Raw genomic sequence first — 115343 nt, 5'->3', positions numbered from 1 at the left:
CATGAGCTACGGCACAGGACCGTCATAAAGGAGAGCAACGATGTTTGTCATACGGGGAACACAAAAGCTGCTGAAGGAATGGGATATCGAACCACTACAAGTTGATATTTATCCGCCTTTGAATAGTTGGCATGCCAACTTGTTTTTGCTTAATCGGAGAAAAAATATTGTGTTTATGCATGATGCATCCCGCTTGAGTGTCACACTGTTCGGAATCAAAAAGGCGCAGTACAAAAATCTACCAACTCTTTTCGTCCAAGCCTTGAAGGAGCTCATGCTCAGTGAGGGTTTTGATGAACAAATTGTAGAGGCGTACACACAGGAAGGCAAGCAGATGCTGGCTACTACGACGAACAGCCATAGTGTGATGGGAACCTTGGATGAGATTATTTTTGTCATGAAGGAACTGGATATGGAGCATGGATGCGAGTTGGAAAAAAACCAGTGGAATAACCGGATTGTGTTAAAAACGGTTCAATACCAGTATCCGGTCGATGCTTTTAAAGAAGCTTTGGAAAAGCATTATAAACTAGAGAATGTTTAAGAGAATTCATTATTTTTTCTACAATAAGTTCCACTTATTCCCTCTATACTATATAATCTAATATAGTTCTAAAAGACTATATAGAGAGAGGTAAGGGGTAATATGAAGATTAAACTAAGAAATAAAAGCGGGATGATTAAGGAACGCAAAGTGGGTTTTTCTTGGACCACGCTGTTTTTTGGTTTTTTTCCTGCGTTGTTTAGAGGGGATTGGAAGTGGGCTATTATTATTTTTCTGGTATCTCTCCTTACGAGCGGGTTATCCAGCTTTGTATTTTGCTTCATTTATAATCGCTTACATATTAATGATCTGCTGTCCGAAGGCTATGGTCCTGCGACCAAGAAAGCCCAAGCTGTCCTGATTTCCAAAGGATTTCTTGCTGAAAATTATGCTGCTAACGCTGCAAGTTAATTGGAGAGCTGGTCGTTAAACAGAAGTGCCAAAAGAGTATCCACCAAAGTCCATCTGGGCGGGGGATGCTCTTTTTTTACAACTCACAGGAAAGCAAAGCTTGCGATGAAATGAATCATAGCGCAAAAAGCGGCACACTTTGGTAAAATAAAACGATACAGTGTTTGACACCATCGGTCAGACTTAAAAACAGGGGGTACATAACAAAGCATGAAACGGATTATTGAAGTAGCCAAAGAAGCAGGAATCGAAGAAGAGCATCTGGAGACGTATGGAAAATATAAGGCGAAGCTGAATCCGTCCCTGTGGGAGCAGGTGAAGGATCGTCCGAACGGAAAGCTGGTGCTGGTCACGGCAATGAATCCGACTCCGGCGGGAGAAGGAAAAACACTAACGACCATTGGGCTGTCGCAGTCGCTAAATGCGCTGGGGCACAAGACCATAGCTGCGCTGCGGGAACCGTCACTAGGCCCCTGCTTTGGCATGAAAGGGGGAGCAACCGGGGGAGGACAAGCCCAAATTGTTCCGGCCGAGGATATTAATTTGCATTTTACAGGCGATATTCACGCGATTTCGGCGTCGCATAATTTGCTGGCAGCGATGATCGATAATCATTTGTTTCATGGCAATGCTTTGCGCTTGAACCCGGAACGAATCATGTGGAAACGGGCTGTAGATATGAATGACCGGAGTTTGCGAAGCATCGTGACCGGATTGGGAACAGGGAATGGAGCGGTGAGAGAAAGCGGCTTTCTGATTACCTCGGCCTCGGAAGTGATGGCGGTATTGTGTCTGAGTGAAAATATCGACGACCTCAAAGTGCGCTTGGGTCGAATGGTCATCGGATATAACGAAGCGGGCGAAACGGTGACGGCCAAAGATTTGCAAGCCGTGGAAGGCATGGCTGTGCTGCTTCGGGATGCGTTAAAGCCGAATCTGGTGCAAACGCTGGAGGGAACACCCGTCATTGTGCATGGTGGTCCTTTTGCCAATATTGCACACGGATGCAGCAGTCTGATCGGTACGAAGCTGGCATTGAAGCTAGGGGAGGTTGTCGTGACGGAGGCCGGATTCGGGGCTGAGCTGGGGGCAGAAAAGTTTTTTGATATCAAATGCCGTCAGTCCGGTTTGCAGCCGGATGCGGCTGTGCTGGTCGTAACCGCCAAAGCGCTGAAATATAACGGTGGTGTAGCTAAAAATGAACTGGACGTGGAAAATCTGGAGCAATTACAGCTCGGATTAGCCAATATGAATCGGCATGTACGGAATTTGCAAAAATTCGGCGTGCCTGTACTGGTAGCGGTCAACCATTTTGTAACGGACAGCGAAGCCGAATTGGAACTGATTTTCGCGGAATGCCGCAAGCTGGGTGTACCCGCAGAGCTATCGCAGGTGTGGGCACAGGGAAGCCAAGGGGGAGAAAAGTTGGCTCAAAGCCTGCTAAATCTACTCAAAGAGGACAAAGCCCATTTTGCACCGCTGTACGATCATGCGCTTGATCTGCAAGCGAAAATTAGTGTCATTGCGAAGGAGCTTTACGGCGCGGCAGAGGTAGCATATACTCCTGCGGCTAAACGGGCGTTGTCCGGTATGGAGCAGCTTGGCTTTGGACAATTGCCTGTATGCATGGCCAAAACGCCGTATTCTTTTTCAGATCAGCCGTCTCTGCTAGGCGCACCGGAGGGCTTTACGATCCACGTGTCCAGAGTGTCATTGTCCGCTGGAGCAGGCTTCGTGGTCGTGGAAACGGGCAACACAATGACCATGCCCGGTCTACCCAAATCTCCGGCAGCCGAGCATATGTCGCTGGAGCCCGATGGGAGCATTCAGGGGTTGATGTAATATTATTGCGAAAAATGTTAGGCGTTTTACGAAGAAGCGCCGAGCAGCTTGGGCAGTGCGGTGAGCAGTTTTTGGCGGGTCATGGCATCGTTCCAGTTCCAGCGGTCAGCTTCTACGAAATACACCCGGCCTTGACGCACAGCGGGCAGGCTGCGCCAGAGAGCGCTGTTCAGCATGTGATCCAACGTACGTTTGGAGTCTGGAGCAGTGGGAATGAGCATAAAAATACGGTCCCCGGCGTAGTCGGGGAGCTGGTTGGGCTCAATTTCCGCGAAGCCATGTCTTTCGTCAAGAACCTTTTGGATCAGCTCAGCGGGCTGAAAGCCCTGCGGGTGGTAAAGAGCCGCCGCGAAGCCGGACATCCCCATCACAAATAGTCGATCACCATGATCGAAGATGAAGACGGAAGCCGTTTCTCCGACTGTAATTTCTGTGCCGAGTTGCTGCCACATGCTCAGATTACGGGCGGCGAAGGCAGACAGCCATTGTTCGGCTTCGCGTTCCTTGCCAAGCCATGATCCGAGCGTCCGCAGTCGTTCCTCCAGCGTGGCAAAGGAGTTGAAGGTGACGGTGGGCGCAATGCCGGCAATGCGCTCATATTCCTGTTCATCCGAATTGGCGATGATAATCAGATCGGGATCAAGCGCACAGGTCAAGCGGGTATCGAGTGGAAGACCAACATCAGCAATATTTTCCAGACGATGCTTATAGACGCTGTATTCACTGAATCGTAGACTTCCGCCGATGGCTCTGGCCCCTAGCGCGAACAGATCGCCCATCGTTTCTCCATGATAAATAATGCGGCTGGGGCGGCGTGGAATATGGATATGGTGGCCTGTCCAATCCTTGACGCGGACAGAACAGGGAATGTTAAGCGCGTATTGTCCGGGGGGAATCCCGGTCATTTGCCGAAAGCGGCGGTTAAAATAATATTCGTCAGAGAAACCAACTTGACGGGCAATTTCACGTAAAGGCCGTTTGCATTCCAGCAGCAGCCGCTTGGCATGATTCAAGCGCAGCTCAGTGAGGTAATGCAGCGGCTTTTTGCCTGTCCTTTTGCGAAACATTTGCGAGTATTGCCATATGGAAACGTTCGCCTGTTCGGCAAGCTGCTTGACGGAAATTGGTTTCTCATAGTGTTTCTCCATGTAGGTAATGGTGGCCTCAACTGATGCTGGTAATGCCGGACAAGAATTATCCTTATCCTCTACATAGGTTGGGGGTTCCTGCCACAATAGCAGTAACTCCTGCAACCTAATTTGCTGCCGCAACGCAGAAATGGGGTTATGCAGGTGTACCGGTTGATGGGCGCTATGGAATAGCTCTTCGGTCAACCGAATGGACTTGGAAGAAGAGGTAACGATATACTTACGTGACCCCGACAGGAGAGGGCCCTTATATATGGAAGGATTGCTAGTTATATTTTCAACCAGAGCTGTGTCTGATCCTGATTCCGATGGCATGGCGATGACCTCAAACATGAGCTTGTAGTATTCGGGTACAGTTCCATCCAGGGGAGCGATCCGATAGGATTCACCGGGAGTTAGCCAATACCCATGACCCGCATGGAATAGACACTGCTCCGGACCAATGTCCACCATACCTGTGCCACCAATAAACATAAGCAAGCAGTGATATGGAACCGGGTGTGAAGAAGATGCAAATGCAGATTCTGAAAGACCGGAAGATTGTACTTCGGCAGGCCTGCGAACCAACCCTATGTGCTTTTGTCTAATTTAGTTATTTAATAAAGAGGAAATATTGTTTTCGCAGAAGTACAATTTATAAACTAAGAAACAGGGAATGGCCTCCACCGGATGGAAGGGATTTGAAAATAATGAGTGAGAAGATAAGCAGGTACATTACTGTAGAACGAGCTATACAAATAGCTGAGGATTACAAGAAAAAGTATAATCTTTCTGGAACCATAGATATTACGAAGGAACGAACTGCAAAATTTTATTATCAATTTGATCGTTTCAATGCTCCTGTTTGGCTTGTATTAGTAAGTATCATACCAACTATATTTGAAGCAGACAATGAATATACTATTGTGATTTCAGATGCAGAAGCAAAGGTTAAATATCTTATTGATCCTAATATAAGCTTTATTCGAGAAATCCAGGGGTGGTGGTGATGGGAAGCACCATCCGACTGCGCAGTGGCTCCAAATGTAACTATTTACTTTCAGTGCAGCTTATATAAAGATTTTTTGGAATGCACTCAATTTAACTTTGTACAAAACACAAACACACGGATAAGCCAGCTGTCCCGGTTCTATCCGTGTGTTTTGTTCTGTCGCAACGTCCTGTCTGATCGCTCTACTTCTACTCCCGATCCGCAATAATTAACTGAATATCGTGCTCCCGCACATATTCCTGATACGTGTTATCCGGCATTGTGTCTGTGACGATATAATGAATCTGATCCAGACTGCAATAGGTCATGAGCGCGTATTTGTCGAACTTATAGTGGTCCACCAGCAAGAAAACCTCCGAGCTTTTTTCGACCACTACCTGCTTGATCTCGCTCTCCAGAGGAGAGGAATTGGTGACCCCATTGGCAATGGAAATGCCGGTAGAAGCCATGAACGCTTTGTTAATGTTATAGGATTTTAAGAGTTCAATATTTTTGAAACTGGCAAAAGATTTGGTTTTCCGCTCCAGCATACCGCCTGTCGAAATGACATTCAAACCCGGAAACGGGAAAGAGTCGATCATAAAATCAAAATTGTTAGTGATAATCGTCAGTTGCTTGTTTTTGAGAAATTCGATCATTTCCAGCGTCGTGGTTCCCGAATCTATGAAAATAATATCCCCGTCTTCCACATAGCTTGCCGCCGCTTTGGCGATGAGTGTCTTCTCCTGCTGGTGCCGTGTGATTCGGTCGTTAAAAGGCTCCAGTGTCGTATGATTAACCGCCACACCTCCATATACCTTTTTAAGCTCACCACGTTCCACGAGCTCCTGAACATCGCGACGAATCGTATTTTTGGAAACATCAAATACATTAACTAACTCATCTAATGAAACCGTCTGGTGCTCAAAAACATATTCCTGAATTTGTTTAATGCGTTTCGTCTTTAACATGTAAATCCACCTTTTAATTTGGTAAATGAGAGCGATTATTGCAATTGAACAGCGGTAAAAGGTTCTCTTACATTCATTATAACAACATTTAACCAAAACTTAATCATTTTTTTGTGTTTTATGTTTATTTCGATACATATCCGTAATTTGGATAGATAAATTTATAAAAAGTTCAAATTACATATTGACTGAAAGCGCTTCAAATATTATGATATTATCAGATTATGATCAAAACATAACAAAAAGATAACAACCAAACGATGAAAAGAGGGATGAACACCATGGTTTAGCACCCCTGTGAATGAATTTTGTCCCAATATAACCAAGAGATTACTTCAGCATCAACCAAATAGCGGCAGGGAGGAACAATGTATGTCTGAAGCACGGAAACTGAAAAACTACATTAACGGAGAATGGGTAGAGAGCAAAACAACACGTTATGAGGAAGTATACAATCCAGCTACGAAAGAGGTTGTAGCGCTGGTACCGATTTCGACGCAGGAGGATATAGATTACGCGGCTGAGGTTGCGGCCCGTACTTTTGAACAATGGAAGAAGGTTCCTGTCCCGCGCCGCGCCCGCATTTTGTTTAATTACCAACAGTTGCTCATACAGCACAAAGAAGAGCTGGCTCGCTTGATCACGATTGAGAACGGTAAAAATACATCGGAAGCACTGGGCGAAGTAGGGCGTGGGATCGAAAATGTAGAGTTTGCCGCTGGAGCGCCTACCTTGATGATGGGTGACTCGTTGGCGACAATTGCAACAGATGTGGAAGTAGCGAACTATCGATATCCGATAGGAGTGGTTGGCGGCATTGCCCCTTTTAACTTCCCGATGATGGTACCGTGCTGGATGTTCCCGATGGCGATTGCGCTGGGAAATACGTTTATTTTGAAGCCTTCCGAGAGAACGCCGCTGTTAACTGAAAAGCTGGTGGAGCTGTTTACGGAAGCCGGACTGCCAAAGGGTGTATTTAACGTGGTGTACGGCGCTCATGATGTGGTCAACGGCATTTTGGATCATCCGCAGATCAAGGCGATTTCCTTTGTCGGCTCCAAGCCGGTAGGGGAATATATCTACAAGCGTGGTAGTGAAAATCTCAAACGTGTTCAGGCTCTTACGGGAGCGAAAAACCATACCATTGTGCTGAATGATGCGGATCTGGACGATACGGTGACGAACATTATAGCTTCGGCTTTTGGTTCAGCAGGTGAGCGCTGTATGGCATGCGCCGTGGTTACTGTGGAGGAAGGAATTGCGGACGCACTTCTAGCCAAGCTGACAGAAAAAGCAGGCAGCCTGAAAATCGGCAACGGGCTGGATGATGGGGTGTTCCTCGGTCCGGTCATTCGGGAAGAAAATCAGCAACGAACCATTCGCTACATTGAAAAAGGCATTGAAGAAGGAGCCACTTTATTGTGTGATGGGCGTGAACGTGTGTCGGACGAGGGCTTTTTTATCGGACCAACGATTTTTGATGGCGTAACTACGGACATGACGATCTGGAAGGAAGAAATTTTTGCTCCTGTGCTGTCCATTATCCGTGTGAAGCATCTCCAGGAAGCGGTAGACATTGCCAACCAATCTGAATTTGCAAATGGAGCATGTATTTTCACTACGAATGCGTCAGCGATTCGTTATTTCCGTGAAAATATCGACGCAGGCATGCTGGGCGTAAATCTGGGTGTACCCGCACCGATGGCTTTCTTCCCTTTCTCGGGATGGAAATCCTCATTCTTCGGAACACTACCTGCCAATGGCAAGGATGGGGTAGAATTTTATACCCGCAAAAAGGTTGTGACAGCGCGGTATCCCAAGCCTGTTTTTGAGTGAGGGGGGAGTAGAGAGATGAGCAAATTGCTGCGAAAACCAGGCACGAATAACGAAGCTCCAACAACTACACCAACTACGAAAACGGGGACCCTCGTCCATGATGTAACAGCGAGTAATTCGCCATTATCCTATATCGGTTTTAAAATCGTGGATTTGGCTCCGGGTGAAGTGTACGCCGAGGAGCTGGGCAAAAACGAATGCTGCATTGTGGCGGTCACAGGCCGCATTCATGTTACCGCGCAGGGAGAAACTTATGAGAATATAGGCACGCGAACCAGTGTGTTTGAGAAAATACCGACCGATAGCGTGTATGTATCCAATGACCGTACTTTTCAGGTAGAGTCGGTCACGCCAGCCCGGATTGCATTATGCTACTCTCCTTCGACCAAGCAGCTACCAACCCGGCTCATTCAGGCTGCGGATAATCAGGTGGAGCATCGGGGGCAGTATCATAATCAACGCACGGTACACAACATTTTACCGGATTCTGATCCGGGCGCGAACAGTCTGTTAGTGGTTGAAGTATTCACGGATAGCGGGAACTGGTCCAGCTATCCTCCGCATAAGCATGACCGGGATCGTCTGCCAGATGAATCATTGCTGGAAGAAACCTATTATCATGAAATCAACCCGCCGCAGGGCTTTGTGTTTCAGCGTGTTTATACCGATGACCGTTCGCTGGATGAGACGATGACTGTGGAGAACGGCGATGTGGTCATTGTACCGAAGGGATATCATCCGGTAGGTGTACCGGACGGTTATACGTCCTATTATTTGAATGTCATGGCTGGACCGACGCGTATATGGAAGTTTCATAATGATCCTGCGCATGAGTGGATATTGAAGCGTTAACCGGAGAGGAGAGAAACGACCCGTGAAATATGAATTCAACAGCTCCACAGAGAGAGAATATGATCTGATTGCCATCGGTCGAGCTTGTATTGATCTGAACGCAACGGAATATAACCGCCCGATGGAAGAAACGATGACGTTTACCAAATATGTAGGGGGTTCCCCGGCGAATATCACGATTGGGGGTTCCAGGTTGGGCTTGAAGGCCGGATTTATTGGCAAAATTGCTGATGACCAGCATGGACGTTTTATTGAGAAATACATGCGCAACACAGGCATTGATACCTCCAATATCGTGGTAGATCAGGAAGGGCACAAGACCGGGCTGGCTTTTACCGAAATTAAAAGTCCGGATGAATGCAGTATACTGATGTACCGTCAGGATGTGGCGGATTTGTACCTGACCCCGTCCGAGGTGGATGAGGAATATATCCGCAAAGCCAAGCTGCTGCTCGTGTCGGGGACGGCATTGTCCAAAAGTCCCTCCCGCGAGGCGGTGCTAAAAGCGGTAAGTCTGGCACGGAAAAATGACGTTAAAGTGGTGTTTGAGCTGGATTACCGTCCGTATTCGTGGGCCACACCGGAGGAAACGGCAGTGTACTACGCACTGGTTGCCGAGCAGTCAGATGTAGTTATAGGCACTCGTGACGAATATGACGCTTTGGAAAATCGAGCGGTTGACGGTGATCAGCAGGAGCAGGGAGAGCAAGCCAATGAGCAGACGATTCGCTATCTGTTTCAGCATTCACCGGAGTTAATCGTGATCAAGCATGGGGTCAAAGGCTCCTACGCTTATACCAACACAGGAGAAACGTTCAGCGGCCGAGCCTATAAGACGAAGGTTTTAAAGACATTTGGTGCAGGCGATTCCTACGCCTCCGCGTTCCTGTATGCACTCTTGCGGGGCAAGGATATTGAAACGGCTCTTAAATTCGGCAGCGCCTCGGCTTCTATTGTGGTGAGCAAGCACAGTTCTTCCGATGCCATGCCGACAGCCACAGAGATCGAGCAACTGGTCGCGGAGAATGAAGCCAAACAGTACAGATAGGAGGAGAGCAGACGATGCGAACGATTCGTTTGACGACCGCACAAGCGTTAATACGCTTTTTGAATCAGCAATATGTGCATATCGATGGCCGAGAGTTTCCATTTGTAGAAGGTATATTTAACATTTTCGGACACGGAAACGTACTGGGCATCGGACAGGCGCTGGAGCAGGAATCAGGTCACTTGAAGATTATTCAGGGGAAAAATGAGCAGGGCATGGCCCACGCAGCTATTGCATACAGCAAACAGCTACTGCGGCAAAAAATATACGCAGTCACGACATCTGTCGGACCGGGCGCAGCTAATTTGGTGGCTGCCGCAGGTACAGCGCTGGCGAATAACATCCCTGTGCTGCTGCTGCCGGGGGACACCTTTGCTACCCGCCAGCCTGATCCGGTGTTACAGCAGGTAGAGCAGGAGCATAGCGCAGCCATCACGACCAATGACGCGCTGCGGCCCGTGTCCCGCTATTGGGATCGCATCACCCGCCCCGAGCAGCTTATGTCCAGCCTGATTCGGGCGTTCGAAACGATGACGAATCCGGCCACGGCAGGACCAGCGACGATCTGTATTTCTCAGGATGTGGAGGGCGAAGCGTTCGATTACGAAGAATCGTTTTTTAGTAAGCGCATTCATTATATCGACCGCAAGCTGCCGTCCGAACGGGAAATGCAGGGTGCGGCAGATATTTTAAAGGCGAGCCGCAAGCCCGTGATTCTGGTCGGCGGCGGTGCTAAATACTCTGAGGCACGCGAAGCTTTGATCGTGCTGTCCGAGCAATACCAGATTCCGCTGGTCGAAACACAGGCCGGGAAATCGACGGTGGAAAGCACGTTTGCAAACAACCTGGGCGGCGTGGGTATCACCGGAACGGCAGCAGCAAATGCGGCGGTGAGACAGGCGGATCTGATCATCGGGATTGGCACGAGATACACCGATTTTGCCACATCCTCGAAAACGGCTTTTGAGTGGGATACGACCCGGTTCCTGAATATCAATGTCAGTCGTATGCAAGCGTACAAACTGGATGCATTTCAGATTGTCGCAGATGCCAAAACAACGCTGGAACAGCTTGGCTCCCGGTTGGAAGGCTACACAAGCACGTGGGGAGACACCATTTCACAGTTGAAGAAGGATTGGTTAGCCGAACGTGACCGTCTAAGTCGAGTAACCTTTAGTCGAGAAGGCTTTACACCAGAGGTGAAAAACCAGTTTACACAGGAAGTGCTAAATGAATATGCGGACGCTCTCCAGACCGAATTGCCGCAAACGACGGCTTTGATCGCAGTCAACGATACGATTGCGCCAGACAGTATCATCATTAGCTCAGCCGGATCTTTGCCGGGGGATTTGCAGCGCGTATGGAATCCTGCCGTCCCGAACACCTATCATCTCGAATATGGTTACTCCTGCATGGGGTATGAGGTATCCGGCACGTTGGGACTGAAATTGGCGGAACCGGATAAGGAAGTATACTCCATTGTAGGTGATGGCAGCTTCCTGCTGCTGCATTCCGAACTGATTACTTCGATTCAATACAATCAGAAAATCAACATTGTGCTATTCGACAATTCGGGCTATGGCTGTATTAACAATTTGCAGATGGAGCATGGCAGCGGCAGCTACTATTGTGAATTCCGTACACATGACAATCAGATTCTCAATATAGATTATGCCAAAGTAGCCGAAGGCTATGGAGCGAAGACTTACCGTGCCAATACGGTAGAGGAATTAAAAGCAGCGCTCGAAGACGCGAAAACCCAGACGGTTTCCACACTCATTGAACTGAAGGTGCTACCGAAGACAATGACGGACGGCTATGATAGCTGGTGGCATGTCGGTGTAGCCGAGGTATCCGATTCAGACAGCGTTCAGCAGGCGTATGAGGCCAAAGAGAAAAAGCTGGAAAACGCCAAACAATACTAGGAAGGAAGGTCTGGCTCATGTCTATTTTGTGGGGGATTGCCCCGATTGGCTGGCGCAATGATGATATACCTGAAATCGGGGCAGACAACACGCTTCAGCATCTACTTAGTGACATTGTCGTTGCCGGATTTGACGGAACTGAGGTAGGCGGTTTTTTCCCTGAACCCCAAATTCTGAATAAAGAATTGCAGCTACGCAATCTGAAAATTGCCGGACAGTGGTTCAGCAGCTACATCATTCGTGACGGTATCGAGGAAGCAGCGGCGGCTTTCCACAAGCATTGTGCTTATTTGCAGCAGGTACATGCCAGTGTGGCAGTTGTTTCCGAGCAAACATACAGCATACAAGGCACAGGCCGATGTGTCTTTTCCGACAAACCTTATTTTACAGATGAAGAATGGAGCCAATTGTGCCAGGGACTGAATGAGCTGGGCAGGATTGCAGAGCAATATCAGTTAAAGCTGGTATTTCATCATCATATGGGAACGGGTGTGCAGACGCTGGAAGAAGTAGATCGTCTCATGGCAAATACCGACCCGAAGTATGTACATTTGCTCTATGATACAGGCCATATTTATGTGTCAGACGGAGACTACTTGACGCTGCTGCATCGGCATATGGATCGTATTCAGCATGTGCATTTCAAGGATGCACGCAAGAAAGTGCTGGATAGCTGTAAAAAAGAGAAAAAATCCTTCCGTGACTCCTTCCTGATGGGCATGTTTACGGTCCCTGGCGATGGATGCATTGATTTCAGCAAAGTGTACGAAGTGCTATTGAAGCATCAGTACAGCGGCTGGATTGTTGTCGAAGCGGAACAGGACCCGGCGATTGCGCATCCTCTGGAGTACGCGTTGATCGCCCGCAAATATATTAATGAAGCTTTGCTTGCTCATACTATAGGGATGACAGAGGAGAGGTGAACGAATTGAGTAACGGGGCAGTTCAAAATACATTTTTGCGCAAGATCGTCATCATTTCTACCTTGGGTGGCCTGCTGTTCGGATATGACACTGGAGTTATTAACGGTGCGCTTCCTTACATGTCAGCCAAAGATCAGCTTAATCTTACAGCGCTTACACAAGGTTTAGTTGCCAGTGCGCTGCTGTTCGGCGCTGCGTTCGGTGCAGTGTTCGGCGGCAGATTATCCGATTACAACGGTCGCAGAAAAAATATACTGTTCCTCGCTATCTTGTTCTTTATCTCCACGCTTGGCTGTACGCTCGCACCGAACATCACGGTGATGATTATATGCCGCTTTATGCTCGGGTTAGCTGTTGGTGGCGCATCCGTAACCGTGCCTTCATATCTGGCGGAAATGTCTCCCGCAGACAGGCGCGGCCGGATCGTCACCCAAAACGAATTAATGATCGTAAGTGGTCAGTTGCTTGCTTTTATTTTCAATGCTATTCTCGGTACAACGATGGGCGAGCATCCACATGTATGGCGTTATATGCTCATCATTGCAGCGCTACCCGCCTTATTCCTGTTCTTCGGTATGCTGCGTGTACCAGAAAGTCCACGCTGGCTTGTATCCAAGGCCAGAAATGATCAGGCTCTGGACGTATTGAAAACAATTCGTAATGAACAGCAGGCATCCAGCGAATTGCTAGAAATCAAAACCAATCTGGCAGAAGAGTCTGATATCCAAAAAGCAGGTTTTAAGGATTTGGCGGTTCCCTGGGTACGTCGTATTTTGCTTATCGGTATTGGTATCGCGGTGGTTCAGCAGATTACAGGCGTGAACTCCATCATGTATTACGGCACCGAAATATTAAAAAATGCGGGGTTTGCAACCCAGGCCGCTCTGATAGGCAACATTGCTAACGGTGCGATTTCCGTACTGGCGACCTTTGTAGGGATATGGCTACTCGGCAAAGTGGGCCGTCGTCCAATGCTCATGACGGGGCTGATCGGGACCACCTCGGCGCTGCTGCTCATTTCCATTTTCTCCAGCACGTTAGCAGGATCACCTGCTCTGCCTTATGTAGTATTGGCATTGACCGTCACGTTCCTTGCTTTCCAACAGGGAGCCATTTCTCCGGTCACCTGGCTGATGCTGTCGGAAATATTCCCGCTTCGTTTGCGTGGCTTTGGTATGGGACTAACCGTTTTCTTCCTTTGGATTGTGAACTTTATTATTGGCTTGTTGTTCCCGGTTTTGCTCGGGGGCTTGGGATTATCCACAACATTTTACATTTTCGTCGTACTTGGCATTCTCGCAATCCTGTTCGTTAAAAAATTCCTGCCAGAAACGAAAGGGCTTACATTGGAGCAAGTCGAGCATAATTTCCGTAATCACGGCAAGCAGCCCGTTGCTGGCAAGCATCTTGAAGAGATCGTGCAAATGAAATAATCGTACAGATGAATTAGAGGAGGAGCAACAACATGACATTAAATATTGGAGTTATTGGAACGGGAGCCATTGGACGCGAGCATATCAGACGAATTACCAACAACCTGTCCGGAGGTAAAATTGTAGCAGTCACAGACGTGAACCCGGAAGCTGCCAAAAGTGCGGTTGAGCAATTCAAGCTGGATGCCGTCGTGTACCCGGATGATAAATCACTGGTTGCTGCAACCGATGTAGACGCGATCATTATTACGAGCTGGGGACCTGCACATGAGGCGAGTGTGCTGGCGGGGATTGCGGCAGGAAAATACGTTTTTTGTGAAAAGCCCCTGGCTACGACAGCCGAAGGCTGCAAAAGCATCGTGGAAGCAGAGATCAAGCATGGCAAGCGACTGGTTCAAGTGGGTTTTATGCGCCGATATGACCGGGGCTACGAGCAATTGAAGCAAGCGATTGACAATCGTTTTATCGGAGAGCCGCTCATGATCCGCGCCGCACACCGGAATCCGGAAGTAGACGATAACTACACGACTGACATGGCGATTACCGATACGCTGATTCACGAAATAGATGTGCTGCACTGGCTTGTCGATGATGATTATACCTCCGTACAGGTCGTATATCCTAAGAAAACGCGCCATGCATCTAGCCATTTGAAGGACCCTCAAATTATTATGCTGGAAACCAAAGGCGGGATCGCTATTCAAGCCGAGGTGTTCGTGAATTGCAAATACGGATATGACATCCAATGTGAGATTATTGGTGAAGAGGGTGTAGCGAAGCTGCCAGAGGTGCCGGGTATTGTGTACCGCAAGGAAGCTCAACTGGGCGTGAATTTGCTGATGGATTGGAAGCAACGCTTTATAGATGCCTATGACCGGGAGTTGCAGGATTTCATTGATTCGATCAAGGCAACAGGCGAACCGAAAGGCCCAACCTCATGGGACGGCTACATTGCCGCAGTGACAGCCGATGCGTGTGTGAAGGCACAAGCAAGCGGAGTTAAGGAAGCGGTTACAATCGGAGATAAGCCAGCCTTCTACCAAAATGTCGTTCATCAATAATCACAACAAAAGACTTATAACAAAAATTTGTGAGGGACTTCAAGCGGCGACATAGCAAAGGGGGGCGCTTCATAGCTGTTCATTCGAAATCGGGATTTAACAGCGATTGGAAGAATCATCCGACCCCGTAGCGCCTTAGATGCTCATATGCTTGTCTGGTACAGCTTTTGATGTAAGGCTAAAAAATCATCACAAAAAATGGAGGAATGAAACATGAAATTAGCGTTGGACCCAACCCTGTACAAAAATATCCCGTTGAAAGAAATGGTAGATAAAACGGCGCAATTGGGCTATGACTACATTGAATTGTCACCTCGTGAGGACTTCTGTCCATTTTACAAATATCCCAAGGTCGATAAGGCTCAGATTAAAAATCTGAAAAAGTGGCTAAACGACGCAGGAGTGAAAATTTCATCGTTGCTACCGCTATATTATTGGGCCGGACCGGACGAAGATCGCCGCGAGGCCGCCGTGCGGAACTGGAAGCGTGCCATTGAAATCGCGGTGGAGCTGGATGTGGACCTGATGAACAGCGAATTTAACGGCTCCAAGTTTAACGCGGATATTTGCGAGGAAAAGTTTATCAAATCCATGGATGAGCTGCTTCCGGTTTTTGAGAGGGAAGGCGTGAAATTGAATCTGCAAGCACATCCGTATGATTTTATCGAAACCAATCAGGGTGCAGTGGATATGATTCGGGCGCTCGACAAACCTTGGATTAACCTGGTGTATTCAACGGCGCATACCTTTTTCTATGATGATGGGATTGGCGATATTGCGCCCATGTTCGACTATGCAGGCGACCGCCTGACGCATGTACTGTTTGCGGATACATTTAACCACAAAGCCGCTGACGGCCTGCGTTATATCGTCAACCCTCCCGGCGTCGAAGCGACGGTGCATCAGCATTTGAACATTGGCGAGGGAGAAGTGGATTTTGACACCATCTTCCGTAAGTTAAAAGAGATGAAATTCGACGGAATTGCCACCAACTCCGTATTTGCCTGGATGGAAAAGGCAGATGAATCCAGCACCTTTATGCTGAACAAAATCAAAGATGGTTTGGGACTTGCGTCACCGACGAAATGATCAAGGCAATAACCGAGACTTGAAGATATTTTACGAAACGCCGGGACTGACCCGTTCGAGCTGCGGCTGCGGCGTTTCCTCATAACAGGAGAGAGGTGCAGACGATGAAGCTATGTTTTAATCAGGCGACGACCCTGCGAAATTCCAATCTGGTGAAGGATTTGCAGCTTTGTGAGCAGCACGGCTACGACTACATTGAAATTCGCACGATGGATAAATTACCGGAATATTTGCAGGATCATACGATTGACGATTTGGTAGCGTATTTCAACACACATCATATTAAACCGTTGGCGTTCAATGCGTTAGTCTTTTTCAACAATCGTGACGAAGCCGGATATCAGGAAATCATTCGTGAATTTAAAGAAATGCTAGTTACAGGCCAAAAACTGGGGATTCAATACATCGTAGCCGTTCCGCTGGTGACAGAAGAAAAAATACGCAAAGAGGATATTCGTCAAAGCGCTGTGTCTGTTTTGAAAGAGCTGTCGGATTTAGCTGAGCCTTACGGCATCCGTATAGCGGTCGAGTTTGTGGGGCATCCGCAATGTACAGTCAATACATTTGGTCAGGCTTACGATATTGTCGAGGCGGTGGATCGGGCTAATGTCGGGCTAGTGCTGGATTGTTTCCATTTCCATGCGATGGGTTCACGTTTGGAGGATTTGCAAAAGGCGGACGGCTCGAAAATATTTATTTTACACATTGACGACACCGAGGATTTCCCAATTGGTTTTCTGACCGATGAGGACCGGGTATGGCCGGGACTTGGCGCCATTGATTTGGAAAGCATTTTGTCCACTTTAAAAGGAATTGGCTTCTCGGACGTTGTATCGGTGGAGCTATTCCGGCCTGAATATTATGAGCTGGATGCCGAGGAAGCCATCCGGACGGCCAAAGAGACAACCATTCAGGCGGTGTCCGGCGTTTATGAGATTCGGCAGGAAGTCAGATAATCGGTCAGATGATCTGGAAATAGAGATACCCGGAAAGGAGGGCCACTATGCCGTTGCCATTCGTGTCCATGAAAGAGATGCTGCTCCAAGCCAAAGACGAGAAATATGCGGTGGGACAGTACAATTTAAACGGTTTACAATGGGCTAAAGCGATTTTACAGGCAGCCGAGGAAGAGCATGCCCCCGTCATTGTGGCTGCTTCCGACAGGCTGGTAGAATATTTGGGAGGCTATCGGACGATTGCAGTGATGGTCAGCGCCTTAATGGAGGAAATGTCGATTACCGTTCCGGTGGCGCTTCATTTGGATCATGGCAGGACGGTAGAGAACTGCAAGCGGGCGATGGAGGCCGGGTTCAGCTCGGTGATGATTGACGGTTCTCATGATCCGATTGATGTCAATATAGCGATGACCCGGCAAGTCGTAGATTATGCGCGTTCCTATGGAGTCTCTGTGGAAGCAGAGGTCGGTACGGTCGGAGGCATGGAAGACGGGCTGGTAGGTGGAATCCGGTATGCGGATGCGCAGGAATGCTCACGTATGGTGCAGGAAACCGGAATCGACGCATTGGCGGCCGCCCTTGGCTCGGTTCACGGGCCGTATCAGGGAGAGCCCAAGCTGGGCTTTGCTGAAATGAAGCATATTTCGGAATTGACGGGCATCCCGCTTGTACTGCATGGCGGTTCCGGCATCCCTGAGCATCAGATTACCAAGGCGATTGGGCTGGGTCACGCTAAAATCAACGTCAATACCGAATGTATTCAGACTTGGGCTGAGGCTGTTCGTAACGTATTAACGAGTGATTCCCATGTCTATGATCCGAAGACTATTCTCACACCGGGTACGGCAGCGATTACTGCTGTGGTCAAAGGGAAGATGCAAGAGTTTGGCACGAGTCATAAGGCAGATGCGCGTTTTACCGTGTAATGCGATTAGAGAACACAGCCTTCAAAGTAATTTCAAAGCTGCTTCCTGTGCGGATTTTACCGTGTAGGGAACGGCTTTTTTTCGTGCGCAAAAAGTAGGCAAAATGTATCGATTTTTATGTTCCATAGTATACAATGTATTTTTATACATTATTAATGAAAAAGGTTTTGTAATGGGATTGCTTTTTACATATGTTTTACTGGGCTTTTCTATAGCACTGCCTGTGGGTACGATTACGGTTGAGATGACGAAACAAGGGCTAAAGAACGGGTTTATGCATGGATGGATTGTGGGCCTTGGAGGAATGACAGTTGATTTTATTACTAAACGTTATTCTCTTCATACAAAAATGGGTTGCTCGTAGCTATTTCATCTGGAAATCTGGTGTTCTGATTCATGATTTAGGATTAATGAGTATCGTAGCAACTACTCGAAAAGCGATGAATCGAATGGCAATTAAATGGGTCACGATCAGTGCCGTAGTTGTTTTAATCGGTTTTTATGTATTTTTGGTATGAATTTATCATTAGTGTTCAAAAGCTTTTGTAGCAATACAAATCGCCATCCAAGCTTTCAAGCTTGTCATGCCAGTCTGCATAAATCGAACAAGTCCTTCATAGACATGTACTAATTCATTTAAAACATGTGCTGAAGGGGTTGATGATATGCGCCGGATTTCATGGATGCTTGCCATGGTCATGTGTGTAACGCTGCTGCTGGCCGGGTGCGGCAAGAAGAGCGCGGATGATGTGGTTAAAGATTTGAGTGACGTGGTGAGCGACCTGAACAGCTACCACGGTACAGCTTTGATGACGCTGCATACCGGCGACACGCCACAGGAGTACAAGGTGGACATTTCCTACCGCAAGCCTTCCTATTACCGAATTGCCATGACGAACGAGAAAAAGGATGTTACTCAGATCGTGTTGCGAAATGATGAGGGTGTATTCGTATTGACGCCCAGTCTGAATAAGAGCTTCCGCTTTAAAAGCGATTGGCCGAACAACCAGGGCCAGGTATATTTGTATGAAACGCTGGTTCGCAGTATTATCGGCGATGCTTCACGTCAACTGGCTTCGGACGATAAATCCTATGTATTCGATGTAGCGGCAAACTACAACAGCCACGCGCTGGTAAGGCAAAAAATATGGCTGTCCAAAAATAACTATGCACCCACTCAGGTACAGGTATCTGATGCGAACGCCAAGGTAGTTGTGGATTTGAAATTCGATCAATTTGCGTTTGATACGAAGTTCGACAAGGACTCTTTTGATATGGAGCGCAATATGGCTTCTGGAAAAACAGGCAAGGGAAATGGAGGAACGCCTTCAGCCGGAGCAGTGGATTCCAGCGGTCAGTTTGATCCTTCCGGTACGATTGATGGTGTGACAGGTGTGACGTCCAGCGAACCCGGACAAGAGCAGGGAACAGCAGGAGAGAAGGCACAGCCGCCGTCAGGAGAAGCGTCGGTGGATGGATCTGCCACAGGCGATACGTCAAAACCGGGTAGCGCGGACACGACGGGCAGCACAGATACGGAGACGAAGCCGGGTACAACGGGCAACACAGAGGCGCAACAGCAAACTACGGGCGCATCTGATGCAGCAACAGGGACATCGGCAGGCACGGATGCTGCTGAAGCTGTGATGGGTGAGTTTGGCCTGATTGAACCGTCCTATACGCCGACCGGGGTACAGATCAAGGACACACCGGAGCTGGAGGACAATGGTACACATGCGGTGATGCTGCGGTATAGTGGAACGTATAACTATACAATTGTGGAGGCGCGTCCGAAAGATCGGGCCGTATCATTGGCCGCCGGTGAACTGGTCGATATTGGAGGAAGCTTTGCCGTTCTGACAGGTAGCGAGCAGCAGACGATGACCTGGATGAATGACGGCATAGAGTTCCGTATTACCAGTGCTGACCTGCCCGTGAGCGAAATGATACAAATTGCCGCTTCTATACAGGATCAATCGGGTAAATAAAACTTTATAGACGGATGCAGACGGTTTAGAGTGTATTTTACTCTGCTTCCGCCCGTATCCGTCTTTTGTTCATTCGAGGTCTGGAGGTGTGCACCGCTCGCTTGGGAGTCATGTTCTTTGTGGAGGATGCTGGCAAACGCCATCTGCCATTGACAGCCACGTTTCTGAACATTACCATTAACCTTTGGAAGTAAGGACTTTGCCACATTCCGAATGGTAAAAGGTATGTTACAGGCTAACAATTGAAGAAGGTGACTGGATTTTGCAAGCACAATACAGATCGACCCGGGCCGAAATCAACCTGGATCACCTTGGCGCCAACTATGAGGCTTTTCGCAGGGCATTGCCAGCGGATAAGCTGTTGCTGGCTTGTGTCAAGGCTAATGCCTATGGACACGGTGCCGTGGAAATATCAAAGGAATTGGAACGCCTTGGTGCGGATTACTTGAGCGTCGCTTTTCTGGACGAAGCGCTGGAGCTTCGGCAGGCGGGGATCAGACTGCCTATCCTTGTACTCGGTTATACTCTGCCCGAAGCTGTGCAGACGGCTTGGGAGCACGATATTACACTGACTGTGTTCAGTGAAGAAGTGCTGGAGAGTATTCGCAGACTGGACCGCAAAGGAAGCGAACGCAAGCTGAAGGTGCACATCAAAATAGACAGCGGCATGGGACGACTGGGCATGCTGCCTGGAGAAGAGGCAGTTGCATTTGTCCGGCAGACTCACCAGTTGGAGCAAGTGCTGCTGGAAGGCATGTACACCCATTTTGCCCGTGCGGATGAACAAGACAAAAGCTATACACTGCAACAGTATAATCGGTTTCAGGGCGTGGCGGAAGCGCTAAGGGAACAAGGCATCACCATTCCCATTATACATACGGGCAACAGCGCGGCCACCATTGATACCCCTGCGCTTTCCCCCAATATGGTGCGGATTGGCATCAGTATATACGGCCTGTATCCGTCCGATGAGGTTAACCGGCAAGCCATTGAGCTGCTGCCTGTATTGTCATTGAAGACGGCAGTGGTTTATACCAAGACGCTCCCTCCCGGCTGGGGGGTTAGCTATGGCACCCGGTACGTGACCTCCGACGAAGAGCGAATTGGCACACTGCCGATTGGCTACGCGGATGGATACTCCCGCATGCTGAGTGGGAACATCGAAGTGTTGATACGTGGCCGCCGCGTCCCGGTGCTCGGCACCATTTGCATGGACCAGTGTATGGTATCCTTACAATCTTTCGCAGAGGATGCGGAAGAAATTCAAATCGGCGAAGAGGTTGTTCTCATCGGCCAGCAGTCCGGCGAAACGATTGCGGCGGATGAGCTGGCATCCAAGCTGGGTACCATCCACTATGAGGTGATCTGCATGATCGCACACAGGGTGCCGCGTGTATATACACGGGGAGATATTCCTGTCGTTCGAGTGAATTCGCTTCTTCCAACCCGCTGGGATTAATTTCATGACGCAAATTACCGGATAAAAGCAGGAGTTTTCGCAGAACGTCCCGAAATATGTACAAAGGAAAGAAAAGAGCGCTGTAACTGTCAAAACGACGCATCAGGCTCCGCTGACACTTGTATTTCGGGGATCAAACGCCTGTACGAAAACGAACTGCGTAGTTTATAATGGAATGCAGCATAGATGATATACGAATATCATATACATTCTCTTGTATTCCGTTTGAATAAATTACCGGGAATAACGTTATAATGGTACAATGGCGACAAGGTTTTGGGGGTGGAAGAGAAGTTGGCCAATTTGCAGAACACCAAAAGAATAATGATCAGTTTGCCGGATCATCTCTTGCAGGAAGTGGACGGGATCGTAGCCATGGAAAATTCCAACCGTAGTGAATTTATCAGGCAGGCCATGAAGCTGTATGTGGGCGAACGTAAGAAGCGTTACATTCGTGAAGCCATGCAGCGCGGTTATATGGAGATGGCTAAAATTAACTTGACCATGGCCTCCGAAGCCTTTCATGCGGAGGAAGATGCAAACAGCACCTTGGGCCGTACAGTTAGCGGGGTGTAATCCATATTGATCGTAAAGCGCGGCGACGTTTTTTTTGCAGACCTTTCACCCGTAGTCGGTTCCGAGCAAGGTGGCGTCAGACCTGTGCTGATCATTCAAAATGATATCGGCAACCGGTTCAGTCCCACCGTGATCGTGGCAGCCATCACCGCCCAGATTCAGAAGGCGAAGCTGCCCACACACGTGGAAATCGACGCGGCGACGCATGGCTTTGATCGCGATTCTGTCGTTCTTCTGGAGCAAATTCGGACGATTGACAAGCAAAGGCTTACCGACAAAATCACCCATTTGGATGAAGAAACCATGCGCAAAGTGAGCGATTCGCTACAAATCAGTCTCGGTTTGATTGATTTTTAGCATTTTGGAACGACGAGTGAAACGGGAAAAGGGCAGCGCGTGGGCGCTGTCCTTTTGCGTGTCTGATGAAAAATGCAGGCTGGGCCTGGCTTCATCGTTACGTGCTGGCGCTTTGATTCTTTTTTTGTGATAATGAAAGACATGATGAAAGACAAGAGTTGTAAGGAAGAAGGGATAGCTTTGTCTAACGAGGAAACGAAAACGGAAATCCGGCAGGAGCCGAACGAAGCAGATCGCCAGGAGCGGATTGTCAAACAAGTGGCGAGAGAGCTGTCGCTGGCACTCAAGCAAATCCGGACGACGATCAGTTTGCTGGATGAAGGGAATACGATTCCTTTTATCGCGCGATACCGTAAGGAAATGACAGGGGAACTGGATGAAAATCAGCTGCGTGAAATTGAGGATCGTGTGCTGTATTTACGTAATTTGGAGGACCGTAAGGTAGAGGTCATTCGCATTATTGATGAGCAGGGCAAGCTGACAGAAGACCTTCAGGCTGCCATCACTTCTGCGGTTAAGCTTCAGGAAGTGGAGGATCTGTACCGTCCATATCGGCAAAAGCGCAAAACCCGCGCGAGTGTGGCGAAAGAACGGGGGCTGGAGCCGCTGTCCATCTGGATCTGGAGCCAGCCGAAGCAGGGCGATGCTCTGAAGGAAGCTGAGTCCTATGTGAATGCGGAATTGGGAGTGGACAGTGCCGAGGCGGCTATTCAAGGAGCTTTGGACATTTTAGCGGAAAATATAGCGGACGACGCGGGTATTCGCCAATGGGGGCGTCGATATACACTGGATCATGGCATGCTAACCTCCGAAGCGAAGGATGCAGAGCAAGAGTCTGTCTACGAGAACTACTACAGCTATCGTGAGCTGGCTAAGAAAATGCCGCCTCATCGTATTTTGGCGATTAATCGCGGAGAGCGTGAGGGCATTCTCAAGGTCGGACTGGAGGTAGCGCCCGATTCGATTCACAATTACGTCGCAGGTCAAGTGATTAAAGGCTCATCCGCCGTGGAAGAGCTGCTGCGCAACGTTATTGAGGATGCGTATAAAAGGCTCATCGCACCCTCTATTGAGCGTGAGGTGCGCGCTGAAATGACAGAGAAGGGCGAGCAGCAGGCCATTTCTATCTTTGCGGGCAATTTGCGGAGCCTGCTGTTACAGGCCCCGATCAAGGGCCGCCGTGTGCTTGGTGTCGATCCGGCGTTTCGGACAGGCTGCAAGCTGGCGGTTGTCGATGACACCGGCAAGCTGCTGGAAGTCGCTGTGACATATCCGACACCGCCGAACAACAAAAAGCATGAGGCTGCCGAGAAATTCAAGCAGCTCATTGCCCAATACAGCATTGAGCTGATCGTCATCGGTAACGGAACGGCTTCGCGTGAAACAGAGCAATTCGTGGCTGAAGTCATCGCAGATATTGGCGACAGCAGCTTGGCGTACCTGATCGTCAATGAGGCAGGCGCGAGCGTTTATTCCGCCTCCAAGCTGGCGCAGGAGGAGTTCCCGGATCTGGACGTGGCTGAGCGCAGCGCGGCATCCATTGCACGTCGTGTGCAGGACCCGCTGGCCGAGCTGGTCAAGATTGAGCCGAAGGCCATTGGTGTAGGCCAGTACCAGCATGATGTGTCACAGAAGCATCTGGATGAAAGCTTGAAGGATGTTGTAGAATCGGCAGTTAACCATGTCGGTGTGGATGTAAATACCGCTTCCTCGGCATTGCTGTCCTATGTAGCGGGCATTAACGCGACAATTGCCAAAAATATCGTGAAATACCGTGAGGAAAACGGCAAATTCAACAACCGCCGTCAGTTGCAGAAGGTGCCGCGTCTTGGTGCAAAAACCTACGAGCAATCTATTGGTTTTATCCGTATACCGGGTGGCGAAAATCCACTGGATCGCACGCCGATCCACCCTGAATCGTATGCTGTCGTAGACCGCCTGTTGGCTGAACTGGGCATCAGCGCCCACGATCTGGGCACCAAGGCTGCGACGGAAGCGCTGAACGTGTCCAACATTGACGAACTGGCCGCGAAGCTGGAAGTCGGTGTGCCGACATTGAAGGATATTCTGGACAGCCTCCAGCGTCCAGGCCGTGACCCGCGTGACGAGCTGCCGTTGCCTGTATTCCGCAAGGATGTGCTCAAGATTGAGGATCTGGCACCGGGCATGGAGCTTCAGGGAACCGTCCGCAATGTAATTGATTTCGGTGCGTTCGTCGATATCGGCATCAAGAGTGATGGATTGGTTCATATTTCGCAGCTGCGCAACGGCTTCGTCAAGCATCCGATGGATGTCGTATCCGTTGGTGATAACGTAACCGTGTGGGTGCTGAATGTAGACTTGAAAAAAGGCAGGGTCGGTCTGACGATGAAAGCTCCGGCAGAAGCGCAATCGCAGGCATAATACTCTACAAATCCGTATAACCGCCTTATTAGGGTATAACAAAAGCTGGAATCTCCGAACCACTTCGGAGACTCCGGCTTTCATTTTTTACTGCCCTGAACTTCTACCCATTGTTGGCATCAAACTCTACACCCGGTGCTTTATGATAAAAAAACCAACAGTCATTCAACAGTTTGATCTGGCGCCGGTCCTTTTTGTAAAAGGCCCGCATAAGCTGGTTGCTGAGCCATTGAGGCAAGCCAATCTCCTCCTCTGCGTTACTTCTGTATGTTTAGCATATGGGGTGGATACCTAAAGTGTGCTTATGAATCAGGGTTAGACTTCGGCCGTTATTTTATAATATGCTTGTCAGTATGAAGCAAAGGAGGTACCCCATAAGGATGGAGTCCAAGTCTCTGAGCAATTCAATGAATCCTTCTATGAGTAATGAAGAACTTCAAGAATGGGTAGAGCGCATCTCGCTGGAGAGCTTCGGCGTGCCGTTTCAACATCAAGCCACCTTTAACGCACGCTTGTCTTCCACAGGCGGTCGATATTTTATGAAAAGTCATCATATTGAAATTAATCCACATCAACTTGCAGCTTATGGACGTTCTGAAGTGGAAAAAATAATAAAGCATGAGCTGTGCCATTATCATCTGCATCTGCGCGGAATGGGTTATAAGCATCGCGATGCTGATTTCAAAGCATGGCTGGCCCGTGTAGGAGGGAGCAGGCATTGCCAAACTCTGCCGGGGAGAGCGGAACGAAAGCCGCAGCCCTATCGCTACAAGCTGGTGTGTGCCTCTTGTAGTCAGGAATACTTGCGGAAACGTAAAATGAACCCCCAACGTTACCGCTGCGGTAAATGCGGAGGCAAACTTCATCTGCTGGCACTTGACGGCGCCCCCTGAATCATGGTAAATTAAATATACTGTATGATAATTTACAGCAATGTTCCCTGATAGCTCAGTTGGTAGAGCACTCGACTGTTAATCGAGTTGTCACAGGTTCGAGTCCTGTTCGGGGAGCCATGGAGAGGTACCCAAGTGGCTATAAGGGGACCCTCTGCTAAGGGGTTAGACTGCGAAAGCGGTGCGAGGGTTCGAATCCCTCTCTCTCCGTTGGTGTTTTAAGTAGAATAAAGACGCTCGTATGCATGGTAATAATGCTCACGAGCGTCTTTTTCGTCTAGATCTGCTTTTTAAGAATTTGTTATATGTAAGACGGACGTGCTGCGTACAGCATGAAGCAGCGTTAGTCTGAGTTGTACGCAGTACGCAACTAATCCCTTCTATTTCACGGCGTCGGCCTCGATGGTTTTAAGTAGATTTAGCAGAGCATGGGCAACGCCATCTTCTACATTGGTCAGGGTAACTTCAGAGCAGACGGCCTTGATGTCGTCTTTTGCATTGCCCATAGCGATGCCTTTACCTGCCATCGTCAGCATCGAAATATCATTATAGCTGTCTCCTACCGCTGCGGCTTCCTCCATGGAAATACCCAGATGATCTGCAAGATAACGCAGTGCGTTTCCTTTGGAGGCATCCTTATGCTCCACTTCAAAGTTACGGTCCGAGGAAATGACCATGTTCAGGCCGGGGAATTCCCGATAACGCTCGCGCCCCCGGTTCAATTTGGCTTGATCAAAGGAGAAGCACAGCACGTTATAAATCTCTACATCCAGCGGAATGTCTTCATACGAGGGGATACGGGTATGCCCGGTCTGTTCATATTGTTTCTCGGCTGCATGTAACAAAGCATCCAGCGAAATATCCGGATTGGCGCTTAACAGGCGATCCATTTCAACAGCCAGTAGCTGGTGTCCGTTTTGTGGAGAATAAATAGCACGGTCTGTCATGACCTCATAATAAAAATCGTTTTCGCGTAACCAGCTCAGCACTTCAAACGTCTCACTCCGGTCCATCGGTGTAGAGGTTAGCTGGCGACGATGTGCATCGTGTACGGTCGCACCGTTTGCTCCGATGACGGGAGTCACGAGTTCTGCTTCCTCCAGCTTGATCCAGGCATCATAAGCGGCTCTGCCCGTGGCAATAGTCACCTGAACGCCTTGCTGCTGTGCCTTACGGATCGCGTCTGCGTTCACCTTGCTTATTTTTGCTTCCTCGTTTAGCAGCGTTCCATCCAAATCAATCGCAAACAGTTTCATTTCTCCATCTCCTGTCTTCTTCTATATGTCTCATACTTCTTCCACATTACGGAACAATAATTTCAACATCATGACGGCGAAAAACATCCAGCATGGCCGGGTCCGGCAAACAGTCGGTGATAACGATATCCACCTCGTATAAATCGGCAAAGCGGTAAGGAAGGTTTTTACCAAATTTGGAGTGATCCGCTAGAATGATCACCTGATCGGCCTGTTTCATCATTTGGTGCTTGAGCATACCGTCCTCTTCATGATTAATGCTCAGTCCATGGACAGAAATGCCCCCGATCCCAACAAAAGCTTTGTCTACAAAATAGCGGGACAGGGTAGCGATGGCGGAAGAACCGTAGACAAAACGGTGCTCCTTTTGCAAGCGTCCGCCGAGTAGATGAATCGAAACGCCGTCCTTTTCGGAAAGAACATCAGCCTGATTAATCGAATTGGTGATGACCGAGCATTCCTGTACATGGAGCCTTTCGGCACATGCCTGTACAGTGGTGGAGGAATCGAGAATGATGCGATCTCCGTCTCGAACCATACTGGCAGCTATTTGTCCAATGACTTGCTTTTCCTCGGATACAGTGAGTAGTCTCTCTTTATAGTTTCTGGTTAATTCGTGATCCAGTGTGGGTAGAAGGGCACCGCCACGGGTTCGAATAATTTTCTGGTGCTCCTCTAGCTTTACCAGATCCCTGCGGGCCGTATCTCGTGATACATTAAAAAATTCGCAAATATCATCCACCGAAATACGCTTGTGAAGCTGTAGATAATCAACAATTTTTAGCATCCGCTCTTCTTGATACATAAAAAGCTCCTCTGTTCAAAATGATTTCGGTATTCTGTAAGTGATTATAAGTAAAGTTAAGTTATTTTGCAATATAATCTCTTTTTATGCTTCTAAATAACGTGAATAAAGCAAATTTGCGTAAGTAAAAATGCGTTTTGATTCTCGGTAAACAACTTATTTTAAATTTTTTAAAATAAGTATTGTCATTCATTCTTCTATTTGATATACTCTTTCTTGTCGCCAAGTTGGTGTATAAAAATGCGGCCCGTTGGTCAAGCGGTTAAGACACCTCCCTTTCACGGAGGTAACAGGGGTTCGATTCCCCTACGGGTCATTGTTGTCTTTATGGACTACATGTTACATGCTTAAGGAAAATTCCTGAAGTCTGATGGCGGACATCTTGGATGAACAGCATGAGCCATTAGCTCAGTTGGTAGAGCACCTGACTTTTAATCAGGGTGTCGAAGGTTCGAGTCCTTCATGGCTCACCATTTATATTTTATTTTGCGGTCGTGGTGGAATGGCAGACACGCTATCTTGAGGGGGTAGTGAGCGTACGCTCGTGGAGGTTCGAGTCCTCTCGACCGCATCAATGGAATGAACGGAAAGGTCTCTCACGGTAGAGGCTTTTTTTGTTTGTGTAATGATACAATAAAGTAGTCATAATTATAAAATAATGATTCCATAGTATAATATAACGCCATAATGTTATAGAATGATAAGTATAAACTGATGAAGTGACGGTGAAAAATATGGACACTCAACTGTTGGGAGATATATCAGAAAATATTTTGGGTTTGTTTCCGATTGTGAAGAAGAAATTTTTTACCTTCGGCACGCTTGATATTCCTTTACATTTGTCGCCTAATAACTTTCAGGTATTAATGCTTCTGCGGGAGGTGCGCTTGTCTACGGTATCTGATCTATCCAAACAGCTTAATGTCTCGCGTCCGAACATGACCCCTCTTTTGGACAAGCTGGTAGAGCATGGGTTGGCCGATCGCCAGTCGTATGACTCGGACCGCAGAGTCGTGAATGTGGCGATTACACAAGAGGGCGATGCTTTTTGTGAGCAGGTATTCAATACCTTTTCCGGTAAAATTCAAGAAAGACTGGTGCTTCTGTCGGAAGAGGATTTATTGCACCTGAGCGAAACTTTGAACGAATTAAAGCAGATTTTTCTTAAAATCGACAACGTTGCTCCGTAATTGATGTAAGCGAACTGACGGAAGGCCGCCATTTTCTTCGGAAAACAGGCGGTTTTTGTTGCATATTGTGGTATAATGAAAACCAACATACATAATTCGGCAATTTTAACATACGTGATCTTTGAAATGAAAACAGGAAACATGATATCGTTATTTGAGAGCCTGCTAGGGAGGAAGGAACTTCTATGCAATCTATTTACCAACGAATTGAGGAGCTTATCAAGGAGCGGGGAATGACAAAAAAGGCATTCTGCGAGCAGTTGGGTATCAGTACAGGGAATTTTGGTGATTGGAAGAGAGGCAAGACGACACCGGGCACGAATAAGCTCATTGAAATCGCTTCGTTTTTTGATGCCAGTCTGGACTGGATCATGTTGGGCCGGGATGTACAGGGTGAGGTACTGAAGGAGTCGAAGGACCCTTATTTTTTTGATTCATATGGGCAACTGAATTACCAGGGGGAACAACTTAGTGAAACAGAAAAGGATTTTATAATTGAGTATATTGAATTTACTCGCTTCCGTAAAGAGAAAAAGCAGGAAGATTCAACGACAGAATAAACCGGTGCAGAATATTAAAGTGATGATTACCGAATAAGTATGGTTGCAATGAAGGTTGGAATTTTGGGAATAGTTCAAGAAAAGTTAGGGTGTCGGAGGGGATAATTTTGGGAGACCAAACGATTTATCAGCGGATTGAAGCCTTGATTAAGGATCGGGGAATGACGAAGAAGGCGTTTTGTGAAAAGCTCAAAATCAGCTCGGGGAATCTTGGAGACTGGAGAAGAGGCAAAACAACACCGGGAACGATGCATTTAATCCAGATTTCGGACTTTTTTAATGTGTCGCTGGATTGGTTAATGAAAGGCGTCAAGCCGGGTGAGGGCGTACTTCAGGAGCAGAAGGCTGCTTATTTTTTTGGAGTGATGGGGCCATTGAATTGCCAGGCAGAGGATCTGGATACAGAAGAACAGAATTTCATATTAGAATATGTGGAATTTGCGAAATATCGTAAGCAAAAAGGTGAGAATGACAAAACACAGCCTGAATGATCTTCTCGCTAAAGATCACTCAGGTTGAAAACCCGTAAAACGGACCGACGGGTTCGATTGACGAGTTTATTTGGGTTGCCGATGTTATAGCGTGCCGCATGCTTGGGGGACGCACACATCGTTGGTTTCAGAGTGGTGATGCCTCCTTATAATCGTTATCGTCGATGTTGAGGATTGCAGCAACTTGTTTTCTGTACCTTTGTGCTTTGCGGGTGCCGTGAATCAGATTGGACAAGCGTGAAGGCGGGATGCTATGCGTTTCACAAAATGTTTTCTGATCCAGCCGAAGTTCGACAAGCCTTTGTTTGATGGCCCACCCGAAGGAGGTGACAGGCATTTTGTTGTTCAAGTGAAATCGCCCCTTACGGATTCTTGCGGAATAATTGGTGTGTTATAATAATCATCAGTAAACATGTTAGAATTAACCATCTAAAACTATGATACACGTTTATACGTGTTTTTACAATCTAAAATACGTAATTGAGATAAATTTATTACTTATTTAAGTGATAAATGGTTTGAATAATCCATCCAGAGCCTGTAAATGTGAGAAATGTCAGTTGTAATCTGGATAAAAAAAGCACTCTGCCACTGAAAAAAAGTGGTGGAAGTGCTTTTGGCGTTGTGCTGGAAGGGGGAAAACAGGCATCAGGGGGATGCTTGAGGCGTATAATGGGGACAGACGAAGGAATTAGTCGAATCTTACCCGCGCTGGTGGTTGCTGCTCATATAGGGTGGCTGCGTAATGTAGGAGTTGGACCAGTGTCTTTGCAGAAGGCGACGCTGAAATGCGGTTGGCTCAGTCTCAGGGGTGTTGAATTGTTTCCATGCGTCTAGAAGCTCGTTGGTCATTCGTTGAATAACAGGATTTTTTTCCTCATAAGGAGGATGGAGTAGTTTGGAAGCATCTTCGACACAGAAGGACACTGCCGCGGCAAGGTAGCCGTGAATGGTTTGCTCTACATCATTTCCAAGAGAAACGTTAATCCAGGTATGAACGGTTGCGAGTGTGCCAATCGCATTGTATTGGATGAGTATAGCTTCGAGTTGGTCGAATTCAAGCCAAGGGTACAAAGCCTTAGCGAGCTTGAGGAGGCGTTGGCCGGATAGGCGTGACTCTTTCATCTGCTGTAGGGAAGAACGCTGGGCGTGCAGCATTTTATCAATAAGAGCGATACGCCAACCATCATTTTGCTGAACAGCGATATAAAGGCTTTTGATAGCCATGCCATCGAGGGATGTGAATTGAGGATGCAGATCGGTGCGTGCATAGTGTTCCAGGTCTTGCAGACAGGTTAAACGACCATTTCGAAACAGCTCCTTTAGCCCGTAGGAACGAGTGAAGCCACCGACAGGCAGGGAAGGGTCCAACAGCAATGCGTAGTTCAGCAAACGATTGCCTTTTTGCAAAGCGGTTCGCCTCCTTAGGGTATAGTTTTATGTTATATTAGGTGACTTTAAAAATCAGATTAAGAAAAATTTCAATGATATTATGTAATATATATTTACACTCAAGATGCTTGTATGTCAAATTAAATATTTTTATAGCATTTATATGTTAGGTTATATGACTTTTAAAACAATTATTGTATTTATGTTTACAAATAGAATACAAGGGAGTATAATAAATCTGTTGCCTCAAAACATTAGAATTTGCGGTCGTGGTGGAATGGCAGACACGCTATCTTGAGGGGGTAGTGGGCGTACGCCCGTGGAGGTTCGAGTCCTCTCGACCGCATTACATGCAAGACACAGTTAAAAAAGCATCCTGACACGTTTTTGACGTGAAGGGATGCTTTTTTGTTATATCCCTTTTTCCTAGCCACACAAGCAGCCGCCTGGTTCGGCTGCTTGTGAACAGTGATGAAGTGGCTTGTAAGCTTTGCTACAAGAGCTTCTCGATATCCCCCGCCAGTTTATCCGGAGTTGTCTGTGGGGCGTAGCGCTTAAATACGTTACCTTCGCGTGTAATTAAAAATTTAGTAAAATTCCATTTGATCGCTTTGAAGCCTAGTACGCCCGGAGCTGTCCGGGTGAGGTAGCGGAATAAAGGGTGTGCCTGATCGCCATTGACATCTGTTTTGGCAAACATCGGAAACGTAACTCCATAGTTAATCTGGCAAAACTCCGAAATGTCCTCGCTGGAGCCCGGCTCTTGCTTGGCAAACTGGTTGCTGGGAAACCCCAGGATTTCAAGACCCTGCTCATGGTATTGGTCATATAGCTCTTGTAGCGCCTTGTATTGAGGGGTTAGCCCGCATTTGCTGGCTGTATTCACGATAAGCAGAACTTTTCCTTCGTATGTGGACAACGGAATCTCTTTCCCTTGCAGGGTTTGTGCATCATATTCATAAACGGTCATGGTATCCCTCCTGATTTAATATTTTACAATTAAATTGTAAGCAATTTAATGAAGGGTTGCAAGTCTATAATAGATGTATTGCACTGTCTGAAACTGTAAAATTGTATTTTGTTCAAAACGGCAAATGGTACTGCAAATGGGGCGAATTGCGGTGCTTCTCATCGTAAAAACAGGCTCAATCGGCGTTTATCAGGTGCATACAGCAGTTTTTCTTTCTCTTTTACAAAAAAGGGACAAAAAATGCTCTCCATACGCCAATATTGACATGCCCGTCATTTTCAAAAAGGGATGAAAAACCGAGCTTGAAGGAGCTGGGAGAAGGATATTCAAATTGTAAGCGCTATTATTAATCTTCTTTGCTCCAAAGACCGATTTATAACCCTGCAGGTGAGCTTTACAGTGTTCCTTGCGCGGGTGTATGATTCAAGACGTAATTTCAAATTAAGTGAATGAAGCAGCAACGAATTGTCTATAGCGCTGAATTTTGCAGTTGCAAAAGCGGGGGAACCAAAGGAGATCTATTCGGCTTTTAAAGGGCCGTGTGTCTCATGGGGTGAATTTTCTGGCCAAGTGCCAGAAATAGGGCGACTCTCACGTCCGAATCCGACAGCTAACCTCGTAAGCGTACAGGGAGAGGCAACAAACCGCCGTGTGCAGCCATGGTTTATTTTATCATGGTTACGTAAGAAGCCGGAGGAAAGCCTTTTTCCTTTGGCTTCTTTTTGTTGTCTTTTTATACCGGGAGAGGAGCTACTGATGGAAGGTCGACTAATCATTGTCACTGCACCGAATGAATCGGGCAGAAATTTTGTGAAATTGCTTATGTACAAAAAACTGGCGTTTGCGGTTCTGACGAATAGCGCTCAGGAGGAACGACAGCTCAAAAAAATGGGTGTGGAGCATATTGTGCGCATCAATACGATGCAAGCGGGGAAATGGAATTTTCCCAAAAAAGAAATTGGCTGCGTGTATTTGTTTGAGAACAGCTTGAATCTGACGTGCCGTTTTCTGCAAATATGCCGGCCGCTGACATCAGATTCGGTCTATGTCATTACACAAGGCTGTAATCCTCAAGGGATTTATCGAGGTTTGGGAGCAGACCATGTGATCTACACTTTGAATGGAGAGGTGGGTTTCCTGCTGAACGGATAGTCGCTTACGGTATGGCTAATATAAATTAAAATTTTCGAATTCATTGTATGGTGATTTTACGAGGATGTAAGAATGACGATCTGAGGACCGATACGGGAGGGTATGAACATGATGGATATATACATGCTGCTCGTGATGGCTGTGAGTTACGGAGTGATACTGCTGTTTGTACGCTGGTGTGATGCGCAGACCTCCAAAGGAGGGCGAAAAGGATGATGGTTGTGCTTGCGCTTACTGCTATTGTATTTGTGTATTTAATCTACGCACTCCTGAATCCTGAAAAGTTCTAATCAGCTAAACAGGATCAAACGGGCGGGGGACAGCAGATCGTGGATGAGACACCAGAGGCAGCGGGTTTTCGCAAACGTGTGCACTCGCCTGGTGCTATGAACTCGTCTGTTGTTCCAAACGCAGGAGCATTTTGAAGGAGGGAATAGATGATGGAGCTGCTGCAAATTGGAATTGTGATTGTGATATTGCTGCTCTTGGTGAAACCAGTGGGCACCTATATATATCATGTATTCTCAAATGAACCGAATCGGACGGATCGGGTGTTTGACGGAACGGAGAAGCTGATTTATAAGGTTATAGGATTGAAAAAGCTGGAGAGCATGCGTTGGACCACGTACGTTATGAGCTTCATTGCTACGAATGTCGTGCTTGTGGCGATCAGCTATGTGCTGCTGCGCTTGCAGGGACTGCTTCCCGTTAATCCGTCTGGAAATGGCAATATGGAAGCGTCACTTGCTTTTAATACAGTGATCAGCTTTATGACTAATACAAATCTCCAGCATTATAGCGGAGAAAGCGGACTTACGTATTTGACGCAGATGGCGTTCGTTACAATGATGATGTTCACTTCGGCTGCTTCCGGTTTTTCGGTTGCTGCGGCTTTTATGAGAGGATTGACGCGGCGCGGTGAAGGGATGGGCAACTTTTTTCAGGATTTTATCAAAGCGATTATACGGATTTTTCTTCCGTTGGCCTTTGTACTTACACTGGTGCTGGTTGGACTGAAGGTACCGCAGACACTTCAGCCTGCGGCGGATATCACGACGCTAAGCGGAACACAGCAGCAGATTGCTTTGGGACCCGTTGCTTCGATGGAATCGATCAAGCATTTGGGTACGAACGGGGGCGGTTTCTATGGGGCCAACTCGGCGCATCCTTTTGAAAATCCAAATCCCTGGACGAATGTGCTGGAAATTTTGGCGATGTGGGTGATGCCGGCTTCGCTGCCGTATACCTTTGGACTGTTCGCCCGTAATCGCAAGCAGGGCTGGATTATTTTTAGCTCCATGATGGTATTGTTCCTCGTCTTCCTATCCATTACGTATGTGTCGGAGAAAACGGGCAATCCGTTGATTCATGCACTGGGTGTGGATGCTTCTCAGGGAAGCATGGAAGGGAAAGAGGTTCGCTTCGGCATTGGACAATCGGTGTTGTTCACGGCTGTAACGACGGCGGCAACCACAGGCTCGGTGAATAATATGCACGATACACTGACCCCGCTGGGCGGTATGGCTGCTTTGGGTGAAATGATGCTGAACGTCATTTTCGGCGGTAAGGGCGTCGGGCTGATGAATATGCTGATGTACGCGATTCTGGGTGTGTTTATATGTGGATTGATGGTCGGCAGGACCCCGGAATTTATGGGCAGGAAAATTGAAGGCAAGGAAATGAAGCTGATCGCGATTGCCATTTTGGTACATCCGTTTCTCATTCTGGTGCCGACAGCGCTCGCTTTTATGAGTCATTGGGGGTACGATGCGGTCACAAACCCCGGATATCATGGTTTGACTCAGGTGATATATGAATATGCGTCATCTGCGGCTAATAACGGCTCTGGATTTGAGGGTCTTGCGGATAACAACGTATTCTGGAACACGACAACAGGGATTGTTATGTTCTTCGGACGATATGTATCTATAGTTGCACTGTTAGCTGTAGCGGCTTCGTTGAATGCCAAAGCACCGACTCCCGTGACGACGGGCACACTTCGCACGGACAACAAGCTGTTTGGGGCGATTTTAATCGGGGTTGTGCTGTTGATCGGCGCGTTGACCTTTTTGCCCGTAATCGTATTGGGGCCTGTAGCTGAATTTCTGACCATGTGAAGAAGATGAACAGGAAGAAGAAAATGAGAATGGATGAACGGGGTGCTTGATCATGAAGGAACAACGCAAACGCATGCTGGACAAAAGCATCTTGAAGCATGCGATCAAGGATAGCTTTATGAAATTAAATCCGATGATCATGATGAAAAATCCTGTCATGTTTGTCGTGGAAATCGGCACATTGGTCGTGCTGCTCATGCTGCTGTTTCCCAGTTATTTTGGAACTGGCAACGAAATGGGCTTTAATCTGGCTGTTTTTATCATCCTGTTGTTCACGTTGCTTTTTGCTAACTTTGCCGAAGCACTCGCAGAGGGGCGGGGTAAGGCGCAGGCTGCTTCTTTGAAAAAATCCAAGCAGGACACACAAGCCAATAAGCTTGTCGGGGATGAGATTCAGGTGGTCAGCTCGACCGAGCTACGCAAAGGTGACATTGTGATGGTGTCCCAGGGCGAGATGATTCCGAGTGATGGTGAGGTGATTGAAGGTCTTGCTTCAGTGGATGAATCGGCGATTACGGGAGAATCGGCCCCAGTGATCAAGGAGTCGGGCGGTGATTTTTGCTCGGTAACCGGCGGGACGCGTGTGGTCAGTGACCGGATTAAGGTGCGGATTACGACAGAACCGGGCGAGACGTTCATTGATAAAATGATTTCGCTCGTGGAAGGCGCACAGCGCCAAAAGACGCCGAACGAAATTGCGCTGAATACCCTGCTGATCAGCTTGACGATTATTTTTCTGATCGTGGTGGTTACGCTGGCACCGATTGCCCGTCATTTTAACATTGACCTGCCTGTTCCCGTGCTGATCTCGTTGCTGGTCTGTCTGATTCCTACAACGATTGGAGGACTATTGTCAGCTATCGGGATTGCCGGTATGGACCGGGTCACCCAGTTTAACGTGCTGGCCATGTCAGGCAAGGCAGTAGAAGCATCCGGGGACATCAACACGATGATTTTGGACAAAACAGGGACAATCACCTTCGGTAACCGGATGGCGAGCCAATTCGTGCCTGTAGGCGGCGTAGAGGAGACAGAGTTAGTGAAGTGGGCTGCGATGAGTTCGATGAAGGATGAGACGCCTGAGGGGCGCTCAGTTCTGGAGTTGATGCGTAAGCAGGAGCACACGCTGGATGAATCCTTGGCAGCAGGCGGGACCTTTATCGAGTTCAAGGCGGAAACCCGGATGAGCGGTCTGGATCTGGCTGATGGACAAAAGGTACGTAAGGGCGCGGTGGACTCTGTCCGGCAGTGGGTACTATCGCAAAACGGCAGCGTTCCAGCCGATCTGGAGGAAAAAGCGAATCAGGTGGCCTCTGAAGGAGGTACGCCGCTGGCTGTCGCGCTGGACGATCGGATATATGGCATTATTTATTTGAAGGACACGGTGAAGCCGGGCATGAAGGAGCGGTTCGATCAGCTCCGGGAAATGGGCATCCGCACGATCATGTGTACCGGGGATAATCCGCTGACGGCTGCTACAATTGCACGGGAAGCGGGTGTGGATGATTTTGTGGCTGAAAGCAAGCCGGAGGATAAAATTGCAGTCATCCGCCGTGAGCAGGAGCTAGGCAAGCTGGTTGCCATGACCGGAGACGGTACGAATGATGCTCCTGCGCTGGCGCAGGCTGACGTCGGGCTTGCCATGAACAGCGGTACAGTTGCAGCCAAGGAAGCCGCCAATATGGTGGATCTGGATTCCGATCCGTCCAAAATTATTGAGGTGGTCGCTATCGGCAAGCAGTTGCTTATGACACGCGGTGCTTTGACAACGTTTAGCATCGCGAACGATGTTGCCAAATATTTTGCCATTATTCCGGCGATGTTCATGCTGGCGATTCCGCAAATGAGCGCATTAAACGTGATGGGGCTTGGCTCTCCGCTGTCTGCTATTTTGTCGGCGCTGATCTTCAATGCTGTTATTATTCCGCTTCTGATCCCGCTGGCCATGAAGGGCGTGAAGTATAAGCCCATGAGCTCGGATCGTCTGCTGGGACGGAATTTACTGATCTACGGTCTGGGCGGTATGGTGGTGCCTTTTGTCGGCATTAAGGCCATTGATTTGCTGGTGCATTTGTGGATTTAACGCAACCTGTGAAGGTGTGCATTTCGGATACTGAATGGAAGCAGAAAGGGTGAGCAACATGAGTGGCTTTTATCGGGTGATGTCCGGACGCAGATTTGCTGCACACGAAAAAGCCGGGTCTGTCGGGCAGGGGAATAACAAGCGTCCAGAGACGGATGCTGTGCCGAATGGACAGCCGGAGAGAGAAGAGATGCGGGGAGGCACCATTATAGGAGTGGCCTTGCGTACCTCGGTGCTGATGATCCTCCTGTGTGGCCTCGCTTACCCGCTGGTTAGCACGGGCGTGGCACAGGCATTATTTCCGCAGCAGGCGAATGGCAGTATGCTTCGTAATGCGGAGGGTCAGGTAGTCGGCTCCGAGCTGATCGGGCAGTCTTTTGCGAATCCGGCGTTTTTTCAGGGTCGGGTATCGAGCATTGATTATAATGGGGCTGGTTCAGGCTCCAGTAACTACGCACCGTCCAATCCGGCCTTAATGCAGAGGGTCAAGGATTCGATAGCGGATTGGCAGAAAAATAATCCGGATGTACCAATCAGTCAGGTTCCGGTGGACCTGATTACAAACTCCGGCTCCGGTCTGGACCCGCATATCTCGCCACAGGCGGCATTGGCTCAGATCCCGCGTATTAGTGGCTTGACGGGTATTACACAGGGTAAGTTGAAGGCAATGGTACAGGAGCAGACCGAAGGCCGCAGTGCCGGGGTGTTCGGTGAACCACGTGTGAACGTGCTCAAGCTGAACCTCACGCTTGAAGCGCAAGCGCAGGCACAGCCTGACAAGCGGTAAGTTGGACGATGGATTAGGGTAATTAAAAAAGGTATCCCGGGTTGCAATAAGCCAAGGGGATACCTTTTTCTTGATTTTAAAGTGTTGCTTGCCTCTCAATGACCTGAAATGGTTTGAATAATAAGCACTACATTCAAAACAATGATGATGGCGGTCACAATCCAGGTTAAGACTTTTTGCCATGTTTTGTTCGCAAACTCACCCATGCGCTTTTTATCGCTGGTGAAGATGAGGAGCGGGATGATGGCAAAGGGAAGCTGGATGGATAGAATAACCTGACTTAGCACCAGCAATTCTTCCGCACCTTTTTCACCCGCGATTGCTGTGACAATCACCGCTGGAATGATCGCGATGAGTCGGGTCACCAGACGGCGCAGCCAAGGCGCGAGACGGAGGCTGAGGAAGCCCTCCATGACGATTTGCCCGGCTAAGGTACCGGTTACGGTTGAATTCTGCCCGGAAGCGAGCAGCGCCACCCCGAACAGGATACTGGCGAGTGTGGTTCCAAGTAATGGCGACAGCAGATAGAAAGCATCACTGATTTCCGCCACATCCGTTTTTCCTGCTGTATGGAACACGGCTGCGGCGACGATCAGAATCGCGGCATTGATAAACAGGGCAAACATGAGCGCTATACTCGAATCCCATGTTGCGAATTTGATAGCCTCTCGTTTGCCTGCTGACGTCTGCTCGAATTTACGAGTTTGTACGATGGACGAATGCAGGTACAGGTTGTGAGGCATCACGGTAGCGCCCATAATACCGATGGCGATATACAACATGCTTGGGTTGGTCAAAATTTGTGAGTCCGGTACAAAGCCACCCATCACGCTGCCCCATTCCGGCTTAGCCAAAATGAGATTGATGCCAAAGCAGCCGGCAATCGTCACCATCAGTACAATGACCAGCGTTTCCAAAGCACGAAAACCTTTATTTTGCAGTAATAAAATAAGCATGACATCAAATGCGGTAATCAGGACACCGTACAATAGTGGTATACCGAACAGCAGCTTGAGTGCAATGGCTGAACCGATGACCTCGGCCAGATCCATGGCTGCAATGGCGATTTCGCATAAAAGCCACAAGCTGATCGCCACCGGGCGACTATAGGCTTCGCGGCACATCTGAGCCAGATCTTTGCCTGTGGCAATGCCGAGTTTGCCGGATAAGGCTTGTAGCAGGATGGCCATTAGATTGGAGATCAGAATGACACTGAGCAGTGTATAGCCAAATTGCGATCCGCCTGCAATGTCTGTAGCCCAGTTGCCGGGGTCCATATAGCCGACAGCGACCATATAGCCGGGTCCGGCAAAGGCGAGGAATTTTCGAAACCAGGTGCCGTCCTTCGGGATGTTCAAGGAACGATTCACTTCCGATAGTGAAGCGATTTCCGCCAGATTCCCTTTTGTATTACTCATACGCTTCACCTTCTTTATCCATGTTGGAATATATTATTAGTGACATAACTATTGCTTTATCCCTATTGTACACCCACAATAGTTTTTGTCTAGTGCAACTTTTATGTGGTCAAGCAAGTTAATCTTATTTTATAGATATAATGAAAAAACCAAGCTTTCTCTTCATCCATATTTCAAATGATTCATTTTGTGTGGTTTGTTTAAAATACATACGAGAAGGAAATCATCATTAACATGGTGATGATCCCAGCGAATGTAAACCATGTAAAGAAGGAGAGATGAAATCATGGAAGCATTATACACAGCCTCAGCAACGGTACATGGCGGAAGAGACGGTTCTGTCGCTTCATCGGACGGAGTTTTGAAGCATAAGCTCAGTACACCGAAGGAATTGGGTGGTGCAGGTGGAGAGGCCACGAATCCCGAGCAATTGTTTGCGGCAGGTTATGGCGCCTGTTATGAGAGTGCATTGGCTAATGTAGCCCGCAAAGCGAAGGTAAAAGTGGATAATGTTGAGGTCACCAGCCACGTGTCCATCGGTAAGGACCCGAGCGACGGCGGCTTCCAATTGGCGGTGCGTCTGGACGTGAAAATACCGGGGATTGAACGTTCACAGGCAGAAGATTTGGCGCGTCAAGCGCATGATTTTTGTCCGTATTCCAAAGCGACTCGCGGCAATATTGATGTTGAGCTGAATGTCCTTTGAGCGGGAAGCACATTATCTCTACGCTCCAGCCGCCGATTCATCGGCGGCTTTTGCATATAGACCTTGATTCGCCGAGATCCGCTCCCATTTGACATCATCGCCAAAATTCATTAAGATGGCTTAGGTGATTCTGGTCATCAGGTACGAAACAAATTTGAAAAATACGGGTGATATGATGTCTTACAGACCGAATATTGTTAATTTCACGCTGGCTGGCAGCAACGAAAAAGAAGGGCTTTATGAGTTTAAAATGAGTTTGGCCGATGGAACGGAGTGCCGCGTTTTTTCTCAACGTAATCCGGAGTGGACTTTGACGAATATCAGTCGATTGCTAACGACGCCTTGCCCGGTATGCCATAAGGATTTTATCTGCAAGTGTATGGATAAGTTCCATGATGAGTTTTTAGAGCAAATTAATTCGAAACAGCTGTTTGAGAAAGCATTGAGCTAGTTCTCAAAACAGGTAAAAGCCTATACATTGTTAAACAAGCGTCGGATGATTTCGGCGTTTTTTTGTTTATACTCATACTGCTGATTGTATTCTGTTGTTTATTTCCCGGAGGTGAAATACATTTATGAAGCAGTCTGATCATTCGATTGTGTTGGTGGATGGGGTATGCCATTTTTGTCAGGGAGCGGCCCGCTTCATTATTAAGCGTGACCCGAAGGGGACGTTTCATTTTGCTTCCCTGCAATCCGAGCAGGGACAGAAGCTTCTGCGTGCAGGAGGATTGTCAACGGATCAGTTGGATACATTCGTACTGATCGAAGACGGTATGTATTACACAAGGTCAACTGCGGCTTTGCGGATTGCCAGACATCTGCGTTTTCCATATCCGCTGGCCTATGTCTTCATCCTCGTTCCCCGCTTTATACGCAATGAAGTCTATAACTGGGTGGCACGTAACCGATACCGCTGGTTTGGCAAGGATGAAGAGGATCAATGTCAGATCCCCCCACCAGAAATTAGGCAACGATTTTTTTAACTGTTCAGGATTCAGGTTTCGGAGGAGCAACTTCCTTTTTAGAGTCCTTTTTGGAGCGATGACGACGAATCAGCCATATCACAACTGCCGCAATCAGGATCAGGCCCGCAACGGCTACATATATGATATGACGCAGATTGGGTACGTTGACGGATAACTTTAGCTCATTAGATTCTAATGGGGCAATATTCCAACGCAGCGTTTTTCCGTCTGCCGATACACTGTCGGCATTGCTGGCTGCGGGCTGGATCGGTAAGGATATGCTAAAATTCAGATCAAGCTGCCGCTCCACTATTTTGCGTGCGAACACATTCATTTGCTCTAATTTGTCACTGAGTCCCCGAGCTTCCTCAGGAAGCATCCGTGGGAGATCGAGCTTCATTGTAAGATCATAGTTAGTTGTGAAAAAATGTGGGGTCACAGCGCGTTTAAATTCTATTCCCTCAGGTAGATTTAGACCCTGATTGGGATTTTTTCCGCTTGCACTCCAATCTCCTTGATAGTGCCCCTTGATTTGATAACCCTTTCTTCCCTGCTCAGATAGTGGCTGAACATTTAGATTGTTGCTTTGAATCCGCTTGGCCAAGCGGTCCAGCATTCCTGGATTATCCAGCATCACTAGCGTCTGATTGTTTACACTGAACGAAGCATCCATATCCACACTTTGATCCAGATGAACATCTACATGGACGTCCCCCCGTGCACAGGAAGTGAGAGGGATCAGACAGCACAGCAGCACAAAAATGAGCAGCATTTTCCGTGTTCGATGTTGTTGATGCTTGTCCCGGTAAGGGCCGTATCCTGTTTGCTCCATGATCTTCCCCTTCTTTATATATGTTCTTTCGTTTAACGATTGGATATCTTCTATATATTACACATTCGGAAAGCTAAAATCGAACGGACTGACAGGATAAATAGATTTTTATATTTAAAATGTTTCCCTAGGGAAACATTTTAGTGTATACTCTAAAATATAGTATTAGGAAAAAATAATTGACATCATGAAATAGTTTGTCCCAAATACATATAAATAGAGGAGGATGTTGAAACATGAATAAACGGTTTAAGACGACTGTACCGCGATGGGCTTTGATGGCAGGAACATTGTTCCTGGTTTTAGTTGTAGCAAGTGCATGCACTAATAGTAAGAAGGTGGAGCAGGGAGCTACCGGAGACGCGGGGCAAAAAATAAAGGCCACAGCTACCATTGGCATGATTTCTGATATTGTCGGTAAGGTAGGCGGTAATCATGTGGAGGTTACAGGGATTATGAAGTCAGGCGTTGACCCACATTTGTACAAGGCTTCTCAGGGAGATATGCGCAAACTGGATCAGGCGGATATTATTTTTTATAACGGACTGCATCTGGAAGGAAAAATGCAGGATATCTTGGAGAAGATCGGAAAGCAAAAACCTGTCGTACCTGTGTCCAAAAATATTGCTCAGGATCAGTTGCGCTCAGGTAGCCCGGAAATGGGGTCGGAGCATGATCCGCATATCTGGTTTAACGTACAAAACTGGATGTCTGCGGTAGAAACCGTCAGAGATGAATTGTCGACGCTGGATGCTGCTCATGCGGAGGATTATAAGGCGAATGCAGAAGCTTATCTCGCTGAACTGCGGAAGCTGGATGATTACACGAGGGAGCAGATTGCCAGCATAACAGAAGCCCAGCGCGTGCTTGTCACGGCCCATGATGCTTTTGGCTATTTCGGAGATGCCTACGGCATTCAAGTGAGAGGCCTTCAAGGAATGAGCACAGAATCCGAAGCGGGCTCTCAGGATGTGACCAAGCTGCGTGATTATTTGGTTGAACATAAAATCAAGGCTATATTCGTAGAATCCAGCGTTCCGAGAAAGGCCATAGATGCGGTCATCCAGGGAGCAGCGCAGCAGGGCCATACAATCAAGGTTGGCGGCGAGCTGTATTCGGATGCGATGGGTGAGGAAGGCACGGAAGACGGTACGTATATTGGAATGGTCAAGCATAATGTTAATACGATTGTTAAAGCTCTTAAATAAAGGAGGAGGAAACACATGGAGCATTCACCACTTGTGGTTCGTGATTTATCTGTAGCTTATCAAAAAAAGCCCGTTCTGCTTGACGTTTCCTTCGAGGTGCCGGAAGGCAAGCTGATTGGTATTATCGGTCCGAACGGGGCTGGGAAGTCCACGCTGATCAAGGCTGCGCTTGGACTAATCCCGAAGCTCAGGGGCGAGGTGTTGGTTTACGGCAAGCCTTATAAACAGCAGTTGCTCAAGGTTGGTTATGTGCCGCAACGTGAGTCGGTAGATTGGGATTTTCCGACGAACGCACTGGATGTGGTCATGATGGGACGATACGGCAGACTCGGCTGGTTCAAGCGGCCGGGAGCCGCTGATCGTCAGGCTGCGTTGGAAAGTTTGGACAAGGTAGGCATGAGCGACTATGCGGACAGGCAGATCAGTCAGTTATCCGGCGGGCAGCAGCAGCGTGTTTTTCTAGCCAGGGCACTTGCGCAGGACGCTCAGCTTTATTTTATGGATGAACCGTTTGTAGGTGTGGACGCTGCAACAGAAAAAGCCATTATTTCATTGCTCACAGATTTGAAGCGGCAGGGGAAAACGGTACTTGTCGTTCATCATGATTTGTCTACGGTCACAGATTATTTTGATCGGGTCATGTTGCTGAATGGGCATTTGATGGCGTTTGGAGAGACGGCAGACATTTTCACCGAGGAAAATCTACAACGTACGTATGGCGGACGTCTGAGCATACTCAAAACAGGTCCGGATTCCGGCACGATACTCGGAGTGAGGTGAGCGGTATGGCAAGCTTGGCTACGCTTTTGGCCGATCCGAATATGCAGTGGATTTTACTGGGCTGCATCTTGCTCGGTTTAAGCAGCGGTGTGATTGGCAGCTTTATGTATTTGCGCAAGCAGTCGCTCATGGGGGATGCTTTGGCACATGCGGCTTTGCCGGGGGTATGTGTAGCATTTATGATTACGGGCACAAAATCCGTATTTGGATTTATGATCGGGGCCGCCATTGCAGGTATTGTTGCAACCTTTGCCATCAGTGCGCTGACCCGATACTCACGAATCAAAAGCGATTCGGCGATTGCGGCCGTGCTGTCTGTATTTTTCGGCTTTGGCATTATGCTCTTGACGGAAATTCAGCACAGCGGAGCGGGGAATCAGAGCGGGCTGGATAAATTTCTGTTTGGTCAGGCGGCAGCAATGGTATTGTCTGATGTCTACACGATGGCGGCTATTTCGGTGGTGCTAATCGGGATCTGTATATTGTTCTTCAAGGAATTTAAGCTGCTTAGCTTTGATCCCGGCTTTGCCCGTGGACTTGGTTTTCCGGCAGGCTTGCTGGATAAGCTGTTGATGCTGCTGATTGTTATTGCGGTGGTTGCCGGTATTCAAGCGGTGGGTGTCATTATGATGGCGGCCTTGTTGATTACACCTGCGGTATCGGCAAGATACTGGACCGAGAAGCTGGGGGTCATGGTGTGTCTATCGGGTTTGTTTGGTGCTATAGCAGGCTTCGGTGGAACGGTCATTAGTTCTTTGGGGCAAAATCTGCCCACAGGGCCGTTGTGTGTGCTGTGTGCGACTGCCGTGTTCGGTATGAGTCTGGTTTTTGCGCCGCAGCGCGGGTTAATTTCCAAGGCTATCGTTCGGTTGAACGCCAAAAAGAATCTGGAGCAGGCAGCCGCAACCCAGCCACGAAAGGAGCGTGCCCTGTGAGTACATTTTACGTGATCTTGACTGGAATGTTAGTGGCAGGGGGATGCAGTATTGTCGGCTGTTTTCTCGTGCTTCGGAAAATGGCCATGATCGGTGATGCCATCAGCCATGCCGTGTTGCCGGGGATTGTCATTGCTTTTTTGATCAGCGGTTCCAGAGATTCGGTGTGGATGATGTTCGGTGCGGCGGTGTTGGGACTCCTGACGGTGTATCTGATTCAGTTGTTCCAGCAAAGCGGTCTGCAAAGTGACGCCGCCATTGGTGTGGTGTTTACGACACTGTTTGCAGTAGGTGTTCTGCTGGTTAGCGTGTTTGCTTCCAATGTCCATCTGGATATGGATCACGTGCTATATGGTGAGATTGCATATGTGCCATGGAATACGCTGGAGATAGCCGGCGTAGATGTCGGTCCGAGAGCGGTATGGATTACGGGTGCGATGTTTTTAATTAATTTGCTCGTGGTAGGAGTGTTTTTCAAACAATTTAAAATCACTTCCTTCGATCCTGCGCTGGCGGCTTCGGTAGGTATTCCGGTTGTTTTTTTTCACTATCTGCTGATGAGTCTCGTCTCGCTTACGACGGTGGCATCGTTTGAGAGCGTGGGTGCGATTCTAGTGGTCGGAATGCTCGTGGTACCGCCTCTTACGGCTTATCTGCTGACGGAGAAGTTATCCCGTATGATTGTGTACAGCGTCGGGTTTGGGGCGATCAGTTCGGTAGCAGGCTTTTACACGGCAAGTGTACTGGATGCCTCTATTGCCGCATGTATGCTGTGTGTATCGGGTTTGCTGTTGCTGCTGGCCTTTCTCTTTTCCCCGTCCCATGGGGTGGTGTGGCAAAAGTTGTTCCAGCAACGAGGACTGATTCGTGAAGACAGCAAGTAATTCGCAGAAAGCAATCATCTATGAGTGCCTAAAATAGCGTGCAGACAGGTAGAAAATGCCTGAATGCGCGTTTTTTGCGCGTATGCTGCCCTGTGTGGCTTATTTGGCGCAAGCTGGAGCGGATCGTCTTGAATTGTTGGGGACACGGGAGTACATTCATTACAGCGATACAAGAACGGACGGAACGATCTGTCACGTTGCAGGGAGGCACGAAGATGGAGAGCTTTAAACGTAAATCACCAGAGGAAATATTGGATTCCATTAACAAACTGCATCGAGGCAGACTCAAAATATACATTGGAGCGGTCAGTGGATCGGGCAAAACGTATCATATGCTTCAGGAAGGACAATCGCTTCAGCATGAAGGTATCGACGTTGTGATTTGTGCAGTGTCGACCATGCAGCGGCGTGAGACGGTGGAGCAGGTGGGCACGCTGGAGCGGATACCCAGTATCCATTGGGTTCAGGATGGGGTAGAGCAGAAGGATTTAAATCTGAAAGCACTGGAGGAACGCAATCCCGAGGTGGTGCTGGTGGATCATTTGGCACATCGCAACCGGGAAGGCGCCCCATTTCCAACGCGGCTGGAGGATATTCAATATCTGCTGGAGCTGGGGATTAGTGTAATTACGACAGTCAATGTCTATGAGCTGGAAGGAATTACGGAGTGGGTTTATCAGCTAACAGGGATAGAAGCGGAATATACAGTTCCTGTCGATACGCTGGAGATGGCGGATGAAATTCGTCTGATTGATGTTACACCGGAAACGATTTTGGAGCGGCTGGCGAAAGGATACATGTATGCGCCCAATCCTGAGATGTTTCACCGGGGGAATTTGGGTAAGCTGCGTGAGCTGGCTCTGCGATTGGTGGCAGAGGATGTGAACGATTCACTGGAACGGCACCGAGAGGAATTGGGACTGCACGGGGCGTCAGGAGCCGCAGAGCGTATTTTGGTTCCTGTCCAGTATCACTGGAACGGGTCCATATATGTACGCAGGGGAGAGCAGGTCGCCAAGCGGCTGGGTGGAGATATGCTGGTGGCCTCCTTTGTCGATCCGAAGCGCAAGCTGTCCAAGGAATCGGCGGCCTTCAAGCGCTCGATTGAGCAACTGGTTGAAAAGGTAGGATCGGAATTTGAAGAAATCCCGCTCATTTCCCGCAGAAGATTGCCTCGGCAGCTTATCCATTATGCGGTGGCGCGTAATGTTACCCGGATCGTTATGGGACATTCCCGGCAGACCCGGTGGCAGGAACTGGTTAGAGGTTCGCTGGTGAACGGGATTTTTAAGCGGATGAAAAATATGGACCTGCTGCTTATTGCCGACCGCGCCGAGCAGGAGGGTGAACGTATTTTGCCGACGATGAGGCAGGAAGAAGACAATGATCCATACCATCGTCTGAGCTACGAGGAAGCGCAGGCTGAGGCTGCCAAAATCCGGCGTGGCAAGCTCAAGGTATATATTGGTGCTGCTCCCGGTGTCGGTAAGACGTACACGATGCTCAGAGAGGGAAATGATCTGCTGGCAAGCAGGATTGATGTTGTTATCGGGCTGCTGGAAACGCATGGAAGGGCGGAAACGCTGGCACAAGTAGGCTCGCTGGATACCGTTTCCCGTCAGATTATCGAGCGTCATGGCGTATATTTGGAGGAAATGGACACGGAGGCGATTCTCAGGCGTAATCCCGAGGTGGTCCTTATTGATGAACTGGCCCATACCAATGTTCCCGGCAGTTCGAGATCCAAGCGCTATGAGGATGTATTGACGATTTTGGATCAAGGGATTTCTGTCATTTCCACAATGAATGTACAGCACCTGGAAAGCCTGAATGATGCGGTCGAGCAGATTACCGGCATTCGGGTGAGGGAGACGGTTCCCGACCGTATGATGCGGCTGGCCGATGAGGTACAGCTCATTGATGTGGCTCCCAAATCGTTGCAGCAGCGTATGCGTGATGGCAAAATATACGATCCTGCCAAAGTGGAGCAGGCGCTTAGCCATTTTTTTAAATTAGGTAATCTGATTGCCCTGCGGGAGCTTGCTTTGCGGGAATTGGCAGATGATGTAGACGAAAGGCTGGAATCCTGGGATCGGCACGAATCGCTTAGAGGGCCGTGGCGTAGAGAGGAAGTAATCTTCGTAGGGGTTACGCTCAGTAATAATGCCGAAAGGCTGATTCGACGCGGCTTTCGTATTGCTTTTCGTCTGAAGGCGGTGTGGATCGTGACCTATGTTCATGTCGGTATAAGCATTCCGGAGAAGCTAAATTCCCGGGTGGAACAGTTAAAAATGCTAACCCACCGTCTGGGAGGAACCTTCGAAATCCGGCTTGTTTCCAGTCGGAGAGAGATTGCTGACATATTAATTACTCCGGTGGAAGGGTATACGGGTACGCAGTTAATTGTGGGGCAGTCCTCCAGAAGCAGCCGTTGGGGAAAGGATGCGGTCGTTCCGCAAATTCTCCGTCAAGCGCGTCATATGGACGTTCTGATCGTGGCGGACTATGACCCGGACATCAAGCTGGAGGAGGGGGATTGAATCGCCCAATCCTTTTATAAATAGTCAGATGCTGGTTTCCGGTTGTTCAGTGCTTCCATAGTATATTCTATCTCAAAGAATTGGAGGCGAATTCGAATATGTTTAAACATCGTCCACGTCATTGTCATTTTCCTAAGCCAAGAAAACGCATTACTAAGAAGATTATTAAGGTGACTGTCATTAAGTTTGAGCCTAAAGTTAAACGTCATCATTTTTTTCATGAAGACTTTGTGAAAAGATGTCATCATCATCGGAAACATCGTCATCATCGTCACCATGAATGTCATCGTCGTCACCACAAATTCTACTAAGATGAAGGTAGTGGGAGGTGGGAATTGTATTCCCGCCTTCTGCTCGTAAAAGGATTTCGAAAAAATACTTGCTCTAAAATAGGTGCTATGCTATTCTACCAATAAATAGATTGCACGTGACGGAAGCACCGTTCACCAACCGTATGTATTTACGGTTTGATGAACGGTGCTTTTTTGCGTTGTTGTGATGGGAAAGGGGATGAGCATCATGATTCCGGTAAAGGTGGTTCTGGCTGTAGAGAGCCGGGATTATATCGAGCCGCTGCTGAATTATGTGCACGGAAGCGAGTACGCCAGGAGGCTGAGGGTAACGGCATTTTCGCAGCCAGAGGCATTTCGCCAATACATGATGGAAACGGCTGGGATGAAAAAGCCGGATGTGGTGGTGGGTGAAGCGGCTTTTTTGAATCTCTGGACAGATCGGGAGGCTTCTGATATTCCTTGTCTGGTGCTGCATGAGGGAGAGCAGGTGAGAGAATACGGACAACCTTTATTAAAATACCAGCCCTTGTCTGAGCTGGTGGGTTTTATTTTGGAAACGGCGAGACAGCGAACAAGTGGGCAGCAGAGCGTGAACAGCCGGGAAAGCGGAATGATTATTGGCATGGTAGCGGCTTCCGGCGGTCTGGGCAAGACAACGGCCGCACTTAATATAGCCAAGCAACTGGGAAACGAGGGCTATTCGGTTTTTTATTTGAATTTGGAAACGATGGATTCAAGCTCGTTGTTCACAGGTTCCGGCAGTTCCAATGGAGCAGAAGGGGAAGGACTATCCAGACTGCTGTATGACCTCAAGGCGGGGCATGACGGAAATCCCTTTTCTATTGCTTCGTATTGTGTGCGCCGTTCTGAAATCCAGGCCGATACATTTCAGCCTGTCGATAATCGCAAGGAACTGATGGACATGACCTCTGATGAGGCGGTAGAGCTGATTCAGACGATTGCCGAAAGCGGACAGTATGATGCTGTAATCGTAGATGGCGAATCCGAAAATGGCGACCGGACTCAGGCTGTACTCGAAGCCAGCCATAAGCTGATCTGGCTGCTGGCGGACGATTTAATGAGCATGCACAAGTGCGGGCTATGGCTGGATGCTCTGGAAGCCACGCAGCCTGAAGGACTTGAAGCCATGCTGACCAAAACCCGTTTTGTGGTGAACCGTTATATGGGGACGATGGTTAACACATTGCCTCGGGATTTTATGGAGCTGAGCGGGGCGCTACCCTACATTCCTTCATGGAAGCAGATGCAGTATCGTGAGTTGCTGCTTAGTTCGCCGATTTATCAGCGGGAAATACGCCAACTGTGCCGCGAGCTGCTGAATGTGGAGACTGTCGCGCAGCCGCCCGCTGCTTGGTCTTAAAGGGGGGGCTGATGAACATGAATGAGGAACAGTTTCGGGCACTACGAGCGGATATTCGGGGAGGTCTGGATGTCACGTCTTCGGTAGGGGATGCGGAGTTGGTCCGCCATATTGAAAATCGAATTTTGCATGACACAGAGCTGGCAGGTTTGACCTCCAGAGAGAAGCACGCACTGGTCCGCAAAATTTTTAATTCCTTCCGTGGGCTGGATGTGCTCCAGCCGTTGATTGATGACCCCACGGTTACGGAAATTATGATTAATAGTCATCGGGAAATTTTTGTGGAGCGGGCGGGTGAGGTGATCCAGGCACCCGATCAATTTGAATCCCGTGAGCGACTGGAGGATTTGATCCAGACGATTGTAGCCGGAGTGAATCGGATTGTGAATGAGTCTTCACCGATTGTCGACGCCCGATTGAAGGACGGGTCACGTGTAAATATTGTGCTACCGCCAGTTGCTCTCAAGGGACCGACGATGACGATACGGAAGTTTCCCGAGCGTCCGATGACGATGGATGACTTGATACGAATGGATGCACTGGATACAGAAGCCGCCAATATGCTCAAGGATCTGGTACGCAGCAAGTACAATATTTTTATAAGCGGTGGTACGGGGTCTGGTAAAACGACCTTTCTGAATGCATTATCCCAATTTATCCCGCCATCGGAACGGATTATTACGATTGAGGACTCAGCAGAGCTGCAAATTGTAACTGTTCCTAATCTGGTTTCCATGGAAACACGGAATGCCAACACCGAGGGGAAGGGGGAAATCACGATTCGTGATCTGATTCGTTCCTCCCTGCGTATGCGTCCCAATCGCATTGTGGTGGGTGAGGTCAGGGGGAGTGAGGCGTTGGATATGCTGCAAGCAATGAATACAGGACATGATGGATCGCTATCGACGGGACACGCAAATAATATCCGTGATATGGTCAGTAGACTGGAGACGATGGTGCTGGGCGGGGCTGAGCTGCCACTAGGTGTGGTACGGCAGCAGATCAGCTCGGCTATTGATATATTCGTGCATTTGTCACGGTTGCGGGACAAATCCAGACGGGTGCTGGAAATTAGCGAAGTAACTGGCTTTGAAAATGGTGAAGTGGTGCTCAATCCGCTCTATCGTTTTCAGGAACGGGGCGAAAGTAAAGGACGCATCGTCGGAGGGCTGGAGCGTTGCGGTGAAGGTCTGCAACATACGCTGAAGCTGCAAATGGCCGGGATGAAGCCGGAAAGCTGGAGCAGGGGGGAAGCGTCGGTATGAAGCCAGGAAAAGCGGCTGTGAAGCCGGAGCAAGTATCCCGTCAGGCTACTTCCCTGCCGGACTATACGGTATATACATTGTCACCTGTGCAAAAAAGCCTGTGTATTCTCTTTAGTGGTGTGCTCTTCGCGATGATCGGCTATCTTTTTTATCATCAATGGATATTGTCGTTGCTGTGCGCTGCTGGAGCTTTGGTGACGCCTCGTTATTTTCGGCAGTTTTTGCTGCAACGGCGCAGGTCGGCTCTAGGCATCCAATTCAAGCAGGCTTTATATTCGCTCTCGTCTTCCCTTTCGGCGGGGAGGTCGGTGGAGAACGGTTTTCGTGAGGCTGTAGAGGATTTGAGGCTGCTTAGCCCGGATGGAGATCATGATCTGATTTTTGAATTTAACATTATTACAGCCTGTCTGGAAATTGGACAACCCGTGGAGACGGCTTTGCAGGATTTTGCTCGTCGGGCGCAGATGGAGGACATTACGAATTTTGCGGACGTGTTTGCAGCTTGCAAACGAACCGGGGGTGATCTGGTGGAGGTCGTGCGACGGGCTTCAAGTGTTATAGGGGAGAAGCTGGAAATTCAGCAAGAGATCGGTGTGATGATCGCGCAGAAACGTTTTGAATCGAGGGTTATGTTTGCGGCTCCTTTTTTGTTTGTACTGTTTATGACAATGACTGCGGGAGATTACATGATGCCGTTATACAGCGGGACAGGTATGATTTTGTCTACCTTTTGCCTATTGGTGCTTGGTGGCTGCCTCGTATGGATTAACCACATTATGAAAATTGAGGTGTAAGGAGAGATAGGCGTGGTGATGTTGGTTTGTCTGGTCATGCTGGTTCTGCAAGTGGGAGGTTGGGTGGTGCTGAACCGGATGTACGGTGCTAAGTATGCGAGCTTTCGCCATATGAAGCTGGAAGGACTGCGCCTGCAAAGGCTCTCGGTTCCTTTCGTACACATGATCCATGCTTCACGTGCCGCCCAAAGACTGCCTTTGCTGATGTTCAAGCTCCAGCGCTCGGTACAAAAGCTGTACGGTATGCGCAACAGTGGGGAAAAAACGATGCTTTTTCTGGCCGAAATGGTGGGTTACGGATACATGATGGCGGCTGGTGGAGCTTTAATATCGCTCATGATGGGCGGGGATACGACCGGGCTAGTGCTCGGATTGGGGCTGGGTATTCTGGTGCCCATCGCGCTGGTCAAGGATCTGCACGGAAAGGTACAGAAGCGGGATCAGCAAATTTTAATGGAATTGCCTGAATTACTGAGTAAAATCATGCTTTTGGTCGGCGCAGGCGAGACGGTACAGCGGGCATTGCTTCATTGCGTGGAGCGCAAAGGGACGGATACGGTACATCCGTTGTACCGGGAGCTGCGTCAGACGGTGGGGGAATGGGAAAGCGGCTATTCCTTTCAACAGGCATTTGAGCATTTGAGCAAGCGCTGCGGCATTCAGGAAATGACGGTGTTTACGACAACAGTGTTGCTGAATATGAGACGCGGCGGGAGCGATTTTGTGATGGCTTTACGTGAGTTGTCCCAGACGCTATGGAACAAGCGGACTTCGATTAGCCGCACAAGAGGGGAGCAGGCTTCGTCTAAGCTGGTATTTCCGATGGCGCTGATTTTGCTAACGGTTATTGTGCTGGTGGGTGCTCCCGCCTTAATGATGATGAATATGTAGGAGGAATACAATGATGATGACATTAGTAACAGGTAGTATTCGTAAATTGTACAAGGATGAGGACGGTTTGGGTACGTTAGAAATGATTCTGATTATCGCGATTCTGATTGCGGTGGCGATTATTTTCAAGGATCAGATCAAGAAGATTGTAGAAGGTCTGTTGAAAAAAGCGGATAAAAAGAGTAACGACTTCATGGATTCATAATGCTGCGCAATTTGGCACACAAAGAGGAAGGGAGCTTCTCATTGGAAGCTTCCCTCGTCTTTCCCATACTGTTGCTGGTCATTTTTGTGATGTTATTTTTTTGCCTGTACATATATCAAAAATCCATCTTGGTGCAGGTCGCTTCTACGGCTTCGGAACGAGCCGCTTATAGCTGGGATAACAGCTTCAAGGAACCGCGTACAGGCGCATTCACCCAAGGACAACGGGATTCGCTTTATTGGCGCTTGAAGGATGATGCCATGCTGGGTGCCTTGTTTGGCTGGGCTGGAGCCAATAATCAGGTAAGTGTGCAGGTGCCCGGTGGCGGTGGAGGAGGCGATTTGCCCGCCCAGAAGCTGTCCCACGCCGAGAGTGGCATGCCTGCCGGTATGCAGGGACAGATGACATATGAGAACAGCCTGATCAGCCGTAAGGTGACGACAGAGCTGAATAAAATAGTGAAAGTGCCTTTGCTGAATCAGTTTCTGGATCAGACTGATTTACAGGGAACAATGAGCTCGGGTGTGGTAGAGCCTGTGGAATGGATTCGTACGGTAGAGTTGGTTCGATATTACGGAGCAAAATTTATGGGCAGAGGCTCAGGTGAAAAGATAAATCCGGCAGTTGCAGGACAAGTATTAACGCAATATGGACAGAACGGTCCGTAAGAAGCGGAGAACACGAATGGACTGGAAGGGAGGAAGCGAGTGTTTGGAAAAGGACGTAATGCTAAGGATAGCGAGTTAGGAGCCGTCACGGTCTTTTTGATTCTGATTTTAGCGGTCATGTTTGGCTTTATTGCTATTTTTATTGATTATGCACGAATTGCTGCGCTACATGTGCAAACTGAACGGTTGACCCATGCGGCGGTTCGTTCAGTGATGTCTGCCTATGATCCGGCATTACAACAGGATTACGGTCTGTTTGCCTATGGTGAGAGCAGCGGAGAGCAAATTATGGTCAAAGTACTGAACGACAGCGCCAAGCGCACGCCGCGTGCAGACACACTGCCACTTATGAACACGAAGCTGGATTCAAGCTCTTTGCACATGGAAAGAGAGCTTGGTAAATATGCCATATTTAACGAGCAGATTCGTGAAGAAATGAAGTATAAAGCGCCTGTCGATTTTACAGTGGAAGTGCTCGAAAAGCTGAAGCCGCTCTCTCAGAATATGAAAGAGGCTTCGCACACGGTCGATTTGCTGAAACGGCTGCAAAAGCTGTATGACAAACGCGAGGCCAAGCTGGATGACATGCTGGAGAAGCAGCGTGAGGCAGGAGCTAATATGGAAGAGGTTCGCAAACGGATCATTAAACAGAGGGGTGCGTATATCCCCAATCAGTATATTTGGGATTCGCTTGAGGTTGTAGCCGATATTGCCGCCCAATATAAGCATTACGTGCATGTGTATGAGGATAATAAAAAGAGTGTAGACGACGTTAAAATCATGCAGATCGAGAAATATGCGAGAAGGGCGAGATTGGCACTTGATCGTCTGGGCCAAGCCATGACCAAGGTAGGAAAAGAGCATGATGAGCTGCTTGTAGAGGCTAAGGAGCCGCTGAATGAAGCTAGGCAAATTAACGAAGAGATGCGTCAAGTCATTGCTCAATATAAACAGAGAGCTGCCAATGCAGGGTATGATGAGGTTTCCGCAGCCCCTACTCCGAGTGGAGGGAGCTCCAGTGCTGATCCGTCTGTAGGAAGTGCAAGGCAAAAGGCTGACGATTTATTGATTCCAGATAAGGAATTTGATCAGATGGAAGCGACTATAGAAAAGCAACGAATAGCTATTCATACGGTTAACAACAGATTATCGAGTATGATCCGTACGCTATCCTTTTATACAGATCCGAATCTCAATACAGATATGTTCAGACAAGAAGTGATCTCAACGCTCAAGGAAATGGATCAATATTTGAATGCATATGCCTGGTCAGGACCTTCTAATGTACTCGATGGTGAAGCCAGAGCAATGGACTCGCGACGTGGACCTGATAAAGAACGCAAAAAAATGGAAAAAGAGGCGAAGAGCAAGCTCAAGCAAGCCTATCAGATCATTGAAATGCTTTCTAAAGGTACGCAAAGTGCCGGACCATTTCAAAAGCTAGAGCAGTATTACAATGAAAGTATCTCTTTTAACCAGTCTGCATCCAGCCCGTCTGTATCCGCTGATTTGTCCTATGATACCTATGATGCGGCAGGAGCTTCCATGGACAGTATGGATGGTCTATACGGGGCGGCATCCGGCTTGCTGACGCAACTTGGGGATGAATTTTTCCAGAATGAATATGCGCTTTCTTATTTTAATCACGTGGATTTTAGCCGATTTGGCAGTTTAGCCGGATCAGATGGAAGGGTTGGGAATACAGCGCAAATTTTGGGAGATCAACTGGAGTTGAATAATCAGGAGGTCGAGTACATTCTGTACGGTTTCCATAATCCGACCGGAAACCTAGCCTCCGCTTATGGCGAGATTTTTGCTATGAGGCTGGCCATTCGCACGATGGAGGGTTTGGTCAAAAATAGCTCCAAGGGCAATCCGTTGGTTGTTTTGGCGGCAGCTCTTTTATATGGGGTAGAGAAGGCGATTGAAGATATGATTATGCTGGCTCAGAAGGGGTATGTGCCTCTGTCTGATTTTCTGAAATTTCGAATGACGTACAAGGATCATTTGAGATTGTTCCTCATGCTCCATAGCAATAATGAACGGAAAATGTCCCGTATGCTGGCCTTGATCCGCCTGAATACAGATGTCAATCCTGCTGAACGGCAAACGTATGCAAGGGGCGAGGTTAAGAACGGGATGAGGCTATTGTTTTTACCTGGGGTGATGAAGATGCTGGGCCTGGCTTCAGAGGAAGGCGAAAGCATTAAGGGAAGTGTGTACTATGTTACGAAAACAGCGCATTTCTCTTATTAATCGGTATTTACAGCGAGTTGGTGGACGGAGTCGTCGTGAACAAGGAAGTATCGTTTTAGAAGCATCGCTGGTGTTGCCGTTGTTTTTGTTTTTTATTATTTTTCTGATTTATATGGTACAGATGACGCTGGTATCTACGGCCTTACAGACCACCGCTTCTGAAGCGGTCAAACAGGTTTCGGCTAAAATCTATCCGGTGTCTCTGGCGGTCGATAAGGCGTCTGCGAAAATAGATGCGGTCCGCCAGCCGCAGGATGAGCTGCCCAAGTTGTCTGTGAGTGAATATGCAAGCCAATTCGCTGCCCAACTGCCACCTCCCATCGGTGATTGGGTGGAAAGTGCTGTGCAGGGGGGAAAAAAGCCCATGGAGGAGCTACGTGGGCGCTTGACAGAAGCCGCGCTTGATCCTGTTCTAAAGCCGCTGTTAAAGCCTTTTATAGAGGAAAGCATTCTGGAGTATGACCGTATACATGTAACGAGCGTGCATGTGCCTTCTCTTACGGGAACTAAGGATCCTTATTTTAGGGTGGAGCTGTCTTATGAGCTGCCGATGAAGGTTCCTTTTCTGTATCGTAGTATTGTACTCCAGACAGCGGCAGAGGAACGTCTCTGGATCGGTGATACGGGAGAGGGAGCAGGTACAGGAGATGCTACAGCGGCTAACAATGCCCAGAGCTCCATACAGTTGCTTGCCAAGCCTGAGCCTGCCGTGAAGGGTGTATATAACTTGATCAAGGCCAAAGTGGAACCCGGAACGTCAGCTAATCTTTCTGTACTTTATAAGTCGGGCCAGAGCACGGCTCAACACTTGGGCTGGACCTCTGCCGATGCGGACGGGATTATTGAATGGAACTGGTTTGTAGGTACAAACACGACACCCGGTCAATGGAGCTTTGTGATCGAAACGGACGATGGACAACGTATAGAGGTTCCATTTTCGGTGGAGAAGACGGCGGACGGATAGAGGAACACGGATGGTTCGCCATAGCACTTTTATATGGGAACGATGCGAATAGATAGAGAAAATAACGATGGAAAAGGTTTGAAACGCTTCGTGCTTATCATTAAGGGGGAATTGCATTGACGTGGATGTATATCGTATGTGGTGTTTTGCTGGCGATTGCGCTGGTCACGGATTTACGTAGTATGAAAATTCCTAACAAGCTTACGCTGCCCGGCATGGCGATGGGCTTGCTGTTTAATACGATGTTTGGGGGATGGCATGGATTTTTATTTGCAGCGGCTGGATTGGGGACGGGATTCGGCTTCATGTTGATTCTGTACTGGATGGGAGCTGTAGGTGCTGGCGATGTGAAGCTGTTTGGCTTGATCGGAGCATGGACGGGGGCTGCTTTTGCATGGCAGTCGGCTCTCTATTCGATTTTTTTCGCGGGTATTATTGGTTTGGTGATCCTGCTGTGGAGACGGGAAACCATAATGAGATTGCGGCGTGTGGCTTTTAATCTGGGAGGATTCTTTCTGTTTCGCAGCGGCAAGGCGCTGACGAACGGGAGGGAGGCACACCTCAGGTTTCCTTTTATGACCGCCGTCATTCCGGGAGCGATCAGTGCTTATCTTTATTTTTTGCCATAGCTTACGCAGTTAGGTAAATATGATGGTACTCACGGGAATCGGGAAAATGCTAAGGAGGTCATGAATTGTTTGGTTTAAGCAGGGATTTTGCCCGCAACGGCGGGACATTTATGATTTTGAACAAGGAAGGCGGGCTTAAGACCGATGATTTAAATTCCGTGCAAACCGGAATGATGACTGGCAATCGGATTCCCGGTCTTCTGGAGCTGAGAATCAAGGACGTCGATTTTCAGGTGGAGCTGCACTACGATATTTCGGGTCAACGTATGCTGTCTCAGATATGGAAGGGAGGGGGAGTGTCGACTTCTGATTTCTACCGGATTCTTTTTGAAGTGGCGGATGCCCTCCATCGTAGTCCGCAGTATATGCTGGATATGCGCCAATTTATTTTGCATGAGGATTATATCTTTATGAGCAGTTCAGGCTCAAGGGAAAACGTCAGTTTAACCTATGTTCCTTTGCAGGGGGGACTGTATGAAGGACAGGCTGGGAGCCAATTTAAGCAATTGGTTATTCGCTTGATGACACGTGTGGTTCATTTTCAAAGGGACCATATGCAGTATATATTTGAATTATGTGATAGGGATGAATTTGATCCGAGAGCGTTGAAGGAGCTGCTGTTGCAAGGGATGGCGGTCGGCGCAGACAGCTTTAGCTCTCAAAGTGAAGATGGAGAAGGACGCAGCAGAGATACCCGTGTTCGAATGGGAGTTCAAGGAGCGCGCGACGGATTGCATTCAACAGATATATACGGAAAATCTTTTCCGTCAGCCGATCATTCAACGAGCCGAGCGGGATATGGGCAAGGAGAAGAATCTAAATTCTTCGCCTCAAGGAGCCAGAGATCTCAGAAAAAAATGCATGAGGATCAGGAGACGCTTCAGGAGATTCAGGAGCTTAAGCGGATCAATCGGCTCAAGCCGTCCGTTAGGCCCCAGGAGAATGATGAGGCAGATGTAGAAATTGAAGAAACGGAGCCTGCGTTGCAGAAGTATAAAACGTACATTGCTTTAGGCTGTCTTCTCGCTTCGGCTATCGTGTGGCGTTATATTTATTTGGACCATCCAGATACGGTGCCGCTGGTTATTTCCGTTGTGCTGACCTTGGTACTCGTAGCCGTTGCTTATATGAGCTGGACGGGAAAATGGGGGCGCAAGGGCGCTTCGTCGTATGCCTATGCCGATTCAGTTCCTGTGCTGGATTCAGAATGGCTTGGCGCAGCTTCTCCTGCACAGCGGAAAAATGACCGTTATCAGGTCGATAAGCTAACCGGATTCGTAACAGGGCGTCAGAATAAGGATAAGCACTCTTCCAATTCAGGTGATCAAGGACAGGAAAGCTGGCGCTGGTCTTTTCCTGACCCGGAATCTGAAAATATGGGTAGCCAGGCGGGAGAAAGAGGTAAAGCTTCTGCACATCGCGACTTGCATGAGCCGCAGGAGATAGGTGCGGATCGGAGGAATGATTTGGAAGCCAGTGATACCAGCGAGGCATATTATAAATCCTTGTCTGGTGTGACGGAGCTGCTAAATGCTACATCAAGGCAAGAAACGGTGCTGCTTCGTGCAGATCAAGGGGTACATATTCCATACGTTCAGCAATCACCGATTGCCTGTCTGGAACGTAAGCCACCGGGAAGTGGAGCGGCCGAACACATCCGATTGCAGTCGGACCAATTTGTTGCAGGCAGCTTCTTCATCGGAAGAGAGCCACAATTGGTACAGTTTGTGGAGCATACGGAGGGAGCGTCCCGTTCTCATATTGAGCTTTGTATTGATGCAGAAGGACAAGGTCACATCGTCAAGGATTTGTCCTCGACGAACGGAACCGTTCTGAACGGAGAGCCAATGGTGCCATACAAGGAGTATGTTATAAAGGACGGAGACACTTTTAAAATAGCCGGAGTATCCTATACTTATCGACTGAAATCTTTTAAATCTTCCTCCAACGCTTCTTGAGTGAAGGGTAGTTTGATATGTATAAAGAAGAAGCCCGATTAATGCTACGGGCTTCTTTTGTCTTTTAATAGAAAGGAGGATTATTCAGTTTCTTCCACTTGAACAACGTCAAATAATTCCCCTAAAGTAATTCCTAAATATCCACAAATATTGGCTAGCAATGAAGTTGAAAGGCGTGAATTATCCATTCCCTGATTATTCACTAATTTATAGATCGTTCCGATTCTCTCACCGGTATCTTTTGAGAGTTTATAAGGTGTAATATTCTGTTCTTTAAGTATTCTTTCTAAGTTACAGGTTAATAAGAATTTAATCTTCATGACAATTGATAGCCTCCAAGAATATTTTGAATTATTATTGATAACAGATGTATATAGTCTTATATTGTTTATATAATCAACAAATGTTCATGTTCGTTAAATGATCATATCATTTTAGTAAAGGGATGTACAACATACCCTTAGCTTTGCTATGGACATTTTACCAAAAAGTGGAGTTATTATAGGCAGAATCTTGAGGCTGTACGTGAATCTGATGTTTTGATTATCACGCATTCACGCTATAAAAAGTTGTGTGAAGACGATGAACTAAGGCGATGGTTCACAAAGGGTAGAATATTAAAATTTAATCCATTTATACCAAAAAAATCATTGGAAACAATTGACTTTTTCCAAGCGTATACCGATAATATTAATAAGGGGTTATTGCTGTTCTACTAGAAAACGTCATCCTTTTTGAAAATAGGTCTTTATGCTCGGATAGCAATTCATACCACCTTAATAATATTTTTTGGAGGTAAAAAAGTATGAGGATGAAAAAACGTTTAGGTGCAATGTTACTGGCGGTATCCATGAGTGCCGCAATGTCCGTGACTGCATTTGCAGCGGAACCGAATGTTAAGGTATCCACCAATGTGGCTGGTGAAACTGTCTATACACAGACAGTGGATGTACAGTTAAGTGCCGCTCCCAATGCTTCCAGCAGCAGTAAAACAGTGAGTGCAGGCAAAAGCCTAGGGTTGGCATTAGCCCCTGGCAAAAGCGGTTTTTCCGATCAGGTTAGCTTCCGGTTTACGTCATTGCCTCTTAATGCCAAGGTAAAGTCGATTGAGATTGACCCAGGAAGAGGAATTATCAACAACAACAATAGAAATTTGCTGGGGACGGTTGTTTTTTCTAATTTGAATGTATCCTCTCCTAGCGGCAAATCTGCTACTATCGCATGGAAGCCCAGTGGAATGACTGAGAGAGCAAGTTTTCTAGATCAGGAAGCACGTGGTACATGGACAGCACAGGTCTTTGGAACAAACATTGCAAGTTCTACCGGAGATAGATGGTTCGGCAGCCTTTCTTATAAATCTGTTGAAATGACTATTTCCTACGTTTTGGAATAATCCGTTAGGCTAGGGCGGGGTAATCTCTTTGGATTGCCCCGCTTCATTTTTTCTGTCATTCATCTTTACTTTTCCTAAAAAACTGACAATCAATTGTGGTGTACGAAAACATATATTTCCTCATTACAGAATTAGGAGGAAAGCAATGAACATTTCACGTATGCCGACATTTACAAGCAGTTACGGCCGGTTGCAAAACACTGATATGGGAAAAGACGAAATCAAAAAGACGGATAAAAGTTCCAACGCAGAGAGCAGCACGGCCACATCATCAAGGATTTGTCCTCGACGAACGGAACTGTTCTGAATGGAGAGGCGATGGTGCCATACAAGAAGTTCATCCCGAATGCTGGAGACACTTTTAAGATTGCCGGAGTGTCCTACGCTTATAGACTGGACTCTTTTAAATCTTCCGCCAACGCCTCTGAGTGAAATAGTTTGATATGTATAAAGAAGAAGCCTATTAATGTTATGGGCTTCTTTTTGACGTTTAATTTGGGGGTAGCTATTGAGTACTTTGATTCAATTTATCATCTGGAGTATGTTCAATGACATCTGTCAAATTACATTCTAGCTTGTTACATATATCGTCGATAATTTTCATAGCTATGTACTCGTTACGCCACATTTTAGCGGCAGTTGACGGGGAGATATTCATTAGTTTTATAAACTCCATTTTAGAGATTTTCTTTTTAATCAAAGTTATTTGTAATGGTTCAAAACTAATCATTTATCATTCTCCTTCTTTAATACCAGATGACATAGAAAATATGATTTAATTCCAATAAGTCGGAAATAATTACGTTAAAACAGTTGAATAATGAAAGGGTTGATGATATCGTTTGTAACAAGTCGTAAATATTTACGACAAAATGAAAAAAATCTAAAGAGGAACTGATGAAACAAAGCTAAGCTATATCATATCATCCTAAAAAAATGATGTACAACACCCTTAGCTTTGCTATGGACATTTTACCAAAATAGAACTGGAGGTGACACCTATGATTTTAAAAGAAAAGTTCAATAAACAAGATATTAAAAACATTGTTCGTATGAAAAAGGTCTGGGGACAGGAAGTAGGCAACGGAGAAACAGAGTTGTACTATTATCATATTATTGACGTGTTTAATCGAAAATGGCAAACGATTGGCTATAACGTTTCCGATGCTATTCGAGTATTTCAAAATGGAAGCGACGATAAATGGACGTATATTATAGAGCAAGCCCCATTTAATCCTGATCTCACTACTAATGATCTAATTAATATGCTTGGTATTACTTCTGATGCTTCGCGTACTCGAAATGCTATACAAATTATACTGAATACGGTTGAAAGACGAAATGCTTTTGTTAATCGAATTACTAATGTGAATGAGGAAAGCGTACTTTTTCTCCTAGAAGCGATGCAAGAGCAATATCTTACGTATAATCAACTTTTAGACGAAGAGTTTATGAAACTGCACACTGCAAATCCAGTGAATGCCTTAGCTTTATATTTTCTTGAACCCGTTGACATCATTGCGTTTTGGGAGTGGGAAGCTGCTGGTGGTACGTGTGAAAAAGCCATTCAATACAAACTTGAAAAACCTTTGATGACTTTGATTCAGGCGATAGAACGTGCTGAGGATGAAACAAGAGGTTTGGCATCTGGATATTAACCTCTCTATAACCTACATAAAGGGAAAATACATCCGACTACCCAAAATATAAATAGCTTTAAGCCTGTAATCAACAACCCCTCTATTCCGTAAAGGAGCTTATCTATGTACAAAACCGGAAAACTCATTGACGGTAAACTTTTTCTCAAGACTTGGGACGATAAATGGATTAGCCTTCGATTGCTCATTCTTCTTGTGAAAAGAACGTGTGAATGACTATTTGCGATACTCAGGGCTAAGTCTTTTGATACAGGTATAAAGAAACACTCTTTCTTATAACAATTTAGGAGATAAGGCTGTTTTCCATAAATTTGAATAATGCTATCATGTCATAATGAACTTGAACCGAGGTAAATTATGACAACCATTAAAGTGACTCCTGAACAACTTATAACCGTCTCCAAGCAATTTGACCTTGCACAGAAAACAGCGATTCAGATGAATAGTCAATTGATGCAGCGAATTTCTTTTATGCAGCAATCATGGGATGGTACAACTAAACAACAATTTTATAGTCAATTTCAAGTCTCTCAGAAGAATATGACTGACTTTGTTACCCTGACGGATTCTATTGCGAGGGAGCTACGTCACCATGCAGACAAATTCAGATTAGCTGATCTGATGAAAGCAGGTTACATTGACGCAAGTTGTTTACCACCTCCACCTAATGCATGTGCTGTTCCTGCTCCAGATACACGAAATGCGTTTCAGAAATCGGCAGATAGTTTATTGGAGCTTGGTCAAGATTTCAGCATCCAAGCAGTTTGATTCAGCAAATGATTTTTTTAACTTCTGGACTTTTGGTGTACATGGAACGATCAGAGAAGCTACAATGCCTACAAATGCCTGGTCAAAGGAACATTGGGCCAATATGATTAGTACAGCAGCAATATTTGGAGGAGTTAGCTCAGTAATTAAGCCTAAAGTTGGTTTGGGATCGTCAATAAAATATGAGGTGAAATCTGGGACTATTGTTGAAGCCGAAGGGACTTCAAAACGTTTATCTGATAATATGTTAGGTAAAAATGATGCTGACCCATTTAGGGATATTTATGGTCCGGGAAGACTTTCTCACCCAGAAGAGTGGAGTAACATTATTAAAAACACACAAGAAGCGGGCGTTGAAGTTAGGATTTTGGATAGAGATATTATGGCGTATGCTCCCAAAGGATCAGGGAAGCCTGGTCAGCTGAATATATATGAGGATGCTTCAATTAGTGCATTGCGACATGAGTATCAACATTTCCTTGATGATAAGGCTAAAGGATTTCCAAGTTTGGATGTAACATATGAATTCAAAAATAGAATTATCATGGAGCTTAGGGCTTATATGGTGGAAATAAAAGAAGCAGAGAGGATTGGAAATAAGGAGCTTGCAGAACATCTCTGGAGCAATTACAGGGATGAACGGCAGTATCTTTTGGAGAATTTTGGGCCAGTTAAACTAGATTGAATGGAGATTGTATAATGAATCTACTTACTTTATCAAAAGAAATACGAGAGGGAAAGATAAGTGACGATAAATTGGTGGAGTGTCTGGATATTCATCATAACCAGGTTATGATGAATGCTATGAGTCAGATAGCAAAAAAGAAGCTCTGCAACGAAAAAATTATCGAAAAATTGAAGCATATTAGCCAGTTCAGAGATCCTAAGGTAAATAAGCTATTTGGTATTGATACTCTTGGACACTACAGTATTGCTGTACTTCGAGTATTGAACACCTCTGAATCTATAAAACAATATGATCTTTTAATGGCTGAACTAGATGATTTTGATAAGGAAATAGTTGAGAGGATAGCTGAAGGGATAGGCTAAAATGAAAATAGATTATCTAAAAAAGGAACTCTGAGCTGGTGAGATGCCGCCACATAGAGTTCCTCTTTTCATTTTAGCGCTGCTTATGAGGAGAATGTAGTTCCTCCAGTGCTTCCTTCAGTGAAGGATAGTTAAACTGAAATCCATGCTCCAGCGCCTTGCGCGGGATTACTTTTTGACCGTCTAACACGAGGGTACTCATCTCACCGACTAGCTTTTGTACGAGAACGCCGGGAACGGGAAACCAGTGTGGACGGTGGTATACCTCAGCCACGGTTTTACCAAACTGGTCGTTCGTCAACGGGTGTGGTGATGATGCGTTCACAGCTCCGGTGATGTCTGGCGTATGGATGCAGTGGGTGATCAGGCGGACGATATCCTTAATATGAATCCAGCTCATCCATTGATGGCCGCTGCCTATTTTGCCGCCGAATCCGAAGCTGTAAGGCAGCTTCATCAGTGGAAATGCACCGCGTTTGCTGTCCAGTACGAGACTAATGCGCAGCTTGATTAACCGGGCATTGGAAGGGTAGGCGTTGGCGGCCTCCTCCCACTGCTCGACCACTTGAGACAGAAAGTCTTCCGAACGGCGCGGGCTGGTTTCATCGAACGTTTCAGTAAGAGATGTACCGTAGGCGGCGACAGCCGAAGCCTGAATGATAACTTCCGGCTTTTTTTGCAGAGCATTTAGTGCTTGGGCCAATTTGGCAACAGACAGCAGGCGTGATTGGAGGATTCTTTGCTTGGACTTGTCCGTCCAGCGCTGATTCAGCGTCTCTCCTGCCAAATTAATGGCCGCGTCTGTGCCCTCTAATGATTCAGGCTTTTGTTTCAGTTCGTTCCAGCTCATATATTGCAAGCGTGGGCTCGCTTCGTGACCTACCATGGGTTTACGGGTGATTACCTTTACCGTATGCCCGTCGTTGAGCAAGCTTTTGGTTAGCGCACACCCTACTAATCCAGTACCTCCGCATATGACGATGTTCATGGAGTTCGACTCTCCTTCCGATTCGCAAAAAATATGTATGTTATAGAATATAACCCTTTTCGAGAAAAAAACCTCATTCGAATGTACCTGTATACGCTAAAGGATGTCAATCCATGCTTTCATTTACCTCGTTTCCCTTACGTGTAATCCTGATTTGTGTGTGCACTACCATAAAAGCCATGTTGTTTGATTTCAATAATCACGTTAAAATGATTAAATCAAAATAAGACAAGCATAACAGAATAACAAGGATAAGGGGATGAAACCGAATCATGCTGAAAATTGGTTCTCATGTGTCCTTCTCGGACAAGGGTCTGCTCAGCGCTACAAAAGAAGCGTCTTCTTATGGGTCCAGCTCGTTCATGATATACACGGGGGCACCGCAAAACACGCGTCGTAAGCCGATGGAATCCATGTATCTGGAGGAAGGCAAGCAGTTGATGGCTGAAAAAGGGATGGAAGATATCGTGGTGCATGCCCCGTATATTATCAATCTCGGCTCTTACAAGGAAAATACCTATGAGCTCGCGGTCAGCTTTCTTCAGGAGGAAATTCGTCGCACCCACGCGATCGGCGTGAAAAACATCGTGCTTCATCCGGGTGCTTTTACCGATAAGGATGCTGAATATGGAATTGGGCGTATCGCCGACGGTTTGAATGAGGTACTGAACGGCGTGAAGGAGACGGATGTTAACATTGCGCTGGAAACGATGGCAGGCAAAGGTACCGAAATGGGCCGCAGCTTCGAGGAAATTGCCTCCATTATAGATAAAGTAGAGCACAACGAGCGTCTTACCGTTTGTATGGATACCTGTCACATTCACGATGCGGGCTATGACATTGTGAATGATCTGGACGGCGTGCTGGAGCAATTTGATCGTATTGTCGGGCTGGATCGTATCGCTGTGGTTCACGTTAATGACAGTAAAAATGCGGTTGGTGCTCATAAAGATCGTCATACTCCGATTGGATCGGGCTGGATCGGCTATCAGACCATTCATAACGTGGTGCATCACGAAGCGCTTCAAGGCCGCCCGTTTATTTTGGAAACGCCTTGGATTGGGAAGGAAGCGAAAACCCAGCGTCCAATGTATGAGGTTGAAATCGCTTTGCTTCGCGGGAATGTGAAGGAGCGTTTTGGCGATGAATTTTTGGGTCAGGTAGAGCAGTTGCATTCGTTTTTCAAAAAACAGGATGTGGACGTCCGTAACTTTGTGCTGGATACCTGGACGCTGCTGAAAAATGATGCCAAAGCGAAAAAGGCCGATCCGCGCGAGCCGCTGGAACGTCTGTATGACATGATAACGGAAGCAGCACTGTTTCCGGAGTTGAGCGAAGAACATATTAATCATCGTCTGATTGCCTGGTTTGCCGGCAGTCATTTGCCAGTGACGGTATAAGCCAAGGGGGATTTGTAGCCACATGGAACTTCACGTAAAACATCAGCCAAACAGTACTCAATCTGCGCATGAAAACCGTGCGCGTATGCTCGTATCCTGTCCTGATGGCCCGGGTATTGTAGCGGCCGTGTCTCGCTTTTTGTACGAGCATGGCGCCAATATTGTTCAATCTGATCAATACACGATGGACCCGTCCGGCGGTATGTTTTTTATGCGGGTTGAATTTGATCTGCCATACTTGAGTGAAACCCAGCCCCAACTGGAGCAGGATTTTGCCGCGGTTGCAGAACAATTCCGGATGGAGTGGACGATTTCAGCGGTCAGCCGCAAGAAAAAGCTCGCCATTTTCGTTTCCAAAGAAGATCATTGTCTGGTGGAGCTATTGTGGCAATGGCAGGCAGGGGATCTGGACGCGGATATTTCTCTGGTGGTCAGCAATCATCCAGATATGAAGGAGTATGTGGAATCGTTCGGCATTCCGTATCACCATATTCCGGTGACAGCCGATACCAAACCGGAGGCGGAACGCCGTCAACTAGAGGTCATTGGTGAAGATATCGACGTCATTATTTTGGCCCGGTACATGCAGATTATTTCACCCAAGTTTATTGAGCATTACCGTAACCGGATCATTAATATCCATCATTCGTTCCTGCCTGCATTCGTGGGTGGGAAGCCATATGCCCAAGCCTATAATCGCGGTGTGAAAATTATTGGCGCAACCGCGCATTATGTAACTGAGGAACTGGACGGTGGCCCGATCATCGAGCAGGACGTACAGCGGGTAAGCCACGGTGATGATGTCAATGAGTTAAAACGGATCGGTCGCACCATTGAGCGAGTCGTTTTGGCAAGAGCCGTGAAGTGGCATGCAGAGGACCGGATTTTGGTTCATGAAAATAAAACGGTCGTTTTTAACTGATTTTTATATTTTTTAAAATATAAGAGTTCATACTTCTTACAAACAAAGCCCGTCAAAATGACGGGTTTTTTGCTTTTTTCTACGAAATGCGGGTGTCAAAACCGGACAAAATGCATTATTTTTCGCGATTTTATGATTTTTTAAATGAGGTTAATACTTTGCGGGTATATTTATATGAGGACTCGGTACGACATTTCGACAACCATCTTTATAAACGATCTGGCAAACCTGCACGGCAAATGGTACAATATTTAAGGATGTATAAGTCATATTGAAACATTCAAGCAGATTCACTCACTTCAATGGGCGTCGTTACTATATCGGACGGCGGTATTGGAGAGCATGACCAAATGCAATTGGCATACTTTTTACAATATGAGGAGGCTAACCATGACTGACCAGAATCAAGCGATTCAAAAGGATGAAAACTCCACGATCGACAATTTGTCCATTACGACAATCCGTACGTTGGCAATCGATGCTATCGAGAAAGCAAACTCGGGACATCCCGGCATGCCGATGGGTTCCGCGCCGATGGGCTACCAACTTTTTGCTAAAACGATGAATCATAACCCGAATCACCCTACATGGATTAACCGTGACCGTTTTGTACTGTCCGCAGGACACGGCTCCATGCTGCTGTACAGCCTGCTTCACCTGAGCGGCTATGATCTGCCTATGGAAGAACTGAAACAATTCCGTCAATGGGGCAGTCTTACACCAGGTCATCCTGAGTTTGGACACACTGCTGGTGTAGACGCTACAACCGGACCTCTGGGACAAGGCGTAGCTATGGCCGTAGGTATGGCAATGGCTGAAGCTCAACTGGGCGCAACCTATAATAAAGATCAATTCAAAGTTGTGGATCACTTCACCTATGCAATCTGCGGCGACGGCGATCTGATGGAAGGCCTGTCTCACGAAGCGGCTTCGCTGGCTGGGCGTCTGCAATTGGGCAAGCTGATCGTATTGTTTGATTCCAACGATATTACACTGGATGGCAAGCTGAACCTGTCCTCTTCCGAAAGTGTTGCAAAACGCTTTGAAGCTTACAACTGGCAAGTACTGCGCGTAGAGGATGGTAACGATCTTCCAGCGATCCAAAAAGCGATTGAGGAAGCACAAGGGGACTCCACACGTCCTACGTTGATTGAAGTGAAAACAGTCATCGGCTACGGAAGCCCGAACAAACAAGGTAAAGGCGGACATGGCGGTACTCACGGTTCCCCACTGGGTGCAGAAGAAGCCAAGCTGACTAAAGAATTTTACAAATGGGTATATGAAGAGGACTTCCACGTACCGCAAGAAGTTCGCGAGCATTTTGCTAAAGTAAAAGAGCACGGCATCGCAGCGAACAAAGCATGGGATGAGCAGTTTGCGAAATACAAAGCGGCTCACCCTGACCTGGCAGCTCAGTTCGAAACAGCCGTAAACGGCGACCTTCCAGAAGGATGGGACCGTGACCTTCCGAAGTACACAACTGAAGACAAAGCAGTTTCGACTCGCGTGGCTTCTGGTAATGCACTGAACGGATTGGCTCCAAACGTACCGTTCCTGACTGGCGGATCTGCCGATCTGGAAAGCTCCACGATGACACACTTGAACAACCTGACGAACTTTACGCCAGAAGACTATGCCGGCCGTAACATCTATTTCGGTATCCGCGAGTTCGGTATGGCTGCTGCGATGAATGGTATGACATTGCACCAAGGGGTAAAAGTATTCGGCGGTACATTCTTCGTGTTTACGGATTACCTGCGTCCGGCCGTTCGTCTGGCAGCTCTGATGGGATTGCCTGTAACTTACGTTCTGACTCACGACAGTATTGCTGTTGGTGAAGATGGCCCGACTCATGAGCCGATCGAACAATTGGCTTCCCTGCGTATTATCCCGAACCTGACGGTTATTCGTCCGGCGGATGGTAATGAAACTTCCGCTGCTTGGGCTTACACGCTGGAAAACAAGAAAAACCCGGTTGCTCTGGTATTGACTCGCCAAAACCTGCCAATCCTGGCTGCTACTGCTGAACATGCACGCGAAGGTATCAAACGCGGTGCTTATGTCGTTGCAGATGCGACAGACGGCAAGCCGGTTGCTCAAATTCTGGCAACGGGTTCCGAAGTACAACTGGCTGTTAAAGCTCAGGAAGCACTTGCGGAACAAGGTATCCAAGTACGCGTTATCAGCTTCCCAAGCTGGGATCTCTTCGAAAAACAAGACAAAGCATACAAAGATTCCGTTCTGCTGCCTGAAGTAAAAGCTCGTTTGGCTGTAGAAATGGCTTATCCACTGGGCTGGGAAAAATATGTCGGCGACCAAGGCGACATTCTCGGTATCAGCACATTTGGCGCATCCGCACCTGGCGACCGCGTCATTAAGGAATATGGCTTTACGGTAGAGAACGTTGTTAATCGCGTAAAAGCTTTGTTGAAATAAAACAACCTATTAAACAGACAGTCGTAACCTGAGTAAGGCTTACGGCTGTTTGTTTCATACATTGAGGAATTTTGTAGCCTTGTGTATTTTTATACTGAGGCTTGGATTAAAACTATGTTATGATGATGCATAAATTTCATTCAACCATTGATGAGCAGATGAGGGGATAACGAATGACACAGTTTGATGGAGTCAGCGTAGTTAAAAAAGCAAATATATATTACGACGGTCAGGTTACAAGCCGTACGGTCATTTTGGGTGACGGCAGTAAGGTAACATTGGGAATTATGCTGCCGGGAACGTATGAATTCGGCACGGATTCCCGTGAGATCATGGAGATTTTGGCAGGGGATTTGAAAGTACTGCTTCCAGGTGCTGAGGAATGGCTGGAAATACAGGGAACGGCAACATTCCACGTGCCTGCACAGTCATCATTCAAGTTGGAAGTACGAAGCGTAACGGATTACTGCTGTTCTTACCCGGAATAAGTAGCGAAAAAAGGGCAAGCACCACTCGACTTCAAGTCAAGTGTGCTTACCCTATAGGCTATGCGATATGTACAAAAGCACAGCAACGTGGTTTAAAGAAGGATGCGGCCTATTCGAGTGGCTTGCCGCCAATAGTGCGGCCGATCCACGTTTCATAGGTCTTCACCACAGCGGACAAGTCCTCGTCGCCGTAGCCTTGCGTTTGCCCGGCTTGAAACAGGCTCTTGGCAATGGAGAGCATAGGCGTGGGAATGGACAGGCTATCCGTCAGCGAGGCAGCGAGCTTCAAGTCTTTGAGCATCAAGGCAAGTGAGAACTGGTTGCTGAAGTCATGCTCGATGATTTTGCGTCCTTTCAGGTCAGCAGCCTTGCTGCCTGCTGATCCGAGCTGTACCAGCTCCAGGAAGCTGTCCGCCGGAATGCCGGATTTGGCGGCGATGGCAAAGCCCTCAGCCAGAGCGAGGTTATTAATACCGACCATCGTGTTATGTGCGAGCTTGGCTACGGCCCCGCTGCCATTCGGTCCCATGTGGAGCACCTTTTTGCCCAGCGTATCAAAAACGTCCGACTGTGCGGCAATGGCCTCCGCGTCACCGCCAACCATGAACACAAGCGTGCCGTCTACAGCAGCAGGCTTACTGCCCGTTACTGGAGCATCAATGAAGGAACAGCCCAGCTTGTCCGCTTCGGCGGCCAGTTGTTTGACCAGCTCAGGTGAAATGGTGCTGTTGTCCATCACAGTTACACCAGACGTAAGACCGGCAAACACGCCGTCCTCGCCGTAGTAGATATCACGGATCGAGTGATCATCGCTGACCATGGTAATGACCAGCTGCTGACCTTCAGCCGCCTCACGAGGCGTTGAAGCCGTACGCGCGCCTTGCTCTACAAGTGGCTCACAGCGTGAGGCGGTGCGATTGTAGACCGTGACTCCATATCCCTGCTTCAACAGATTGGATGCCATCGGGGCGCCCATGGTGCCCAGTCCGATAAATCCGATGTTTTTCATAGCTAATCACCTTTCTTGTTGGAGGTTGCCGTCCGATGCAGATGCGAGTTCGGCTTGAATTGACTGCTTAAATATAGGTTGATCTCTATTTATTGTAGCATGGGTATCCCACCCTATCTACACTAGGGTCTGGCAAGGCACCGGACGCACAGGTAACGCAAGCTTGTCAGGCCCTGCAAATTAAAGTATCCTATTGCTAAGTCCTTATGTTGGTATTCATGGTCTTAGCAATACAAAACAGGAGGTTCCAAACATGTCTAAAAAAGTTATTTTCGATTACACCAAAGCGCTCTCCTTTATAGGGCAGCACGAAATTGATTATTTTGCAGAACCGATCAAGCTGGCTCATGAGCAGCTTCATAACCAAACCGGTGTAGGTTCCGATTTCCTAGGTTGGATTGACTTGCCTACCAATTATGATAAAGAAGAGTTTGCACGCATCCAAAAAGCTGCTGCAAAGATCCAAAGTGATTCCGAAGTGTTGATTGTCATCGGCATCGGCGGTTCTTACCTTGGTGCACGCGCTGCGATTGAAATGCTGTCGCATTCCTTCCATAATGCACTGCCTAAAGACAAGCGAAAAGGCCCGGCTGTTTATTTTGCAGGCAACAACATCAGCTCTACATATGTGAATCATCTGTTGGAACTGATTGAAGGAAAAGACTTCTCCGTGAATGTCATTTCCAAATCAGGTACAACAACAGAGCCAGCTATCGCTTTCCGCGTATTCCGTGCGGCTCTGGAGAAAAAATACGGTAAAGAAGAAGCGCGCAAACGCATTTATGCAACAACAGATAAAGAACGCGGCGCTCTGAAAAAACTGGCTAACGAGGAAGGCTACGAATCCTTCATTATTCCTGATGATGTAGGTGGCCGTTACTCCGTGCTGACAGCAGTAGGCTTGCTGCCGATTGCTACAGCTGGCATTAACATTGAGGAAATGCTCCAAGGGGCGGCAGACGCTTCCAAGGAATACAGCAATCCGAATGTAGCTGAGAACGAGGCTTACCAATATGCAGCCGTTCGTAACGCGTTGTACCGCAAAGGTAAAGCTATTGAAATTCTCGTGAACTATGAGCCTTCCCTGCATTTCGTTTCTGAGTGGTGGAAACAGCTGTACGGCGAAAGTGAAGGCAAGGATTACAAAGGTATCTACCCTGCTTCCGTTGACTTCTCGACAGACCTGCACTCCATGGGACAATTCATTCAGGAAGGTAGCCGTAACATTTTCGAAACGGTTATCCAAGTGGAAAATGTACCTAGCCATATCACCATCGAAGCAGATGAGGATGATCTGGATGGACTGAACTTCCTGGCAGGAAAAACGGTGGACTTTGTAAATAAAAAAGCATTCCAGGGTACATTGCTTGCTCACACAGACGGACAAGTACCGAATCTGATCGTGAACATTCCTGATTTAAGCCCTTACTCCTTCGGGTACCTGGCTTATTTCTTCGAAAAAGCTTGCGGCATCAGCGGCTACCTGTTGGGTGTGAATCCGTTCGATCAACCGGGCGTAGAAGCTTACAAGAAAAACATGTTTGCTCTGCTGGGTAAACCAGGCTTCGAAGAGCAAAAAGCGGAGCTTGAAGCGAGATTGTCCGAATAAGGAAGCTGTAAACTCCTGACTGAAACAGGATTTCAGATAGGAGCGTTATAGCGTATAGCACCAAATAAAGTACAGGAAAGCAGTTCACCGGCTGCCAGAAGCGGGGGACTGCTTTCTTGTAAAATGAAGTAAGGAAGGTTATTTGTGATATGTTGGAACAATACCGAACTGTACGCGGCTCCGGCAGCAAGGAAATTGTGATCCGGAAATCCCGTTTTATCGGTCACATCCAGCCTGTTCAGACCGAGGAAGAAGCGGCGGCTTTTATCGAGCGCATTAAAAAAGAGCATTGGAACGCAACCCATAATTGTTCTGCTTACATGATCGGGGAACGAGACGAAATCCAGAAGCAATCGGATGACGGAGAACCGAGCGGTACGGCGGGCAAGCCCATTTTGGAGGTTATTCGTAACCAGAAGCTGAAAAATGTGGCGATTGTTGTTACCCGTTACTTTGGGGGGATTTTGCTGGGAGCAGGCGGTCTGATTCGTGCATATTCAGATGGTGCTGTTGCAGCAATTGAGGCAGGGGATGCGATTACGCGTGTGCTGCATCGTGAAATTTTCGTGGAATTGGATTACACCTGGTTGGGCAAAGTGGAAAATGAATTGCGAAATCGCAGCATCCGTACTGGAGAAACCATGTTTACGGATAAAGTTACCTTAACCTGTCTGCCGCTGGCTGGTGATGCGGAATCCTTCAGCAACTGGATAACAGACTTGACACAGGGGCAATCGCTTGTGTCGGAGGGAGAGCAGCTTTACTTTATTGAAGGGGAATAAATAATATGGCTAGAAGAGCAGTAGAACAGGAGTTGTCAAGAGGGCGGATTCTGGAAGCGGCCAGGCACTTGTTTATTACCAAGGGCTACCGTGCTATTTCAATGCGCAGCATTGGCCAGCATCTGGGTTACAGTCATGGTTCGTTATACTATCATTTTAAAGAGAAGGCTGAACTGTTCTACGCCATTGTGATTGAGGATTTTAATACGTTACGCGGTATTCTACTGCAAGGAGCAACAGGTACGCCGGATGATGGTCTGAACAGACTGGAGCACTTGATGCTGGAGTTCATTCGTTTTGGCTTGGAAAATCCTTATCAGTACGAAATTATGTTCATGATGCACGATGAAGAACTGTTCGCTTACTGTCGCACGGAGCAAAACCGTTGTGTGGAATTATTCGCGTCCATGATCCGTCAGGAATTAAGTGGTCAGGGACATTCAGAGGAAGATTGCTCACGAGTACCTCAAAGTCTGTTTTTGTCTATGCACGGCTTTGTGTCCTTTTACATTCAGGATGGTTTGACATTTGAAGAGATCAGGCCCGCTGCTTTGGCACATGTAAAGCTGCTGTGCAGAAACCTATGAGCGTACCTGCAATCACATGCCTCGGCTATGAATCTGTAGGGCGCTTTTCTGGGTATATTCACTTCATGACGGTGCCTTATCATTACGGTACTTTACGAAAGCGACTAAGATTGTAACAGACGATGATGCATCCAGCAGGAGAACATCATGGTCTGTTTTTTTGCAAGATCAGCCTTTCATGATTTTTACATGATACTGGCGTCTGCGTGGTCCGTCGAATTCGCAAAAATAAATTCCCTGCCACCGCCCGAGCAACAATTTTCCATCATGAATAATGACAGTCTGAGAGGGGCCCGTGGTGATAGATTTAAGGTGGGATGCCGTATTTCCTTCCATATGGCGATATTGGGGATGCTCCCACGGATAAACCTCGTCCAACCTTAAAATCACATCATGTTTGACGTCCGGGTCGGCATTTTCATTAATGGCTATTCCGGCCGTTGTGTGTGGACAAAAGATCAGTGCGGTGCCTTCCTGAACTCCGCTTTGTTGTATTAATGAAGCGACCTCGCGTGTAATATCACGCATCTCATCTCGTCCGCTAGTGGATAATTCTAAAGTATGCAACATTATTACCCTCTCCCTTCTTCTTATTACTTTACCCATTTTACTTTACCCAATGAACACCTGACGTAATATATAGAGTTGACGACGAAAGCTTTCCTTTGATAAAGTATCACATAAGGAAAACATAGTATATACATTGGAATAATAAAATGATTTCAAATGAGGTACGCGCTTTGCGGTAAGCAAGGCTGCTGCTGTTCCTGCAAAGGTTCAGAAGCGGAAAGGAAGTGTACGGTTATGCATGTAGAAGTAAGGGGTCTAAACAAGCATTTCGGTAATTTTCATGCGGTAAAGGACGTATCCTTTGATATTCAAGCAGGTCATCTGATTGGTTTACTCGGTCCGAGCGGCGGCGGTAAAACGTCCATTCTTCGGATTTTGGCGGGTCTGGAGCAACCGGATGCGGGTGAAATTCATTTTCATGGGAAAAGGGTAAACGAGCTGGCCCCGCAGGAACGCGGAATCGGATTTGTATTTCAAAACTATGCTTTGTTCAAGCACATGAGCGTGTACGACAATATTGCCTTTGGTCTAAAAGTGAAAAAAAGCTCCAAAGCCCGCATCAAGGAACGCGTCACAGAGCTGGTCGAGCTGACAGGACTCAAAGGCTTCGAGCATCGTTATCCGCATCAGTTGTCTGGTGGACAGCGGCAGCGGGTTGCTTTTGCGCGTGCCTTGGCGCCGGAGCCTCAATTGCTGCTTCTGGATGAGCCTTTTGCAGCCATTGACGCCAAGATTCGTCAGGAGCTGCGTACCTGGCTACGGGAATTGATTGAGCGTGTGGGGATCACTTCAATTTTCGTCACCCATGATCAGGATGAGGCGATTGAAGTAGCTGATGAAATTATGGTGATTAATCAGGGACGGCTGGAGCAGAAGGGAACGCCTTGGGATATTTATAAAAAACCGGGGACCCCGTTCGTAGCTTCCTTTATTGGGGAATCCACGGTGATCGAACAGGCGGGCAGTCTCAAAGGTTTCGAGGAAGCTGCCGGAATGGGAGCACGTGCCTTGATCCGTCCGGAGTATATTGATGTCGGGCCAAGCGAGGAGTTTGCGCTTCTGTCGGCGACCGAGGAAGGCATTGTGAAGCATTTACATTTTCGTGGGAGTGAATGGATGGTTGAAGTACAGGTCGGGGATCATCGTCTCATGACATACCGTTCGCTGGAGAAGTCCACGCTGGAACCTGGTCAGCAGGTGCACGTGCTGGTACATCGGGCTTATCTGTATAACGATCAGTCCAGTTGGATGGTGGAAAACCGCCTCAAGAAAGATCCAATGCCTATTATGATTTAAAGTTATAACGCGATCATACTTAAGGGGATGTCCGGCCTGAGTTCAGGGGCTTGGGCATGCTCCTTTTGGCGTTGGGCGCTGGAAGGATTTACGCAGACTTGATGAGTTCGTTATAATAGTAGTAAAAACACCCAGATAGATAGGAGTTAAACCATGAATCGGCTTATTTTTCTTGGCACGGGGGATGCGATGGGCGTTCCGCGTGTATATTGTGATTGTCTCGTATGTACGGAGGCCCGCACGACAGGGGCAAATGTGAGGCTGAGGTCGTCTGTGCTGATCGAAAGCGAGACGGAGGACTTTATGATTGATTGCGGCCCGGACTGGCGCAAGCAGATGGAAATACGCGGGCTTCGCTTCATCCGTACCATCCTCGTGACGCACGCACATTTTGACCATATTGGAGGACTGCCGGAATGGGCGGATGCCTGTCGCTGGACCGGGAACAGAGGTCGTTTGTACGCTCCACAGGAGGTGATCGACACGATCCTGCGTCAATTTTCCTGGCTTCCGGGGCATATTGACCTTATCCCTGTCGATCAGGGGGCCTTGCTTGGAGGGTGGAATATCCGGGGATGGCGTGTGAATCACGGGAAGAATGGTTATGCTTACGCTTATCGACTGGAAAAAGACGGCTTCTCGTGGGCCTACTGCTCGGATTCGATTGGGCTAAATGATGCGGAAATCCTGCCCCTGCACAATCTGGATTTGCTCGTGCTGGGAACGAGCTTTTATCATGAGGAGGCCGAATATGCAACCCGCTCGGTATATGACATGCTGGAGGCTCAGGAGCTTATAGGGAGACTCCAACCCAACCGCACGGTATTTACACATATGTCCCATGATGTGGATGTCACACGCAACTACGGGCTTCTGGAAGAGATTCGCCTAGCACAGGCCGGCATGAGCCTGCCATTGGAATAATGCTGCCCCTTACATTGTCCGGCTGATACGGAGAAGGGTAGCTATACCTTCTTTGATTTGCAACTCGTTGGCATACGAATAGGACAATCTCACATGCGTTTTGCCTTCCTCGCCAATCGGATCGAATACATTACCGGGTACGAAGGTGACCGATTCCTGCACACATTTGGCGAGCAGTTCATTAGGTTTCAACGTAGAAGGCAACTGGAGCCACAGACTGAGGCCGCCTGCCGGGCTGGTCCAGGTCCAGCCGGAATCGCGGAGGCTGTCTTCCATCGTTTCCTTGCGAATCTGGAGGGCGATACATAGCTTTTTTATATGCTGCTGCATGCGTGGAGATTGAAAGTATTGCAGGAACAGCTTCTGATTCAGCAGTGGCGAGCCGTTATCTACCAGCGCTTTGACGTTCAGCAGACTGTTCATGAGCTGTGGTCGGCAGGTCACGGCTGCGATTCGCAGACCTGGCGCGACATATTTGCTATAGCTGCGAATGTAGACGACGCTTCCCGAAATATCATAGGCAAAAATAGGTGACGGCGGCTTTTGCCCAAAGCTGATGTCATAGGTACTGTCGTCCTCGACAATAAGGCAGCCGTAGCGCTCGGCCAGCTCGGGCAGACGTTTGCGCTGTTCATCGGGTACCGTGAAGCCAGTCGGATTATGAAACGTTGGATTGATATAGAACACACGTGGCTTTTCTGTCTTCATGCACCATTCAATTTGTTCCATATCATAGCCTTCCGGTCGGATATCGGTCATGGTCAGGCGCGCGCCTTGTCTGCGGAATATTTCCATAGCAGGGCCATAGGCGGGACGTTCGGTCAACACGCGGTCTCCTGTCCGGATCAGAGAACGGGAAATCAGGTCGATGGCCTGCTGTGCGCCGGAGGTAATCAGCACCTCGTCCGGTGACAATGCAAAATGCTTATCGACGCTAAAATGCTGCGCCATTGCATCCCGAAGCTCGGCATCGCCCTGTACAGAGGAATAGGTGGCCGCTACTTTCGGGTGCTTTTCAAATACCTGCATCATCAGCTCTCTCCAATATCGGTTGGGCAGGAGAGACGGGTCAATCAGCGCTTTGGAAAACTGGAAATTCGCATTCACTGATTGAACGCGGCTAAGTCCATCCATTCCCCTCCAGGCTGAAACAGACGGATCATCTGCCGCATGGGCGGATTCGGAGTGAAACGTAAGATCAATGGACGAATGCCCCGAGTAGCCAGCATATTTCGCATGCCGGGTTGCTTGGGAAGCAAGAACGTAATATCCTGATTTGTCCTTTACATAGACCATTCCCCGTTGCTTCAACTCCTGATAGGCCCGGAAAACGGTTAGCCGATGTACACCCAGCTCCTGAGCCAGGCTTCTTACGGACGGCAGCTTCGTGTCTGCTTGCCAATCCCTGCGATCAATCCGCACAGTCACATAATGGATGACCTGCTCATACAGCTTTAAGGCATGATCGGCTGGAAAGAGTAATTCGCTGTTGTTCTTGCCCACGCTGTCCACGCTCCTTTTGTGTGTATTTTACTATAAAACATTTCAAAACCGTATACAACTGTTCTGTGGTTACACATCTGTTCTGTCTATCTCCCTGTATGCTTGAAAGCAACTGAAGGGAGAGGGACGTATCATGATTGGTATCGCGTTTATGGTAATGTGTCTTATTTTTGGTACAACGTTTTTGGCTATAAAAGTGGGGGTAGAAGCGGGACTTCCGCCGTTTTTGTCGGCAGGCGCACGTTTTTTCGCGGCAGGGGCTATATTGTTTATCGCCATGAAGCTGATGGGAAAAGTTCGCTGGTCGTTATTATGGCGGAAGGAAATGGTATTCATTGGAGCTGGAACGACCTTCGGTACGTTTTCGGCCTTGTATTGGGCAGAGCAATATGTCAGTTCGGGCATCGGAGCCATTTTATCAGCCACGGGACCGATGATGATCGTTATTTTGCAATCATTGCTTCTAAGGCAAAAAACGTCGCGGATTACGGTTATTGGTTGCATGATCAGCTTTCTTGGCGTGGTGCTGGTGGTGCTTCCCGGATTGGCGGTTCAGATCAGCGGCCTGTGGCTGGCGGGATGTCTTGTCATTTTGCTGGGGGAGCTCTGTTATTCCGGGGGAGCTCTTTATTCCAAGCGGGTGATGGATGTATTTCGGGAAACGAACCCGATTGCCCTGAATGCGGCGCAAATGCTCCATGGGGGATGGATGCTGCTAGTACTGTCTGCAATTACGGAGCCGTGGAGTTCTGAGGGGTGGCAGTACCTTCCTGCCATGGGTTCTTTATTGTATCTGATTCTGTTTGGTTCGATGATTGCACATACACTGTTTTACTGGCTCATGGAGCGTACAAATCCTCTTTTCCCGACGACGTGGTTGTATATTTCACCGCCGATTGCGGTGGGATTGGGAGCCTTGGTGTACGGAGAGCATGTAAGTTGGTGGATGCTGGCAGGGGTGCTGCTCATTGTGACCGGATTAATGCTTATGAACAATGGAATTATCCGTCTGGTGAACAGGCGAAAGGTGCGTTCTGCTGCCTGATATTTTGAATTTGTTAGGCATCATATGATATGACAGAAAAAACCTCCAAGCTATCGCGTGTTACTGAACATGCGACGTTTGGAGGTTTTGTTGTTGTGTTATTTATCTCAATTTATTCAGCATTCAGCACGAATTTGTCGATGGCGTGCTTAACACCGTCTTCGTTATTGCTGCTAGTAATGTAATCAGCCAGCTTTTTCAAATCAGGAATGGCATTCTCCATCGCTATGCCGAGACCCGCGCATTCGAGCATTTCGTGATCGTTCCAGGAGTCGCCGATCGCAATCGTTTCGGACAGATCACAGCCGTAATGGTTAGCAAGGAACGTAAGAGCATGGCCCTTGGTGCCCTCATGATGCATAATTTCCAGAAAATGAGGCTTGGATTTGGTAATATGCACTTCACTGCCGAGCAGTTGGCGCAGTTCAGGGATCAGTTCGTCCAGCACTTCCGGCTCGTCAATAATCAGCATTTTAGGCGTAGGAAGTTCTACCAATTTGCTGAATACAGGCTCTACAAAATATTCCGTATTGTTTAGCGCGGTGTAATCTTTGATTTTCTGATTATCTTCACGTGTGTACAATTTGTCATCTATATACGTTTGCAGATGCAGATTGCGTTCCACGCAGAATTCATACAAGCGACGTGCGGCCACAAGTGGAACATAACGCTCATACAGCACGTTTTCGTCCAGCAGGTTTTTAATCAAGGCACCTTGGTACGTAATGATTGGAACGTTCAAGCCAGTTTGGCGGGCGAGTTGTTTGGCAGATGCATAAGCACGTCCAGTTGCAAGTGTAACCACGACACCTTTGGCTACAGCGGCTTCAAGCGCCAATTGCGTTGCAGGAGTAACTTCTTTTTGGTCGTTAATGAGTGTATCATCAATATCAATGGCAATTAATTTATACATATCGGTATTCTCTCCTTTATCTCTATCATGGGGCAATGTCCAAATTGTATCTTACAATATTCAAAATGACAATATCACAATGAAAAAGGGACGACTCCTTTAAGAGCCTGTCCCCTTATAACCACTGAAGAATTGGATTGAATCAATGGGAAAAAGTGGATGTTAGTCTTCCAAAAATACGAGTCCTACAAAATCGTCCAGCTCAATATTTCCGAAATAATGCTTCAAATCAAGAGAGGACAAGGCTTGACGAACCTCATTTTCATCGTAGCGTTTGCTGCGCAGAATATTTTCAATATCAGCGACGTCACCCACACCGAAGAAATCGCCGTAGATTTTAATATCACGGATGTGGCCTTCCTTGAGATCCATGCGGATATCAATAATGCCGACCGGAAATTTACGTGTGTGCTTGATATTGCTTTCAGGGGATTGACCGTAGTTCCAGTCCCACGATTGGTAGCGTTCAGCGGAAATTTCATGGATTTTGGCCCAGTCGGCATCGGTTAGCTTATATTGGGGTACCTGATCCAGCTCTGCATCGAATATGTAACGCAGCAGCTCCTCGCGGAATTGCTCAATGGTCATCTCACGGTCCATTAGCTCGCTGATGTTAGCGACGCGGCTACGGACAGATTTAGTACTTTTGGATTTAAACTTTTCGGGATTGGCATGCAGTGATGCGGCCACATTGTCCAGGTTCAGGTTAAACATCAATGTACCGTGGCTGAACATGCGTCCGCGCGTGGCAAATTGGGCGTTCCCTGAAATTTTGCGCTCACCGACCTGAAGATCGTTGCGTCCGGTCATTTCGGCTTCCACACCCATTTGGCGCAGGGCGTCAATGACAGGCTGTGTGAATTTGAGGAAATTATGAAAGGACTCCCCGTTATCCTTGGTAATGAAGCTGAAATTTAAATTACCGAGGTCATGATATACAGCCCCGCCACCGGACAGACGACGAACGACTTGAATGTTGTTATCTCTGACAAACTCGGCGTTGATTTCTTCAATGGTATTTTGATGCTTGCCTATAATAATAGAAGGCTGGTTAATGTAAAACAGCAGATAGCTGTCGTCCAGCGGAAGATGCTTGAGTGCGTACTCCTCAATGGCAAGATTAATGGCTGGATCGTGTATGCCCTGGTTGTCGATGAACAGCATGTCCATTCCTCCGTATATATAAACTGTGTAGTTTTATGTGTACCTCCTTCTATTGTAACCCAAGTGAGCGATGTACACAAAAGCTCATTTGCATTGACGCGACGCGAAAAGCAGCCCCATAATGGAGCTAATGATTCAGAACGGCCGGAAAGGATGATAGGCAATGATAGAGGTTTACGGTCACGGTGGGGACAGGGAGACGGCTGCGGCGACATTCGGCGGGGCGGTTGCGGATTTTGTGGATTTTAGCGCGAACATTAATCCGCTGGGTCCGCCACCGGAGGTGCTTGAGGTGCTGCAAAGCGCGTTGGACACTGTGGTTCGCTATCCAGACCCTGGACACCGGAATTTTAAAAATATGCTGGCGCGGCGACTTCATGTTCCACCAGAGTCGCTGAGTATCGGAAACGGTGCGGCTGAGAGCATGGCGTTGCTGTTACTGGGACTGGCTCCCAAGCGTGTGGGCACGGTGGAGCCGTGCTTTTCGGAATATGCCGAGCTGGCAGGCAAATTTGGAGCCGAGGTAAGGAGGGTGTACGGCAAGGCCTCGCTTCAATGGAAGGCGGATGTGGAGGACATACTCCAGCTCATGGAGCAGGTGGATGTTCTGTTTCTCGGTCAGCCGAATAATCCGAACGGTGTGCAATACGGCGATCAGGAGCTGCGCGAGCTGGCAGAGGCGGCGGGAAAAACGGACACCGTGCTGGTGGTGGATGAAGCGTTTATTGATTTTATCCCGCAGGAGCGGCAAATTTCACTATTGCCTGTGCTGGATCGGTATCCCCATGTGATTTTGATCCGGTCGATGACGAAATTTTATGCGATTCCGGGCTTGCGCTTGGGCTATGCGATTGCTCATCCGGACTACATCCGGCGAATGACCGCCAAGCAGGTGACCTGGAGCGTGAACGGAATGGCGTTGCTGGCCGGAGAGGCGTGTTTGCGGAGCGGTGAGGCGTACGAGCGCCGCACGCAGGAGCTGATTGCTACGGAGCGTAGCCGTCTGCTGACCGCTTTGGCGGAATGGGGTTGCGGTGTCATCCCCGGTGAAGCGAATTACGTGCTGGCACGGGCACCGGGGACGTGGAGCGCATCGGCCATTCAACAGGCGCTTGGACAGCGCGGGATTCTTATACGTAGCTGTGCCATGTACCCGGGGCTAACGGCGAGCCATTTTCGAATTGCAGTCAAGGACACGGAAGCCAACGGCATGCTATTGTCTGTATTGGGTGAAGTGCTGGAGGAGGAACGGCGGCGTGACAGTTAGCTTGATCATGATGGCTGCATATCTTCTGGACAGGCTGATCGGCGATCCGAGGTGGTTGCCACATCCGGTCATCGGCATGGGACATGCCATTTCTGCCTTGGAAAAGGCGATTCGCCACCGGGTTCACAGTGACCGTGGTTTGAAACGCGCTGGCTTGCTGCTGCCACTAATTGTGGTGGGCGGCTCCTTCGCGTTTGGCTGGACGTTACTGCGCTTGCTTGCCTGGATTCATCCGTGGCTGTCTGTCGGAGCGGAAATTGTGCTGATCGCAACCACAATTGCTTCCAAAGGACTAAAGGACGCCGGAATGGCAGTGTATCGCGAATTAAAGGCGGGTGATCTGCCTGCGGCACGCCGGGAACTGGGAATGATCGTCGGGCGGGATACGCAGCAGCTCGATGAGCCTGAGATTGCGCGCGGTACCGTCGAAACGGTGGCTGAAAACATCGTGGACGCGATTATTTCCCCGCTTTTTTATGCCCTGATCGGGGGAGCACCATTAGCGTTGGCTTATCGTGCCGTGAATACCCTCGATTCCATGGTTGGCTACAAAAATGAAAAGTATCTGCAATTGGGCTGGGCCTCGGCACGTCTGGATGATGTCGCTAATTTCATTCCGGCACGCCTGACAGCGGGGATGCTGGTAGTAGCGGCGTGGGTTTATCGGCATGATGCTGGACGTAGCTGGCGTACGGTAAGGCGAGATGCGCGGCTGCATCCCAGTCCAAACAGCGGCTTTCCGGAATCAGCAGTTGCAGGTGCACTGGGGATTCGCCTCGGAGGTTATAATGTATATCATGGCGTGCGCTCCTTTCGCGCATATATGGGAGAGCTGGTGCGACCGATGGAGCCGGATGATATCCGGCATACGATCCGGCTGATGTTTGCCGTGTCCAGCATGTTTGCGGGATTGTGTCTGTTCGTGTCCGCCGGATGCTATGCACTGGGGTGGATACAGTGAAGCGTGACACACCGAACGCTGCCAATAGAGCAGGAAGCGATATGACCTTGAAGCATTATTTTACAGAACATCAGCAGTGGGACTTGGAACTTGTGCTGGTGCGTCACGGCACTACCTTATGGAACAGGGAACGTCGATACCTGGGGCACTCCGATTTGGGATTGCTACCGGGAGCAGAGCAAGAATTAGAGCCTTTGCGGGAAAAATTACAGAGGCATTCCTTTGCCCGAATCTATTGCAGTGACTTGATACGTTGTCGTCAGACCTTGCAGATCATTTTGCCGGAATCGGAACTGGGACCAGAGCTTGGAGAGGGAGCCCACTTTGAATTGAAACCGGAATCACGGTTGGAACTGACATCCAAATGGGAGTCTGAACGTTTCCTTTCTAATAGTTCCGTTAGGTCTGCCATCATGGAACCACGTCTGAGAGAGCTTCATTTTGGGGAATGGGATGGAAAAACGTATGACATGCTCAAGGATGTGGCGTTGTATCGAGCGTGGATTGATGAGCCGCAGCGAATTACGCCGCCGGGGGGAGAGCCTTGGACAGACTTTGTGAACCGCCTCGATGAATTCCTAGACTCTTTGTATGAGTGGCGTAAAATGATGGATGTTCAGAAAACAGGCATGTCTGGTGTTCCACCTTCTGTTCTGGTCGTCACGCATGGTGGAGTGATTCGTCAGTTGGCTTGTATGCTGGTACCGGATCATGACTTTTGGAGTCTGAATCCGAAGCCGGGAGCGGCAATTACGATTCGGTTGAGGCTGGGAGAGCGACACCAGTGGATAGGAGAGGTGCTTTCTTTTTAGGTCAGATAGGGGCAGGTGAACAGGCAATTTGGGTTGTAAGCCAGTCTTTTTTAACCTATAATCATCAAGTAAAAGAACGGCTTGACCAACACTACATCAAATATCCAGCAGACGAGGTCGGCGCAGCGGGATGAAACCCTCGGGTTCTTTCCGGTGCGCTGTTAAAAGGGAAGCCGGTGTGAATCCGGCGCGGTCCCGCCACTGTAAATGGAAAAATGCCAGCCAGCCCAGCTATATGTGCCCAAAGCACATGAAGGAGCAACAGGCTGTCGCATGTTTCTGTAAGTCAGGATACCTGCCCGTCCGCCTGTCACCATAGTCCTTCGAGGAAAGGATGACGTGTTCGCAGTGACTGTCCATGCGGAAGAAACTGCCGCCTGCATATGAGCTGCGCTAACGTGACCCCTGTATCCTTATCTGAGGATGCAGGGGTTTTTTGAAAGGAAAAAAAGGCTGGATTTAGCAGATATCGGATGATGTTCAAGTGACGCTCTTAAAGAATTTATATGGAGGGGTGTAAATCATGGCAGGGAATAAAATAAAGGTCTGGACAACAGGCTTATTGACTCTGGTCTTGGCGGTTGTGCTGAGTGCATGTGGAGCTAACGGAAAGAACGCTGAAAATAAAGGGGATCTAGTCTCACAGCAACCGGGACAGACAGCAGCCGCCCAGGAGCCTCCGGGCAAAACGGTCTACCCGTTGACCATTAAGGATGCGACCGGGCAGGACTTTACGTTCAAAAAAGCGCCGGACAAAATCGTTTCCGTCTCCCCGGCTGAAACCGAGGCGCTGTTCGCCATTGGACTGGATAAGGAAATTGTCGGCGTATCCGACTATTCCGATTACCCGGAAGCGGCTACGAAGAAGCCCAAAGTGGGCGGTATTATGAAGCCGAATGAAGAGGCGATCATCGCCGCGAATCCCGAAGTCGTTTTTGCAGGAATATCGCTCAGTGAGCAGGCGACGACCAAGCTGCGTGACCTGGGAATCATGATTTTTAAAACCGAGCCGAAAACGCTTGAAGATGTCATGGCTAATATTGAACTATATGGGAAAATCACCGACCATCAGAAAGAAGCGAGAGCGGTAACCGACAAGATGAGAGCAGATGTAGCGGAAGTAAAAAACGGTGTTAAAAATATCGGTAAAGGGCAGAAGCTGAGAGTATACGTCGAATTTTCACCCGGTTGGACAGTCGGCAAGGGCGAGTTTATGGACGAGCTGATTTCTTTGGCGGGCGGGGAAAATGTCGCTGCAACCCAAAAGGGCTGGTACCAGATCAGTGAGGAAAATATTATTGCGGCCAATCCGGACGTCATTTTATACAGCAAAAATGTCAAGGACGACAAAACAGGCCAAACGCTCGGCGATATCATCAAAGCCCGCAGTGGATGGGATCAAATATCGGCTGTTCGTCTCAACCGGGTGTTTGCCGTGGATGATAATCTGATCAGTCGTCCGGGTCCGCGCGTAACGGAAGGTCTCAAGGAAGTGGCCAAGGGCGTGTATCCTGAAATTTTCAAATGAATCGTAGACTGATTGGCTTTGGAGGGGCAGGTCTTGCTTTATTGCTGCTGACGCTGCTGCTTTGTCTTGGCATCGGCTCGGCCAAGCTTCCCGTCAGCCAAATCGCGGGTATTCTGGTCAACCATCTGCCGTGGTTAGGTGAGACGATTACACCGGATTGGAATACATCCACAGAGCAGATTATTTTGAAGGTCAGACTGCCGCGTGTGTTACTGGGTATGCTGGTAGGCGCAGCGCTTGCGCTGGCGGGAGCCGGATTTCAGGGTGTGCTGCGCAATCCGCTGGCTGATCCTTACACGCTGGGGGTATCCTCGGGTGCTTCGGTAGGGGCAGCAGTGCTGATTTATTGGGGGCTTCAATTTTCGTTTGTAGGCGTATGGACACTGCCGCTGGTGGCGTTTACGACCGGAATGCTGACGTTGTGGATGGTGCTGACACTGGCGAGGGAAGGCGGCAAAATTCCGACGCAAAGCCTTATTTTATCGGGCGTGGTGATGCAATCTTTTTTGGGAGCCGTCGTTTCCTTTCTGACAGCCATGTCCAGGGAGACGGTCAATGAAATATTGTACTGGACAATGGGAAGCCTCAGTCTGCGCGGCTGGTCGTATACAGGCATCCTTTTGCCTTATGTGGTCATTGGGCTGGTGTTTCTGTGGAACCGGGCACGAGTGCTGAACATTCTGGCCTTGGGTGAACGTCAGGCGGCTCATATGGGGGTTAATGTAGATGCAACGAAGTTATCTGTTCTGATCATATCCACGCTGCTGACAGCCGCGGCTGTCTCGGTATGCGGAGTGATTGGCTTTGTGGGACTTGTTGTACCGCATATCATCCGTTTGGTGACGGGTCCCGACTATCGGATGATTGTTCCGTTATCCGCGCTGGGCGGGGCTATTTTTATGGCTTGGGCCGATACTGCGGCACGTACGCTACTGGCTCCGACCGAAATTCCACTTGGTGTTATGACCGCCTTTGTCGGTGCACCGTTCTTCGCATATCTCCTGTACCGGAACAAGAAGCTGCGCAGGGGGGGATTGCTGTGAAGGAAGCAAATGGACCACAGGCATCGCGAGTCCGGGCGTTGGAGATTGCCAGTCTGACTCGTGATTTTGGGGAATTCCATGCGTTAAAAAATATAAGCTGGAGCGTAGACGAAGGAGATTGGTGGGGCATTATCGGCCCGAACGGGAGTGGAAAGTCGACGTTGCTGCATCTGCTTTCCGGTGTGGATCACGCGACTTCGGGAAACGTTCTTGTATATGGTAAAAAGGTCAGTAGCTATGGCAGAAAAGAGCTTTCCCGTCTTGTAGCTGTGCTCCAGCAGGAGGGGCTCCCCCCGGTGGGTTACACGGTAAGGGAAGTTGTGGAAATGGGACGCTTTCCCCATCAGGACTGGTTTGGTAGAGAAAAGGTGGATAAGGAAAAAGGGATGGACCCGGGAATCATTACGGATCGTGTGCTGGAGAGGCTGGATCTTACCGACTTGGCGGACAGGTCGTTAGACCGTTTGAGCGGGGGACAGCGGCAGCGCGTGGCTTTGGCGAAGGTGATGGTGCAGGAGCCACAGATTTTGCTGCTGGATGAGCCTACAACCTATCTGGATCTGCGCTATCAGCTTGAATTTATGGAGCTGCTGGCGGAATGGCGGCGGGAAACGGGCGTGACGATTATCTCTGTCCTGCATGATCTCAATTTGACTGCCCAGTTTTGTGATGACTTGCTTGTGCTCAAGGACGGAATGGTTGAGGGGTTAGGAGCTTCATCAGAGCTGTTAACGGAGGAACGAATTCGCTTTGTGTATGGTGTTGAGCCTGTAATGTTACCTCATCCGGATAGTGGTGTGCCGCAGCTTTTACTGCGGAGAAGTGCACGGGATGCAACTGGTCGGGGCGAACGACTGGAGTAATTTGAGTAAAGTCATTGAAGAAACAGAATTTATGATGAGATCGCTAAACACATATAGGGAGCAGGGAGTGAAGGGCATGAACGAAAAATTACAGCAGTTGATCGCCAGCATTGCACAGCAGGACGGGGCGGCAGCCTTGGCGGCCTCGGAGCATTTGGACCAATTAACGAAGCCACCGGGGAGTCTTGGAAAGCTGGAAAGTCTGGCTATACAGTTGGCAGGCATTACGGGGGTGGACAAGCCTGAGTTTAACCGCAAAACGGTTATGGTCATGGCAGCGGATCATGGTGTGTGTGAAGAGGGGGTCAGCGCCTTCCCGGCTGAGGTTACACAGCAAATGCTGTATAACATGCTGTCCGGTGGCGCGGCAATTAACGTGCTGGCACGTCATGCAGGAGCAGATGTCAAAGTGGTAGACGTGGGTGTGAACGCAGATGTCGCTCATGCGGATCTGGTGAACCGTAAGGTGCGTATGGGTACCGCAAACATGGCGAAGGGGCCGGCGATGCTGCGTACGGAAGCCGAGCAAGCGATTTTGGCTGGAGCTGAAGCCGTGGCGGAAGCAGTCAAAGGCGGCACACGATTATTCGTAACCGGAGAGCTGGGCATTGGAAATACGACGGCCAGCGCTGCGGTCGTATGTGCTCTTACCGGGCTGGAGCCAGAAATAATCGTCGGTCGGGGCACAGGTGTGGATTCGGCTGGGCTGACCCGTAAAATAGCGGTCGTCTGCCGCGCATTGGACGTGAACCAGCCAGACGGGAACGACGCCCTTGACGTACTGACCAAGGTCGGCGGTTTGGAGATTGCCGCATTGGCAGGCGTCATCCTCGGCGCAGCCGCTCATCGCTGTCCGGTCGTGCTGGACGGCTTTATCTCCGGCGCAGCTGCGCTTGCTGCGCGTACACTTGCGCCTGCAAGCGCAGCGTACATGCTCGCTTCGCACGCCTCGGACGAGCGCGGGCATGCGGCGGTGCTTCGCGAGCTCAAGCTGGAGCCGATGCTTCATCTGGACATGCGGCTTGGAGAGGGCACAGGCGGTGCGCTTAGCCTGCACCTGATTGATGCGGCGTGCCGCATTATGCGCGAAATGGCGACCTTTGCCGATGCAGGCGTATCGGACGGTCAGGGAGCCGCGCAGCGATGAAGGCGCTCGTGACCGGCGGCGCACGCAGCGGTAAAAGCGGCTTTGCCGAGCGATTGTGCATGTCGCGCGCCCCGCGCGCCTGCTACATTGCAACGGCGCAAGCCTATGACGTAGAGATGAAGGACCGTATCGCCCTTCATCGGCTCCAGCGCGAGTCTGCCGGGTATGACTGGCAGACGCTGGAGGAAGAGCAGGCGCTACCGGAGCTGCTGTTACGTCTGGGCAGCGGCGTAGAGCCACGGCTGGCTGCGCAAGGCAGCAATCCTACCGACCTGCACGTCAGCCAGGCACCGCAGCCATCGCCTGCCCCCATGGTGCTGATCGATTGCCTGACCCTCTGGCTGTCGAACGTGCTGTTGGCCGCAGATGAGGACGGCGCAGCTGCGGCCCGTGCCGCCATGGATGATCTGGCGACAGCCGTGGAGCAGTATCCAGGGCTGCTCGTCATCGTGACCAATGAGGTCGGTGACGGCATTGTACCCGAGTATCCGCTTGGACGGCTGTATCGGGATTTAAGCGGGATGATGAATCAGCGGATCGCCCGCCTTTGTGATGAGGTATTTCTGGTGACGGCTGGCATTCCCGTAGAACTAAAACAGTTGGAATACAAGCTATGAGCGGCGAACGTCAGGCGATTGCGGCTGCTTTTCAATTTTTGTCCCGTCTTCCAGTTAAGGCAGAACTGGATTTTTCGCCAGAGCTGCTGAAACGTAGTGCAAGCTATTATCCGTTGGTAGGGATGGTCATCGGCCTCATCGTATGGTGCTTTGCAGTGCTTGCTTCTCTGGTATTGCCGCCGTTACCATGTGCAGTTCTTACCCTTGCCGTTTGGGTGTGGCTCACGGGCGGGCTGCATCTGGACGGCTGGATGGATGCCGCTGATGCTTTGTTCAGCTATCGTTCCCGTGAACGGATGCTGGAGATTATGAAGGATAGCCGTGTAGGGGCGATGGGCGTCATTGCTTGTGTGCTATTGCTTATGCTCAAGGCTTCTTTGCTGTATACGGTGCTTTCTGAACGGGATCTGTCCGGTTTATTGCTGCTTCCGATGGTTTGGAGCCGCTGGTTTATGGTAAGCGCGATGAAGCGCTGGCCGAAAGCTCGTAATGATGATGGACTGGCGGCGCGTTTTGCTGATATGAGTGGCAGACGTGCCGGATTGGCTGTGTTCTGGGCTGTAATCATCACGTTGGGTGCAGCAGCAGGGCAATTTATCATTGCCGGATGGTTCACAGGAACAGGCGGCATGGACATGGGCAATACATCTTTTACAGCATATGGGCAGTCAATCTTTTCCCATCCGGGCGAATTAGCCATTTGGACAGGCTTTTTGCTGCTGCCGCTGCTGGCTAATGGTGTTGGAAGCTTCACAGCAAGCCGTATTAACGGTCGTTTGGGTGGACTGACAGGGGATATTTACGGTGCCTTGAACGAATTGCTGGAGACCGTTTTATTGCTGTTTATTGTGATTTTGTACGGACTGTAAGCAGATTTTTAAATGAATTGGTAAAAGGGGAAGAGGCAATTGTCAAATTTCGAACCGTCCCGCACGAATCCCGCAGCAGTGCTTATGCTTCAGGGCACAGCATCGGATGTGGGCAAAAGCGTGGTGACCACTGCACTGTGCCGTATATTCACGCAGGATGGCTATCGTCCCGCACCGTTCAAGTCACAAAATATGGCGCTAAATTCTTATGTCACCGAGGACGGCAAAGAAATTGGACGTGCTCAGGGTGTGCAGGCAGAAGCCTGCGGTATTGAAGCAACGACCGACATGAACCCAATTTTGATCAAGCCGGTCAAGGATATGCATTCACAAATTGTTGTTCACGGTGTACCTTATGCATATATGAGTGCTTCCGATTACCGAAAGGAATTTTTGCCGCAAGCCAAGCAGACGGTCATGGATGCGCTGAATCGGCTGCGTGATACCTATGACATTGTGCTTATGGAAGGGGCAGGCAGTCCGGCAGAAATTAATTTAAAGGACCGCGATATTGTAAATATGAATCTTGCGGGCTGGGCGGACGCTCCAGTGCTGCTTATTTCGGATATCGACCGTGGCGGTGTTTTCGCTTCTCTGGTAGGAACGATTGAGCTGTTGGAGCCGCATGAGGTGCAGCGTATCCGTGGATTCGTCATTAACAAGTTCAGAGGGGATCTGTCCCTGCTTCAGCCGGGGCTGGACTGGCTGGAGGAACGAACCGGTATTCCTGTACTCGGCGTGCTGCCCTATCTACCGGATATCCGCATTGAGGCAGAAGATTCCGTGGTGCTGGACAAGAAGCCCAAGCTGTCTGCAAAGGATAAAGCGCTGGACATTGCGGTCATTCGTTATCCGCGTATTTCCAATTTTACAGACACCGATGCTTTGGCCGCAGAGCCGGATGTGAGTGTACGTTATGTCACGGAGGCCGGAGAACTGGGTGTACCTGACGCTATTATTTTACCGGGGACGAAGGACACGATTGGCGATCTGCTTGAATTGCGGACAAGAGGTCTGGAGCAGGACATTCGGGAGGCTATGAATGCGGGACGCACGCAGTTGGTTGGCATTTGCGGAGGCTATCAGATGCTAGGTACAGCCTTGTTTGATCCCGAAGCGGTCGAATCTGGGTTGCCGCAGCAGGCAGAAGGGTTAGGCTGGCTGGCTCTATCCACGACCTTTTTAAAGGAAAAGCAAACGGTACGCGTACAGGGAACCTTGTCTAATCACTGCCCATTGTTGCTAATTGCGCCCGATTCGGATTCTGCTCCCGCGCCGATGATTGAAGGCTATGAAATACATATGGGCGTTACGGAATGTGTTACGGAACCACACGCGCCTACAGATAGTGCCGGGGGAACGAACCAAATGCATACGTTATTCCATATCCGTCGCGGCGAGGGAACGGCCTTTGATGAAGGTTGGGGAACAGCTGATGGTAAAGTATGGGGTACCTATTTGCATGGTGTGTTTGATAATGATCGTTTTCGTCGTTCCTGGCTGGATGGATTGAGACAAGCCAAGGGTTTGGCAGTGCTGGACAGCACCTTTACCGTACGTGAAGCCAAGGAACGTGAGTTTGACCGTGTTGCAGAGGTGGTTCGGACCCATTTGGACATGGACCGAATCTACCGCATTATGGGGATGGACTCATAACCTTTATAGATGATCGTATAAAATACGCTTTTAAAAATAAAGAGGTACCTCCATAGCCGTGTTCGTGGCCGAGAGATACCTCTTTCCTTGTAGTTCAGCTTAGTTGATTTTGAATTTTTGTACGGCTTTTTGCAGTTCGGTCGCTTGCTTGCTTAATTGGCGTACGACCTCGCTGTGGCCTTCCATTTCATTCAGTTGCTCATCGGCATTAAAACCGATTTCCTGAATCATATGCTGGGCATTGGCAGCGATGAGAGCTGTCTCCTCCACGGATGCCGATACCTCCTCTGAGCTGGCGGATACCTGCTCTGTTGCTGCGGATACTGTCTGAATCGTTGCATTGATCGTTTGCATGAGCTGGCTTAGCTGATTAAAGGCTGTACTCGCTTGCTGCACCATTTCCGTTCCCGAATGAATTTCACGGCTGACCCGAGTCACAGAGTCAACGGACTGCTGCGATACTTCCTGAATGGTTACCAGGTAATCGGAAATTTGCTGTGTCGCTTCTTTTGACTGCTCGGCGAGCTTGCGAACCTCTCCGGCTACAACGGCGAAGCCGCGTCCATGTTCACCTGCACGTGCAGCCTCAATGGAGGCATTCAGGGACAACATTTGAATCTGTTTTGTAATGTCAAAAATAGCCGAAACGATGCTTCCGATGGCCTCGGAGCGCTCATTCATACTATGGATGTATCGAAGCGACTCATCGGCAGCCTGTCCTACCTGCGACATTTGGGCTACGGCATTTTGAGCGAGCGTATTACCATTCACTGTTTCTTCAGTTGCTTCACTGATCTGATCGGATACATCATTGGCAGAGGAGGCAATATGCTGAACGCCTTGTGCGATTTCCTCCATAGCCTGTGCATTTTCGGCAGCAGCAGAAGCTATGCTGGTACTGCCCTTTGCCACTTCCTCTGCGGCAACAGTAGAGTCCTGTACTTTTCCCCCCATCGCTTCAGTCCGGCGAAGCAGCTCGTCCGAGCCTTTTACAACTGCATCGGATGTGGAAAGCACATGGCCGATCATTTCTTTCAGATTATGGGACATGGATTGGAAGCTGCGGGCAAGTTGTGCAATTTCGTTGTTACCGATAACCTTCGGTTCTTGTGACAGGTCACCTTGAGCAATTTTTTCACTATGACGAACCAGTTCTGCAATGGGCTCTACAACCTTGCGCACGACAATGGTAGAAATAATTCCACCCAGCAGGAGCGTTGCAATTGTAATACCTATGCAAATCCATAAAATTTGTTGGGATTTGTCCTGCACAAAGCCAACGTCCTCGTTCACACCCAGGACCAGGTTACTGCCCGATATGGCAAAGAAGGCGGTTTTGTGTACTCCGTATGAATCGCTGTAAATATCGCTAACATTCATCTCGCCTTGTTTTGCTTTTTTGATATCCTCCACAGGAACCAGTGCATCCTTGACCTTATATAACGATTTTTCATTTCTTGCGATAACCTCGGCCTTACCATCTTTCACCACTGCGATATATGCCGATTCAAGCTTAAGAGTGTTAACCTTATCCTGAAGATAAGATTCCATCTGCATACCAGACCCGGAATCCGAACCATTTCCTTGCTGTGCCTGGACTGCCAAAGAAATATTAAGATCCTGATACACACTCTTGGCCCCAGTTTCCAGCATTTGATCCACCTGAGGAATGACACTGTTATTAATGATACTCATGGATACTGCATAAAAACTGACACTGAACAGAAGGGACGCAAAGAGTAGAATCAATAAAATCATAATCCGTAATCTTGCGCCAATGGAACGGTTAAAACGCTGCATGAAAAATCTCCTCCCACATGATGATGACAAGTTGGTATTAAAAAGAAAATATACAGATTTCCCTGCTTGAAGTAGGTCGCTTGTCCAATTTGATATTAGACAAGTCATGATCTACTTATTTTCCTTTTCTGCTTGAAGAAAAAACTGAAAATGTTCGGATTCTATGTATATTTCAGCTGTATTCAAGGGGCAAGAACAAGAAAGGGAAGTAATCCATGAGTTACTAAAAAGTAGGTTAGACCTATTTTACATAATTAACAGGCGGTTGAATAGTCATATTTGCCCAAAAACAAACAAAAAATATATATCTATGGTCATGGGTGTTTAGGTGGAGTGATTATATGGAGCACGAAAATAAATATCTCATCCCTTCTTTTAAAACTATTGTAAAAAAGAAGTAATGAAAGTAGTATAAGGAATGTCACCTTCCATGTACTTCCTGTAAGAGTTATATATAAGTACGAATGTGGCCTTCAATATACATAAAAAAGGGGAAAAGGCTTTTATGAATCAGGATTTACTTTCCAAAGAAATGAGTTCGCAGGCAGGAGGAGAAGACAAACAGGAGCCCACTTCCGGTAGCGATAAAACGGTCACAAAGGGAAATCCGATAAGTCGACTGTTTGATTTTATTTCGGGCGTATTTACTTCAATCCTGCCGGCACTGATCGGGGCGGGAATCATTCAGGTGGTAGCTTCTGTCTTGTTGTATCTGGATATTGATTCTAATTTTAAAATTTTTACAATTGTAATGTACGTAAGCGGAATAGTATTTTATCTTCTACCCTTTATGGTGGCAGTAAGCGCAGCCAAAAAGCTTGGCAGCAATATATTTATTGCAGCAGTCATCGGGGGATGCTCGTTTTTTCCCAGCCTTACGGAAGTGCTGAAGTCCGCTAAAGAGATTAGCTCGACCAGTTTACCAGTGGCGGAGCCCCAGTATATTTCTTCCTTTATACTGATCCTTATTGCCGTTTGGCTTGCAGCGAAGATTGAGCAAGGATTGGGCAAATTAAATCGCTATTCCATTAAGCTACTGGTTGCCCCAACGTGGACACTCATCATTATAGTGCCTTTATTGCTGTTTGTTTTCGGTCCGCTGTGGACTACCCTGGCTCATACATTGTCAGAAGAATTTTCTTCATTGTTCTTCTTCAATTCGGAAGTATTGGCGGGTCTGCTGTATGGAGGCACTATACCTTTGCTTCATTTTTCGGGCATGAAATATATGCTGGTGAACGATATGCTGGAATCCGTTGCTGCGACGGGCTATGATTATATTGCTCCTGTCATGGTGGCGGCGGTTATGGCTCAAGCGGGGGCGGCGTTCGGCGTATGTATTAAATCCAAAAATTCCAAAGTCAAGGCGCTGGCCGCAACCACAGGCTTGTTAGCCATGTTGGGAATCATTGAACCGGCCATGTATGGTGTTAATGTGCGTTTCAGAAAACCGTTTCTTGCCGCGCTGATCGGCGGGGCTATTGGTGGGGCGTTTATGTGTTTTTTTGAAACAGCGCTCACAGCCTTTTCAGGCTTATACGGACTAATGACTTTACCGTTGGTTACTGACTCCACGCTTGTGTATGCCGTTTTGGGTATGGTCATTTCGTTTGTTACGGCTGGTGTAATTACGTATTTCATGGGCTTTGCGGATGAACAAGAGGAACACTCCAAAGGAGCAACTGCATCTGGCCTCAGCACAGCTTCGGACTTGGTTGTGGAAAAGAGTGCAAACAGCTAGGTGACTTCGAATAAACCGTCGCAGGACGTGTCATTCCACACATTGGGCGAACATGTTTTCTAACTTCAAAATCGGACACCCGGCAGCACCATCATGCTGATTAACGTCAGTGATTTGGTGTTGCCGCTCGCCTAGGTACCTTATGAAAGTGTTTACAAAAAAATCTTGTCAGCTCAGTGCTAATATGATATTATGATGACAGTTATTCAAAACTGCACATTCGTGGATTGTTACTGATCATATCAGGCAAAACCATAAGCAGGCACTAAGTGTCAGTTTTGGTATTGCCTTTTTTTACTACTCCAAGCGGCCTAAGGTGATGGAATGAAGATAGCAAAGGTGCTGAATAATAATGTCGTAACGGTCATTGATGAGCAGCAGAAAGAATTAGTCATTATGGGAAGAGGCATTGCTTTTAAAAAAAGCACAGGCGATGAGATTGATGAAGGGCATATTGAGAAAATCTTTAAGCTTGAAAGCACCGAGGTTTCCCGCAAACTGATGACCCTGATGTCTGATATCCCTATTGAATATGTTGAAATTTCTGATGAGATCATTCAATATGCCAAAACGATACTCGGTGTGGAATTGCATGACAGCATCTACATTTCGCTAACGGATCATATCCATTTTGCCATAGAGCGTTATCGTTTGGGGATGGATATAAAAAACGCCCTTTTCTGGGAAATCAAACGAATGTACCGCAAGGAATTTTCGATTGGGACCAAAGCACTGCATATGATTCAGGACAAGCTGGGAGTTACGCTTCCGGATGATGAAGGAGCCTTCATCGCCCTGCATCTGGTGAATGCTCAGCTCAACAGCGAAATGCGCGAAACGATAACCCTGACTAACATCGTCAAGGATATCATGAACATTGTGAGTCGCTTTTTCGTAATGGAACTGGATGAAGAGTCGTTAAGCTACTACCGCTTTATTACACATCTCAAATTTTTTGCTCAACGGGTGATGAACGGAACTCCTGTACAAAGTACGGACAATTCCCTTCATGATATGGTCAAGGTGCAGTATAAGAATGCCTATGCCTGTGCGGAAAAAATAAGAGATTATACCACTAAAATCTATGGTCGGAGCTTGTCCCAGGATGAGATGTTGTACCTCACCATTCATATCGAACGTATCATTAAAAATCAATGATTTCATGTATGATCAGGGATTTAGGATTGCTACTTCTAAACCAGAAGGCAAAACCTGAATGCTGAAAGAAGATTGGCTTATACTAAAGCCTTCTGCTTTCTGTATTCAGGTTTTTTTTATTGCCAATTTGCGCATTTCATACCTTAAAAGAAAAGAGGAACACCTCATGGATCGAAATCAATTATCCAAAGAGATACTTACACTGGTTGGTGGTGAAGAAAACGTTGAACAAGTAGTTCACTGTATGACCCGTTTGCGCTTTAACCTTCATGACGACAAGAAGGCTCAAAAAGAACAACTGCAAAAAACAGAAGGCGTTATGGGGGTTATGGAAAGTGGCGGTCAGTTCCAGGTTATCATCGGCAATGATGTAGCTAATGTCTACAAATCATTGGTTAGTAACATGTCCAAGGCACCGCAGACTGAAACAGGTACAAGCACTGCATCCAAGAAAAAACAAAACCCGGTCAGCAAGCTGTTTGATTTTATCGCGGGTATGTTCACACCTATTTTGCCAGCGATTACTGGCGCAGGTATGATCAAAGGGATTATAGCCCTTTTAGTCGCAATGCACTGGATGTCCGATAAGAGCCAAACCTATACGATTTTAGCGGCAATTGGGGACGGTGCATTCTATTTCCTGCCGATTATTCTGGCTGTGAGTGCTGCTAGAAAACTTGGCAGCAATATGTTTATCGCGGCGGCGATAGGAGCTTCCATTTTACACCCGACGATTACAGCATTACTGGCATCCAATGTAAAAGTTAGCTTTATCGGTCTTCCGGTGACGGCGGCAACTTATGCTTCGACCGTTATTCCAATCGTTATTGCTATCTGGGTGGCGTCCTATGTTGAAAAATTCATTGATAAATATACGCATGCATCACTGAAGTTGCTTGTTGTTCCGACACTGACTCTGTTGATTATTGTACCTTTGACGTTGATTGCTGTAGGGCCGTTGGGCTCGATTATTGGTAATGGCTTGTCTGGCGGTATCTCTTGGTTGTTTGAAAATACAGGTGCCCTTGCAGGGTTGCTGCTTGGCGGTACTTTCTCCCTGATCATCATGACAGGTATGCACTACGCGTTGGTTCCGATCATGATCGGTTCTATTGCAACGTTGGGCTTTGACTATATGATTCCGATTATGGGAGCAGCCAACCTGGCTCAGGCTGGTGCTGCACTGGGTGTATTCTTAAAATCCAAAAATGACAAAGTCAAAACAGTGGCTTTCTCCACGAGTTTGACAGCTATTATGGGTGTAACCGAGCCTGCAATGTATGGTGTAAACATGCGGTTTAAAAAACCATTTACGGCAGCGCTGATCGGGGGAGCCATCGGCGGGGGCTTCATGAGCCTGTTTGGCACAAAAGCGTATGTCATGGGTGGATTGGTTGGTTTGCCTGGTCTGGCGATGTTTATTGGACCGACTTTCTTGTACGCAATCCTTGGTCTCGTGATTGCTTTTGTGGCTGCTACAGTGATTACCTATTTCCTGGGCTTTGAAGATGTGAAGGAAGAAGCTGGAACATCAACAGATGCAGGTACAGGAGCAAACGAAGCTTCCGAAGCTGTAGATAATGTGGTACCTACAGTTGTAAATTCGTTGCCAAAAGGATCTGAAATCCCTGTCTACAGCCCGATTATGGGCGAGGTTAAGCCGTTAAGTGAAGTAAATGACCCTGCATTTTCCCAAGAAATTATGGGTAGAGGGCTGGCTATTGAGCCTTCGGAAGGAAAGGTTGTTTCTCCGGTGGAAGGTACCGTATTCTCCATTTCAAAAAGCGGACATGCTGTAGGGCTGGTAAGTGATTCTGGACTTGAAATGCTCATACATGTCGGCATGGATACAGTTAAGCTGAAAGGTCTTCATTTTACACCTCATGTTAAATCAGGAGATCGTGTGCAAGTGGGTGACCTGATACTAGAGTTTGATCTGGAGGAAATTCGCAAAGCGGGTTACGAGACAATCACGCCCGTTATTGTTACCAATGTAGCTGAATATAGTGAATTGGATACAGCTGGACAACAGAACAAGGATATCAAGAAGCAGGAGCTTCTATATAAAGTGATTGTCTAAGGCAGGAACAAGTATTGAATAGCAGGCAGCAAGTCTTCGAAGTATGAAGGCTTGCTGTTTTTTTTGTTCAGTTGGATGAAGGGAAAAACTGCTTTAAATTATTTTATAAATACAAAACCTACAAAAATAGTTGGTATTGTGATATAGTAATCAACGGATTGAAGGGTCACTTTATAAAACATAACAAGTTTGGAGGAAATGATATATGGATACCTTCTTTATCATTTTGAACGTAGTAGTGCTGCTTTTGCTGCTCGGCGTGTTAGTCTGGATGCAGAAGAAGCATGTTTCTTTTACGAAAAGGGTGTTTGCCGGACTGGGCTTCGGTCTAATCTACGGGGCTATTCTCCAGTACGCCTATGGCTCGGGTTCGGAGGTCATTACGAAATCGGTTGATTGGTTCAACCTGGCAGGTAATGGTTATGTTCGTTTGCTGCAAATGGTAGTTATCCCGCTCATCATGGTGTCGATTATTTCAGCCATTATGAATTTGAAGGGACGACAGAATCTTGGCAAAATCAGCGTGTCCATCATTGCTGTACTGCTGATTACAACCGCTATTGCCGCTTCGGTTAGTATTATGACCAGCTTGTCGTTCGATCTTAAAGCGATTGAGATCCAAAGTGGGGAAAAGGAACAAGCACAGGGCTTGAAGATGGAGGAGCGTCTTGGAACAGTTCAGGATATGACGATTCCACAGCAGGTGCTGGAATTTATTCCATCCAATCCATTTGAGGATATGACGGGAGCTCGTCGTACTTCGACGCTGGCAGTAGTGATTTTCTCGGCTTTTATCGGGGTGGCCGTGCTTGGGCTGGATCGTAAAAAGCCAGAGCAGGCGCAAACCTTCCGTAAAGTAATCGATGCCGTGTACGCTGTAGTGATGCGGATTGTGACGCTGGTACTGAGGTTGACGCCTTACGGCATTTTGGCGCTGATTACTAAAGTTGTAGCCACGACGAATCCGGATGAAATCTTGAAGCTGATCAAGTTTGTGCTCGCTTCTTATGTGGCTTTGTTGGTCATGTTCATCATTCATCTTATTTTGCTGGCTCTGTTCGGCTATAACCCGGTAACGTATGTGAAAAAGGTATTGCCTACGCTGGTTTTTGCCTTTACATCCCGTTCCAGTGCCGCAACGATTCCGCTGAATGTTGAAACGCAAACGAAAAAGCTGGGTGTGTCGGACGGCATCGCGAATTTGTCTGCCACCCTGGGAGCGACCATTGGACAAAACGGCTGTGCAGGCATTTATCCGGCCATGCTGGCGGTCATGATTGCGCCAACCGTGGGTATAGATCCGACGAGCTGGGATTTTATCCTCACGCTCATTCTGGTGGTTACGGTCAGCTCCTTCGGCGTGGCGGGTGTAGGCGGTGGTGCTACCTTCGCTTCTCTGATCGTGCTGTCGACCATGAACTTGCCCGTAGCCTTGGCAGGCTTGCTTATTTCGGTTGAGCCACTGATTGATATGGGACGCACAGCGCTGAATGTCAATGATTCCATTACAGCAGGACTCATTTCAGGTAAGGTGCTCAAGGAGAATGATCAGGACGTGTTCAACGACCACGGCATGGATTTGGATGCGGCGGCACGCCCCTGATTGGGATAATAGAAACTCTCCACGTAGTCTAGGGGCAGGTTTTAGAGGGAGAAGTATCTGCGTGCATATTAATACTCAGAGCCGGCCATAAGGTCGGCTCTTTGTGTTGTTTTATTGATTTAAGTTATTACTGTTCACGAATCGTAATCTGTGATACATTAAAATAATGTTTTTCCAGCTTGCTTCGGAAGAACCGCGGTTCGCGACCATCCCGCGCTATCAAAACTAGGAGGCTTTCATGTTTAATTTGCTATGGGGGGCAACTTTTGTCCTCGTCAATTTTATGTTCTTTTTGTTATGTTATCGTTTATTCGGTAAAAAAGGGTTGTACGCCTGGATTGGTGTGGCTACTGTGCTTGCCAACATTCAGGTAACCAAAACCATCGATCTGCTCGGTATTACGACGACTTTGGGAAACACAATGTATGTCTCTATGTACATGGCCAGCGATTTACTAAATGAAAAATATGGACCCAAAGAGGCGCGTAAAGCGGTGTGGTTCGGATTTTTTACTTTGATTATGACGACGCTAACGATGCAGATGGCGCTGGTGTTTCAGCCTAATGCAACCGATTTTGCCCAGGCGCCGATGCAGCAATTATTCGGACTATTACCAAGACTTGCACTTGCCAGCCTGACGGCCTATGCGGTTAGCCAATTGCTGGACGTTCGTCTATACTCATGGATTCGCAAGTTTTTCCCGGAACGTCACCAGCTCTGGATTCGCGGCAATGGCAGCACGATGGTTAGCTCGTTTATTGATACGCTCATTTTTTGCAGCATCGCCTTTTACGGATACGAATGGGGAATATGGCTGGAGCTACTGTTCACCACCTATATCTTAAAATTTGTACTAACCGCGGCGGGTACACCGATATTGTACATCGCACGCAACTTCCGCTTTGCAGAAGAGGAGGGGCAGACGCTCAAGCCGTAATTTGGCTTGGGGTTGCTCCTCCTTTTTTTTGTATAACCAATGAAATCGTTCAATGAAGCTTACAGTTGCTTATATTGAAACATAGAGATCGTCAGATGAATTGTAAGATTGGAGACTATGTAAGGAAAAAAACAAACCTTGTACTATGAAGGAGGCTATGGAATGAAGCAGTTTACCCCATGTATCCGGTGTAAATTTCGCTATGTGACACAAAGGGCCAAAGAAAGTTTTACACAGGAGAAAATGGCAGGAGAAGCCATGCTAATGCCTGCATTGTATCGGCGAGCTTACAGGTAAAGTAATGGATCAGTTCGGTAAACTTGTTTATCCTCATGAAGTCGAACAGTCTAATCGGCAGCAGCATATTCCGAGGTCGTCTATTGAGGGGTGCAGACCCTGTATGAAGAAACAAGGACGATGAAGAGATCAAGTACGTCGCTACAGTTAAAACATCCAATACTTCACTTATATTGATATCGTCAGGAAGGTGGTTTGTTCAAAGGTCAAGTTGTCACGGGTTCAGATCATGACGCGGGCCTTGAGAACACATATAAATACTCCATTCCAATCGGGATATCATTAGAATGGAATAATAAACTGGAGGTTTTTGAAGATGAGAATGACGAAAAACAAAAAAATGTTGATTAAAGGTGCGGGCAAGTTTATGGCTAAAATTCCGAATAGTGATGAACTCATCACGATTGGAACACTGAACAACATGCTTTTGGACATCCAACTGGATATGCAGGATATCGAGGGTGGAGATTCCAGTGTGCCCTTGGATGCATTGCTTCGTAAAAAAACGATAGATATTACAGCTCAAGATGCCAAATTTGACTTAAATCTGGTCCGTCTCGTCCTCGGTTCCAAGCTTCGTGAAGGTGTTAGCGGAGCGTCATACCAACTGACAACGGAAACTGTGACGGTTCCAGGGGAATCCCCATACCAGGTGCTGCTCACAGAAGCCGCAGCGACAAGTCCTGCTATGAAGGCTTACGAGGATGTAATTACAGGCACAGATGTAACCACGGAAGTTACCGTCACAGGTAATAAGGCAGTGTTCGATGCAGCGTTGGCCGGGAAAAAAGTAGTGATTGTCTATCCTGTCGCATTGAGTGGAATTCAGCAGGATGATGATGGATTTGTGTGGGAGCTGGAAGAGAAGCACGTTATTCAGGAAGTAAACGGGAAGTGTGAGGCAGAGCTTGTCTTTGGTACCTCGCTGCATACCACGCCTGAAATTTCAGTGCGTACACTAAATGGAAACAAGCTTCTCAAACGTTCGCTCACCGGAACCCCTACCGAGGAGCAATACCTTGTTGAAGAGGGAAAGCTGATTTTCAATGCGGCGTTGAAGGATGTAGCTATTTATGTAAACTATAAGCGCAATGAAGTGGTGGATGTTCTGGATATTTCGAGCAGTGATTTACCGTTGACGGTTCACCTGGTTCATGATGGCCGTTTTGAGCAAAAGGACGGCTCTGTGCAAGGATACCAAACGGAATTGTATCAATGTCGTGTGAAATCCAATTTCACGATTGATGCTCAGCGCCAGCAGGCATCTACGCATAGTGTAACCTTAACGGTCATTGACCCGGAACGTTTTGATAACAAGCTCGGCACGATCAAGCGTTATGAGATTGCAGCAACATCTGCTAACAACTAATACGTAAGGATGTGTCTTCACAATGAATGAAAGAGAGCTCACTATTCCATCCAAGAATGAGCCTTCCAAGTCAGATGCGGTGGTAGAAAGTGCAAAGAAGGTTTTGACAGAAGAGGAAGCGCAGATCAAAGAAAAAGCATTCTTTGAAGAAGATGAAAAGGTACGTTTACGTGACGGTAAAACGTATTATTTGCCCCCGCTTGGGTTAAAGGATGCGCGTAAGCTGATTACAAGGCTGAATGCTATTGATTCCGGCATTATTATTGCAAATCTAATCCCAGATGATCCGGAAGGTGCGGATCGTTATCATGAGCTGATAGATGTGCTGATGATGGGCTTCAAGCCTTACTATAGCTGGATGACTCCTGAGTATCTGGAAGAGTATGTTGACCTTGAAACGGCCAAGCAAATTATTGATGCCATGATCGGTCTGAATGGAATAAAAAAGTCCATGTAGCCACTGAGGATGAGGAGCTGGAGTATGACCGGCAAGCTCCTATTGACTGGGCGAATCTCTTTTTTAAGCTGGCCCATTATTGTCACCTGGACAAGCATCAGGTTTGGGACCTTACGCTCCCTCAGTTGGGCTACTATCTGGAGCAGTGTCATGACCATATCGAATTTACCATTAAAGTTTCCTCTATGTCTGCCGGTGGATTATGGAGCGGGACTGGTGGAACGGATCGTCCGGATATCCGCCGTAAAGGCCGTAAACAAGTCAGGGAAGACGGCTCTTATATGGGCGACTATAAAATAGCGGACGAAGAAGATATGGCATTTCTGGCTAATATGCTTGGTTGAGAGACACTCCTGCTCTGCTCCGTATGGAGGAGCGGGAGTTTCATTTTATAAAAGGCGGTGAATGTATGGGCAATATAGAGACTGATGTGCTTGTGGAGCTACAGGCATTTATTCAGACACTAAGGCATTCTTCTAATAAAGAGAAGCAGGGGCTAGTTTTACGCTTCGGGCGTTTGGAGGAACACAAGCGCACGTTAAGTACCTTATTAGATTGTAGGACAAGGCCAGAAGTAAACCAGCAAAAACCAGATCAGCCACCCGCAGATCCGAGTCAGAGTATGCAAGATGATATGAATGGTAAAACGAAGCCGCTGACCTTCCCCATGAATGAATACATGAGCAAGGTGCAGAGGGATCAAAGCAGGAAGACGCTAAACGCTGAAATAGCAGATATACGAACAGGCTCTATGGAGTATATCCGTATGCGCAAGCACCAAGCTCGGGACTTGCAAAGTGTACTCCGTTTTAAACGTACATTTCATATGCCAGAAGGCGTAACGGAGCTGACCCAAAATGAATATCTGACACGTACAAACGTGCAGCCATCTTATACGATCAACTCCGGTGACGTCATCGTCCATATGACATTGCCTAATGTCACGAATGACGTAAGTCCGACCCAACTGGAAGCGATCGGTAACGGATTGGGAAGAGGTCTTAAAAACGGTAGAGCCGGAAGCTTACGGGATCAGCTTCTTATGAATCCGACCACTGCTTATCGTAGCAGTACGTTATATTAATCCTTACTCCGTCGCACCGGAGGAGCAAACATCATTTTTAATGACAGGAGGTATACATTTTGACTCAGCAAAGTTCCCATGAATCAGAAGATGTGATCTACAAAAAGCGACTATTTTACGATAACGGAATTCGTTTTGTCGAGGTTAAGGCCAAGCTAATCAGCGAATACAAGCCACCGGCTCCCCATCTGAAATCTCATGTTCATGAGACGTTTTCCTACTCAGCAGGCTTGATCAACCGTGGAACCTCACATTATACAGCTAGCCTAACGCTGCTATTCTACAGTAAAAAGGAATACGCGGACTGGCTGTCTTTTATAGGCTCAGAGCACAAATACTATGATGAAAAAGGCACGATTTATCTGGGGATTGTGACAGGTAAGCCAGATATTCAAACGGCGGAGATGGAGACTAAATATATCATCCAAGTCCAAATGTCACTTATTCGCAAGCAAAGCGATGATTCTCGCTGCAAAAGCCAATTCATGGACCTCAAAGACCATTGGGCATCCAGCTATATCGAGGAGATGGAGCAGCGTGGCATGGTTACCATCCCTGCGACTGAAGGGGAAGTCAGCCCTTACTTCAGACCGGACGAGAGCTGTACCCGGGCAGAGGGAATCACCTTTTTGATGAGGTCCTACAGGTATGTGGACCGGATTCTAAGGGGGTATTGAGATGAAACGCTGGATTGATGTAGATCCACTGGATTGGTTTTATAGAGATATGTTAGATATGGCACGTTTAGGTCTGGATGCCCGCAACGAGCACAGCTTTATCGAGGGGACATCCTACGACACTTTTGAACAAGGACATGAACGCATTGTCAAGCGCTTTGTAACGTTTGATGGTCAGCAGGAATTTTCCATTCCCGGCTATCAGGTGCATATTGAAAATCCAGTTTTTGTTTTCGTCACTGGAGTTCAGGTACAGCCTGAAAGAGTGGAAAACGAAAAAATAACGATGCCCCATCCTTTATCCGGCGGACTTGAGGTGGTATGCATCGCATATGGCAGACCCGCTTATCAGGAGGATGGCTGTGTTCAAGGGCCTTATGTTGAGACGGACGAAAGTCTGATTTCCCTGCCTTCTGCGACCTTGTCCATGGCGGCTGATTATCAGAGCCAAACGAAATATCAGCCGGAGACGGTCACGGTTCTGGGAACCAAGCTCAAGCGGTTGCCTGTGAAAATCCAACCGGAAGAAGATCCAAAGGAAACTATTAAGAAAGCATTCGGCTTCAGACAGGATGCATTTGTGATTCATCAAGGAATTGCGTATCTCCCCTTCAACTATAACGGATTTCCCGCGACTGTCGGATATAACTATCGTGAGGCCGGGAGTGTGCAATTCAAACAGGAGACAGTCGTTGTCAGCACTGCACACGCTCGTTATCATGACCGTTTCTTTCCGAATGTTCGTATGAAAAGAGCACAGTTTCTTGTTTTTCTTCAACAGATGCGGGTGGATATCTATAACAGATATACCGACCGTGGATTGGAGAGCAATACGTATCCGCTGAGAACCTTGCAGGACCGAAGCTCTTTCTCAGGCCAATGGTATGAGCAGGATGTTATGGAGTTGATAAGTGAGCAGTTTTTAGACGGAAGCTACGTATTTCCACTCTATGAAAACAATATGCTGGAGCCAGAAAAATGTATTACACGTGCGGAAGCTGTCGTATTTTTAAACCGATTCATAGAATGGGCCCTAGAAAAATTCAGATAGGTGATGAAAAATGACTTTTGAATCCATGAATAAGCACGGACAGGCTCTGGGTCATCAGCCACGCGTAATTGTAGAGCTGGACAAAATGTCCTATGTCCGCGGATCGCGGCCAAACCAAGACGTCGTTCAATATGTAAAAGATACGTCCGTTAAAGACTTTTTATCCATTGATGGCGTGACCCAACTAACAAGTGAAAAGGAAGCAATAAAGATTAGCGAGATAGCACGTCTCTCCAATTTGCCTATGTCCATGCCTATCCTTTCAAGTGCAAAAATGCGTGAACATGTTACCGATTCGAATCACATTCAGGGCATGCTGGTTACCAGCCGTCACCGTTCAGTGAACTCCAAGCGTCCTCATCACAAGGGAGTGGACCTGACTTGTGACAAGGAAGATATCATCCATGCCGTATGGGATGGGAGAATCACTGCGGCTGGTGCCGTAAAGGGCTACGGTCACGCTGTATATATTGATCACGGCAATGGCTGGACGACCCGTTATGCTCATTTGAAACCCAATGCCATGATGGTCAAGGTTGGAGATCATGTGAAGGCTGGAGACCCGATTGCTATAGGATGGAACTCGGGTCACAAGAATAGTAGTGAAGGCAGGGATGGAGCACATCTTCATTTTGAGGTTCGCAAGGATGGCAAGGATATGAACCCCGAAGCTTTCCTGCGTGGGGAAAAAGCCATACAATTACCCATTCGAACGCTGGATACGGCTGTTCAGAATAAAAGCGTGGCCGCTTCATCGTTGGAAGCTAGTGCTGTTGAATCCTATACGGAATATAGTATGGAAGCGTGGGCTTATTATGTAAATGCTGCAAACTCTGAAGGCATTACAAGAGGCGGAACAGATGTACGGCAGTGGAAGGATTACAAAATTATCGCTGTCGATCCCTCTGTCATTCCGTTGGGAAGTAAGGTTGAGCTATTGGTAGACGGGAACAATTGGGGCGAATATGTGGCTGATGATACGGCTGGCTCCACGAAGGGCAAACGTATTGAAATTTTAATGGAAAATGCGGAGAAATGCCTTCAATTTGGCCGAAAACCTGTCATTGTGAAAATCAAGCAGTGGGGGGACGGAAGAACTCGCAGCGCAAACTCAGAAGTAGATCAATCCATTGTATCCTACCAGATCAACCGTGCCACGGAGAAAGTATCGTATTTCAAGGATTTTACGGCTCAAAAAACGAGTCTGGACCCTTCGAAATTTGTGGATATCGCAGGTGCCACACAATTTTTCACGAATGAAACGCCTAATCAGGTCCGTAATGTTTTAGGTTTTGACCGAACAGAAGGGGCAGGAGAGGTGAAGAAATTCACGTTTGTTCATGACTGGTTTAAGGCAGGCTGTTTGAGCTGGGCCTATGTTTCGGATATGGATATCGAGGACAGAGTAGAGGTGAAGGTGGACGACCATGTAGTTGCGACCATTGAAGGGATAAATGCCAAAAATGGACTGGCTTATCCTCCCTCTATTCCAGTGACTGGTGGACACCACAAAATTGAATTTTCCATGTCGAATCCTTCCAAGGCGTCAAGGGGCAATTTCGGGATCACTTTGCTGAAAGCTAGAGAATTTGATGTGGAATCCATCTCGGCCAAAACCGTCTGGACGTTTGAAGACCCGATGTGCACAATAAATAATTGGACTCCCGATCAGCAGGTAGTGGTGACGGATCTGGGAAATCAGCAGAAAATATCCACCGCACGGGAAGAGGCTGGTATTGAACGGGCTGGGAAGATTAACAAATTTCCAATTACGATGCAGTTCCGAATCAAGGCCGATCAGGGAACACAAGGGAAAATCATGATGTCCAACGGCTCCAAAGCCTTTGTGGTCAAGGTTACAGATCAGGGGATTTTTACGAATGTCGGCTCCTATAGCCATAACCATTTGAGCGAGTACACCGATTATGTTGTAACCTGTCATAACGAAACGGATATGGATGTATATATAAAAAACATACTGCCAGGCGGTATCGAACAATGGGAAAATACCCGGGTACGCGGCGTATCCGAGGATGATACAACGAACAGACTGCGGTTTTCCGTATCCAGTGGTGGCCTATATATTGCAGAGGTTAAATATGCTTTTCATGATTACTCTATTGAGCAGTTTGCCACCCATATCGCAGATACGTATAAGGAGAAATGGTATGACGTTGGCGGGTTTCAGTATGAGGATACCGCTTCACTGGAACGGGATGTGATGAACTGGGAGGTTCATTCTCACATGGACATGTCTTCTACCTCAGCCACCGTAACTTTAAATAATGCCAAAGGGATTTACTCCCCATCCGTGGAAAGGTACCCTGCATGTCCGGATGGAAGGAAGCAGCAGCCTAACGAATTTACCTATTGGGAGGAGGGAGAGCGACGTCACCTGATTAGTGAAGGGACTCCCGTCCGTATTTATGCAGGTTATGGCGATGAATTGGTACGTGTATTTACAGGCATGATCAAGGGTGAAATTGAGGAGGATGCCAACAGAAGGACGCTTACGTTTCACTGTGTAGACCGTTATGATATGCTGGAGGAATTTATATTTTATAAGGATATGGTCTATCCTCCGGAGGAAGCGTATGCTGGGGACGGCGGCGCCTTTGCCTGGGTGAAATCCAGTATCGTAAAGGATATTGTGGTTGCAGCCGGTCTTGATTCATGGCGTGTGCACAGTGAAGATTGCCGATACCCTGGTCTGGATATAGACGAAACCGTGTATGGTGATGTAAAGAAGGGCAATCACTCCTACATGAGATTTGATCCCGAGACAGGAGAACTTCAGACAATTCCCAAGGATCAAGAATGTATGAAGACGACCGAAGGCTGGAAAACTCCTTTTGTAGCGACGGTATCGTTCAAGGCGGGAACAAGGGCAGCGGATGCTATTCAATTGCTCATACAGGATTTGCCCTATGATGTCAGATGCGATCGTTACGGAACGTTTACACTGAAACGAATGAATTTTCTGGATACTCCGGATTGGGATCAGGTAGCGCGTTCCAAGTGGGGATTTACAGATGATCATTTGCTTGAAATGACGTCTTCTACCGACTACTCGCGTGTTCGTAACCATCTGATGATTTCTGGTTCTGAGGGGTTAACGGAACATTTTCTGGATAAAAGCCTGATTGTCGCCACCAAAGGGAATATGAGAACCGCCGGATTACAGCTACCGTGGATTGAAGAGCAGGATGGTGCATCCATGCGTGATCTCAAGCAGCAGATAGCGAATAAAGTATTTTTTGATATGAAAAGACAAGCCCGTACCAAAAACATTGTTATTCGCGGTAACCCCCTCATAGAGCTTTTGGATGGGTGTTATGTGTATGACAACCATACCTGTAATGCAGGATATTATCTGATTAAGGGCAACAGGCTGGTTGGTAATGAATACGGCATGATTAACTATTTGGAGCTAACCTGGTCGGCTCTTCCTGCAACATCCTGATTTTGACCGTATGATTCATAACAAGTTAAAAGGAAATGGCATTACGCAGCCTGCGTTAATTGTCGTTTCCTTTTTCTTATATTGAAGGAGAAGGTGAGGTGTGAACTTTGGAGAACCAGAATTTTACGAACTCCAACGAGGTATTCCCGATTATTGATCTGATTCGACGTGAAGTTCGTAAGGAAAGAGTACATGCGGGTCAGACAGACGACTTGTTGGAAAAAAAGGCTCCGGAGGAGCCCAATGTCATGACCATCGACGTGGCGCGTGAAATGCCTCAATATCCTGCATTGGTAACGTCAGTGTTATACACCTATGATAACGGCTTGCTGGAACGACTAACGCTGTATCGGGACGATCTGTTGCAGGTGACCGGATTTTTCATTGAATTTGAAGCCTCCACAACCCTGAATGCAGAAATGGAAGAAGAGGCTGATATTCCATCGTTAAACGCTATACGTGGAAGCATTATTCGTGAAAATGGTTTGTTCAAAAATCTGACTCTTGATTATGTAAGGGCGGTGTAGTCGTTGTCCAGTGGTGCTAATTTTGCAAGCTATATGGTAGGAGGACGTTTGGACCCGCCTTTTATGCCAACGAAGACCCAACCGTACATTGTGGGCAATCGGATTGAATCCAGAGGAATTGGCAAGGTAGAAAGCACAATGCAAGTCAGCCATGATTGCGAGCTGCTTGCGGTAGCTGTGGGAGCATCTTTTTATGAGTCCAGCGATTATTGGAATCTGTATGTGGGGGATAAGCTGGTATGCCAACGTATCTTCACGAAGGATCTACCTGAGGGGATGTATTTTACAGCCGTTATTCCTTGTCCGACAGGGACGGAATTTCGTTTTGAGTTTTTTAATGAAGGCGGCAGGAACAAGGATATATGGGTGAACTATCAAATGCTCCAATAGAAAGGAGGTGAAACATCATGCCAGAGGATAGTCCTTGGCTGGAAATGCTCGTTAACGAAGATCAGCTATTGAGCCAAATCGTTACCCTTTGTTCTCAAAACGGATGGGATATTGTGGATGAATTTCATAAGGTCGTCTATTCGAGCCGACTGGTCAAACCCACGATTCAGCGATTCTCTCTTCCACTCGTCAACTCCTATGTAGATATTCCCAAGCTTGCGCATAAGGGTGACTACTTTGTGTATTTGGATCGCGAGCTTATGCCGTCTTCCTATTATTCAGCAGAAGAGAAAAAGGATGGCGGACAACGTATTACCTTTGCATCGGGGGTTTCAGGAGAGGCGGCTGTTTATTACAGCGATCTGAACGGCTCGGAGGAATTTGAATTTGTTGTGGCCAAGCACTACATTTTGCGAAATGTATCGGGGCATCTTTTTGGTATGGCCATGCTGGGTAGTGTGAAGGAAAAGCTGCACAATACAGGCTCAAAAATCCCGTTTGCTGTTCACAGAAACCATGCCGGTTGGGGAACGCAGCTGGAGCCGCAATCTGACGGGATATTCTCTTGGGCTGTTCAGAAGGTCGAACAGGATAACCTGTTTGAGCGTCATACGATCTATTTTTATCAATTGGAAAAGTTCGTGAATACGAGCAGAATGATTGTAAGCTGGGAACAACCTGCTGATTTTAAAAGACTCGCTTTGGACGTAGAGATTCAATCTTCGATGTGGGGGCTGCACGATGAGACCCAAGCGCTTCAATTTATGATTACGCATCAATTCCCTCAATTCTACCAATCTCCTTACGTTGCTTCGCGGACGCGGATTCCACAATTGGATCGCTATGAACAGGTAGCCACCATGAATGTGAAATTCACGAACTGGTGGCAGGACAGCAAGGTCCAGCTTAGAGGCTACGTGGATGGAAAGTCTGCCATGCTGGTTTTGCTGGGAGATACAGCACCTGCCTGGGAGCGTAATGCAGTACCTTCAATCCCGATCTATATGGGCGATTTTGATGTCCAGAGCAATGCAAATTCGATAATGCACGAGAGCTGCGTTTTTGAACTGAATGGCGGTGAGGAATCTCGCAAAGCAACCTTTTTCTCGGATAGTCCTATGGTTAATACCGGATCGACGATGAAAGTGTGGTTATCGGGAGATGTGGCTGCGGAATCAAACTATATTTCTCTACGTATTGCAGGTCAGGAGCTTGTAAAGCTACGAACCACGGAAGCCCACACCCCCGTCCATACCAGAGATCAGGCAGAGTGCCTTGGAGAATTCTCTCTCTACGGGGTGGATGGTAAAAATTCATTTGACTTGGATGTGTTCTCATCTTCCGGAGTTGATGGCTTTAGTCCTGTTTCCGCAAGAGTCTGGGTGGATCTTCAAATCTATACAGAAAACGCGGGGGCTACAGCCGCTTTATTCGCAGGAACTGCATTTGCAAAAGACGGTCTAAGCTTAGAGAGTGCGCTCAGCCAATCGGCCCGGTTTGACTATGATGATGCAGATCCAAAACGTCATCAGGATACGCTTATACCGATGTTAAAAGAATATCCTGTTCATCCGAGTAACGGTATTGATTCTGTCATGGTCAAGAGAACAAAGTATGGTGCGCGTTATCAATCGTACTATTTTGCCTGGGCTGTTCCGTCAAACAGGATGCCTCCCTTGCGGGAGGACACAATTGGAGCCAAGCACGTCCGAGCCTGGAACAACAGCGATATGAGCAGTGCCTATCAGTATCAGTTCAATCCATCTCGATACACGGAGCAGGTACATTCCTCGAGAGCTTTATTAATACATCCGGAAGATGGTACGCACGGAACACTACGAAATGTTATTTTACTGTCGCCTCTAACTATAATGAACGGGGATGAGCTGGAGGCCGTTGATGAATACTGCAACGATGGAGAGGGGCCTAAACATCAGACGTATTCTTATTATCTGACAGAGGGCATATCACCCTTGACCAAGCGGGCAGCGACACCTTATCGACCAGCGGGTATCGGTATTCTGAAGGCTGGAAATCTTCGAAGGCCAGAAAAACGGTTACCAATTTCGCCGCCTCCGTTCGATGTATCCCTGGCTCCGTCCCATATTTCTGTCCATGCTGGGGAGGGAGTGGAATTGATGTCTTCCTATAACAAGCATTCTCCGGTATTGATCTCCAACTGGTTTGCTTCAGGGGGTGCGAATCCAGAAGGCCATACGGTGAATAACGCCCGCTTTACTTTTCATAAAGAGGGGAAGTATACCGTAACCTTTACCTTAACGAATGAGCTGGGACAGACAGGAACGGCGACAGCGGACATCGACGTAATGAAGTGAGGATTTTGCAAAAATCCAATAAGCGACTTCCAATGAACAATATATAGATCGAAAGGGTCTAGTTCGTCTATATATTGCACTTTGGAGCGATTGGAATCGAATTTTGCAAAATCCTGAAGTAGCAAAGAACAGATCGTAATTCAAAGAAAGGGGAGAAACAAATGTCATTCATTGATACGACAGCAGCAGCATTTACTCCAAAAGTAACAGAAGCGGACTTACAGCCCCGTATGGGAGAGCTGCTCGCTACCGCAGGCTGGAAAGTCTCGGCCAATTACAAAAGGGTCATTTTTGATGCAAATATTACCCATCCCTCGGATTTAGTGAGGAATTATACAAATTATCGGATCACGGTTGCCGAACATTTTATATATTCCAATAAGGAAAACCAAAGCTTCGGTATCGCCATCGCCGGAACATGGTACCCTCGATTGGTTGATTATGTGAAGCGCCCGGATAAAGATTCCTACAAGCAGTTTGGGGAATGGGCAACGAATGAATTCCGCAAATACCGGCTGTCCCATACTTTATATGTGTATATGCTGGAGGATCTGAAAGGATTAAAGCCAGACGGTGCGGATCTTGTACTGGCCTGGAACGATAATTCTGAAGCCGGACAGCTTCGAGCAGCGCTGGATATTGAAGTAGAGGAATCTGCGTGGAAGACGACGAGTAGCGGTCCCATGTTTACAGTGACCAAAGCAGAAGGCGCGCGAATGCAGTCTCCAATCATGCAAGCAGGTCTGCGCTACAAGCTGATGGAGTCTTACTACAACAACTCTTTTAACTACCCTGTTCAAAACACAAACTGGTGGAGTGATTCTGAAATTTCCGTAAAAGGGACACTTTCTGACACGAATTTCTTTTTTACCATTCAGTGTGATAATGTACCGGCTCCAGAAAATAATCTGGTACCGATCATTCCGCTCTACTTTGGCAAGCTGGACCCGGTTGAGGAAGGCGATAAAGTTTATGCTTTATTTGCAGGAACGGTTCCGATCAGGGATACGGTTAATGGAGTCGCTACGTATGACTTTGATGATACCACAGCCAGACAGCCCCATATTATGCCATTATTAAAATCATATCCTAACTTTCCGGCTAATGGTCTGGATA

106 protein-coding genes, 6 tRNA genes, 3 pseudogenes and 2 riboswitches (1 of these 117 only partly in view) are annotated in these 115343 nt (G+C 47.8%); of the genes and pseudogenes, 96 read left to right on the top strand and 19 right to left on the bottom strand.

The features are described from left to right. The first annotated feature begins 40 nt into the window (after positions 1–40). The 3 genes from ACWXW9_RS12240 to ACWXW9_RS12230 all read left to right on the top strand — a co-directional run bounded on the left by ACWXW9_RS12240 (position 41) and on the right by ACWXW9_RS12230 (position 2797). Complete coding sequence (locus ACWXW9_RS12240) at positions 41–544, top strand: DUF6933 domain-containing protein (RefSeq protein ID WP_134910729.1); 504 nt, start codon at positions 41–43, stop codon at positions 542–544. A 102-nt stretch (positions 545–646) separates the two neighbouring features. After that, on the top strand, positions 647–955 hold the full coding sequence (locus tag ACWXW9_RS12235) for a hypothetical protein (RefSeq protein WP_494929610.1): 309 nt from the start codon (positions 647–649) through the stop codon (positions 953–955). A 210-nt stretch (positions 956–1165) separates the two neighbouring features. Beyond that, a complete protein-coding gene (locus tag ACWXW9_RS12230) occupies positions 1166–2797 on the top strand; it encodes a formate--tetrahydrofolate ligase (protein WP_494929609.1) in 1632 nt (543 codons plus the stop codon). Between the two features lie 26 nt (positions 2798–2823). Here ACWXW9_RS12230 and ACWXW9_RS12225 read toward each other — a convergent pair whose 3' ends face one another. Further along, positions 2824–4398 carry a helix-turn-helix domain-containing protein gene (locus ACWXW9_RS12225; RefSeq protein ID WP_494929608.1) on the bottom strand — a complete coding sequence of 525 codons (1575 nt, stop codon included), beginning with the start codon at positions 4396–4398 and terminating at the stop codon, positions 2824–2826. Between the two features lie 236 nt (positions 4399–4634). Between ACWXW9_RS12225 and ACWXW9_RS12220 the strand changes: the two genes are divergently transcribed. Continuing rightward, on the top strand, positions 4635–4934 hold the full coding sequence (locus tag ACWXW9_RS12220) for a hypothetical protein (protein ID WP_494929607.1): 300 nt from the start codon (positions 4635–4637) through the stop codon (positions 4932–4934). 190 nt (positions 4935–5124) lie between these two features. Here the strand turns inward: ACWXW9_RS12220 and ACWXW9_RS12215 are convergent, their stop codons facing one another. Beyond that, positions 5125–5886, bottom strand: coding sequence for a DeoR/GlpR family DNA-binding transcription regulator (locus tag ACWXW9_RS12215; RefSeq protein WP_494929606.1), 762 nt, complete (start codon positions 5884–5886; stop codon positions 5125–5127). A 372-nt stretch (positions 5887–6258) separates the two neighbouring features. Here ACWXW9_RS12215 and iolA point away from each other — a divergent pair, with 372 nt between their 5' ends. The 16 genes and pseudogenes from iolA (at position 6259) to ACWXW9_RS12135 (ending at position 24718) form a co-directional block, all read left to right on the top strand. Further along, a complete protein-coding gene (gene iolA / locus ACWXW9_RS12210; RefSeq protein ID WP_494929605.1) occupies positions 6259–7722 on the top strand; it encodes a methylmalonate-semialdehyde dehydrogenase in 1464 nt (487 codons plus the stop codon). Between the two features lie 15 nt (positions 7723–7737). Continuing rightward, positions 7738–8574, top strand: a complete 837-nt coding sequence (gene iolB, locus ACWXW9_RS12205; protein WP_494929604.1) for a 5-deoxy-glucuronate isomerase — start codon at positions 7738–7740, stop codon at positions 8572–8574. 22 nt (positions 8575–8596) lie between these two features. After that, entirely contained in the window at positions 8597–9622 is a 1026-nt protein-coding gene (gene iolC / locus ACWXW9_RS12200) for a 5-dehydro-2-deoxygluconokinase (protein WP_494929603.1), read from the top strand. A gap of 14 nt (positions 9623–9636) precedes the next feature. Then, positions 9637–11547 carry a 3D-(3,5/4)-trihydroxycyclohexane-1,2-dione acylhydrolase (decyclizing) gene (gene iolD / locus ACWXW9_RS12195; RefSeq protein WP_494929602.1) on the top strand — a complete coding sequence of 637 codons (1911 nt, stop codon included), beginning with the start codon at positions 9637–9639 and terminating at the stop codon, positions 11545–11547. Positions 11548–11564: 17 nt separating this feature from the next. Next, positions 11565–12470: a myo-inosose-2 dehydratase gene (gene iolE / locus ACWXW9_RS12190; RefSeq protein ID WP_494929601.1), complete on the top strand. Its 906-nt coding sequence runs from the start codon at positions 11565–11567 to the stop codon at positions 12468–12470. A 5-nt stretch (positions 12471–12475) separates the two neighbouring features. Beyond that, entirely contained in the window at positions 12476–13903 is a 1428-nt protein-coding gene (locus tag ACWXW9_RS12185; protein ID WP_494929600.1) for a sugar porter family MFS transporter, read from the top strand. A gap of 32 nt (positions 13904–13935) precedes the next feature. After that, a complete protein-coding gene (gene iolG / locus ACWXW9_RS12180; RefSeq protein WP_494929599.1) occupies positions 13936–14964 on the top strand; it encodes a bifunctional inositol 2-dehydrogenase/D-chiro-inositol 1-dehydrogenase in 1029 nt (342 codons plus the stop codon). 213 nt (positions 14965–15177) lie between these two features. Continuing rightward, positions 15178–16053, top strand: coding sequence for a sugar phosphate isomerase/epimerase family protein (locus ACWXW9_RS12175; protein WP_192510392.1), 876 nt, complete (start codon positions 15178–15180; stop codon positions 16051–16053). Between the two features lie 104 nt (positions 16054–16157). Further along, positions 16158–17009: a 2-keto-myo-inositol isomerase gene (gene iolI, locus ACWXW9_RS12170; RefSeq protein ID WP_494929598.1), complete on the top strand. Its 852-nt coding sequence runs from the start codon at positions 16158–16160 to the stop codon at positions 17007–17009. A 53-nt stretch (positions 17010–17062) separates the two neighbouring features. Continuing rightward, positions 17063–17935, top strand: a complete 873-nt coding sequence (gene fba, locus ACWXW9_RS12165) for a class II fructose-1,6-bisphosphate aldolase (protein WP_494929665.1) — start codon at positions 17063–17065, stop codon at positions 17933–17935. Positions 17936–18107: 172 nt separating this feature from the next. After that, a pseudogene (locus tag ACWXW9_RS12160) lies at positions 18108–18484 on the top strand (hypothetical protein). A 116-nt stretch (positions 18485–18600) separates the two neighbouring features. After that, positions 18601–19923 carry an outer membrane lipoprotein-sorting protein gene (locus ACWXW9_RS12155; protein ID WP_494929597.1) on the top strand — a complete coding sequence of 441 codons (1323 nt, stop codon included), beginning with the start codon at positions 18601–18603 and terminating at the stop codon, positions 19921–19923. Positions 19924–20185: 262 nt separating this feature from the next. After that, the gene (alr, locus tag ACWXW9_RS12150; RefSeq protein WP_494929596.1) at positions 20186–21382 is read left to right on the top strand and encodes an alanine racemase; all 1197 of its coding nucleotides are present in this window, start codon (positions 20186–20188) and stop codon (positions 21380–21382) included. Positions 21383–21676: 294 nt separating this feature from the next. Beyond that, entirely contained in the window at positions 21677–21958 is a 282-nt protein-coding gene (locus tag ACWXW9_RS12145) for a CopG family ribbon-helix-helix protein (RefSeq protein ID WP_007429334.1), read from the top strand. 6 nt (positions 21959–21964) lie between these two features. Further along, the gene (locus ACWXW9_RS12140; RefSeq protein ID WP_007429335.1) at positions 21965–22315 is read left to right on the top strand and encodes a type II toxin-antitoxin system PemK/MazF family toxin; all 351 of its coding nucleotides are present in this window, start codon (positions 21965–21967) and stop codon (positions 22313–22315) included. 180 nt (positions 22316–22495) lie between these two features. Then, the gene (locus ACWXW9_RS12135; protein WP_494929595.1) at positions 22496–24718 is read left to right on the top strand and encodes a Tex family protein; all 2223 of its coding nucleotides are present in this window, start codon (positions 22496–22498) and stop codon (positions 24716–24718) included. Between the two features lie 103 nt (positions 24719–24821). On the opposite strand, the gene cmpA is transcribed toward ACWXW9_RS12135, so the two are convergent. Beyond that, a complete protein-coding gene (gene cmpA, locus ACWXW9_RS12130; protein ID WP_007429337.1) occupies positions 24822–24956 on the bottom strand; it encodes a cortex morphogenetic protein CmpA in 135 nt (44 codons plus the stop codon). 142 nt (positions 24957–25098) lie between these two features. Here cmpA and ACWXW9_RS12125 point away from each other — a divergent pair, with 142 nt between their 5' ends. The 3 genes from ACWXW9_RS12125 (at position 25099) to ACWXW9_RS12115 (ending at position 25821) form a co-directional block, all read left to right on the top strand. Continuing rightward, positions 25099–25611, top strand: a complete 513-nt coding sequence (locus tag ACWXW9_RS12125) for a SprT family protein (protein ID WP_494929594.1) — start codon at positions 25099–25101, stop codon at positions 25609–25611. A gap of 44 nt (positions 25612–25655) precedes the next feature. Then, positions 25656–25731: transfer RNA gene (locus tag ACWXW9_RS12120), tRNA-Asn, on the top strand. A gap of 1 nt (position 25732) precedes the next feature. After that, positions 25733–25821, top strand: a tRNA-Ser gene (locus ACWXW9_RS12115). Between the two features lie 170 nt (positions 25822–25991). Here ACWXW9_RS12115 and ACWXW9_RS12110 read toward each other — a convergent pair. Then, entirely contained in the window at positions 25992–26867 is an 876-nt protein-coding gene (locus ACWXW9_RS12110) for a Cof-type HAD-IIB family hydrolase (protein WP_494929593.1), read from the bottom strand. Positions 26868–26913: 46 nt separating this feature from the next. Then, positions 26914–27672 carry a DeoR/GlpR family DNA-binding transcription regulator gene (locus tag ACWXW9_RS12105; RefSeq protein ID WP_025682798.1) on the bottom strand — a complete coding sequence of 253 codons (759 nt, stop codon included), beginning with the start codon at positions 27670–27672 and terminating at the stop codon, positions 26914–26916. A 244-nt stretch (positions 27673–27916) separates the two neighbouring features. Here ACWXW9_RS12105 and ACWXW9_RS12100 point away from each other — a divergent pair. The 6 genes from ACWXW9_RS12100 to ACWXW9_RS12075 all read left to right on the top strand — a co-directional run bounded on the left by ACWXW9_RS12100 (position 27917) and on the right by ACWXW9_RS12075 (position 29913). Further along, a tRNA-Glu gene (locus ACWXW9_RS12100) sits at positions 27917–27988 on the top strand. Positions 27989–28069: 81 nt separating this feature from the next. Next, a tRNA-Lys gene (locus ACWXW9_RS12095) sits at positions 28070–28145 on the top strand. 15 nt (positions 28146–28160) lie between these two features. Then, a tRNA-Leu gene (locus ACWXW9_RS12090) sits at positions 28161–28243 on the top strand. Positions 28244–28406: 163 nt separating this feature from the next. Further along, a complete protein-coding gene (locus tag ACWXW9_RS12085; RefSeq protein ID WP_494929592.1) occupies positions 28407–28862 on the top strand; it encodes a MarR family winged helix-turn-helix transcriptional regulator in 456 nt (151 codons plus the stop codon). A 185-nt stretch (positions 28863–29047) separates the two neighbouring features. Then, entirely contained in the window at positions 29048–29422 is a 375-nt protein-coding gene (locus ACWXW9_RS12080; protein ID WP_494929591.1) for a helix-turn-helix domain-containing protein, read from the top strand. A gap of 107 nt (positions 29423–29529) precedes the next feature. Beyond that, positions 29530–29913, top strand: coding sequence for a helix-turn-helix domain-containing protein (locus tag ACWXW9_RS12075; protein WP_014280376.1), 384 nt, complete (start codon positions 29530–29532; stop codon positions 29911–29913). A gap of 127 nt (positions 29914–30040) precedes the next feature. On the opposite strand, the gene ACWXW9_RS12070 is transcribed toward ACWXW9_RS12075, so the two are convergent. Both ACWXW9_RS12070 and ACWXW9_RS12065 read right to left on the bottom strand, forming a co-directional pair. After that, positions 30041–30262, bottom strand: a complete 222-nt coding sequence (locus tag ACWXW9_RS12070; RefSeq protein WP_494929590.1) for an XRE family transcriptional regulator — start codon at positions 30260–30262, stop codon at positions 30041–30043. Between the two features lie 353 nt (positions 30263–30615). After that, complete coding sequence (locus ACWXW9_RS12065; RefSeq protein WP_494929664.1) at positions 30616–31305, bottom strand: urease accessory protein UreF; 690 nt, start codon at positions 31303–31305, stop codon at positions 30616–30618. 263 nt (positions 31306–31568) lie between these two features. Between ACWXW9_RS12065 and ACWXW9_RS12060 the strand changes: the two genes are divergently transcribed. Next, positions 31569–31651 (top strand) — tRNA-Leu (locus ACWXW9_RS12060). A 147-nt stretch (positions 31652–31798) separates the two neighbouring features. Here ACWXW9_RS12060 and ACWXW9_RS12055 read toward each other — a convergent pair. After that, positions 31799–32275: a glutathione peroxidase gene (locus ACWXW9_RS12055; protein ID WP_494929589.1), complete on the bottom strand. Its 477-nt coding sequence runs from the start codon at positions 32273–32275 to the stop codon at positions 31799–31801. 465 nt (positions 32276–32740) lie between these two features. Then, a riboswitch (cyclic di-AMP (ydaO/yuaA leader) is annotated at positions 32741–32916 on the top strand. 115 nt (positions 32917–33031) lie between these two features. Here ACWXW9_RS12055 and ACWXW9_RS12050 point away from each other — a divergent pair. The 5 genes from ACWXW9_RS12050 (at position 33032) to kdpC (ending at position 38414) form a co-directional block, all read left to right on the top strand. Next, complete coding sequence (locus tag ACWXW9_RS12050; RefSeq protein WP_134910703.1) at positions 33032–33427, top strand: hypothetical protein; 396 nt, start codon at positions 33032–33034, stop codon at positions 33425–33427. Positions 33428–33639: 212 nt separating this feature from the next. Further along, complete coding sequence (kdpF, locus tag ACWXW9_RS12045) at positions 33640–33717, top strand: K(+)-transporting ATPase subunit F (protein ID WP_081473791.1); 78 nt, start codon at positions 33640–33642, stop codon at positions 33715–33717. A 150-nt stretch (positions 33718–33867) separates the two neighbouring features. After that, a complete protein-coding gene (gene kdpA, locus ACWXW9_RS12040) occupies positions 33868–35544 on the top strand; it encodes a potassium-transporting ATPase subunit KdpA (protein WP_494929663.1) in 1677 nt (558 codons plus the stop codon). Positions 35545–35596: 52 nt separating this feature from the next. After that, a complete protein-coding gene (kdpB, locus tag ACWXW9_RS12035; RefSeq protein ID WP_494929588.1) occupies positions 35597–37627 on the top strand; it encodes a potassium-transporting ATPase subunit KdpB in 2031 nt (676 codons plus the stop codon). Positions 37628–37685: 58 nt separating this feature from the next. Beyond that, positions 37686–38414: a potassium-transporting ATPase subunit KdpC gene (kdpC, locus tag ACWXW9_RS12030; protein WP_494929587.1), complete on the top strand. Its 729-nt coding sequence runs from the start codon at positions 37686–37688 to the stop codon at positions 38412–38414. Positions 38415–38509: 95 nt separating this feature from the next. On the opposite strand, the gene ACWXW9_RS12025 is transcribed toward kdpC, so the two are convergent. Continuing rightward, complete coding sequence (locus ACWXW9_RS12025) at positions 38510–39832, bottom strand: Nramp family divalent metal transporter (protein ID WP_494929586.1); 1323 nt, start codon at positions 39830–39832, stop codon at positions 38510–38512. 286 nt (positions 39833–40118) lie between these two features. On the opposite strand from ACWXW9_RS12025, the gene ACWXW9_RS12020 reads away from it, so the two are divergent. The 3 genes from ACWXW9_RS12020 (at position 40119) to ACWXW9_RS12010 (ending at position 41524) form a co-directional block, all read left to right on the top strand. After that, complete coding sequence (locus ACWXW9_RS12020) at positions 40119–40538, top strand: organic hydroperoxide resistance protein (RefSeq protein ID WP_452508561.1); 420 nt, start codon at positions 40119–40121, stop codon at positions 40536–40538. Positions 40539–40662: 124 nt separating this feature from the next. Then, positions 40663–40989 carry a hypothetical protein gene (locus ACWXW9_RS12015; RefSeq protein ID WP_025682429.1) on the top strand — a complete coding sequence of 109 codons (327 nt, stop codon included), beginning with the start codon at positions 40663–40665 and terminating at the stop codon, positions 40987–40989. A gap of 124 nt (positions 40990–41113) precedes the next feature. After that, complete coding sequence (locus ACWXW9_RS12010) at positions 41114–41524, top strand: thiol-disulfide oxidoreductase DCC family protein (RefSeq protein WP_494929585.1); 411 nt, start codon at positions 41114–41116, stop codon at positions 41522–41524. Between the two features lie 4 nt (positions 41525–41528). On the opposite strand, the gene ACWXW9_RS12005 is transcribed toward ACWXW9_RS12010, so the two are convergent. Continuing rightward, positions 41529–42338, bottom strand: a complete 810-nt coding sequence (locus tag ACWXW9_RS12005) for a DUF3153 domain-containing protein (protein WP_494929584.1) — start codon at positions 42336–42338, stop codon at positions 41529–41531. Positions 42339–42574: 236 nt separating this feature from the next. Between ACWXW9_RS12005 and ACWXW9_RS12000 the strand changes: the two genes are divergently transcribed. The 16 genes from ACWXW9_RS12000 to ACWXW9_RS11925 all read left to right on the top strand — a co-directional run bounded on the left by ACWXW9_RS12000 (position 42575) and on the right by ACWXW9_RS11925 (position 59989). Then, a complete protein-coding gene (locus ACWXW9_RS12000; protein ID WP_494929583.1) occupies positions 42575–43546 on the top strand; it encodes a metal ABC transporter solute-binding protein, Zn/Mn family in 972 nt (323 codons plus the stop codon). 15 nt (positions 43547–43561) lie between these two features. Further along, positions 43562–44326 (top strand): metal ABC transporter ATP-binding protein, encoded by a 765-nt coding sequence (locus ACWXW9_RS11995; protein ID WP_494929582.1) that lies wholly within the window; start codon positions 43562–43564, stop codon positions 44324–44326. Between the two features lie 5 nt (positions 44327–44331). Beyond that, entirely contained in the window at positions 44332–45261 is a 930-nt protein-coding gene (locus ACWXW9_RS11990) for a metal ABC transporter permease (RefSeq protein WP_494929581.1), read from the top strand. Further along, on the top strand, positions 45258–46145 hold the full coding sequence (locus ACWXW9_RS11985) for a metal ABC transporter permease (protein ID WP_494929580.1): 888 nt from the start codon (positions 45258–45260) through the stop codon (positions 46143–46145). Before ACWXW9_RS11990 ends, ACWXW9_RS11985 begins: the two co-directional genes overlap by 4 nt. Positions 46146–46200: 55 nt before the next feature. After that, on the top strand, positions 46201–46374 hold the full coding sequence (locus tag ACWXW9_RS11980) for a hypothetical protein (protein WP_494929579.1): 174 nt from the start codon (positions 46201–46203) through the stop codon (positions 46372–46374). After that, positions 46361–48685 (top strand): histidine kinase, encoded by a 2325-nt coding sequence (locus ACWXW9_RS11975; protein ID WP_494929578.1) that lies wholly within the window; start codon positions 46361–46363, stop codon positions 48683–48685. The genes ACWXW9_RS11980 and ACWXW9_RS11975 overlap by 14 nt, the downstream gene beginning before the upstream one ends. A 519-nt stretch (positions 48686–49204) precedes the next feature. Continuing rightward, entirely contained in the window at positions 49205–50359 is a 1155-nt protein-coding gene (locus ACWXW9_RS11970; RefSeq protein ID WP_494929577.1) for a nucleotide-binding protein, read from the top strand. A gap of 17 nt (positions 50360–50376) precedes the next feature. Continuing rightward, entirely contained in the window at positions 50377–51624 is a 1248-nt protein-coding gene (locus ACWXW9_RS11965) for a TadA family conjugal transfer-associated ATPase (protein WP_494929576.1), read from the top strand. Continuing rightward, positions 51621–52418, top strand: coding sequence for a type II secretion system F family protein (locus tag ACWXW9_RS11960; RefSeq protein ID WP_494929575.1), 798 nt, complete (start codon positions 51621–51623; stop codon positions 52416–52418). The genes ACWXW9_RS11965 and ACWXW9_RS11960 overlap by 4 nt, the downstream gene beginning before the upstream one ends. Before the next feature lie 18 nt (positions 52419–52436). Then, positions 52437–53309, top strand: a complete 873-nt coding sequence (locus ACWXW9_RS11955; RefSeq protein ID WP_494929662.1) for a type II secretion system F family protein — start codon at positions 52437–52439, stop codon at positions 53307–53309. A gap of 10 nt (positions 53310–53319) precedes the next feature. Next, positions 53320–53514, top strand: a complete 195-nt coding sequence (locus ACWXW9_RS11950; protein ID WP_494929574.1) for a Flp1 family type IVb pilin — start codon at positions 53320–53322, stop codon at positions 53512–53514. Next, positions 53514–54182, top strand: a complete 669-nt coding sequence (locus ACWXW9_RS11945) for a TadE family protein (RefSeq protein ID WP_149094536.1) — start codon at positions 53514–53516, stop codon at positions 54180–54182. The genes ACWXW9_RS11950 and ACWXW9_RS11945 overlap by 1 nt, the downstream gene beginning before the upstream one ends. 39 nt (positions 54183–54221) lie before the next feature. Beyond that, a complete protein-coding gene (locus ACWXW9_RS11940; RefSeq protein ID WP_494929573.1) occupies positions 54222–56438 on the top strand; it encodes a hypothetical protein in 2217 nt (738 codons plus the stop codon). Beyond that, entirely contained in the window at positions 56407–57402 is a 996-nt protein-coding gene (locus ACWXW9_RS11935) for a pilus assembly protein (protein WP_494929572.1), read from the top strand. The genes ACWXW9_RS11940 and ACWXW9_RS11935 overlap by 32 nt, the downstream gene beginning before the upstream one ends. A gap of 116 nt (positions 57403–57518) precedes the next feature. Beyond that, on the top strand, positions 57519–58031 hold the full coding sequence (locus ACWXW9_RS11930) for an A24 family peptidase (protein ID WP_494929571.1): 513 nt from the start codon (positions 57519–57521) through the stop codon (positions 58029–58031). Between the two features lie 65 nt (positions 58032–58096). After that, entirely contained in the window at positions 58097–59989 is a 1893-nt protein-coding gene (locus ACWXW9_RS11925; protein WP_494929570.1) for a DUF6382 domain-containing protein, read from the top strand. A gap of 80 nt (positions 59990–60069) precedes the next feature. Here the strand turns inward: ACWXW9_RS11925 and ACWXW9_RS11920 are convergent, their stop codons facing one another. Further along, a complete protein-coding gene (locus tag ACWXW9_RS11920; protein ID WP_494929569.1) occupies positions 60070–60309 on the bottom strand; it encodes a helix-turn-helix domain-containing protein in 240 nt (79 codons plus the stop codon). 485 nt (positions 60310–60794) lie between these two features. Between ACWXW9_RS11920 and ACWXW9_RS11915 the strand changes: the two genes are divergently transcribed. Beyond that, on the top strand, positions 60795–61382 hold the full coding sequence (locus ACWXW9_RS11915) for a hypothetical protein (RefSeq protein WP_494929568.1): 588 nt from the start codon (positions 60795–60797) through the stop codon (positions 61380–61382). Between the two features lie 255 nt (positions 61383–61637). After that, positions 61638–61814 (top strand): annotated as a pseudogene (locus ACWXW9_RS11910) (FHA domain-containing protein); the annotation flags it as partial. A 73-nt stretch (positions 61815–61887) separates the two neighbouring features. Here the strand turns inward: ACWXW9_RS11910 and ACWXW9_RS11905 are convergent. Further along, the gene (locus ACWXW9_RS11905) at positions 61888–62112 is read right to left on the bottom strand and encodes a helix-turn-helix domain-containing protein (protein WP_283655091.1); all 225 of its coding nucleotides are present in this window, start codon (positions 62110–62112) and stop codon (positions 61888–61890) included. A 271-nt stretch (positions 62113–62383) separates the two neighbouring features. On the opposite strand from ACWXW9_RS11905, the gene ACWXW9_RS11900 reads away from it, so the two are divergent. The 3 genes and pseudogenes from ACWXW9_RS11900 (at position 62384) to ACWXW9_RS11890 (ending at position 64858) form a co-directional block, all read left to right on the top strand. Continuing rightward, positions 62384–63040, top strand: coding sequence for a hypothetical protein (locus tag ACWXW9_RS11900; protein ID WP_494929567.1), 657 nt, complete (start codon positions 62384–62386; stop codon positions 63038–63040). Between the two features lie 357 nt (positions 63041–63397). Next, a pseudogene (locus ACWXW9_RS11895) lies at positions 63398–64493 on the top strand (WXG100 family type VII secretion target). Between the two features lie 14 nt (positions 64494–64507). After that, positions 64508–64858, top strand: a complete 351-nt coding sequence (locus ACWXW9_RS11890) for a hypothetical protein (RefSeq protein WP_094155898.1) — start codon at positions 64508–64510, stop codon at positions 64856–64858. A 73-nt stretch (positions 64859–64931) separates the two neighbouring features. Here the strand turns inward: ACWXW9_RS11890 and ACWXW9_RS11885 are convergent, their stop codons facing one another. Further along, on the bottom strand, positions 64932–65846 hold the full coding sequence (locus ACWXW9_RS11885) for a TIGR01777 family oxidoreductase (protein ID WP_494929566.1): 915 nt from the start codon (positions 65844–65846) through the stop codon (positions 64932–64934). Between the two features lie 272 nt (positions 65847–66118). On the opposite strand from ACWXW9_RS11885, the gene ACWXW9_RS11880 reads away from it, so the two are divergent. From ACWXW9_RS11880 to ppnP, 4 genes are all read left to right on the top strand, one after another. Further along, positions 66119–67246: a deoxyribonuclease IV gene (locus tag ACWXW9_RS11880; protein WP_494929565.1), complete on the top strand. Its 1128-nt coding sequence runs from the start codon at positions 66119–66121 to the stop codon at positions 67244–67246. Between the two features lie 22 nt (positions 67247–67268). After that, the gene (gene purU, locus ACWXW9_RS11875) at positions 67269–68168 is read left to right on the top strand and encodes a formyltetrahydrofolate deformylase (RefSeq protein ID WP_134910680.1); all 900 of its coding nucleotides are present in this window, start codon (positions 67269–67271) and stop codon (positions 68166–68168) included. Positions 68169–68558: 390 nt separating this feature from the next. Then, on the top strand, positions 68559–70604 hold the full coding sequence (tkt, locus tag ACWXW9_RS11870) for a transketolase (protein WP_494929564.1): 2046 nt from the start codon (positions 68559–68561) through the stop codon (positions 70602–70604). Positions 70605–70777: 173 nt separating this feature from the next. Beyond that, positions 70778–71092 carry a pyrimidine/purine nucleoside phosphorylase gene (ppnP, locus tag ACWXW9_RS11865; RefSeq protein ID WP_134910676.1) on the top strand — a complete coding sequence of 105 codons (315 nt, stop codon included), beginning with the start codon at positions 70778–70780 and terminating at the stop codon, positions 71090–71092. A gap of 109 nt (positions 71093–71201) precedes the next feature. On the opposite strand, the gene ACWXW9_RS11860 is transcribed toward ppnP, so the two are convergent. Continuing rightward, on the bottom strand, positions 71202–72101 hold the full coding sequence (locus tag ACWXW9_RS11860; protein WP_494929563.1) for an NAD(P)-dependent oxidoreductase: 900 nt from the start codon (positions 72099–72101) through the stop codon (positions 71202–71204). A 253-nt stretch (positions 72102–72354) separates the two neighbouring features. Here ACWXW9_RS11860 and ACWXW9_RS11855 point away from each other — a divergent pair, with 253 nt between their 5' ends. The 3 genes from ACWXW9_RS11855 (at position 72355) to ACWXW9_RS11845 (ending at position 75079) form a co-directional block, all read left to right on the top strand. Continuing rightward, positions 72355–73710, top strand: coding sequence for a glucose-6-phosphate isomerase (locus ACWXW9_RS11855; RefSeq protein WP_044644687.1), 1356 nt, complete (start codon positions 72355–72357; stop codon positions 73708–73710). Between the two features lie 149 nt (positions 73711–73859). Next, a complete protein-coding gene (locus ACWXW9_RS11850; protein WP_014280426.1) occupies positions 73860–74492 on the top strand; it encodes a YigZ family protein in 633 nt (210 codons plus the stop codon). 5 nt (positions 74493–74497) lie between these two features. Next, positions 74498–75079 carry a TetR/AcrR family transcriptional regulator gene (locus tag ACWXW9_RS11845; protein ID WP_134910674.1) on the top strand — a complete coding sequence of 194 codons (582 nt, stop codon included), beginning with the start codon at positions 74498–74500 and terminating at the stop codon, positions 75077–75079. Positions 75080–75247: 168 nt separating this feature from the next. Here the strand turns inward: ACWXW9_RS11845 and ACWXW9_RS11840 are convergent, their stop codons facing one another. Further along, positions 75248–75649 (bottom strand): secondary thiamine-phosphate synthase enzyme YjbQ, encoded by a 402-nt coding sequence (locus tag ACWXW9_RS11840; RefSeq protein WP_494929562.1) that lies wholly within the window; start codon positions 75647–75649, stop codon positions 75248–75250. A gap of 234 nt (positions 75650–75883) precedes the next feature. Here ACWXW9_RS11840 and ACWXW9_RS11835 point away from each other — a divergent pair, with 234 nt between their 5' ends. Together ACWXW9_RS11835 and ACWXW9_RS11830 are read left to right on the top strand one after the other, a co-directional pair. Then, positions 75884–76945 (top strand): sulfate/molybdate ABC transporter ATP-binding protein, encoded by a 1062-nt coding sequence (locus ACWXW9_RS11835; protein ID WP_494929561.1) that lies wholly within the window; start codon positions 75884–75886, stop codon positions 76943–76945. Between the two features lie 153 nt (positions 76946–77098). Further along, positions 77099–77869, top strand: coding sequence for an MBL fold metallo-hydrolase (locus ACWXW9_RS11830; protein WP_494929560.1), 771 nt, complete (start codon positions 77099–77101; stop codon positions 77867–77869). A 9-nt stretch (positions 77870–77878) separates the two neighbouring features. On the opposite strand, the gene ACWXW9_RS11825 is transcribed toward ACWXW9_RS11830, so the two are convergent. Beyond that, positions 77879–79372 carry an aminotransferase-like domain-containing protein gene (locus tag ACWXW9_RS11825; RefSeq protein WP_494929559.1) on the bottom strand — a complete coding sequence of 498 codons (1494 nt, stop codon included), beginning with the start codon at positions 79370–79372 and terminating at the stop codon, positions 77879–77881. A gap of 133 nt (positions 79373–79505) precedes the next feature. On the opposite strand from ACWXW9_RS11825, the gene ACWXW9_RS11820 reads away from it, so the two are divergent. After that, the gene (locus tag ACWXW9_RS11820; protein ID WP_494929558.1) at positions 79506–80417 is read left to right on the top strand and encodes a DMT family transporter; all 912 of its coding nucleotides are present in this window, start codon (positions 79506–79508) and stop codon (positions 80415–80417) included. A gap of 112 nt (positions 80418–80529) precedes the next feature. Here ACWXW9_RS11820 and ACWXW9_RS11815 read toward each other — a convergent pair whose 3' ends face one another. Next, positions 80530–81330: a Cof-type HAD-IIB family hydrolase gene (locus ACWXW9_RS11815; protein ID WP_494929557.1), complete on the bottom strand. Its 801-nt coding sequence runs from the start codon at positions 81328–81330 to the stop codon at positions 80530–80532. Positions 81331–81492: 162 nt separating this feature from the next. Then, positions 81493–82494 (bottom strand): lipoate--protein ligase, encoded by a 1002-nt coding sequence (lplA, locus tag ACWXW9_RS11810; RefSeq protein ID WP_494929556.1) that lies wholly within the window; start codon positions 82492–82494, stop codon positions 81493–81495. Between the two features lie 163 nt (positions 82495–82657). Between lplA and cobD the strand changes: the two genes are divergently transcribed. From cobD to ACWXW9_RS11760, 10 genes are all read left to right on the top strand, one after another. Next, the gene (gene cobD / locus ACWXW9_RS11805) at positions 82658–83761 is read left to right on the top strand and encodes a threonine-phosphate decarboxylase CobD (RefSeq protein ID WP_494929555.1); all 1104 of its coding nucleotides are present in this window, start codon (positions 82658–82660) and stop codon (positions 83759–83761) included. Further along, a complete protein-coding gene (cbiB, locus tag ACWXW9_RS11800; RefSeq protein WP_494929554.1) occupies positions 83751–84722 on the top strand; it encodes an adenosylcobinamide-phosphate synthase CbiB in 972 nt (323 codons plus the stop codon). The genes cobD and cbiB overlap by 11 nt, the downstream gene beginning before the upstream one ends. Before the next feature lie 41 nt (positions 84723–84763). Then, positions 84764–85534: a histidine phosphatase family protein gene (locus ACWXW9_RS11795; RefSeq protein ID WP_494929661.1), complete on the top strand. Its 771-nt coding sequence runs from the start codon at positions 84764–84766 to the stop codon at positions 85532–85534. 124 nt (positions 85535–85658) lie between these two features. Further along, positions 85659–85851: riboswitch (cobalamin riboswitch) on the top strand. A 206-nt stretch (positions 85852–86057) separates the two neighbouring features. Beyond that, entirely contained in the window at positions 86058–87062 is a 1005-nt protein-coding gene (locus tag ACWXW9_RS11790; protein ID WP_494929553.1) for an ABC transporter substrate-binding protein, read from the top strand. Further along, on the top strand, positions 87059–88105 hold the full coding sequence (locus ACWXW9_RS11785) for a FecCD family ABC transporter permease (RefSeq protein WP_494929552.1): 1047 nt from the start codon (positions 87059–87061) through the stop codon (positions 88103–88105). The genes ACWXW9_RS11790 and ACWXW9_RS11785 overlap by 4 nt, the downstream gene beginning before the upstream one ends. After that, entirely contained in the window at positions 88102–88968 is an 867-nt protein-coding gene (locus ACWXW9_RS11780; protein WP_494929551.1) for an ABC transporter ATP-binding protein, read from the top strand. Before ACWXW9_RS11785 ends, ACWXW9_RS11780 begins: the two co-directional genes overlap by 4 nt. A 76-nt stretch (positions 88969–89044) precedes the next feature. Then, positions 89045–90115 carry a nicotinate-nucleotide--dimethylbenzimidazole phosphoribosyltransferase gene (gene cobT, locus ACWXW9_RS11775; RefSeq protein ID WP_137062085.1) on the top strand — a complete coding sequence of 357 codons (1071 nt, stop codon included), beginning with the start codon at positions 89045–89047 and terminating at the stop codon, positions 90113–90115. After that, complete coding sequence (locus ACWXW9_RS11770; protein ID WP_494929550.1) at positions 90112–90732, top strand: bifunctional adenosylcobinamide kinase/adenosylcobinamide-phosphate guanylyltransferase; 621 nt, start codon at positions 90112–90114, stop codon at positions 90730–90732. Before cobT ends, ACWXW9_RS11770 begins: the two co-directional genes overlap by 4 nt. Further along, the gene (gene cobS, locus ACWXW9_RS11765; protein ID WP_494929549.1) at positions 90729–91601 is read left to right on the top strand and encodes an adenosylcobinamide-GDP ribazoletransferase; all 873 of its coding nucleotides are present in this window, start codon (positions 90729–90731) and stop codon (positions 91599–91601) included. Before ACWXW9_RS11770 ends, cobS begins: the two co-directional genes overlap by 4 nt. Positions 91602–91640: 39 nt before the next feature. Then, positions 91641–93257 (top strand): cobyric acid synthase, encoded by a 1617-nt coding sequence (locus ACWXW9_RS11760; protein ID WP_494929548.1) that lies wholly within the window; start codon positions 91641–91643, stop codon positions 93255–93257. Positions 93258–93356: 99 nt separating this feature from the next. Here ACWXW9_RS11760 and ACWXW9_RS11755 read toward each other — a convergent pair whose 3' ends face one another. Next, entirely contained in the window at positions 93357–95057 is a 1701-nt protein-coding gene (locus ACWXW9_RS11755; RefSeq protein WP_494929547.1) for a methyl-accepting chemotaxis protein, read from the bottom strand. 505 nt (positions 95058–95562) lie between these two features. Between ACWXW9_RS11755 and ACWXW9_RS11750 the strand changes: the two genes are divergently transcribed. The 17 genes from ACWXW9_RS11750 to ACWXW9_RS11670 form a co-directional block, all read left to right on the top strand. Next, the gene (locus ACWXW9_RS11750; RefSeq protein WP_494929546.1) at positions 95563–96798 is read left to right on the top strand and encodes a PTS transporter subunit EIIC; all 1236 of its coding nucleotides are present in this window, start codon (positions 95563–95565) and stop codon (positions 96796–96798) included. A 324-nt stretch (positions 96799–97122) separates the two neighbouring features. Beyond that, the gene (licT, locus tag ACWXW9_RS11745) at positions 97123–97956 is read left to right on the top strand and encodes a BglG family transcription antiterminator LicT (protein WP_494929545.1); all 834 of its coding nucleotides are present in this window, start codon (positions 97123–97125) and stop codon (positions 97954–97956) included. A gap of 166 nt (positions 97957–98122) precedes the next feature. Continuing rightward, positions 98123–100036 carry a beta-glucoside-specific PTS transporter subunit IIABC gene (locus ACWXW9_RS11740; protein ID WP_494929544.1) on the top strand — a complete coding sequence of 638 codons (1914 nt, stop codon included), beginning with the start codon at positions 98123–98125 and terminating at the stop codon, positions 100034–100036. 205 nt (positions 100037–100241) lie between these two features. Next, the gene (locus ACWXW9_RS11735) at positions 100242–101639 is read left to right on the top strand and encodes an L-cystine transporter (RefSeq protein WP_494929543.1); all 1398 of its coding nucleotides are present in this window, start codon (positions 100242–100244) and stop codon (positions 101637–101639) included. A 238-nt stretch (positions 101640–101877) separates the two neighbouring features. Beyond that, positions 101878–102576: a queuosine precursor transporter gene (locus ACWXW9_RS11730; RefSeq protein ID WP_494929542.1), complete on the top strand. Its 699-nt coding sequence runs from the start codon at positions 101878–101880 to the stop codon at positions 102574–102576. Between the two features lie 162 nt (positions 102577–102738). After that, positions 102739–102873, top strand: coding sequence for a hypothetical protein (locus ACWXW9_RS11725; protein WP_494929541.1), 135 nt, complete (start codon positions 102739–102741; stop codon positions 102871–102873). Positions 102874–103189: 316 nt separating this feature from the next. Then, the gene (locus tag ACWXW9_RS11720) at positions 103190–104242 is read left to right on the top strand and encodes a YomU family phage tail tube protein (protein ID WP_494929540.1); all 1053 of its coding nucleotides are present in this window, start codon (positions 103190–103192) and stop codon (positions 104240–104242) included. A 22-nt stretch (positions 104243–104264) separates the two neighbouring features. Beyond that, entirely contained in the window at positions 104265–104699 is a 435-nt protein-coding gene (locus tag ACWXW9_RS11715; RefSeq protein ID WP_494929539.1) for a DNA polymerase III subunit gamma/tau, read from the top strand. 125 nt (positions 104700–104824) lie between these two features. Then, positions 104825–105043, top strand: a complete 219-nt coding sequence (locus ACWXW9_RS11710; protein WP_494929538.1) for a hypothetical protein — start codon at positions 104825–104827, stop codon at positions 105041–105043. Between the two features lie 65 nt (positions 105044–105108). Continuing rightward, positions 105109–105783: a hypothetical protein gene (locus tag ACWXW9_RS11705; protein WP_494929537.1), complete on the top strand. Its 675-nt coding sequence runs from the start codon at positions 105109–105111 to the stop codon at positions 105781–105783. Between the two features lie 59 nt (positions 105784–105842). Beyond that, complete coding sequence (locus ACWXW9_RS11700) at positions 105843–106460, top strand: S-layer homology domain-containing protein (protein WP_494929536.1); 618 nt, start codon at positions 105843–105845, stop codon at positions 106458–106460. A gap of 1 nt (position 106461) precedes the next feature. Beyond that, complete coding sequence (locus ACWXW9_RS11695; protein ID WP_494929535.1) at positions 106462–107511, top strand: hypothetical protein; 1050 nt, start codon at positions 106462–106464, stop codon at positions 107509–107511. 25 nt (positions 107512–107536) lie between these two features. Then, entirely contained in the window at positions 107537–110974 is a 3438-nt protein-coding gene (locus ACWXW9_RS11690) for a peptidoglycan DD-metalloendopeptidase family protein (RefSeq protein ID WP_494929534.1), read from the top strand. 107 nt (positions 110975–111081) lie between these two features. Continuing rightward, on the top strand, positions 111082–111501 hold the full coding sequence (locus ACWXW9_RS11685) for a hypothetical protein (RefSeq protein WP_494929533.1): 420 nt from the start codon (positions 111082–111084) through the stop codon (positions 111499–111501). A gap of 3 nt (positions 111502–111504) precedes the next feature. Next, positions 111505–111891, top strand: a complete 387-nt coding sequence (locus ACWXW9_RS11680; RefSeq protein WP_025682897.1) for a DUF8551 domain-containing protein — start codon at positions 111505–111507, stop codon at positions 111889–111891. 17 nt (positions 111892–111908) lie between these two features. Then, complete coding sequence (locus ACWXW9_RS11675) at positions 111909–114227, top strand: PKD domain-containing protein (RefSeq protein ID WP_494929532.1); 2319 nt, start codon at positions 111909–111911, stop codon at positions 114225–114227. 161 nt (positions 114228–114388) lie between these two features. Beyond that, positions 114389–115343 carry the 5' portion of a hypothetical protein gene (locus ACWXW9_RS11670; RefSeq protein ID WP_494929531.1) on the top strand. 779 nt of this gene lie beyond the right edge of the window, so the window shows 955 of its 1734 coding nt (coding positions 1–955); the start codon lies at positions 114389–114391; the stop codon falls past the right edge of the window.

The sequence above is a fragment of the Paenibacillus sp. LT-B23 genome, assembly GCF_059417685.1.
The sequence above is the reverse complement of the archived record's forward strand: the minus strand, read 5'-3'. Positions and strand labels throughout refer to the sequence as shown.

Excerpts from the sequence above, each read along its gene's own strand:
- ACWXW9_RS11675 (WP_494929532.1), top strand. The coding sequence starts at position 111,909 with ATGCCAGAGGATAGTCCTTGGCTGGAAATGCTCGTTAACGAAGATCAG.
- ACWXW9_RS11890 (WP_094155898.1), top strand. The coding sequence starts at position 64,508 with ATGAATCTACTTACTTTATCAAAAGAAATACGAGAGGGAAAGATAAGT.
- ACWXW9_RS12110 (WP_494929593.1), bottom strand. The coding sequence starts at position 26,867 with ATGAAACTGTTTGCGATTGATTTGGATGGAACGCTGCTAAACGAGGAA.
- ACWXW9_RS11955 (WP_494929662.1), top strand. The coding sequence starts at position 52,437 with ATGTTGGTTTGTCTGGTCATGCTGGTTCTGCAAGTGGGAGGTTGGGTG.
- ACWXW9_RS11750 (WP_494929546.1), top strand. The coding sequence starts at position 95,563 with ATGAATCAGGATTTACTTTCCAAAGAAATGAGTTCGCAGGCAGGAGGA.
- ACWXW9_RS11880 (WP_494929565.1), top strand. The coding sequence starts at position 66,119 with ATGCTGAAAATTGGTTCTCATGTGTCCTTCTCGGACAAGGGTCTGCTC.
- ACWXW9_RS12155 (WP_494929597.1), top strand. The coding sequence starts at position 18,601 with ATGCGCCGGATTTCATGGATGCTTGCCATGGTCATGTGTGTAACGCTG.
- ACWXW9_RS11990 (WP_494929581.1), top strand. The coding sequence starts at position 44,332 with ATGGCAAGCTTGGCTACGCTTTTGGCCGATCCGAATATGCAGTGGATT.
- ACWXW9_RS12005 (WP_494929584.1), bottom strand. The coding sequence starts at position 42,338 with ATGGAGCAAACAGGATACGGCCCTTACCGGGACAAGCATCAACAACAT.
- iolD (WP_494929602.1), top strand. The coding sequence starts at position 9,637 with ATGCGAACGATTCGTTTGACGACCGCACAAGCGTTAATACGCTTTTTG.
- ACWXW9_RS11950 (WP_494929574.1), top strand. The coding sequence starts at position 53,320 with ATGATGATGACATTAGTAACAGGTAGTATTCGTAAATTGTACAAGGAT.
- ACWXW9_RS11850 (WP_014280426.1), top strand. The coding sequence starts at position 73,860 with ATGTTGGAACAATACCGAACTGTACGCGGCTCCGGCAGCAAGGAAATT.
- ACWXW9_RS11835 (WP_494929561.1), top strand. The coding sequence starts at position 75,884 with ATGCATGTAGAAGTAAGGGGTCTAAACAAGCATTTCGGTAATTTTCAT.
- purU (WP_134910680.1), top strand. The coding sequence starts at position 67,269 with ATGGAACTTCACGTAAAACATCAGCCAAACAGTACTCAATCTGCGCAT.
- ACWXW9_RS12240 (WP_134910729.1), top strand. The coding sequence starts at position 41 with ATGTTTGTCATACGGGGAACACAAAAGCTGCTGAAGGAATGGGATATC.
- ACWXW9_RS12235 (WP_494929610.1), top strand. The coding sequence starts at position 647 with ATGAAGATTAAACTAAGAAATAAAAGCGGGATGATTAAGGAACGCAAA.
- ACWXW9_RS12230 (WP_494929609.1), top strand. The coding sequence starts at position 1,166 with ATGAAACGGATTATTGAAGTAGCCAAAGAAGCAGGAATCGAAGAAGAG.
- ACWXW9_RS12105 (WP_025682798.1), bottom strand. The coding sequence starts at position 27,672 with ATGTATCAAGAAGAGCGGATGCTAAAAATTGTTGATTATCTACAGCTT.
- ACWXW9_RS11795 (WP_494929661.1), top strand. The coding sequence starts at position 84,764 with ATGACCTTGAAGCATTATTTTACAGAACATCAGCAGTGGGACTTGGAA.
- ACWXW9_RS11820 (WP_494929558.1), top strand. The coding sequence starts at position 79,506 with ATGATTGGTATCGCGTTTATGGTAATGTGTCTTATTTTTGGTACAACG.
- ACWXW9_RS11735 (WP_494929543.1), top strand. The coding sequence starts at position 100,242 with ATGGATACCTTCTTTATCATTTTGAACGTAGTAGTGCTGCTTTTGCTG.
- ACWXW9_RS12225 (WP_494929608.1), bottom strand. The coding sequence starts at position 4,398 with ATGGTGGACATTGGTCCGGAGCAGTGTCTATTCCATGCGGGTCATGGG.
- ACWXW9_RS12010 (WP_494929585.1), top strand. The coding sequence starts at position 41,114 with ATGAAGCAGTCTGATCATTCGATTGTGTTGGTGGATGGGGTATGCCAT.
- ACWXW9_RS11980 (WP_494929579.1), top strand. The coding sequence starts at position 46,201 with ATGCCTGAATGCGCGTTTTTTGCGCGTATGCTGCCCTGTGTGGCTTAT.
- ACWXW9_RS12125 (WP_494929594.1), top strand. The coding sequence starts at position 25,099 with ATGGAGTCCAAGTCTCTGAGCAATTCAATGAATCCTTCTATGAGTAAT.
- ACWXW9_RS11785 (WP_494929552.1), top strand. The coding sequence starts at position 87,059 with ATGAATCGTAGACTGATTGGCTTTGGAGGGGCAGGTCTTGCTTTATTG.
- ACWXW9_RS11905 (WP_283655091.1), bottom strand. The coding sequence starts at position 62,112 with ATGATTAGTTTTGAACCATTACAAATAACTTTGATTAAAAAGAAAATC.
- ACWXW9_RS11715 (WP_494929539.1), top strand. The coding sequence starts at position 104,265 with ATGAATGAAAGAGAGCTCACTATTCCATCCAAGAATGAGCCTTCCAAG.
- kdpA (WP_494929663.1), top strand. The coding sequence starts at position 33,868 with ATGGAGCTGCTGCAAATTGGAATTGTGATTGTGATATTGCTGCTCTTG.
- cobS (WP_494929549.1), top strand. The coding sequence starts at position 90,729 with ATGAGCGGCGAACGTCAGGCGATTGCGGCTGCTTTTCAATTTTTGTCC.
- licT (WP_494929545.1), top strand. The coding sequence starts at position 97,123 with ATGAAGATAGCAAAGGTGCTGAATAATAATGTCGTAACGGTCATTGAT.
- ACWXW9_RS11965 (WP_494929576.1), top strand. The coding sequence starts at position 50,377 with ATGAATGAGGAACAGTTTCGGGCACTACGAGCGGATATTCGGGGAGGT.
- ACWXW9_RS11690 (WP_494929534.1), top strand. The coding sequence starts at position 107,537 with ATGAATAAGCACGGACAGGCTCTGGGTCATCAGCCACGCGTAATTGTA.
- cobT (WP_137062085.1), top strand. The coding sequence starts at position 89,045 with ATGAACGAAAAATTACAGCAGTTGATCGCCAGCATTGCACAGCAGGAC.
- ACWXW9_RS11900 (WP_494929567.1), top strand. The coding sequence starts at position 62,384 with ATGATTTTAAAAGAAAAGTTCAATAAACAAGATATTAAAAACATTGTT.
- ACWXW9_RS12025 (WP_494929586.1), bottom strand. The coding sequence starts at position 39,832 with ATGAGTAATACAAAAGGGAATCTGGCGGAAATCGCTTCACTATCGGAA.
- ACWXW9_RS11845 (WP_134910674.1), top strand. The coding sequence starts at position 74,498 with ATGGCTAGAAGAGCAGTAGAACAGGAGTTGTCAAGAGGGCGGATTCTG.
- ACWXW9_RS11945 (WP_149094536.1), top strand. The coding sequence starts at position 53,514 with ATGCTGCGCAATTTGGCACACAAAGAGGAAGGGAGCTTCTCATTGGAA.
- ACWXW9_RS11920 (WP_494929569.1), bottom strand. The coding sequence starts at position 60,309 with ATGAAGATTAAATTCTTATTAACCTGTAACTTAGAAAGAATACTTAAA.
- ACWXW9_RS11730 (WP_494929542.1), top strand. The coding sequence starts at position 101,878 with ATGTTTAATTTGCTATGGGGGGCAACTTTTGTCCTCGTCAATTTTATG.
- ACWXW9_RS11695 (WP_494929535.1), top strand. The coding sequence starts at position 106,462 with ATGAAACGCTGGATTGATGTAGATCCACTGGATTGGTTTTATAGAGAT.
- ACWXW9_RS12175 (WP_192510392.1), top strand. The coding sequence starts at position 15,178 with ATGAAATTAGCGTTGGACCCAACCCTGTACAAAAATATCCCGTTGAAA.
- iolG (WP_494929599.1), top strand. The coding sequence starts at position 13,936 with ATGACATTAAATATTGGAGTTATTGGAACGGGAGCCATTGGACGCGAG.
- ppnP (WP_134910676.1), top strand. The coding sequence starts at position 70,778 with ATGACACAGTTTGATGGAGTCAGCGTAGTTAAAAAAGCAAATATATAT.
- ACWXW9_RS11755 (WP_494929547.1), bottom strand. The coding sequence starts at position 95,057 with ATGCAGCGTTTTAACCGTTCCATTGGCGCAAGATTACGGATTATGATT.
- ACWXW9_RS12220 (WP_494929607.1), top strand. The coding sequence starts at position 4,635 with ATGAGTGAGAAGATAAGCAGGTACATTACTGTAGAACGAGCTATACAA.
- ACWXW9_RS12020 (WP_452508561.1), top strand. The coding sequence starts at position 40,119 with ATGGAAGCATTATACACAGCCTCAGCAACGGTACATGGCGGAAGAGAC.
- ACWXW9_RS11975 (WP_494929578.1), top strand. The coding sequence starts at position 46,361 with ATGGAGAGCTTTAAACGTAAATCACCAGAGGAAATATTGGATTCCATT.
- ACWXW9_RS11915 (WP_494929568.1), top strand. The coding sequence starts at position 60,795 with ATGAGGATGAAAAAACGTTTAGGTGCAATGTTACTGGCGGTATCCATG.
- ACWXW9_RS11725 (WP_494929541.1), top strand. The coding sequence starts at position 102,739 with ATGAAGCAGTTTACCCCATGTATCCGGTGTAAATTTCGCTATGTGACA.
- tkt (WP_494929564.1), top strand. The coding sequence starts at position 68,559 with ATGACTGACCAGAATCAAGCGATTCAAAAGGATGAAAACTCCACGATC.
- ACWXW9_RS11770 (WP_494929550.1), top strand. The coding sequence starts at position 90,112 with ATGAAGGCGCTCGTGACCGGCGGCGCACGCAGCGGTAAAAGCGGCTTT.
- kdpB (WP_494929588.1), top strand. The coding sequence starts at position 35,597 with ATGAAGGAACAACGCAAACGCATGCTGGACAAAAGCATCTTGAAGCAT.
- ACWXW9_RS11885 (WP_494929566.1), bottom strand. The coding sequence starts at position 65,846 with ATGAACATCGTCATATGCGGAGGTACTGGATTAGTAGGGTGTGCGCTA.
- iolA (WP_494929605.1), top strand. The coding sequence starts at position 6,259 with ATGTCTGAAGCACGGAAACTGAAAAACTACATTAACGGAGAATGGGTA.
- ACWXW9_RS11790 (WP_494929553.1), top strand. The coding sequence starts at position 86,058 with ATGGCAGGGAATAAAATAAAGGTCTGGACAACAGGCTTATTGACTCTG.
- ACWXW9_RS11840 (WP_494929562.1), bottom strand. The coding sequence starts at position 75,649 with ATGTTGCATACTTTAGAATTATCCACTAGCGGACGAGATGAGATGCGT.
- lplA (WP_494929556.1), bottom strand. The coding sequence starts at position 82,494 with ATGCTGTTCATCGACAACCAGGGCATACACGATCCAGCCATTAATCTT.
- ACWXW9_RS11740 (WP_494929544.1), top strand. The coding sequence starts at position 98,123 with ATGGATCGAAATCAATTATCCAAAGAGATACTTACACTGGTTGGTGGT.
- iolB (WP_494929604.1), top strand. The coding sequence starts at position 7,738 with ATGAGCAAATTGCTGCGAAAACCAGGCACGAATAACGAAGCTCCAACA.
- kdpC (WP_494929587.1), top strand. The coding sequence starts at position 37,686 with ATGAGTGGCTTTTATCGGGTGATGTCCGGACGCAGATTTGCTGCACAC.
- ACWXW9_RS11855 (WP_044644687.1), top strand. The coding sequence starts at position 72,355 with ATGTCTAAAAAAGTTATTTTCGATTACACCAAAGCGCTCTCCTTTATA.
- ACWXW9_RS11815 (WP_494929557.1), bottom strand. The coding sequence starts at position 81,330 with ATGTATAAATTAATTGCCATTGATATTGATGATACACTCATTAACGAC.
- ACWXW9_RS12080 (WP_494929591.1), top strand. The coding sequence starts at position 29,048 with ATGCAATCTATTTACCAACGAATTGAGGAGCTTATCAAGGAGCGGGGA.
- kdpF (WP_081473791.1), top strand. The coding sequence starts at position 33,640 with ATGATGGTTGTGCTTGCGCTTACTGCTATTGTATTTGTGTATTTAATC.
- ACWXW9_RS12085 (WP_494929592.1), top strand. The coding sequence starts at position 28,407 with ATGGACACTCAACTGTTGGGAGATATATCAGAAAATATTTTGGGTTTG.
- ACWXW9_RS11960 (WP_494929575.1), top strand. The coding sequence starts at position 51,621 with ATGAAGCCAGGAAAAGCGGCTGTGAAGCCGGAGCAAGTATCCCGTCAG.
- ACWXW9_RS12000 (WP_494929583.1), top strand. The coding sequence starts at position 42,575 with ATGAATAAACGGTTTAAGACGACTGTACCGCGATGGGCTTTGATGGCA.
- iolE (WP_494929601.1), top strand. The coding sequence starts at position 11,565 with ATGTCTATTTTGTGGGGGATTGCCCCGATTGGCTGGCGCAATGATGAT.
- iolI (WP_494929598.1), top strand. The coding sequence starts at position 16,158 with ATGAAGCTATGTTTTAATCAGGCGACGACCCTGCGAAATTCCAATCTG.
- ACWXW9_RS11720 (WP_494929540.1), top strand. The coding sequence starts at position 103,190 with ATGAGAATGACGAAAAACAAAAAAATGTTGATTAAAGGTGCGGGCAAG.
- ACWXW9_RS11935 (WP_494929572.1), top strand. The coding sequence starts at position 56,407 with ATGTTACGAAAACAGCGCATTTCTCTTATTAATCGGTATTTACAGCGA.
- ACWXW9_RS11860 (WP_494929563.1), bottom strand. The coding sequence starts at position 72,101 with ATGAAAAACATCGGATTTATCGGACTGGGCACCATGGGCGCCCCGATG.
- ACWXW9_RS12050 (WP_134910703.1), top strand. The coding sequence starts at position 33,032 with ATGGAAGGTCGACTAATCATTGTCACTGCACCGAATGAATCGGGCAGA.
- ACWXW9_RS11830 (WP_494929560.1), top strand. The coding sequence starts at position 77,099 with ATGAATCGGCTTATTTTTCTTGGCACGGGGGATGCGATGGGCGTTCCG.
- ACWXW9_RS12215 (WP_494929606.1), bottom strand. The coding sequence starts at position 5,886 with ATGTTAAAGACGAAACGCATTAAACAAATTCAGGAATATGTTTTTGAG.
- cobD (WP_494929555.1), top strand. The coding sequence starts at position 82,658 with ATGATAGAGGTTTACGGTCACGGTGGGGACAGGGAGACGGCTGCGGCG.
- ACWXW9_RS11970 (WP_494929577.1), top strand. The coding sequence starts at position 49,205 with ATGATTCCGGTAAAGGTGGTTCTGGCTGTAGAGAGCCGGGATTATATC.
- ACWXW9_RS12055 (WP_494929589.1), bottom strand. The coding sequence starts at position 32,275 with ATGACCGTTTATGAATATGATGCACAAACCCTGCAAGGGAAAGAGATT.
- ACWXW9_RS11705 (WP_494929537.1), top strand. The coding sequence starts at position 105,109 with ATGGGCAATATAGAGACTGATGTGCTTGTGGAGCTACAGGCATTTATT.
- ACWXW9_RS11995 (WP_494929582.1), top strand. The coding sequence starts at position 43,562 with ATGGAGCATTCACCACTTGTGGTTCGTGATTTATCTGTAGCTTATCAA.